Annotated in this window: 109 protein-coding genes and 1 other annotated feature (1 of these 110 running past the window's edge); of the genes, 15 read left to right on the forward strand and 94 right to left on the reverse strand. The window is 28.4% G+C overall.

What is annotated here, in order from left to right; genetic code table 11:
* Positions 1 to 138 precede the first annotated feature (138 nt).
* On the reverse strand, positions 139 to 1,674 hold the full coding sequence (gene murJ / locus CS899_RS07850; protein ID WP_164995894.1) for a murein biosynthesis integral membrane protein MurJ: 1,536 nt from the start codon (positions 1,672 to 1,674) through the stop codon (positions 139 to 141).
* A 118-nt stretch (positions 1,675 to 1,792) separates the two neighbouring features.
* Between murJ and CS899_RS07855 the strand changes: the two genes are divergently transcribed.
* Complete coding sequence (locus CS899_RS07855; RefSeq protein WP_100065640.1) at positions 1,793 to 2,296, forward strand: ECF transporter S component; 504 nt, start codon at positions 1,793 to 1,795, stop codon at positions 2,294 to 2,296.
* On the opposite strand, the gene CS899_RS07860 is transcribed toward CS899_RS07855, so the two are convergent.
* The 7 genes from CS899_RS07860 to ftsE form a co-directional block, all read right to left on the reverse strand.
* A complete protein-coding gene (locus CS899_RS07860; protein ID WP_100065641.1) occupies positions 2,289 to 3,104 on the reverse strand; it encodes an XdhC family protein in 816 nt (271 codons plus the stop codon). The two genes, CS899_RS07855 and CS899_RS07860, sit on opposite strands and share 8 nt — an antisense overlap.
* 8 nt (positions 3,105 to 3,112) lie before the next feature.
* A complete protein-coding gene (yqeB, locus tag CS899_RS07865; protein ID WP_100065642.1) occupies positions 3,113 to 3,919 on the reverse strand; it encodes a selenium-dependent molybdenum cofactor biosynthesis protein YqeB in 807 nt (268 codons plus the stop codon).
* Positions 3,909 to 4,490: a molybdenum cofactor cytidylyltransferase gene (gene mocA, locus CS899_RS07870; RefSeq protein WP_100065643.1), complete on the reverse strand. Its 582-nt coding sequence runs from the start codon at positions 4,488 to 4,490 to the stop codon at positions 3,909 to 3,911. The genes yqeB and mocA overlap by 11 nt, the downstream gene beginning before the upstream one ends.
* Positions 4,480 to 5,187, reverse strand: a complete 708-nt coding sequence (yqeC, locus tag CS899_RS07875; protein WP_164995895.1) for a selenium cofactor biosynthesis protein YqeC — start codon at positions 5,185 to 5,187, stop codon at positions 4,480 to 4,482. The genes mocA and yqeC overlap by 11 nt, the downstream gene beginning before the upstream one ends.
* A gap of 85 nt (positions 5,188 to 5,272) precedes the next feature.
* Positions 5,273 to 6,562, reverse strand: coding sequence for a murein hydrolase activator EnvC family protein (locus CS899_RS07880; protein ID WP_100065645.1), 1,290 nt, complete (start codon positions 6,560 to 6,562; stop codon positions 5,273 to 5,275).
* Between the two features lie 15 nt (positions 6,563 to 6,577).
* Positions 6,578 to 7,477, reverse strand: a complete 900-nt coding sequence (ftsX, locus tag CS899_RS07885) for a permease-like cell division protein FtsX (protein ID WP_100065646.1) — start codon at positions 7,475 to 7,477, stop codon at positions 6,578 to 6,580.
* Positions 7,464 to 8,147 (reverse strand): cell division ATP-binding protein FtsE, encoded by a 684-nt coding sequence (gene ftsE / locus CS899_RS07890; RefSeq protein ID WP_100065647.1) that lies wholly within the window; start codon positions 8,145 to 8,147, stop codon positions 7,464 to 7,466. The genes ftsX and ftsE overlap by 14 nt, the downstream gene beginning before the upstream one ends.
* Before the next feature lie 173 nt (positions 8,148 to 8,320).
* On the opposite strand from ftsE, the gene CS899_RS07895 reads away from it, so the two are divergent.
* Positions 8,321 to 8,887 carry a 5-formyltetrahydrofolate cyclo-ligase gene (locus CS899_RS07895; protein WP_164995896.1) on the forward strand — a complete coding sequence of 189 codons (567 nt, stop codon included), beginning with the start codon at positions 8,321 to 8,323 and terminating at the stop codon, positions 8,885 to 8,887.
* A gap of 12 nt (positions 8,888 to 8,899) precedes the next feature.
* Positions 8,900 to 10,087 (forward strand): coenzyme F420-0:L-glutamate ligase, encoded by a 1,188-nt coding sequence (locus tag CS899_RS07900; protein ID WP_100065649.1) that lies wholly within the window; start codon positions 8,900 to 8,902, stop codon positions 10,085 to 10,087.
* A 23-nt stretch (positions 10,088 to 10,110) separates the two neighbouring features.
* On the opposite strand, the gene CS899_RS07905 is transcribed toward CS899_RS07900, so the two are convergent.
* Genes CS899_RS07905 through CS899_RS07915 form a run of 3 tightly spaced genes read right to left on the reverse strand, consistent with a single transcriptional unit; the run spans position 10,111 to position 12,515 of the window.
* Positions 10,111 to 10,911, reverse strand: a complete 801-nt coding sequence (locus CS899_RS07905) for a metal ABC transporter permease (protein ID WP_100065650.1) — start codon at positions 10,909 to 10,911, stop codon at positions 10,111 to 10,113.
* Positions 10,892 to 11,599, reverse strand: coding sequence for a metal ABC transporter ATP-binding protein (locus CS899_RS07910; protein ID WP_100065651.1), 708 nt, complete (start codon positions 11,597 to 11,599; stop codon positions 10,892 to 10,894). The genes CS899_RS07905 and CS899_RS07910 overlap by 20 nt, the downstream gene beginning before the upstream one ends.
* Complete coding sequence (locus tag CS899_RS07915) at positions 11,589 to 12,515, reverse strand: metal ABC transporter solute-binding protein, Zn/Mn family (RefSeq protein WP_100065652.1); 927 nt, start codon at positions 12,513 to 12,515, stop codon at positions 11,589 to 11,591. Before CS899_RS07915 ends, CS899_RS07910 begins: the two co-directional genes overlap by 11 nt.
* Positions 12,516 to 12,598: 83 nt before the next feature.
* On the opposite strand from CS899_RS07915, the gene CS899_RS07920 reads away from it, so the two are divergent.
* Positions 12,599 to 13,015, forward strand: a complete 417-nt coding sequence (locus CS899_RS07920) for a Fur family transcriptional regulator (protein ID WP_100065653.1) — start codon at positions 12,599 to 12,601, stop codon at positions 13,013 to 13,015.
* Between the two features lie 15 nt (positions 13,016 to 13,030).
* On the opposite strand, the gene CS899_RS07925 is transcribed toward CS899_RS07920, so the two are convergent.
* From CS899_RS07925 to CS899_RS07950, 6 genes are all read right to left on the reverse strand, one after another.
* On the reverse strand, positions 13,031 to 13,870 hold the full coding sequence (locus tag CS899_RS07925; RefSeq protein ID WP_100065654.1) for a fumarylacetoacetate hydrolase family protein: 840 nt from the start codon (positions 13,868 to 13,870) through the stop codon (positions 13,031 to 13,033).
* Between the two features lie 8 nt (positions 13,871 to 13,878).
* On the reverse strand, positions 13,879 to 14,685 hold the full coding sequence (gene murI, locus CS899_RS07930; RefSeq protein ID WP_164995897.1) for a glutamate racemase: 807 nt from the start codon (positions 14,683 to 14,685) through the stop codon (positions 13,879 to 13,881).
* Between the two features lie 9 nt (positions 14,686 to 14,694).
* Positions 14,695 to 15,531 carry a 4-(cytidine 5'-diphospho)-2-C-methyl-D-erythritol kinase gene (ispE, locus tag CS899_RS07935; protein ID WP_100065656.1) on the reverse strand — a complete coding sequence of 279 codons (837 nt, stop codon included), beginning with the start codon at positions 15,529 to 15,531 and terminating at the stop codon, positions 14,695 to 14,697.
* A 64-nt stretch (positions 15,532 to 15,595) separates the two neighbouring features.
* Entirely contained in the window at positions 15,596 to 15,835 is a 240-nt protein-coding gene (locus tag CS899_RS07940; protein WP_422879624.1) for a Veg family protein, read from the reverse strand.
* 162 nt (positions 15,836 to 15,997) lie between these two features.
* A complete protein-coding gene (gene mgtE, locus CS899_RS07945; RefSeq protein ID WP_100065658.1) occupies positions 15,998 to 17,365 on the reverse strand; it encodes a magnesium transporter in 1,368 nt (455 codons plus the stop codon).
* Between the two features lie 190 nt (positions 17,366 to 17,555).
* Positions 17,556 to 17,840 carry a hypothetical protein gene (locus tag CS899_RS07950; protein ID WP_100065659.1) on the reverse strand — a complete coding sequence of 95 codons (285 nt, stop codon included), beginning with the start codon at positions 17,838 to 17,840 and terminating at the stop codon, positions 17,556 to 17,558.
* A 137-nt stretch (positions 17,841 to 17,977) separates the two neighbouring features.
* Here CS899_RS07950 and CS899_RS07955 point away from each other — a divergent pair, with 137 nt between their 5' ends.
* On the forward strand, positions 17,978 to 18,163 hold the full coding sequence (locus CS899_RS07955; RefSeq protein WP_100065660.1) for a DUF1858 domain-containing protein: 186 nt from the start codon (positions 17,978 to 17,980) through the stop codon (positions 18,161 to 18,163).
* Positions 18,164 to 18,223: 60 nt separating this feature from the next.
* Here the strand turns inward: CS899_RS07955 and CS899_RS07960 are convergent, their stop codons facing one another.
* The 6 genes from CS899_RS07960 to metG form a co-directional block, all read right to left on the reverse strand.
* On the reverse strand, positions 18,224 to 19,156 hold the full coding sequence (locus CS899_RS07960) for a homoserine O-succinyltransferase (RefSeq protein WP_100065661.1): 933 nt from the start codon (positions 19,154 to 19,156) through the stop codon (positions 18,224 to 18,226).
* Between the two features lie 88 nt (positions 19,157 to 19,244).
* A complete protein-coding gene (locus tag CS899_RS07965; protein ID WP_100065662.1) occupies positions 19,245 to 19,475 on the reverse strand; it encodes a glutaredoxin family protein in 231 nt (76 codons plus the stop codon).
* A 50-nt stretch (positions 19,476 to 19,525) separates the two neighbouring features.
* A complete protein-coding gene (gene rsmA / locus CS899_RS07970) occupies positions 19,526 to 20,386 on the reverse strand; it encodes a 16S rRNA (adenine(1518)-N(6)/adenine(1519)-N(6))-dimethyltransferase RsmA (protein ID WP_100065663.1) in 861 nt (286 codons plus the stop codon).
* Complete coding sequence (gene rnmV / locus CS899_RS07975) at positions 20,376 to 20,912, reverse strand: ribonuclease M5 (RefSeq protein WP_242491892.1); 537 nt, start codon at positions 20,910 to 20,912, stop codon at positions 20,376 to 20,378. The genes rsmA and rnmV overlap by 11 nt, the downstream gene beginning before the upstream one ends.
* Positions 20,902 to 21,681, reverse strand: a complete 780-nt coding sequence (locus CS899_RS07980) for a TatD family hydrolase (RefSeq protein ID WP_207204775.1) — start codon at positions 21,679 to 21,681, stop codon at positions 20,902 to 20,904. The genes rnmV and CS899_RS07980 overlap by 11 nt, the downstream gene beginning before the upstream one ends.
* Positions 21,682 to 21,689: 8 nt before the next feature.
* Positions 21,690 to 23,648 carry a methionine--tRNA ligase gene (gene metG, locus CS899_RS07985; RefSeq protein WP_100065665.1) on the reverse strand — a complete coding sequence of 653 codons (1,959 nt, stop codon included), beginning with the start codon at positions 23,646 to 23,648 and terminating at the stop codon, positions 21,690 to 21,692.
* 650 nt (positions 23,649 to 24,298) lie between these two features.
* On the opposite strand from metG, the gene CS899_RS07990 reads away from it, so the two are divergent.
* Positions 24,299 to 25,105: an alpha/beta hydrolase gene (locus CS899_RS07990; protein ID WP_100065666.1), complete on the forward strand. Its 807-nt coding sequence runs from the start codon at positions 24,299 to 24,301 to the stop codon at positions 25,103 to 25,105.
* Between the two features lie 31 nt (positions 25,106 to 25,136).
* Here CS899_RS07990 and CS899_RS07995 read toward each other — a convergent pair whose 3' ends face one another.
* From CS899_RS07995 to CS899_RS08100, 22 genes are all read right to left on the reverse strand, one after another.
* Entirely contained in the window at positions 25,137 to 25,913 is a 777-nt protein-coding gene (locus tag CS899_RS07995; RefSeq protein ID WP_100065667.1) for an IclR family transcriptional regulator, read from the reverse strand.
* 131 nt (positions 25,914 to 26,044) lie between these two features.
* A complete protein-coding gene (locus CS899_RS08000) occupies positions 26,045 to 26,950 on the reverse strand; it encodes a dihydrodipicolinate synthase family protein (protein WP_242491893.1) in 906 nt (301 codons plus the stop codon).
* An 18-nt stretch (positions 26,951 to 26,968) separates the two neighbouring features.
* Positions 26,969 to 28,138 (reverse strand): UxaA family hydrolase, encoded by a 1,170-nt coding sequence (locus CS899_RS08005; RefSeq protein ID WP_100065669.1) that lies wholly within the window; start codon positions 28,136 to 28,138, stop codon positions 26,969 to 26,971.
* A gap of 9 nt (positions 28,139 to 28,147) precedes the next feature.
* Positions 28,148 to 28,447, reverse strand: coding sequence for a UxaA family hydrolase (locus CS899_RS08010; RefSeq protein ID WP_100065670.1), 300 nt, complete (start codon positions 28,445 to 28,447; stop codon positions 28,148 to 28,150).
* Between the two features lie 33 nt (positions 28,448 to 28,480).
* Positions 28,481 to 29,479: a 2-keto-3-deoxygluconate permease gene (locus CS899_RS08015; RefSeq protein WP_100065671.1), complete on the reverse strand. Its 999-nt coding sequence runs from the start codon at positions 29,477 to 29,479 to the stop codon at positions 28,481 to 28,483.
* Positions 29,480 to 29,690: 211 nt separating this feature from the next.
* Positions 29,691 to 30,926: a phosphoribosylamine--glycine ligase gene (purD, locus tag CS899_RS08020; protein WP_100065672.1), complete on the reverse strand. Its 1,236-nt coding sequence runs from the start codon at positions 30,924 to 30,926 to the stop codon at positions 29,691 to 29,693.
* Between the two features lie 9 nt (positions 30,927 to 30,935).
* Positions 30,936 to 32,462 (reverse strand): bifunctional phosphoribosylaminoimidazolecarboxamide formyltransferase/IMP cyclohydrolase, encoded by a 1,527-nt coding sequence (gene purH, locus CS899_RS08025; protein WP_100065673.1) that lies wholly within the window; start codon positions 32,460 to 32,462, stop codon positions 30,936 to 30,938.
* A 21-nt stretch (positions 32,463 to 32,483) separates the two neighbouring features.
* Positions 32,484 to 33,080, reverse strand: coding sequence for a phosphoribosylglycinamide formyltransferase (gene purN / locus CS899_RS08030; RefSeq protein WP_100065674.1), 597 nt, complete (start codon positions 33,078 to 33,080; stop codon positions 32,484 to 32,486).
* Positions 33,071 to 34,105, reverse strand: coding sequence for a phosphoribosylformylglycinamidine cyclo-ligase (gene purM, locus CS899_RS08035; protein ID WP_100065675.1), 1,035 nt, complete (start codon positions 34,103 to 34,105; stop codon positions 33,071 to 33,073). Before purM ends, purN begins: the two co-directional genes overlap by 10 nt.
* 11 nt (positions 34,106 to 34,116) lie before the next feature.
* Positions 34,117 to 35,358: an amidophosphoribosyltransferase gene (locus CS899_RS08040; RefSeq protein WP_100065676.1), complete on the reverse strand. Its 1,242-nt coding sequence runs from the start codon at positions 35,356 to 35,358 to the stop codon at positions 34,117 to 34,119.
* Positions 35,359 to 35,365: 7 nt separating this feature from the next.
* Positions 35,366 to 35,845, reverse strand: a complete 480-nt coding sequence (purE, locus tag CS899_RS08045; protein ID WP_100065677.1) for a 5-(carboxyamino)imidazole ribonucleotide mutase — start codon at positions 35,843 to 35,845, stop codon at positions 35,366 to 35,368.
* Between the two features lie 9 nt (positions 35,846 to 35,854).
* Entirely contained in the window at positions 35,855 to 39,538 is a 3,684-nt protein-coding gene (locus CS899_RS08050) for a phosphoribosylformylglycinamidine synthase (RefSeq protein ID WP_100065678.1), read from the reverse strand.
* Positions 39,539 to 39,696: 158 nt separating this feature from the next.
* Positions 39,697 to 40,374 carry a phosphoribosylaminoimidazolesuccinocarboxamide synthase gene (locus tag CS899_RS08055; protein WP_100065679.1) on the reverse strand — a complete coding sequence of 226 codons (678 nt, stop codon included), beginning with the start codon at positions 40,372 to 40,374 and terminating at the stop codon, positions 39,697 to 39,699.
* A 188-nt stretch (positions 40,375 to 40,562) separates the two neighbouring features.
* Positions 40,563 to 42,014 (reverse strand): IMP dehydrogenase, encoded by a 1,452-nt coding sequence (guaB, locus tag CS899_RS08060; protein WP_100065680.1) that lies wholly within the window; start codon positions 42,012 to 42,014, stop codon positions 40,563 to 40,565.
* Between the two features lie 397 nt (positions 42,015 to 42,411).
* Positions 42,412 to 42,918: a GrpB family protein gene (locus tag CS899_RS08065; RefSeq protein WP_100065681.1), complete on the reverse strand. Its 507-nt coding sequence runs from the start codon at positions 42,916 to 42,918 to the stop codon at positions 42,412 to 42,414.
* A 119-nt stretch (positions 42,919 to 43,037) separates the two neighbouring features.
* The gene (locus CS899_RS08070) at positions 43,038 to 43,670 is read right to left on the reverse strand and encodes an ABC-2 transporter permease (protein WP_100065682.1); all 633 of its coding nucleotides are present in this window, start codon (positions 43,668 to 43,670) and stop codon (positions 43,038 to 43,040) included.
* Between the two features lie 2 nt (positions 43,671 to 43,672).
* Positions 43,673 to 44,518, reverse strand: coding sequence for an ABC transporter ATP-binding protein (locus tag CS899_RS08075; protein ID WP_100065683.1), 846 nt, complete (start codon positions 44,516 to 44,518; stop codon positions 43,673 to 43,675).
* Positions 44,511 to 44,891: a GntR family transcriptional regulator gene (locus CS899_RS08080; RefSeq protein ID WP_100065684.1), complete on the reverse strand. Its 381-nt coding sequence runs from the start codon at positions 44,889 to 44,891 to the stop codon at positions 44,511 to 44,513. The genes CS899_RS08075 and CS899_RS08080 overlap by 8 nt, the downstream gene beginning before the upstream one ends.
* Before the next feature lie 133 nt (positions 44,892 to 45,024).
* A complete protein-coding gene (locus CS899_RS08085; RefSeq protein WP_100065685.1) occupies positions 45,025 to 45,762 on the reverse strand; it encodes a putative ABC transporter permease in 738 nt (245 codons plus the stop codon).
* Positions 45,763 to 45,886: 124 nt separating this feature from the next.
* On the reverse strand, positions 45,887 to 46,627 hold the full coding sequence (locus CS899_RS08090; protein ID WP_100065686.1) for an amino acid ABC transporter ATP-binding protein: 741 nt from the start codon (positions 46,625 to 46,627) through the stop codon (positions 45,887 to 45,889).
* A complete protein-coding gene (locus CS899_RS08095) occupies positions 46,628 to 47,305 on the reverse strand; it encodes an amino acid ABC transporter permease (RefSeq protein ID WP_100065687.1) in 678 nt (225 codons plus the stop codon).
* Positions 47,306 to 47,315: 10 nt separating this feature from the next.
* Positions 47,316 to 48,125 carry a transporter substrate-binding domain-containing protein gene (locus tag CS899_RS08100; RefSeq protein ID WP_100065688.1) on the reverse strand — a complete coding sequence of 270 codons (810 nt, stop codon included), beginning with the start codon at positions 48,123 to 48,125 and terminating at the stop codon, positions 47,316 to 47,318.
* Positions 48,126 to 48,670: 545 nt separating this feature from the next.
* On the opposite strand from CS899_RS08100, the gene CS899_RS08105 reads away from it, so the two are divergent.
* Positions 48,671 to 51,007 (forward strand): cell wall-binding repeat-containing protein, encoded by a 2,337-nt coding sequence (locus tag CS899_RS08105; protein WP_100065689.1) that lies wholly within the window; start codon positions 48,671 to 48,673, stop codon positions 51,005 to 51,007.
* 581 nt (positions 51,008 to 51,588) lie between these two features.
* Here the strand turns inward: CS899_RS08105 and CS899_RS08110 are convergent.
* From CS899_RS08110 to CS899_RS08130, 5 genes are read right to left on the reverse strand one after another with little or no spacing between them, the layout of a single operon-like run.
* Positions 51,589 to 52,527 (reverse strand): oligopeptide/dipeptide ABC transporter ATP-binding protein, encoded by a 939-nt coding sequence (locus CS899_RS08110; RefSeq protein ID WP_100065690.1) that lies wholly within the window; start codon positions 52,525 to 52,527, stop codon positions 51,589 to 51,591.
* 8 nt (positions 52,528 to 52,535) lie between these two features.
* Positions 52,536 to 53,504 carry an ABC transporter ATP-binding protein gene (locus CS899_RS08115; RefSeq protein ID WP_100065691.1) on the reverse strand — a complete coding sequence of 323 codons (969 nt, stop codon included), beginning with the start codon at positions 53,502 to 53,504 and terminating at the stop codon, positions 52,536 to 52,538.
* Positions 53,494 to 54,321, reverse strand: a complete 828-nt coding sequence (locus tag CS899_RS08120) for an ABC transporter permease (protein ID WP_100065692.1) — start codon at positions 54,319 to 54,321, stop codon at positions 53,494 to 53,496. Before CS899_RS08120 ends, CS899_RS08115 begins: the two co-directional genes overlap by 11 nt.
* A gap of 1 nt (position 54,322) precedes the next feature.
* The gene (locus CS899_RS08125; protein WP_100065693.1) at positions 54,323 to 55,279 is read right to left on the reverse strand and encodes an ABC transporter permease; all 957 of its coding nucleotides are present in this window, start codon (positions 55,277 to 55,279) and stop codon (positions 54,323 to 54,325) included.
* Between the two features lie 54 nt (positions 55,280 to 55,333).
* Complete coding sequence (locus CS899_RS08130; RefSeq protein WP_100065694.1) at positions 55,334 to 56,902, reverse strand: ABC transporter substrate-binding protein; 1,569 nt, start codon at positions 56,900 to 56,902, stop codon at positions 55,334 to 55,336.
* A gap of 483 nt (positions 56,903 to 57,385) precedes the next feature.
* Here CS899_RS08130 and CS899_RS08135 point away from each other — a divergent pair, with 483 nt between their 5' ends.
* Positions 57,386 to 58,285 (forward strand): FUSC family protein, encoded by a 900-nt coding sequence (locus CS899_RS08135; protein WP_100065695.1) that lies wholly within the window; start codon positions 57,386 to 57,388, stop codon positions 58,283 to 58,285.
* Positions 58,286 to 58,360: 75 nt separating this feature from the next.
* On the opposite strand, the gene CS899_RS08140 is transcribed toward CS899_RS08135, so the two are convergent.
* The 13 genes from CS899_RS08140 to rpsF form a co-directional block, all read right to left on the reverse strand.
* Positions 58,361 to 58,840, reverse strand: coding sequence for a ferritin (locus tag CS899_RS08140; RefSeq protein ID WP_164995898.1), 480 nt, complete (start codon positions 58,838 to 58,840; stop codon positions 58,361 to 58,363).
* Between the two features lie 285 nt (positions 58,841 to 59,125).
* Positions 59,126 to 59,500 (reverse strand): 50S ribosomal protein L7/L12, encoded by a 375-nt coding sequence (gene rplL, locus CS899_RS08145; protein ID WP_100065697.1) that lies wholly within the window; start codon positions 59,498 to 59,500, stop codon positions 59,126 to 59,128.
* A gap of 41 nt (positions 59,501 to 59,541) precedes the next feature.
* A complete protein-coding gene (gene rplJ, locus CS899_RS08150; protein ID WP_100065698.1) occupies positions 59,542 to 60,090 on the reverse strand; it encodes a 50S ribosomal protein L10 in 549 nt (182 codons plus the stop codon).
* A 25-nt stretch (positions 60,091 to 60,115) separates the two neighbouring features.
* Positions 60,116 to 60,238 (reverse strand) — a sequence feature (ribosomal protein L10 leader region).
* A gap of 40 nt (positions 60,239 to 60,278) precedes the next feature.
* Positions 60,279 to 60,917 carry a 50S ribosomal protein L25 gene (locus CS899_RS08155; protein WP_100065699.1) on the reverse strand — a complete coding sequence of 213 codons (639 nt, stop codon included), beginning with the start codon at positions 60,915 to 60,917 and terminating at the stop codon, positions 60,279 to 60,281.
* Positions 60,918 to 60,953: 36 nt separating this feature from the next.
* The gene (locus tag CS899_RS08160) at positions 60,954 to 61,202 is read right to left on the reverse strand and encodes a pro-sigmaK processing inhibitor BofA family protein (RefSeq protein ID WP_100065700.1); all 249 of its coding nucleotides are present in this window, start codon (positions 61,200 to 61,202) and stop codon (positions 60,954 to 60,956) included.
* Positions 61,203 to 61,310: 108 nt separating this feature from the next.
* Positions 61,311 to 62,612: a D-alanyl-D-alanine carboxypeptidase family protein gene (locus tag CS899_RS08165; protein ID WP_100065701.1), complete on the reverse strand. Its 1,302-nt coding sequence runs from the start codon at positions 62,610 to 62,612 to the stop codon at positions 61,311 to 61,313.
* Positions 62,602 to 63,762: a glycosyltransferase gene (locus tag CS899_RS08170; protein WP_100065702.1), complete on the reverse strand. Its 1,161-nt coding sequence runs from the start codon at positions 63,760 to 63,762 to the stop codon at positions 62,602 to 62,604. Before CS899_RS08170 ends, CS899_RS08165 begins: the two co-directional genes overlap by 11 nt.
* On the reverse strand, positions 63,759 to 64,880 hold the full coding sequence (locus tag CS899_RS08175; protein WP_100065703.1) for a glycosyltransferase family 4 protein: 1,122 nt from the start codon (positions 64,878 to 64,880) through the stop codon (positions 63,759 to 63,761). The genes CS899_RS08170 and CS899_RS08175 overlap by 4 nt, the downstream gene beginning before the upstream one ends.
* Positions 64,870 to 66,732, reverse strand: a complete 1,863-nt coding sequence (locus CS899_RS08180; protein WP_100065704.1) for a polysaccharide biosynthesis protein — start codon at positions 66,730 to 66,732, stop codon at positions 64,870 to 64,872. The genes CS899_RS08175 and CS899_RS08180 overlap by 11 nt, the downstream gene beginning before the upstream one ends.
* Before the next feature lie 4 nt (positions 66,733 to 66,736).
* Complete coding sequence (locus CS899_RS08185; RefSeq protein WP_100065705.1) at positions 66,737 to 67,819, reverse strand: glycosyltransferase family 4 protein; 1,083 nt, start codon at positions 67,817 to 67,819, stop codon at positions 66,737 to 66,739.
* Positions 67,820 to 67,917: 98 nt separating this feature from the next.
* A complete protein-coding gene (gene rpsR / locus CS899_RS08190; RefSeq protein WP_100065706.1) occupies positions 67,918 to 68,142 on the reverse strand; it encodes a 30S ribosomal protein S18 in 225 nt (74 codons plus the stop codon).
* Between the two features lie 18 nt (positions 68,143 to 68,160).
* Positions 68,161 to 68,646, reverse strand: a complete 486-nt coding sequence (locus CS899_RS08195) for a single-stranded DNA-binding protein (RefSeq protein WP_100065707.1) — start codon at positions 68,644 to 68,646, stop codon at positions 68,161 to 68,163.
* Positions 68,647 to 68,658: 12 nt separating this feature from the next.
* Entirely contained in the window at positions 68,659 to 68,943 is a 285-nt protein-coding gene (rpsF, locus tag CS899_RS08200; RefSeq protein WP_100065708.1) for a 30S ribosomal protein S6, read from the reverse strand.
* A 149-nt stretch (positions 68,944 to 69,092) separates the two neighbouring features.
* On the opposite strand from rpsF, the gene CS899_RS08205 reads away from it, so the two are divergent.
* Complete coding sequence (locus CS899_RS08205; RefSeq protein WP_100065709.1) at positions 69,093 to 69,764, forward strand: beta/alpha barrel domain-containing protein; 672 nt, start codon at positions 69,093 to 69,095, stop codon at positions 69,762 to 69,764.
* 24 nt (positions 69,765 to 69,788) lie between these two features.
* On the opposite strand, the gene fni is transcribed toward CS899_RS08205, so the two are convergent.
* The 5 genes from fni to tadA all read right to left on the reverse strand — a co-directional run bounded on the left by fni (position 69,789) and on the right by tadA (position 77,703).
* On the reverse strand, positions 69,789 to 70,805 hold the full coding sequence (fni, locus tag CS899_RS08210; RefSeq protein ID WP_100065710.1) for a type 2 isopentenyl-diphosphate Delta-isomerase: 1,017 nt from the start codon (positions 70,803 to 70,805) through the stop codon (positions 69,789 to 69,791).
* Positions 70,806 to 70,813: 8 nt separating this feature from the next.
* Positions 70,814 to 71,842 (reverse strand): LCP family protein, encoded by a 1,029-nt coding sequence (locus tag CS899_RS08215; RefSeq protein WP_100065711.1) that lies wholly within the window; start codon positions 71,840 to 71,842, stop codon positions 70,814 to 70,816.
* Between the two features lie 128 nt (positions 71,843 to 71,970).
* Positions 71,971 to 76,203, reverse strand: coding sequence for a 2-hydroxyacyl-CoA dehydratase (locus CS899_RS08220; protein ID WP_100065712.1), 4,233 nt, complete (start codon positions 76,201 to 76,203; stop codon positions 71,971 to 71,973).
* Positions 76,204 to 76,221: 18 nt separating this feature from the next.
* Positions 76,222 to 77,112: a tRNA modification radical SAM protein MnmL/YtqA gene (mnmL, locus tag CS899_RS08225; RefSeq protein ID WP_242491894.1), complete on the reverse strand. Its 891-nt coding sequence runs from the start codon at positions 77,110 to 77,112 to the stop codon at positions 76,222 to 76,224.
* Between the two features lie 129 nt (positions 77,113 to 77,241).
* Positions 77,242 to 77,703 carry a tRNA adenosine(34) deaminase TadA gene (gene tadA, locus CS899_RS08230; RefSeq protein ID WP_207204771.1) on the reverse strand — a complete coding sequence of 154 codons (462 nt, stop codon included), beginning with the start codon at positions 77,701 to 77,703 and terminating at the stop codon, positions 77,242 to 77,244.
* A gap of 186 nt (positions 77,704 to 77,889) precedes the next feature.
* On the opposite strand from tadA, the gene CS899_RS08235 reads away from it, so the two are divergent.
* Positions 77,890 to 79,020: a ribose-phosphate pyrophosphokinase gene (locus tag CS899_RS08235; protein ID WP_100065714.1), complete on the forward strand. Its 1,131-nt coding sequence runs from the start codon at positions 77,890 to 77,892 to the stop codon at positions 79,018 to 79,020.
* Positions 79,021 to 79,059: 39 nt separating this feature from the next.
* On the opposite strand, the gene CS899_RS08240 is transcribed toward CS899_RS08235, so the two are convergent.
* Positions 79,060 to 79,701, reverse strand: coding sequence for a hypothetical protein (locus CS899_RS08240; RefSeq protein ID WP_100065715.1), 642 nt, complete (start codon positions 79,699 to 79,701; stop codon positions 79,060 to 79,062).
* Between the two features lie 105 nt (positions 79,702 to 79,806).
* Between CS899_RS08240 and CS899_RS08245 the strand changes: the two genes are divergently transcribed.
* Positions 79,807 to 80,577 carry an SDR family oxidoreductase gene (locus CS899_RS08245; RefSeq protein WP_100065716.1) on the forward strand — a complete coding sequence of 257 codons (771 nt, stop codon included), beginning with the start codon at positions 79,807 to 79,809 and terminating at the stop codon, positions 80,575 to 80,577.
* A 34-nt stretch (positions 80,578 to 80,611) separates the two neighbouring features.
* Here the strand turns inward: CS899_RS08245 and CS899_RS08250 are convergent, their stop codons facing one another.
* The 6 genes from CS899_RS08250 to dhaK all read right to left on the reverse strand — a co-directional run bounded on the left by CS899_RS08250 (position 80,612) and on the right by dhaK (position 85,154).
* The gene (locus CS899_RS08250; protein ID WP_100065717.1) at positions 80,612 to 81,301 is read right to left on the reverse strand and encodes an aspartate/glutamate racemase family protein; all 690 of its coding nucleotides are present in this window, start codon (positions 81,299 to 81,301) and stop codon (positions 80,612 to 80,614) included.
* Between the two features lie 137 nt (positions 81,302 to 81,438).
* A complete protein-coding gene (locus CS899_RS08255) occupies positions 81,439 to 82,227 on the reverse strand; it encodes an ABC transporter permease subunit (RefSeq protein ID WP_100065718.1) in 789 nt (262 codons plus the stop codon).
* Positions 82,214 to 83,098, reverse strand: a complete 885-nt coding sequence (locus CS899_RS08260) for an ABC transporter ATP-binding protein (RefSeq protein WP_100065719.1) — start codon at positions 83,096 to 83,098, stop codon at positions 82,214 to 82,216. The genes CS899_RS08255 and CS899_RS08260 overlap by 14 nt, the downstream gene beginning before the upstream one ends.
* Positions 83,099 to 83,134: 36 nt before the next feature.
* The gene (dhaM, locus tag CS899_RS08265; RefSeq protein WP_100065720.1) at positions 83,135 to 83,524 is read right to left on the reverse strand and encodes a dihydroxyacetone kinase phosphoryl donor subunit DhaM; all 390 of its coding nucleotides are present in this window, start codon (positions 83,522 to 83,524) and stop codon (positions 83,135 to 83,137) included.
* Positions 83,524 to 84,156: a dihydroxyacetone kinase subunit DhaL gene (gene dhaL / locus CS899_RS08270; protein ID WP_100065721.1), complete on the reverse strand. Its 633-nt coding sequence runs from the start codon at positions 84,154 to 84,156 to the stop codon at positions 83,524 to 83,526. The genes dhaM and dhaL overlap by 1 nt, the downstream gene beginning before the upstream one ends.
* Positions 84,157 to 84,164: 8 nt before the next feature.
* Positions 84,165 to 85,154 carry a dihydroxyacetone kinase subunit DhaK gene (gene dhaK / locus CS899_RS08275; RefSeq protein ID WP_100065722.1) on the reverse strand — a complete coding sequence of 330 codons (990 nt, stop codon included), beginning with the start codon at positions 85,152 to 85,154 and terminating at the stop codon, positions 84,165 to 84,167.
* A 138-nt stretch (positions 85,155 to 85,292) separates the two neighbouring features.
* Here dhaK and thiD point away from each other — a divergent pair, with 138 nt between their 5' ends.
* Positions 85,293 to 86,114 (forward strand): bifunctional hydroxymethylpyrimidine kinase/phosphomethylpyrimidine kinase, encoded by an 822-nt coding sequence (gene thiD / locus CS899_RS08280; RefSeq protein WP_242491895.1) that lies wholly within the window; start codon positions 85,293 to 85,295, stop codon positions 86,112 to 86,114.
* A gap of 1,182 nt (positions 86,115 to 87,296) precedes the next feature.
* On the opposite strand, the gene CS899_RS08285 is transcribed toward thiD, so the two are convergent.
* From CS899_RS08285 to CS899_RS08315, 7 genes are all read right to left on the reverse strand, one after another.
* Positions 87,297 to 88,574, reverse strand: a complete 1,278-nt coding sequence (locus tag CS899_RS08285) for an amidohydrolase (protein WP_100065723.1) — start codon at positions 88,572 to 88,574, stop codon at positions 87,297 to 87,299.
* 13 nt (positions 88,575 to 88,587) lie between these two features.
* Entirely contained in the window at positions 88,588 to 89,421 is an 834-nt protein-coding gene (locus CS899_RS08290; RefSeq protein ID WP_100065724.1) for a purine-nucleoside phosphorylase, read from the reverse strand.
* A gap of 169 nt (positions 89,422 to 89,590) precedes the next feature.
* Positions 89,591 to 91,057 carry an SLC13 family permease gene (locus CS899_RS08295; protein WP_100065725.1) on the reverse strand — a complete coding sequence of 489 codons (1,467 nt, stop codon included), beginning with the start codon at positions 91,055 to 91,057 and terminating at the stop codon, positions 89,591 to 89,593.
* Positions 91,058 to 91,136: 79 nt separating this feature from the next.
* Positions 91,137 to 91,817 (reverse strand): YczE/YyaS/YitT family protein, encoded by a 681-nt coding sequence (locus tag CS899_RS08300; RefSeq protein WP_100065726.1) that lies wholly within the window; start codon positions 91,815 to 91,817, stop codon positions 91,137 to 91,139.
* A gap of 1 nt (position 91,818) precedes the next feature.
* The gene (locus CS899_RS08305; protein ID WP_207204772.1) at positions 91,819 to 93,066 is read right to left on the reverse strand and encodes a thiolase family protein; all 1,248 of its coding nucleotides are present in this window, start codon (positions 93,064 to 93,066) and stop codon (positions 91,819 to 91,821) included.
* Positions 93,067 to 93,087: 21 nt separating this feature from the next.
* Positions 93,088 to 93,774 (reverse strand): 3-oxoacid CoA-transferase subunit B, encoded by a 687-nt coding sequence (locus CS899_RS08310; protein ID WP_207204773.1) that lies wholly within the window; start codon positions 93,772 to 93,774, stop codon positions 93,088 to 93,090.
* A gap of 2 nt (positions 93,775 to 93,776) precedes the next feature.
* On the reverse strand, positions 93,777 to 94,442 hold the full coding sequence (locus tag CS899_RS08315) for a CoA transferase subunit A (RefSeq protein ID WP_100065728.1): 666 nt from the start codon (positions 94,440 to 94,442) through the stop codon (positions 93,777 to 93,779).
* Between the two features lie 186 nt (positions 94,443 to 94,628).
* Between CS899_RS08315 and CS899_RS08320 the strand changes: the two genes are divergently transcribed.
* A complete protein-coding gene (locus CS899_RS08320) occupies positions 94,629 to 95,522 on the forward strand; it encodes a LysR family transcriptional regulator (RefSeq protein WP_100065729.1) in 894 nt (297 codons plus the stop codon).
* Positions 95,523 to 95,729: 207 nt separating this feature from the next.
* Here the strand turns inward: CS899_RS08320 and CS899_RS08325 are convergent, their stop codons facing one another.
* Together CS899_RS08325 and rlmD are read right to left on the reverse strand one after the other, a co-directional pair.
* Entirely contained in the window at positions 95,730 to 96,272 is a 543-nt protein-coding gene (locus tag CS899_RS08325) for a DUF3795 domain-containing protein (protein ID WP_100065730.1), read from the reverse strand.
* Positions 96,273 to 96,447: 175 nt separating this feature from the next.
* On the reverse strand, positions 96,448 to 97,797 hold the full coding sequence (gene rlmD / locus CS899_RS08330; protein WP_100065731.1) for a 23S rRNA (uracil(1939)-C(5))-methyltransferase RlmD: 1,350 nt from the start codon (positions 97,795 to 97,797) through the stop codon (positions 96,448 to 96,450).
* 263 nt (positions 97,798 to 98,060) lie between these two features.
* Here rlmD and CS899_RS08335 point away from each other — a divergent pair, with 263 nt between their 5' ends.
* Entirely contained in the window at positions 98,061 to 99,239 is a 1,179-nt protein-coding gene (locus CS899_RS08335; RefSeq protein WP_100065732.1) for a cation:proton antiporter, read from the forward strand.
* 30 nt (positions 99,240 to 99,269) lie between these two features.
* On the opposite strand, the gene CS899_RS08340 is transcribed toward CS899_RS08335, so the two are convergent.
* From CS899_RS08340 to CS899_RS08350, 3 genes are all read right to left on the reverse strand, one after another.
* Entirely contained in the window at positions 99,270 to 100,652 is a 1,383-nt protein-coding gene (locus CS899_RS08340) for an MATE family efflux transporter (RefSeq protein ID WP_100065733.1), read from the reverse strand.
* Positions 100,653 to 100,753: 101 nt separating this feature from the next.
* Complete coding sequence (locus CS899_RS08345; protein ID WP_100065734.1) at positions 100,754 to 102,421, reverse strand: AAA family ATPase; 1,668 nt, start codon at positions 102,419 to 102,421, stop codon at positions 100,754 to 100,756.
* Positions 102,393 to 104,702 (reverse strand): ATP-dependent DNA helicase, encoded by a 2,310-nt coding sequence (locus tag CS899_RS08350; protein WP_100065735.1) that lies wholly within the window; start codon positions 104,700 to 104,702, stop codon positions 102,393 to 102,395. The genes CS899_RS08345 and CS899_RS08350 overlap by 29 nt, the downstream gene beginning before the upstream one ends.
* A 202-nt stretch (positions 104,703 to 104,904) precedes the next feature.
* On the opposite strand from CS899_RS08350, the gene CS899_RS08355 reads away from it, so the two are divergent.
* A complete protein-coding gene (locus CS899_RS08355; RefSeq protein ID WP_100065736.1) occupies positions 104,905 to 106,056 on the forward strand; it encodes an iron-containing alcohol dehydrogenase in 1,152 nt (383 codons plus the stop codon).
* Positions 106,057 to 106,103: 47 nt separating this feature from the next.
* On the opposite strand, the gene CS899_RS08360 is transcribed toward CS899_RS08355, so the two are convergent.
* The 7 genes from CS899_RS08360 to CS899_RS08390 all read right to left on the reverse strand — a co-directional run.
* A complete protein-coding gene (locus CS899_RS08360) occupies positions 106,104 to 106,955 on the reverse strand; it encodes an aminoglycoside 6-adenylyltransferase (RefSeq protein ID WP_100065737.1) in 852 nt (283 codons plus the stop codon).
* Complete coding sequence (locus CS899_RS08365; RefSeq protein ID WP_100065738.1) at positions 106,942 to 107,559, reverse strand: NUDIX hydrolase; 618 nt, start codon at positions 107,557 to 107,559, stop codon at positions 106,942 to 106,944. Before CS899_RS08365 ends, CS899_RS08360 begins: the two co-directional genes overlap by 14 nt.
* Positions 107,560 to 107,681: 122 nt before the next feature.
* Positions 107,682 to 110,264 (reverse strand): ATP-dependent chaperone ClpB, encoded by a 2,583-nt coding sequence (gene clpB / locus CS899_RS08370; RefSeq protein ID WP_100065739.1) that lies wholly within the window; start codon positions 110,262 to 110,264, stop codon positions 107,682 to 107,684.
* A gap of 14 nt (positions 110,265 to 110,278) precedes the next feature.
* Complete coding sequence (locus CS899_RS08375; RefSeq protein WP_100065740.1) at positions 110,279 to 111,214, reverse strand: DnaJ C-terminal domain-containing protein; 936 nt, start codon at positions 111,212 to 111,214, stop codon at positions 110,279 to 110,281.
* 201 nt (positions 111,215 to 111,415) lie between these two features.
* On the reverse strand, positions 111,416 to 112,132 hold the full coding sequence (locus CS899_RS08380; RefSeq protein ID WP_100065741.1) for a TcaA NTF2-like domain-containing protein: 717 nt from the start codon (positions 112,130 to 112,132) through the stop codon (positions 111,416 to 111,418).
* A gap of 188 nt (positions 112,133 to 112,320) precedes the next feature.
* Entirely contained in the window at positions 112,321 to 114,177 is a 1,857-nt protein-coding gene (locus CS899_RS08385) for an ABC transporter ATP-binding protein (protein WP_100065742.1), read from the reverse strand.
* Positions 114,167 to 115,343, reverse strand: the 3' portion of a protein-coding gene (locus tag CS899_RS08390) for an ABC transporter ATP-binding protein (protein ID WP_100065743.1). It continues 560 nt past the right edge of the window; 1,177 of the gene's 1,737 nt are visible here — the last part of the coding sequence; its start codon lies beyond the right edge, outside the window; it ends in the stop codon at positions 114,167 to 114,169. The genes CS899_RS08385 and CS899_RS08390 overlap by 11 nt, the downstream gene beginning before the upstream one ends.

Raw genomic sequence — 115,343 nt, forward strand, 5'->3', positions numbered from 1 at the left:
ACTCTAAAGTTTCTTGTCAACTTTTTTTCTTACCTTTTTATCTACTTGTTTTAAGCAATTAAAAAGGCACTTTCTTAAGTGCCTCTTTATATTATCAACTTTTTATTCTCTTGTCAATATCTTTTTTCTTCTTATTTTTTATCTTTTTCTTATTTTTTCTATAACAGTATTTACTTCTTCTATCTTTAATCTATATATGGCTAATATATAAATTAACATACCTAATCCTATTGATAAAAATGTACTTAATATTAATTTTATAGTTCCTTCCCCTAAAACTTTAATGCTACCAGTATAGGTGATAAATACTACTATTCCCATTAACAATGATGCTATTAGTACTTTTATAAATGTGATTGCCAAATCTTTAAATCCTATATCTTTAATTTTGTTTTTTAATCTAAGTATCAATATTAAGCAAGTTATTATCGCTGATAAACTACTAGCTAACGCTAATCCTTTATATTCAAATTGTTTTACTAGAATCAACGCAAATGCTATATGTAAAACAACTGTTATTATTTGATTTTTAAACGGTGTTATTGTATCTTGAAAGCTGAAGTAAACTTTATTTAAATATATTTTTATTCCATTTGCAACCATACCTATTGCATAACAGATTAATGCTGTTTGCGTTAATACTGTGTTTTCTCTAGTAAATTCTCCTCTTTCAAACAATAGTATAACTATCGGTTCAGATAATACTATTATCCCTATAGTTGCTGGCACTAAAAATAAAAGCATTGTATTTATTCCGTTTTTTATATATTTTTTTATAAGTTCAAAGTCCTTTGAGTTGAATGCTTCTGATAATGTTGGATATACTACCGTAGCTATCGTTGCTACAAACAAATTTAATATTGATCCAAATAGATTATATGATGTATTTAATACCGATATTCTTCCAGCTTTTAATGTTGAACCTATTGTATCATTAAATATTATGGATATTTGTGCTATCATTTCATTCATTATCATAGGAATTAAAAGTATAAAAGTTTCTTTTATATGATTATCTTTGTAATTTAACTCTATTGAATATTTAAATTTGTATTTAAACATAAATAATATTAAAAATATCGCTTGTAATATAGCACCTATAGTCGTTATCCAAGCTACAAGTTCAATACTTGAATTTTCTCCAAATATGTACAAAAATATGAAAAATGCTAAATTATTTATTATCCCTACTGCTGCAAAAGGTCCAAATGAATAATTAGAGTGCAAGTAAGCCCCTACACAAGATACAACTCCTAAAAACACAACTGATGGTGCTATTATCCTAACCATTCTTACTGTTAAATCGAATTGCTCTCCTGTAAATCCTACCGCTCTTATTTTAACAAGTATTGGCGCAAAAATTATAACTAATATAGTTAACAATATATCTATTATTACTACATAATTTAAAATTTTACTAAAATACTTATCTTTGTTTTTTATTCCTTCTTTTTCTTTTACTTTTGACATTATAGGTATTAACACTAAATTAATTGTCGTATTGATGACAAACGTACTTAATAAAGCTGTCCTGTATGCAATATTATAAGCATCCGTTACTTCTGTTTGTCCATAGAAAAAATTTATTATTGACTGCCTTATTATCCCCATAAGCTTAGATAACAAACTAATTACAAGTATAATAAACGAAGATTTTGCTATATTATTTTTCATAATTCCTCCAAGGTATAGAAAAATTGTAACACATTTGACATTTTTCTCAAATCTCATATTTGATATGTTATAATTTTTATAGTAAATTCAATTAAATTACAATTTTAAGGAGGTGCTTATGAAAACAAAAAATTTAGTGTATTCCGCTTTATTACTATCTCTGGGAATTATTTTACCTTCTTTAACACATACTTTAGGTCCTTTGGGTACGGTAGTTTTACCTATGCATATACCTGTATTTCTATCAGGAATTATAATAGGACCTATGTATGGAGCTTGTATAGGATTAATGTTACCTCTTTTAAATCATTTTATTTTAGGTATGCCTCCTATTCCTATGCTTTACATAATGATTTTTGAATTATTGACCTACGGAATTATCTCTGGACTCGTATTTAGAAAAACTAACAATGTTTTAATTTCTTTGTTAGTTTCAATGATTTCAGGTAGAATTGTCGGTGCTTTAATAGCCTTCATTTTATTTTATATTTTAGGTTTATCTAAAATATCTCCTGTCTTTTGGATATATGGTTCAATAATAACCGGTTTGCCAGGAATTATAATACAATTAATCTTAATACCTATAATTTCAAATGTTATAATAAAAAACAAAGCTAAGTAGCTTTGTTTTTTATTTCTATTTTTCTAAATTCACCTTTCAAATTATTTTTCACTTTCAATATTTCAGATAATATTGAAATTCCTATTTCTTCAACAGATCCATCCGAAATATCTAATCCTATTGGCAAATGTATATTATTAATTTTTTCTAAACTATATCCTTCTTTTAATAACTGTTCTTTTACTTCTATTGCTTTTTTCTTACTTCCTAGCATTCCCATATATTTATATTCTTTATCTATTGTAACTCTTGCCGCATCTAAATCATGAAGGTGTCCTCTAGTTGCCATTACAATATATGTCGTATCAGCATTAAACGAAAGATTTTGAACGACTTCTTTTGGAGTTCCTACCAAATATTCAACTATACCATCAAAATCTGAATTATTTTTAAATTCTTCTCTATCGTCGACTACATATACTGCAAAATTACAATTAACTGCAAATTTCGCTAATTTTTGCGAACAGTGTCCACCACCAAATATAATTAGTTTATTTTTTGGTACAAAAATTTTTACAAATCCTGAAGCTTGACCACCACAAGCCATTTTCAATTCTCCTTTTTCCGTTAAAGAATAATCAAATTTAAAATTCTCATTTTTTTTCATAGCTTCTAAGCTTCTTTTTATAAGATCATATTCTATAGCACCACCTCCAACAGTCCCAATAGTGCTCCCATCTTCAAATACTCCCATTATAGATCCCTCTTTACCTGGAACTGAACCACAATTGGACTCCAAGATTATTAAAGCCGCTTTTTCTCCTTGCTCGGCAACTTTTCCTATTTTAGATAATACTGTAGCTTCCATTAATCCTCCTATATATTTTTAGCATTTTTTAATATTAATATCGCTTCTAGTACACTGCCGCCTATTGCTCTAGCTTTATCTGATATAGTAAAACAATTGTCCTTCTCTTTTATTCTAGGATCTATATCAGCTATCTTTAAGCCTTTATATACTTCAAACCCTTCATTTATTAATCCTCTTAATACGCCAGATATTTTTGCTATTACATCCATATCTCCTATTTTTGCAATAACTTCTCCTTGTTCGACAATATCTCCCAATTTTTTTATATGCTCTATTTCTCCACTACTTTCAGAATAAATTACTCTTTCTGTTGTATATCCTCCTATAATTCCTGGAATACCTGTGTTCTCTTCAGCTTCACCTTCAAATACAAGCCTTCCTAAATTATGTCCTCTGTTAGTTTCAATTACTATATCAGCATCTTTTCCTGCTATAAATCCAGGTCCTAATGCTATTTTCCCTATAGCCTCCAATTTTGTAAATCCTATATTCTTTTTAGCCAATATGGCATCTACTAAATAATTTGGTTTAAATATATCTATATAATCACCTTTTGGATCAACAACTACAGGGACATTATCTTTTTCCCACGTTAAAAATATATCCAATTCATTTTCGCATTTTACTGCCTTAAAATCCTCTATTTTGTATTCTTTATTATATAGTGCAGTTGAAACAGCAACAGTTCTTCTTATAGTTGTAGGTTTTTCTATTTCTAGTACTAGTACTCTGAAACCGCTTCTATGTAATCTTTGAATTGTACCAGTTGCAATATCTCCTCCACCTCTTACTATTACAATTTCACCTTCCATATTTTCTCCTAATGCTTTCATAATCTTCTAATGTATCTATATCAATATTCTCATCATTATTTATGTCGATTTTTTTTATTACATGAGTATTTTCTTTTATTATTTTTCTTCCTCCACTATCTCCTGTTAATTTTAATAAATCTTCTCTGAAATAATTTGGAAATATAACAGGATTCCCTTTAATTCCATCATATACAGGAATTATTATTTGATTTTCATATTTTTTATACGCATCTAATAATTTTTTTATCGTTTCTAAACTAATCATGGGTTGGTCTGCCACAAAAAAAATATAATCATTTTTTTTATTAGTATTATTTACTCCAATTTTTATTGAACTAGATTGTCCTTTTGAATAATTTTTATTATATAGAATCTTATATCCTAATCTTTTAGAGTAGTCTTCTATTTCTTTAAATCTTGTAACTACTATTACTTCTTCAAATTGAATATTTTTTATTGTATCAAAAATATATTCAAATATCATTTTACCATTTAATTCCAATAATAGTTTGTTTTTCCCCATTCTTTTAGATTCCCCAGAAGCTAAAATTATACAACTAATAGCCATAGTACTCTCCTGTTATCGAGCTACCATAAATAAAATTAATTTTTTCATAACATTTATTTTTTAATTCTAATATAACTTTCCTCGCTAATAATTTATTTTCTTCTTTATCACATTTATTAAGTAAAATATATTTTTCTTTAGCTGAACCTTTAAATATACCATTTTTTGCATTAATAATCTTTAATATACTTTCAGTATCAAATGTCTTTTTACCTATTCCTACAATCTCCATGAAAATTTTTCTGTTAAAAATTTCTATTTCATCTAATTTACAACCATATAAGTTAAAAGGTATGATTCCTAATGTTTTGTTTGAACTTTCTAATATAATAGGCTCTTTTTTTCTCCATCCTTTTAGTGGCATTCTTTTAGATCCGTCCGCTTCAATTATAATAAAATCAAATTTATCTTTTATTTTTAAAATATCTTCTTCTATTATACCTGTAAATTTTTCTTGTTCTACAGTACTTCCAGACAAATAATTATTATTTTCTATTTTCATTTTTCTTAGTTCACTAAATTTTTCTACCTGTATTACATCTTCTATTTCATTTATCCCTATTTTAGCACTAGTAGTAAGCAATACTTTATTTCCGTTCAATTCTTTTGCCAATTTATGAATAGTGGTTGTCTTTCCACCACTTCCCACAACTGAAAGGATATCTCCTTTTTTTAACTCCAACAATTCACTTAACAAAATATCCTCCGTTGTTTTTACAAAAATATAATACATTAATTTTAGCATAAAAAAAACAGACTATAAAGTCTGTTTTCATTATTTACTATCTTACATAATTTAATGGGTTTGTATGAGAACCATTAACTCTTACTTCAAAGTGTAAATGTGAACCAGTTGAATTACCAGTTGAACCCATTGAAGCTATCGTTTGGCCTTTACTAACTCTTTGTCCTACTGATGCTCTGAAACCTGAAAGATGTGCATAGTATGTAACTATACCATTGTCATGTTGAACTTTCATCAAGTTTCCGTAACTTCCACTATAAGAAGCTGATATTACAGTACCGCTTTCAGCTGCAACTATTGGCGTTCCTAAAGGTGCTGGAACATCAATTCCCATATGGAATGATGATTTTCCACTTATAGGATGAATTCTATAACCATATCCACTAGATACTCTTCTTGTGGAAGGTACTGGCCAACCTAAAGTTCCACTTCCTAAGTCATTAGATACTGAAGGTGATGATTCTTTATTAACATTTGAGCTACTACTTGAACCATTTCCTTTATTTTTTGAACTACTTCCAGAATTACTACTTTGAGACTTTTGTTTTGACTCTGTAGCTTTTCTCTCAGCCGCTCTTTTTTCTTCAGCTTTCTTAGCTTCTGCTGCTGATTTTTCCTTAGAAATATTTCCATCTAACCCTTTTATTTCTGATTCTAATTTATTTATTTCCTCTTGTGTTAAATCTTGTTTCTTAATTGCATCATTTATCAATTCATATTTACTAGCTTTTGCGCTTTGTAGCTCAGAATTTTTAGAATCTAGATTTCCCTTAGCTATTTCTAACGCTAGTTTTTGACCATCTAATTCGTCTTTTTTTGCATCTAATTCTATTTTATCATTCTTCAAACTGTTAATAACATCTTTATCATGTTCAGTTAAGAATTTCATAGTAGATACTTTTGAAAGCAAGTCATCAACGTCTGATGATGAAAATACTATATCCAAGTAACCAACTTGGCTATTTTGGTACATAACGCTTGCTCTTTCTTCAAATTCTTTTTGATTTTCTGCAATATCCGCTTCTAAAGAAGCAATTTCAGCTTCAGTCTCTGCAATTTGGCTCTCTAAACCAGATATTTGTGCTTTTAAATCACTTATTTGCGATTCGATTGCAGATATCTCTGAGTTAATGCCATCTACTTCACCATATAAAGTGTTCTTTTTAGATTCTAATTCATCTATAGATGTTTTTAACTCGTTGACTGAGCTTTCCTTAGTAGACTTTTTATTTTCTAATTCAGTTATTGTGTCTGCATATGATACAGTCGTCAAACTAACTGAAGATAGCAATAATAAAGCTACCATTTTCTTTTTGCTAAAACTCAATGTTTCAATCCTCCCTTATACTTTCAAGTACTTCCTTATTGATAACAATGAACCTATTATACCAATTCCTATTCCTAAAGTCAAAAATATTATCAATATATTCACATACATAAGTTCCATTGGTATCAAATACCCTGCTACAATTTCTTCAAAAACTCCTGCAAATTTTTTGAATAAAAAGTCATATCCAAAATATATTGCCAAAAAAGACAACCCAGATCCTATAAGTCCAAATATCATACCTTCAAATATAAATGGTCCTATTATTACAGGATTTGTTGTTCCTATATACTTCTTAATTTGTATTTCTCTTTTCCTTGCAACAACTGTCAATTTTATAGTATTAGATATAATTAAAATTGATATTACTACTAACGCTACTACAGCAGCTGCTCCACCTAATTGAACGTATTTAGATATTTTTAGTACACGCTCTACTGTATCTTTATAATAGTTTATGTTGTCTACACCTTCATAATTCTTAGCTTCAACTACAAATTCATCGGCTTTTGATATATCACTAAGTGTTATTACAAAAGAATTTGGCAATGCCTTTTCCATTCCTTCAAATAGATACGCTTGATCATCTTTCAAAGTTTTTTTGTATTCTTCAAGAGCTTCTTCTTTAGATTTAAACTTCACAGATTTTATATATGAATTTTGATTTAATGTACTTTCCAAAGCATTTTTCTGTTCTTCTGTACTATCCTTCTTCATATATATTACTATTTCATCAACCTTAGTCTCTAAATCCATTATATATTGATTTAAAGTTAAACTAGAAACTAATATAACTCCTAAAATAATTAAAGCCAACATAATAGAGATTACAGATGCAAACCCCATACCTCTATGTTTCCACAAGCTTTTAAATCCTTCGCCCAATGTGGCAAAAAATACTCTAATTTTCTTCATATTTGCCACCTACTTCATCTCTTACTATTTTTCCTCTATCTAAACGAATAACTCTCTTGCACAAATCATTAACTATATCATTTTCATGTGTTATCATAATGACTGTTGTACCATCTTTATTTATTTCAACTAGTAAGTCAGCTATTTCCCTTGAAGTCTTAGGATCTAAATTCCCTGTTGGTTCATCTGCTATTATAATTTTAGGTTTCACGATTAATGCTCTTGCAATACTTACTCTTTGCTGTTCTCCACCAGATAACTGATGAGGATAAGACTTTTCTTTTCCAACTAATTTTACACTCTTTAGCAACTTAGGTATTTCTTGTTTTATATATTTTCTTGAATATCCTAAATTTTGCATCACATACTGTAAATTTCCATATACAGTTTTATTTTCTAATAGTCTAAAATCTTGAAATACAACACCTATTTGTTTTCTTATTATCGGAATTTTTCTATTTCTAACTTTAGTAATATCTTCATCAAATAAATATATCTTACCTGAATCAGGATTTTCTTCCTTTAATATAAGCTTTATAAGTGTCGATTTACCAGCACCACTTTCGCCTATTACAAACACGAATTCTCCTTGGTCAATTTTTAAATCAACATTATCTAAAGCTAAGTATCCTTTTTTGTAGCTTTTGCTAATTTCTTTAAACTCTACCAATACATCACCTCTACAGTCAATTTATATTATAACACATGATTGATAGTTTTATTACATATAGTTACAAAAAGGTTACAAAAAATTAATTTTTTGTAATACTCTTGTAATTCAAAAATATAAAAGCTGATTTTTCCTTCATTTAGCTGTATAATTATGATGTAGGAGGTGGAATATTGGAGAAAAAAATTCTACGTAAAAAAATAATTAATAATAGGGATTTATTAGATATTGATTGTAAAGAAAAATTAGATAATTTGATTTTAAATAACTTAATGGAACAAAATATTTTAGAAAATTATGAAAACATTTTCTGTTATGTCAATTTCGGCTCTGAAATAAATACTTTTCCAATAATGGAATTTTTATTACAAAATCGTAAAAATTTATATGTTCCCTATATCGATAAAAAAAATAACTTAATGAAACTATCACTAATAAAAGACTTAAAAAGCGATTTGGAACCAGGATATTACAATATCCCCGAACCTAAAAATTTTTTAAGGAAATCGGTTGATAACAATATTATAGATTTAGTAATTACGCCTGGAGTAGCTTTTACAAAAAACAAATACCGAATGGGCTATGGAGGCGGATTTTATGACAGATTTTTTGCAAGTTTGAAAAAATCTCCCTTAAAAATTGCTTTAGCTTATGATTTCCAAATAGTTGACGAATTGCCAATAGAAGTTTATGATATTCCTGTTGATATTGTAATCACAGAAAATCAAATAATTAAATAATTAGGAGGATTTATGACTAGAAACATAGGAACAACTGCAAGAGGTTTAAGAGCTCCAATAATAAAAGAAGGCGATAATCTATATGAAATTATCGAAAAAATATTGGATGATGTCGTAAAAAATGACAATATTAGCTTAAACGATATGGATGTTCTAGCTATTACAGAGTCTTTGTTAGCAAGAGCACAGGGTAATTACGTAGACATTGATAAAATTACTAAAGATCTAAACTCTAAATATAATGAAACAATAGGCGTTGTTTTCCCTATTACTAGTAGAAATAGATTCTCTATAATAATGAAAGCAATAGCAAATACAGAAAAAAAGATAAAAGTATTTTTAAGTTATCCTTCTGATGAGGTTGGAAACTCTTTGTTTGATAAGTCTTTACTTATCGGAAAAGATATAAACATTTACAAAGACACTTTATCAGAGAAAGAATACCGTGACTTAGTTGGTGAAGGAGCTACTCACCACTTTACAGGTGTAGATTATGTTAAGTTATACAAAGATTTTGCTATAAATGACAACATAGAAATATTTTTAACTAATAATCCTAATGATATATTAAATTATACTGATGAAATTTTAGTAGCAAATATACACGAAAGAGACTATCTTAAAGATTTATTTAAACGTTTAGGAGCGAAAACAGTTTATAGCCTTGCTGATATTATGACAGAGTCAATTGATGGCAGTGGATATAATTCTCAATATGGACTTTATGGTTCAAATCTTTCAACTGATAATTCTATAAAATTATTCCCTAGAGATTCTCAAAAATTTGTTGATGGATTTCAAGAAATTTTAAAGAAAAAATATAATAAAAATATCCAAGTAATGATTTATGGTGATGGTGCTTTTAAAGATCCAGTTGGAAAAATATGGGAATTAGCCGATCCTGTTGTTTCCCCAGGATATACTTCAGCCCTAGAAGGTACACCAAATGAAATTAAAATAAAATATATTGCTGATGCAGATTTAAAAGGTTTAAATGAAGCCGAAGCATCAGAAGCAATAAAAGATAGAATTAATAAGAAAAGCGATAATTTAGTTGGAGATAAATCTTCACTAGGTACAACTCCTAGACAATTAACTGACTTACTAGGTTCTTTAAGTGATTTAATAAGCGGTTCAGGAGATAAGGGTACTCCTATAGTATTAATCCAAGGATATTTCGACAACTATGCATCAAACTAAAAATAAGCGTACTTAATGTACGCTTATTTTTTTATTATTAATTTTATTATAATGTCTAATACCAAAGCTATTACACCTATTAAAACAATAGCTCCTCCAGGTTTTATGTTTAAATAAAACGATATTAGTATCCCTGTTACTACATATAAAACACCTAGAATAACGGAAATTAAAACCGTTTGATTAAATGATTTTGCCAACCTAATAGCTAATGCTACAGGTAATATCATTAGAGAAGATATCATTAATGTTCCTACAACTCTTGAACCTATCGCAATAGTTAGGGCTGTTAAAAGAGTAAATATAAAATTTATTTTTTTTACTGGAACACCGGATAATCTTGCACTTGATTCGTCAAATGTAATATAAATTAATCCTTCATACATTAGTAAATAACATGTAATTACTATTATAGCTACTACTATAACTAAAATCATTTCTGTGTTAGAAATAGCAACTATACTTCCAAATAAAAAAGATTCTAAATTTGCAGATCCTGGAATAAAATCTGATAAAACTGCTGCAAGTCCTATTCCAAAACTCATAATTACAGCAGTAGATAAGTCTGTCCCCCTTGGAAATTTCGTTCTTAAAAACTCCATAAAAAAAGCTGCAAATATACAAACTATTATTGCACCTATAATTGGGTTAATACCAATAATTAATCCCAAACTAATACCAGTTAAAGAAGTATGTGAAAGGGCATCTCCTACCATAGAATTTCTTTTATTTACGACTATTGTTCCTATTGCGGGTATTATTATGGCTATTATTAAACCTACAACTAATGCTTTAACCATAAAATTATATTGAAAGATGTTCATAATTAACCTCCTCCAATTCATTAAGTTCCTCATTCTCTATTTCAATTATTCTATTAAAATATTTTTTTGAAAACTCTAGTTCATGTGTTACAACAACTATTGTTATATTATGATTTTTATTTAAATGCTGTAAAATATTAAATAATACCTCTTTACTATCATAATCTACCCCAGCAGTAGGCTCGTCAAATATTAATATATCAGGATTGTTTACCAAAGCTTTCGCTATTAAAACTCTTTGTTTTTCTCCTCCACTCATAGTATTAAAATTGTAATTATATCTGTCTGATAACCTTACTGATGCTAGTGCATTCAATGCCTTATTTTTGTGTTCAGATCTTGGTATTTTAAATATTTTCATTTCATCATACAAATTTAATTTAACTATCTCTAAAGGAGTAATAGGAAACGCTATTTGATTTTCCATATTTAACTGTTTAACATACCCTATTTCTCTTAAGTCCGATTTTGAACATACTGCAATATTATTTATTTTTACACTTCCAGACTTCGGTTTTAATTCCCCTAATATTAGCTTTAATAAAGTTGATTTACCTGAACCATTAGCACCTATTATGCCTAAGAAGTCTCCTTTATATATTTCTAAATTAGCCTTATTAATAAGAAATTTGTCATATCCAAAGCTTAAATCTTTTATTTCTATTACTTTTTCTAGTTTATCTCTCAAAAGATTTCTCCAAATTTTCTAGATTCTTATACATTATACTAATATAATCATCATTATTTTTTTCTTGCTCATTTGTTATTTTTTCTAATGTACACAACGGTAAAACTTGCCCATTAATTTCACCAGCTATCGTTTTAGCAATTTTGTCTGAATCTCCATATTCATAAAATATCGTGTTAATTTTATTTTCTTTAGCTTCGTTTACAATTTCTGCCATTTTCCCTAAATCTGGTTCATCTGTAGAGTTTATCCCTTCTATAGCTATTTGATTTATCTCATAATCTCTTCCCAAATAATTAAATGCTTCATGAGGAACTACTATAGACTTATCTTTAATTCTGGAAAGTTTATTTTCATAGTCTTTCTCTAAATTTTCCAATTTAATAACTAACTCATTAAAATTTTCTAAGTAGTATTTTTCATTATCTTTATCTAAATCTACTACCTTTTTATAAACATTTTTTGAAATTATTTTCATATTTTTAATACTAAGCCAAATATGTGGATCAAAATCTCCATGATTATGAGATTCACGCAAATCTTTATCGTGATCGTGTTCTGTTAATTTTATTAACTCTATACCTTCATTTACTTCATGTATTTCTCTACTTCCTATAGTATTAACAACTGAATCTACCCAGCTTTCCATTCCAATTCCGTTTATTAAAATTAAACTTGCATCTTCTAATTTAGCCATATCTTTAGGTGTAGGCTCCCAACTATGAGCATCTATATCATTTGGTATTATATTTTCTACATTTATTTTATCTCCCACTATATTTGAAGTAACATAATATATTGGATAAATACTTGTATATATTGTGGGTTTGCCACCTTTTTCTTTATTAACATTTTTAGAAGTACAAGATGTTAATAAAATCATACATACCATTAAAACACTAATGATTTTTTTCAAAATAACCTCCTAATGCATATGATTTGCATTTGCATTATATTATAAAATAAACTATAATTATTGTCAACGAAAGGTAGTGCTTTATGGAAAAACTTTTACAAGATAATAATTTAAAAATAACAAAAATTAGAATAGCCATTCTGGAGGAATTATTAAAATTAAATGTTTCTATAACTGCTGAAGAACTATTTGAAATTATAAGTAAGCTTCAAAACGTAAATTTATCAACAATATATAGGAATTTAAAAATTTTAGTTGAAAACAACTTAATACTAAAAGTCACAGAAATTAACGGAGAAACTTACTATAGATATAATAAACAGGAACATATACACCATTTAATTTGTACAAATTGTCATGAAGTCTTACCTCTAGAAGATTGTCCTATACACGACTTAGAACATAAACTAGAATTAAAAACAGGTTACAATATAGTTAGTCACTCATTAGAGTTTAGAGGACTTTGCCCTAAATGCAAAGAAAAAACTCGTCTAAAATAATACTAGATGAGTTTTTTATATGAATTTATTTTCTAATTTTCCTATATTTTCTATTTCAAGCTCAACAATATCTCCCTTGTTAATATACCTAGGAGGATTAAATCCTTTACCTACTCCTGAAGGAGTTCCTGTTGCTATAATATCTCCTAGTTCTAAAGTCATAGTTTTACTTAAATCTTCAATAATTTCTTCTATTGATATTATCATTTTAGATGTATTTGAGAATTGCCTCATTTCTTTATTTACAAAAGATTTTAGTTCCAACTTTAATGGAAATTCAAACTCATCAACAGTAACTATACAAGGGCCTAATATACTATACTCATCAACACTTTTACCTCTATACCACTGTTTATGATGATTTTGCAAATATCTAGAGGATACGTCATTAAAAATTGATAATCCAAAAATATAATCTTTAGCATTTTTTCTTTCTATATTTTTACAATTTTTAGAGATTATAGCTGCCAATTCAACTTCATAATCGACTTGATTGTCTATTTCATATATTCCCTTTATTTCTTCTTTATGCCCTTTTATTATACTAGCTCTTTTCCCAAAATAATTAGGCACAAATTCTTCTGTTGTATCTCCACCGAGTTCTGAAATATGATCTACGTAATTTTTCCCAACACAAATAATATCGTGTATAGGCTTTTCTATAGGAGAAAGTATTTTTATATCTTTTTTATTTCTAAAATCTTGTGAAATTATACCTTTAATTTTTCCACTATTATTAAAGCCGTCTTCTAACAAGTCTACAATATTATTATATTTGCTTATTTTCTGTATTTTATTGCCTACTTCTATTCCAATTTCTACAATATTATTATATAAATATCTATACAATCTCATATTATCCCCTAATCGAATTCCTTTTTATAAACTTCTTTTAATTTTTCTCCCATATGCTTTGAACCATCTTTTCTAAACTTGTCTATGTTTCCACTTGCATAAAAAATATTTGTAGGTATTTTTTTATTTAAATTCTCCATATTATTCTTTTCAAGAAAATATTTTACTTCAATTGACAATTCAACAGCTGGATTTATAAATTCAATATCATCTCTAAATGCCTTTTGTATATCTTCTACTATATAAGGATAATGAGTACAACCAAGTATCATAGTGTCTATGCCTATATCTCTATCTTTATAGTAATCTAAATACTCTTTTATAACATCTTGCACTTCTTTTGTGCCTTCCATATTATTCTCTATAAGAGGTACAAATTTGGGACAAGCAACAGAATATACAACAGCATCTTTTTTCTCTTCTTTTATTTTCTTTTCATATAGACCACTTTCTACTGTAGATTCAGTAGCTATAAGTAGTATTTTATTGTTTTTTGTCTTTTCAAGTGATGATCTTGCTCCTGCATTTACCGTTCCTAAAATTGGTATATCTACGGTTTCTCTTAAATAATCTAGAGCTTGTGCTGTAATGGTGTTACAAGCAATTATTATTAATTTAACATCTTTTTCTATGAAAAAATCTACTATTTCTTTAGAATATCTTTTTATAGTTTCTTTATCTTTTGATCCATATGGAAGTCTTTTAGTATCTCCAAAGTATATGTAATCTTCATTTGGTAACAACTTCTTTAGTTCTCTTAAAACTGAAAGTCCCCCAAGTCCTGAATCAAAAACTCCAATAGCTCTATTATCCATTTTCATCTCCTAAATTGTTTTAGTTTTTAAAACAAATTTATACTTATCTTTTATTTTTTCATAAACTCTGTTTATATCACTCTCATTTTCAAATATCCCAAATACTGAAGCTCCTGAACCAGACATTAACGATATTTTTGCACCTAATTCATACATTTCGTCTATTATATTTTTTATCTCGGGACATACTGTTACACTAACTTCTGTCATTGTATTATAGTATACCGATTTATTAAAAATTTCTCCCAAATTAATTGATTCAATTAATTTATTTATATTGCTTTTTTTACTTAGCTTTATATTGTCATAAACATACTTTGTACTAACTTCACACCCACTATTAACTAGCAATATATCTAGGTTTTCAAGATTTTTTAACTTAGTAAATTTATTTCCTATTCCTTCTGCTCTAACAGTTCCTTCTTCAAAAAAATAAGGTATGTCTGCCCCTATTTTTGAGCCTATTTCCATTAATTTTTCACAACTTAAATTTAAATTCCAAATTTCATTTACTTTTTTCATAAAATAAGCTGCATTAGAGCTTCCTCCTGCAAGGCCTGCTGCTACTGGAATATTCTTTTCAATATACACGTTCAAACCGTGATCATTCTCTTTATATTTTCTTAAAATATCCCACACTTTGTATATTAAATTATTTTTGTCTGTTGGAACTTCACTTTTGTTACACTTTATATTTAATAAGTTGTCGTTTCTTTTTTCTATTTCTATTATGTCTTTTAACTCTATCAGTTGCATTATAGTATCAATATTATGATATCCATCTTCTCTTTTATTTAATACATCTAAAGATAGATTAATTTTTGCATATGAATTAATTTTATACATACTACTCTCCATTATATAATAATTTATTATACCACAAATAAAAAAACGACTTACGTCGTTTCTATTAGAATAGTTTTAATTCAACTGTTGATGTTAAAAGATCTGAATATGTGTATGATACTGTTCTTTCTTGATCAAATTCATTTGTAATTTTTACTGTAAATAAACTTGGGAATACATCTTCTATTATACCTGTTTTAGTAGTGATTTTATTTCTACCTTTATCAGCTTTAATAATCACCTTTTTCCCAATATTTTCTTGTATTTGACCTTTTAAGTATTTTAAATTTATAGTACTAGACAATAATACCCCTCCTTGACGAAGCATTTTTAACTACATTATTAAATATATCATATTTTATATATTTCGTCAAGTTAACAAAATATTGTACGATATGTAGGAATTAAAGTCAATACTTTTTGTTATATTTTTTATCCTAATTTTAGATGTCTTTTTTGGTTTTTTCTATACAGGTAAAAATACTTTTATAACATTAAAATAAATTAAAAGACTCACTGAATCTACTAAAGTACTAATCATCGGTCCAGCCATTATAGCAGGGTCTATTTTTAGTTTTTTTGCAATTATAGGTAATGTTCCCCCAACCATTTTGGCAAAACATATTGTAGCTATTAAAGATATAGATATAATTAATGCATAAATTACATCTAATTTATCGTAAATAATATTTTTTGCAAAATTTACAATAGCAAGTATAATTCCTACAATGATTGCTATTCTAAGTTCTTTAAACATAACTTTATACCAATCTTGTATCTCTATTTCTCCTGTTGCAAGTCCACGAATCACAGTAGTTGAAGACTGGTTTCCCGAGTTACCTCCAGCTCCCATTATCATAGGAGAAAAGTTATATAACGCAGAATAATAAACCAATAAGTAATTGTAATGACCTATTATGCCACTTGTAAAAGCAGATGATATCATAAGTATAAGTAGCCAATTTATTCTTCTTTTAGACAAATACCATACAGATGAATCCATATAATCTTCCTCATCTGGTGCCATAGCCGCCATCTTTTGAAAATCTTCTGTTGTTTCTTGTTCAATAACATCAAGTATATCATCAACCGTAATTATTCCTGTCATTCTTCCTTCATTATCCACTACTGGAAGAACCATGAACCCATACTTTCTAAAAACTTCTGCTACATGCTCTTGGTCATCGTGTGTATTAACATATATAACTTTTTCGTGTATCAAATTTCCAATTAAAACATCTGGTTCACTTAATACTATATCTCTTAAAGATACAAATCCTATTAGTTTTTTAGATTCATTTGTAACATAACATGTGTATACTGTTTCTTTGTTTAAACCAGTTAACTTGATTTTATTTAGCGCTTGTTCTACCGTTAAGTGCTTCTTTAGTTCAATATACTCTATAGTCATAAGACTTCCTGCACTATACTCTGGGTATTGTAAGAAGTCGTTAATTACTTTCCTTTTACTCGGGTCTGTTCTTGCTAATATTTTTTTTACTATTGACGCAGGCATCTCTTCTATCATATCTACCATATCGTCAATATTTAATTCATTTATGATATTATCTAACTCTGTATCTGTAAAAGCTTGTAGTAATTGCATTTGTTCTTCATTTTCTAAGTATGAAAAAACTTCAATTGCATCATCTTTAGTAAGTAATCTAAAAGTTAGTACAGCATCTACTGGATTTAACTCTTCAATAAAGTCCTTTATATCTACAGGATTATACTTAGCTAAATTACTTTTTAATTTTTTATACTCTCTATTTTCTAGATTTTTCTTCAAATCTAAAAAATGCATATCTTTTTGTTCTAAATAGCTATTTTGCATAACCCTCACCTCTTTAATAAGTTTTAAACAATTTATTATAAAATACCTATCTTATATTCTATCATAGTAAACATATCTATAAAGTATTTTAAGTCCTTTTAATATTGTAATAGTAAAAAGAAAAAAATGCTAACAGAAACAGCATTTATATATGTTTGCTTCTATTAACATTTTACATTTTACTAATATCTTACGCTTTATCTTTAGTTTCTATATTAAAACCTTTTGCAAATCCCTCAGTTATATAATCCACCATTATTTTATCATAATAGCCGTCTAATTCACTATCCATAAGAAACTTATAATCCTCTGTTGCATACTCCGTTTCTTTTTCTTCCTTATCTCCAGCCATTATTGTAAAAACTATATCACAACAAGAGTAACTTCCTGGCACTAATTTTACATATTCTTTCCCTGATGTTTTTAAAATATCATCTATTTTATTTTTTGCATCGTTTGTAAGTTCTATCTTCATAATTGTTCCTCCTAAATTTAATCTTCTTATGTATTTATACCTACTATTTCAATAATTAATCTTAATTTAAGTAATTATTGATTTTTAACCCAAATACAGATATTATATATATGAGTAGTAAATTAAGGAGGAAACCTATGAAAATTACTAGAGATATGTTAATTGGAGATATCATTAGAGCTTACCCTGATTCTATCGAAGTTCTTTTACAAAATGGAATGTCTTGTATTGGATGCCCTGGAAGTCAAATGGAAAGCCTAGAAGAAGCTGCAATGGTTCATGGTTTAGATATCGAAAAATTAATGTCAGAATTAAACGCTTAATCTTGGGCACTTTTATAAGTGCCTTACATATAAATTAAAAGCACCTAAACAGGTGCTTTCTTATTTTTTAATTTCTTTTTCTTGAATTCTATCCAGAATAAACGGTGTATCTTGATATACACAACAATTTAGCCAATTCGAAAAAAATAAATTGCTATGTGCCTTCCACTTTATAGAAACACCATCTTTTGGATTGTCATTTTTATAATAATTAACAGGTATATCTATATCTAGTCCCTTTTTGACATCTCGCTTATATTCTCTATCTAATGTATAAGTATCATACTCACCGTGACCTGATACAAAAATAAATCTATTGTCTTTAGTCGCTGCCATATGCATACCAACTTTGTCTGACGAAGCTAAAATTTGTATGTCGTCTATTTTTTTCATATCTTCAATACTTGAGTATGTATATCTAGAATGTGGAACATAAAACGATTCGTCAAAACCATTTGTAAGGATTGATGTTTCTTTTAATTCAACTTCATATACTCCAAATAGTTTTTCATCCATTTGCTTTTTATTTATTCCATAATAATGATATAAAGCTGCTTGAGAAGCCCAACAAATAAACAAAGTAGAAAATACATTTTTTCTTGCAAACTCCATTATTTCTACCAGCTCTTTCCAATAATCAACTTCTTCAAAATCCATTAGTTCTACTGGAGCACCAGTTATAATCATAGCGTCGTATTTTTTGTTTTTTATTTCATCTATTGTTACATAAAACTTTTCTAAATGTTCTTTATTTGTATTTTTACTTTCATAGCTCATCGTTCTAACTAAGTCCACTTTTACTTGTAAAGCTGTATTAGAAATCCTTCTTAGTAACTGAGTTTCTGTTTCTACTTTTGTTGGCATTAAGTTAATTATTGCTAATTCCAATGGTCTTATATCTTGTGTCAAAGCTCTTTTCTCATCCATAACAAAAATTCTTTCTTTCTTAAGAATTTCACTTGCTGGAAGATCATTTGGTACAATAATTGGCATGTTTACTCCTCTCACTTCTATATTATAATTTTAGGTAAAATAAAACAGGAGATCATACAAATGTATAATCTCCCGTCTATATTTATTCTTATAATCCTAGTAAGCTTTTAAGTTTTGGTTCATCAAAACCAACAATTTCTTGATCGTCTACTAAAACTACTGGAACACCCATATGTCCCATTTTCATTAATTCAGTTCTTGCACTCGCATCTTTTGAAATATTTTTTTCAGTAAATTCAATATTATTTTTATTTAAAAAATCCTTAGCCGCTACGCAGTATGGGCAAGTATCGCTTGAATATACAGTTACATTAGCCATTTAAACCTCTCCTTTCAGTTACGTTTTATTAATACCCTCTAAATAATTTTTTAATCATAGTTTAATTTTTTAGTTATATTAACAAAATCTTCTAAAGTTAGGTTTTCAGCTCTGTTATTTGTACTAATGTCTAATTCATCCAATATTTCTTTCAAATCATCTTTATTTATCTCTAAAAATCCTGTAGTTAAAGAATTCAAAATATTTTTTCTTCTTTTAGTAAAACCTGAACGTATTAATTTAAACAATAATTCTTCATTTACTCCATAATCCTTATCTTCTAACACCAATTTTACAACTGCACTATCTACTTTAGGACTTGGCATAAATATTTGTTTAGGAGCTTTCGCTATAATCTCTGCATTTGAATTATAATTCATATATATAGAAAGACTTCCATAGTCTTTATCTTTTACAGAAGCTACCATTCTCCTAGCTACTTCTTCTTGAACCATTACTGTTATAGACTCTATACATTCTTTAGTTTCTATTAAATACTCTAATATTGGAGTTGTTATATAGTACGGTAAGTTTGCAACAACTTTTAATTTTCTTTCGGGAGAAAATTTATCTTTTATTTCTCTTATATTCTCTTTTAAAATATCATTGTTTATAATCTCTACATTGTCATAGTCTTTTAGAGTATAATCTAAAACTTCTATTAATCTTCTATCTTTTTCAACAGATATAACCTTTTTAGCCTTCATAGCAAGTTCTTCTGTTAAAGTTCCAAAACCTGGACCTATTTCCAAAACTACATCATCTTTTGTAATATTTGAACCTTCTACTATTTTTCTAATAATATTTCCGTCTATTAAAAAATTCTGTCCTAGAGCTTTAGAAAATGAGAAATTAAATTTATCTAAAATTTCTTTAATGTAACTAGGTTGATATAATCTATTATTCTTCAATACTTTTTAATACCTCCTCAAGTTTTTCTCTAGAGATATTAAAATTATTAAGCTTTTTTAAAAACTGTTTTGAGTTTCCATACCCTATTGCTAAATTGTCCCCTACAAATTCTCTTCTTTTTTTAGAGCCTTCACCTGTAAGTCCATAATATACCATATCGTCAAAATCAAATTCTTTTCTTGCATTTTCATAGGTAATTTTTGCATTTTCTAAAGCTTCTAATATATCTTCTGGCTTTGCATTTTCTATTCCTATATCACCTTTTTTAGTGGCTTTATCTTGAGGTAAATATGCATTTTTTACCCCTCTTACATTTCTATTAATTATTTTTCTAATTCTTTCTCCAGCGTAATCTGGATCCGTAAGAACTATTAAACCTTTCTCTTTTTGTGCTTTTCTTAAAACTTTAAAAAGGTCTTTTCTAAAATGATATCCCCCTGTAATAATAAGCTCACAATTACATGCTCTTTTAACAGCTTCAACATCATCTCTTCCTTCTACTACTATTATTTCTTTAATCTTCAAAACTAACCCCTTCTAGTTTAAATAGATTTCTAGCATTTTCTCTACTAGCTTCTATTACATCTGAAACAGGTACGTCTTTTAATTCTGCAATAGTTTCTGCTACATATTTTACATACTTAGGTTCATTTCTCTTACCTCTGTTTGGAGTAGGTGTTAAATAAGGAGAATCTGTTTCTATTAATAATCTATCCATAGGAATATTTTCTGCAGTTTCTTTAACATTTTTTGCATTTTTAAAAGTCACAGGTCCTGCAAAAGAAATATAATATCCTAAGCTCATATATCTTTCTGCCATTTCTAATGAACCAGAATAGCAGTGCATCACTCCTATTACTTCTCCTTTAAACTCATTTAATATATCAAAAGTATCACCATAAGCATCTCTTGTATGAATTATTACTGGTAGGTTTAATTCTCTTGCAAGTTCTAGTTGCTTTTTGAATACTTCTTTTTGCTTATCTCTTGGGCTGTTATCATAATAATAATCAAGTCCTATCTCACCTATAGCAACTGCTTTATCTTTTATCGCCATATTTTTTATTTCATTGTATATTTCTTCACTAAAACTCTGTGCATCGTGAGGATGAACTCCAACTGCTGGAAATATAAAATCATATTCCTTCGATAGTTCTATTGCTCTTTTGCTGGATTCTAAGTCTGCTCCTGGATTTATAACATAAGCTACTTGATTTTCCTTAAGCTCTTTAATTATGTTTTCTCTATCATAATTAAATTTTTCATCATCCAAGTGAGCATGACTATCTATCATAAATTTCATTACGATACGTCAGCCCCGCTTTCTATATCTTGTAATGTACTTAATAAAGTTAACTCTTCACCTTTATCTGCCGCTAATATCATTCCATTTGATTCAACACCTCTTAATTTAACAGGCTTTAAATTAGTACAAACTATAACTTTTTTTCCTACTAAATCTTCTGGTGAATACCATTTCTTTATTCCTGAAACTATTTGTCTAACTTCTTCTCCAAGTTTAACTTTAAACACTAAAAGCTTATCTGCTTTAGGGTGATTATCAGCTTCTAATATTTCACCAACTTTTAATTTTACTTTATCAAAATCATCTATTGTAATAAACTCATCTTTAATTTCTTCTTTATTTTCAATTTTTTCTTCAGACATTCCTTTTTCCTTTTTTCTTTCTTCTATTAATTTATTGTTTTCTTCTTCAAGTCTTACTAATTCTTTTTTAATATCTAATCTTGGGAATAAATTTTCTGTTTTCTTCACTTTTGTTCCTACCTTAGTAAGACCAAATTTTCTTGCATCTTCCCAATCTAAATTTTCTAATCCAATTTGAATTTGTATTTTTTTAGCAGTATCTGTTATAAATGGACTAATCAATATATTAACTATTCTTAAACTGTCAACTAAATTATATAAAACTGTTGAAAGTCTATCGTAGTTTTCTTCTTTACCTAATATCCATGGAGCTGTTTCGTCTATATATTTATTAGTTCTTCTAATTAACTTCCAAATACTTTCTAAAGCGTTGTTAAAACTAAGCTCGTCTATATGTTTTTCTACCTCTACCACAGTATTTTCTGCAAGAGATATTAACTCATTGTCTACATCTTCTTTTATAACAGGTTCTTTAACTTCACCATTAAAGTATTTTTCTACCATAGTAACAGTCCTTGAAACTAAATTTCCTAAATCATTAGTCAAGTCTGAATTTATACGTTGTAAAAACTTTTCATTTGTGTAGTTTCCATCATTTCCAAAAACAAATTCTCTTAATATGAAGTACTTTAGTGCATCTACTCCATATAAATCTATTAATGGTTCAGGATATACAATATTTCCTTTAGATTTGCTCATTTTATCCTCATCAAATAAAATCCATCCATGAGCAAATACTTCTTTTGGAACATCTAAATCTAATGCCATAAGTAATGCTGGCCAAATAATTGCATGAAATCTTACAATTTCTTTCCCAACTAAATGAACATCTGCTGGCCAATACTTATTAAACTTTTCTTCGTCAACACCATATCCTATACCTGTTAAGTAACAAGATAACGCATCTATCCACACATAAATAACATGCTTATCATCAAAAGGAACTTTTACTCCCCAATCAAAACTATTTCTTGTAACAGATAAATCATCTAAACCATCTTTCAAGAAATTATTTATCATTTCATTTTTTCTCGACTCTGGTTGTAAAAACTTTGGATTTTCTTCAAATAATTTTAATAACTTATCTTGATATTTAGACAATCTAAAGAAATAAGATTCTTCTTCATGATAGTGCACTTCTCTTCCACAATCTGGACACTTACCATCTACAAGTTGTGCATCTGTCCAAAATGACTCACAAGGAGTACAATAATTACCTTTATATACAGATTTATATATTTCTCCCTTATCATATAGTTTTTGAAATATATCTTGTACATTTTTCTCGTGCTGCTTGTCTGTAGAACGAACAAAAGCATCATAATTGATTCCAAGTTTTTTCCATAACACTTTAGCACTTTCTACTATAGGGTCAATGTACTCTAACGGTGTTTTTCCTGACTCTTTAGCTTTTTCTAATAACTTTTGTCCGTGTTCATCTGTCCCTGTTGTAAAGAAAACATCATATCCTTGAATTTCTCTTATTTTTTTCAAAGTATCTGCAATTATAGTTGTGTAAGTATGTCCTAAATGTAAATTATCACTTGGATAATATATTGGTGTTGTTAAATAATATGGTTTTTTACTGCTCATTTTATCGTCTCCCTTGTATTATAATTATAATTCTAAAAAATAGCTTATTCCTTTTTTCTCTCTTTAGCGATAGTAATATGCTATATCAAACATCAAAAAAATATTTTTTGTAACAAATTTAAACCTACAACTACACTCTTTATGAGTATGTACATCATAATGCGACCTTAACATCAAGTCACAAATTTGGGTTTCGCTACATCTGACCTACATCACCTTGTATAGAATACAGTTGCATTAAATCATAAAAAAACCTTCATCTCTAATAGAGACGAAGGTAATATTCGTGGTACCACTCTAATTCAACCTGATACAATCAAGTCCTCATTATCATAATAGACTCATGGTTCATCTTCCCAATACATTTCCTTTGCTTTACACCAACCAGCAACTCTCTAAGCTCAACATAAAGGTCTCTTCCAATCATAGTCCTATTTAATTACGTTTTATTTTACATTAAAATACTGATTTAGTCAAGTTTATATGCTTAACCATAAAATAGATATTATACAATATATAATTATTAACTTCTAAGTAAAGCAATTATATTAATACTTATGTATTTATCATAATAATCTCTTGTTTAATACATATTTATATATTCAAATTTCTTTATGATAAAATATAAATAAAAAAAGGAGTTGATTATATTGTATAAAGAAGATTTAATACCTTCATTTGATGGAACTGAACTAAGATACAGAGTTGATTCTGTAGAAAACCCTAAAGCTATTGTTTTGATATGCCATGGTTTATGTGAGCATTTAAACAGATATGATCATGTTGTAGAAAAACTAAATGAAAATAACCTTTCTGTTTACCGTTATGACCAAAGAGGTCATGGAAAATCTAAAGGAAAAGACGTTTATTTTAGTGATTTCAAAGAAATGGCTAAAGATGCAAACTTCTTTTTTGAATTGGCAGAAAGAGAAAATCCAAATAAGCCTATTTTTGTTTTAGGTCATAGCATGGGTGGAGAAACTGCTACTCTTTTTGGTACAATATATTCTCGTAAATCTAGTGGAATAATTTTATCTGGAGCTTTAACAAGATATAATGCTAAATTGTTTCCTCCTACATTAATGGACAAAGATGATGAATTTTACTTTGAAAATGCTCTAGGTGATGGAGTTTGTTCCGATGAATCTGTAGTAAAAAAATATATTTCAGATCCTCTAGTTAAAAAATTAATTTCAGTTAAACTTGTTAAAGAAATTACTAAAGGAACCCATTTTCTAAAAGAAAATGCTAAAGATTTTATTGCTCCTACTTTAATTTTACATGGTGCAAATGATGGACTTGTTGCTGAAAAAGATTCTAGAGATTTATTTGGAGAAATATCTTCTAAAGATAAAGGGCTTATTATTTACCCTAATCTTTTCCACGAAATTTTAAATGAACCTATAAAATTTGAAATTATTGATACTATTATAAAGTGGATTGAAGAAAGGATTTAAAAAACAACTGTAATATTACAGTTGTTTTTTATTACGATATTCCTAATCTATGTACCTTAGAGATTTCTTCAATTAGTTTTGCTTTTGATGATAGAGCTTCTTTTATTTTATTTATATTTTCATCTGTCCTTCTAAACATAGGATAAGTTACACTTAACGCTAACTTACTACCTTTATACATATTTATTGGAACGGCAATACAAGATGCAAATTCCATCGCTTCTTGATCATCATTTGAAAAACCAGTAGTTCTTACAGAGTCTATTTCTTTTATAAGGTCATTAATGTTTGTAATTGTATTTTCGGTATATTTTTTTAATTCAATATCTTTGTATATTTCTTCTATGTCTTCATTAGAAAAAAATGACAATAATGCTTTTCCAAGACCTGTACAATAAGCTGGCATGTACTTACCAACATAAGATAGAATTTTTATCGGTTGATTAGGTTCAACTTTCGCTAAATAATATACTTGATCATCTACTAATACCCCTAATTGGCATATTTCTTTACACTCATCAACTATATCTAACATTTCTTTTCTTATAATATCAACAACACTTAAATTTGCTGAATAAGATAGTCCTAATTGAAAAGTTTTAAAGCCCATTTCATAGTTTCCAAATCTATTTAATTTTAAACAGCCATTCTCTATCAAGGTATTTAATATAGGGTATATCGTACTTTTTGGACTTTCAATATATTCAGATATATCTTTTAAACTAAGTCCTTGTGGATTTTGATCTATACATTCCAATATTTTTAATACTCTCATAGTAGGCTGGTGTAACTTCGTTTCTTTTTCCATTAAATCACCAAATTATAATATTTTACTGAACTACTATTATACATTTAATTGTTATTTTCTACAACTAGATCTATATTTTCCTCAATATAAATACACCTATAATAAATATAGGTGTATTTATATTATCTATTCTATTTATTGTATTTTTTTAATACATTATCTAAAATTATTTTTGCCTTTTCAAATTTTTCATCATTAATTTGATTATAAGGAAAAATTGAAGTTGTGTTTATATTTAACCCTCTATATTTCATCAACTTTTTAAACAATAAGGAAAAATTACTATCTAAATTATACAATGGCATTAAATCATTTATACAAACTTGAATACTATTTGTTTTTTCAAAATCTTTGTTATTTGCTGCTTTTACCCAATCTCTCCATATTTCTGGAACTATATTGGATAATGCTGCTATACAACCATTTCCATTATTAAAAATATTAAGTAAAAATTGGTCATCATACCCTGAATATACCTCGAAACTCCCAAAATTATTTCTTATTTTCCTAATTAAACCAGTGGTGTGATAATAATCAAGCACTGAATCTTTTATACCTTTTATATTCTTATTTTCTTTTAAAAGTTTGTATAATGTATCATCTGAAATACTATTTCCAGAACGATCTGGAAAATTATAAATAAACATATCTCCTGAAATACTTTTTGCTATTTTATCAAAATAAATATATATTTTTTCTTGGTCTAATCCATAATAATATGGTGTAATTACTACAACAGCTTCATATCCCATATCAAGTACATAATTAGATAGCTCTATTGTTCTTTCTAGTTTTAGATCACCTGTTCCAGCATATAGCTTTGTCCTATCATTTGTGTATTCATAATAAAATTTTAAAAAATCTTTTTTTTCCTCTAATGATAGCCCTGTAAACTCTCCTGAACTACCTAATACTAATATACCATCCATACCATTATTTACAAGATGATCTATAACTATTTTATTTCCCTCATAATCAATGCTCTCATCTTCTTTAAATACTGTAATAGATGGAGTTATTATTTTTGTTTTTTCCAAATTTACCTCCATTCTATTTTAAACAAAATTACAACCTCTTTGTATAGCTGTTTCCATATATCCTAAAGATTCTGCTTTTGTTAACTTTCCGTTTAAAAAATCTATTAAATCTTCAAATAGTTCATTTGCCAATTCTTTTGTTGTTTTTTCTCCATATATAGTAGGACTTGAATCCCAATCTAAATTATCTGACATCATTTTATAAGTTTCTCTATTTCCAGTAATTTTTATAACTGGTGCTATCGGATTTCCTGTAGGTGTTCCTCTTCCTGTTGAAAAGACAACTATCTGACATCCACCTGCAACCATACCAGCTACAGAAGAAGGATCATTTCCCGGTGTATCCATAATTACTAATCCCTCCCCAGTTTTTAGTTGCTTTGAGTAATCATATACAGCATTAACAGGTGTTGTCCCTCCTTTATGAATACAACCTAAAGATTTTTCTTCTAAAGTAGTTAAACCTCCCTCTTTATTTCCTGGTGAAGGATTCCCCTCTCTAACCTCCTCTCCAGTATTTTCATATATGTGTTTTTCATATCTGTGAACTATCTCAAATATTCTATTTTTTACTTCTTCATTTTTGGCTCTTCTAGCAAGAATATGTTCTGCTCCGATAAATTCAGTAGTTTCACTCAATACTGCTGTTCCACCATTTTCAACTATTTTATCACTCAAAGCTCCTATTATAACATTTGATGATAATCCAGATGTAGGGTCTGAGCCTCCACATTCTGTTCCAAATATTATTTCGGACAAAGGAAATTCTTCTCTTCTTAAAAGAGCTGCTTCTTCTGACATTTCTTTAGCATATCTCACTGCTTTTTCTATAGTCTTTAGAGTTCCTCCTTCTTCTTGTATAACAAGACTTTTTATTGTTTTATTAGTTCTTTTCTCTATTGCTTCTTTTACAAGTTTTAATTGAGCATTTTCACAACCTAAAGATACTAAGACAACTCCATAAATATTAGGATTAGCTGCAAATCCAGCCATAGTATCTATTGTATATTCATGATCTATACCTAATTGTGAACATCCCAATTGATTATTAAAAGTAACCGCTCCACTTACTTGACTAGCTATAATTCTAGTTGTATCAGATGCACATACACTACAAGGTAAAATTAAAATATGATTTCTAATACCTACTCTCCCATCCGATCTTTTATAACCCCAAAATGTCCTCATTTTTACCCCCTATACCAAATCATCCAAATTTTCTCTTACACTATCAACATTATGTTCATGTACGTGGTTACCCTTATGTATATTTTTTGATGCAACTCCTATATGTTCTCCGTACTTAACTATATGCTCCCCTGTTTTTATTTCTTCTTTAGCTATTTTATGATATATTTTTATATCGTCAATAGCTTCAAAACATTCTCTTTTACCATCTAAATCTAAATAAACCACATTTAAACCTTTTATTATTTTTTCTCTTGCCACTACAACATTATCATTTTTACTAATTACTACTGCATTAATTTCTTCCATTATATTCCTCCTACTTAATTAATATCTATAATATTATTTAGTTGTTTTTGGAACTTTCCAATTCTTTTTACTAAAGTCTTGTCCTTCTAAAGGATATGCTGGACATCCATATTTTTTAGCCCACCAACTTGTAATAATAGGTATAAGTATTGCCGTTACTACAACTGACGCGGCAACTTGAGTTGTTGCTGTCGCTACATAAGGTGCCCAAGCTTTATCTACAGTTGCTACTACTGCTGGTACAGCTATTGCATTACCCGCTGTTGTTGAAACAGCCCAGCCTGCATAGCCTGGTCTTCTGTTTATTAATCTGTCACAAAGTACAACAATAGGTCCACTTATAAATACTGTTATAACACCTAATAATATTCCAGCTCCTCCTCCAGAAACTATATCGGTTATATTTATTCCTGCCCCTAAAGTCATTCCAACAAATGGTAATAACAATGATACACCCGGAGCTAAAAACTCTGATAAACTCTTGTCAAGATTTCCTAGTATCATCCCAAAAATTATTGGAACTAATACAGCTATTAATGCAATAAATGGTACATTTGCAAGTCCAGAAGCCCCTAACGTTAATAGTGTTAAAAATGGTCCATCATTTAATGCTAGAAAACTCATTGCTGTTTGGTCAACCTCATCACCATATGTAACATTTAACGCTAAATATAAAGAACCATTTGAATTTGTTATAGCACTAAGAATAGCTAATGTTGTTAAACCTAGAAAACCTGCCATTCCAAATACTTTTCCAACTAATATACCTATTATAGCTCCTATAACATACTTAGAAACTAGTAAAACTCCTCCTCTTTTTACTACTTCCATTAATTCCTTAACTCTTAACTGACTTCCCATACATACTAACTGGACCCCCATTATTGCTGTTGCTCCAGCATTTGTAAATACAGCTGTTGTAAAAGACCCTATTTGTAGAATATCTGGAAAAAACGTATTCACAATAGCTGACAAAAACATAGGTACTATCATCATTCCAGCTGGAACTTTTTTCAAAAATTTTAATATCACTTTAATCCCCCTTTCTTTTTTCGTAAATACGATTATATTTGTATATACGTTTTACATTTATAGAATAACTTCTCCTTATTTTTTTGTCAAGCAAAATATTTATTAATTTTATATTTATAATTTTAATTTATTACTGTAAACTAATAACTTTTTTAACAAACAAAAAAAAAGCAATATGATTATTAAAATATCATATTACTTTTCTTAACTACTAAATATCTTTTCTATAGTATATTCCTTCGTAGTAAATTCTTTCTATGTTTTCATATACTTTTCTTCTTGCTTTTTCTAATTTACTTTCTAATGCCGTTACTGAAAGTACTCTTCCTCCACTAGTTAAAAGTTTTTCATTTTCTCGTTTAGTTCCATTGTGAAAAACAATTATATCTGAATCTAAATTTTCAATTCCCTTAATTTCCATTCCAGTTTTATACTCTTCTGGGTATCCTCCTGAACAAAGCACCGTTGTTAAACAAACTTTATTTGACCAATCCAAATCATTTTTTTCTATTTTGTTATCTATAGTTTTTAATATAATTTCTACCAAATCAGATTTTAATCTTGGTAGTATTACCTCTGTTTCAGGATCTCCAAATCTAACATTAAATTCTAAAACTTTAGGACTTTCTTTGTCTATCATAAATCCTATAAATAAAACTCCATTATATGATAAATTTTCTTTTATTAAAGCTTTCTGAATATCTTCTGATATATTTATTAACTGTTTTTCAATTTCTTTTGTTAAAAGTGGATTCGGAGATATACAGCCAACGCCCCCTGTATTATCACCATTATCTCCTTCTCCTATCTTCTTATAGTCTTTTGCAATTTCTAAAGGAACTATATTATTTTTAGATACTAAACAAATTAAAGATGCTTCATATCCTTCTAAGAATTCTTCAACTACTACTTTATTTCCTTCATCTCCAAATATTCTATTAACAAAAATATCCTCTAATTTCTCTATAGCTTCTTTTTTGTTTTCACAAATGAATACTCCTTTGCCTTTGCAAAGTCCATCTGCTTTTATAACCAACGGATAATTAAATTCTTCTATCCCATTTAATGCCTCTTCAATATTTGTATATGAAAAATATTTTGCAGTAGGTATTTTATTTCTATAAAGAAATTCTTTCGTAAATTCTTTACTACTTTCCAGTTGAGCCGATTTTTTTTCAGGTCCAAATATCTTTAAGTTATTTTCTTTAAATAAATCTACTATTCCTTCACAAAGAGGATTTTCAGGTCCTACAATAGTTAAATCTATTTTTTTATCTAAGGCAAAATTTAAAATCTCATTATTATTCTTTAATTCTATATTCTCAGCAACCTCTAATGTTCCGCCGTTGCCATTTACACAATAAATCTTCTTAACCATAGTGCTTTGAGAAATTTTCCATGCTATTGCATGTTCTCTTCCTCCATTACCTATTATAAGAATTTTCATACTTTCTCCTTAATGTCTAAAGTGTCTTACTCCTGTAAATACTATTGCAATACCATATTTATTAGCAAGTTCTATTACTTTTTCATCTTTTATGGAACCACCTGGCTGAATTACTGCTTTAATTCCATATTTAGCAAGTAGTTCTACTGTATCTTCAAAGAAAAATGCATCAGATGCCATTATTGCCCCTTCTAGTTTTCCTTCAGCTCTTTGTAAGGCTTCCTCTACTGCCCAAGACCTCCTTACTTCTCCTTGACCAATTCCTACTGTTCCACCATTTTTAGTTATGACAATTCCATTTGAACTTACACATTTACAAGCTTTCCAAGCAAATTTCAATTCTTCTAACTCTTCAAATGTAGGCTTTCTTTCTGTAACTAAATTTAAGTCATCAAAAAACAAAATTTTATCTTTTTCTTCAAATAATATTCCATTAACTGTTTCTTTATATTCTGTTGTCTTTTCCTTATATTCTTTTAATTTTGGAACTTCAATTAATCTAATGTTCTTCTTACTAGTTAAAATTTCAAAAGCTTCTTTTCCATAGCTCGGTGCTATTACTATTTCTAAAAAATACTTATTAATAGAATTAGCTATTTCTTTTGTTACTTCCCTATTGAACACTACTACTCCACCAAATATAGATACCGTGTCAGACTCATAAGCTTTTCTATATGCTTCATTTATGTCTTTACCAATACCTATACCACATGGATTCATATGTTTTATTGCTACAACAGCTGGTTCTTGAAATTCTTTTATGTATCTTAATGCATTATGCATATCTCCGTAATTGTTATATGACAACTCTTTTCCATGTAATTGTTTTATTTCTATTTTGTCTTTTTCCTTAATTACATTTTCGTATAATACAGCCTTTTGATGAGGATTTTCTCCATATCTAAGATTTGTTTTTTTATTAAAAGTCATTGTCAATCTATCTGGAAATTCTTCTTTTGTGTATTCATTAAAATAGTTAGAAATTAGAGCATCATAATAAGCTGTGTAATTAAAAGCTTTTTTTGCTAAATTTAACTTGAATTCTATTGAATCATTTTTATTTTTTAAATATTCTACTACTTTGTCATAATCAGAAATATCTGTAACTATTAATACATCTCTATAGTTCTTAGCAGCAGCTCTAATCATAGATGGTCCACCAATATCTATATTTTCAATTAAATCTTCATGTGTAGAATCTTCATTATTCAAGACGTTTTCAAAAGGATATAAATTGTTAACTACCATATCTATAGATTCAATATTATTTTCTTTTACAGTGTTTACATGGTTTTCGTCATCTCTTTTGAACAAAATTCCACCGTGGATTTTAGGGTTTAAAGTCTTTACTCTACCTTCTAAAATCTCTTTAAATCCTGTAACTTCATCTATTTCAATTGCATTTATTTCATTGTTTTTTAATAATTTATATGTTCCACCTGTAGATATAATTTCCCATCCTAAATCTACTAATTTTTTTGAAAAATCTACAATTCCTTCTTTGTCATATACAGATACCAGCGCTCTCTTACTCATTTAAATCTCCTTTAATGATACTTAATTATTTACTTTATTTTGTTCTATATTTTTTATAGATTCTACTAAAATTTTGTGTTCTACTTCTAAAACTTGTTCTTGTAATTCTTTTGCAGTTGTTCCTTCTTTTATTTCAATAGCTTTTTGTTTTATAATTTTTCCAGTATCTATTCCAGAATCTACAAAGTGAGTAGTAGCTCCAGTTATTTTTACTCCTCGTTCTAAAGCTTTTTCATGTACTTTTATTCCATAAAAATCTTTTCCGCAAAAACTTGGTATTAATGATGGATGAATATTTATAATTTTATCCTTAAATTCACTAACTATACTCTCTGGAATTATTCCTAAATATCCTGCTAAAACAATTAAATCTATTTCTCTATCTTTTAAAATTTTCAATAATTCTTTTTCATATTCTGCACTATTTTTAAAATCTTTTTTAGATATGTGAATAGATTCTATATTTTCTTTTTTTGCTCTAATTAATCCATAAGCATTTTTATTATTTGAAATAACAACTTTAACTTTACTTTTTAGAACTCCACTTTTTACTGCATCTATAATACTTTGTAAATTTGTGCCACCACCGGAAACCATAACAGCAATGTTTAGTGACATAAAATAACTCCCTCATCACCTTTTATTACTTTTCCTATTTCAAAAACTTCTTCTTCAATATCGTTTAAATATTTTTTTACTTCTTCTTTTATATTTTCATTTACAAAAAATACTATACCTACACCCATATTAAAAGTAGAATACATTTCCTTAACATCTACTTTACCCCATTCTTGTAACAAAGTGAATATCTTTTGTGTATTTATTTTACTAACATCTATATTTGCAGTTAGTCCTTTTGGCAATGCTCTAGGTATATTTTCATATAGCCCACCACCTGTTATATGTGATATGCCGTTAATTTCAAATTTTTTAGTAAGTCCCAACAAAGGTTTTGTATATATTTTTGTAGGTTTTAATAATTCTGTTCCTAAATCTGTTCCTATTTCATCTATAAATTTATATAAATCGTAATCTTTTTCTTCAAATATAATTTTTCTTACAAAAGAAAATCCATTACTATGAACACCTGAAGATGGAAGTGCTAATATAGCGTCTCCTTCTTTTATATTTTTCTTGCCATCTATTATTTTATCCTTATCAACTATTCCTACAGCAAATCCAGCTAGGTCATATTCGTTTTCTTCGTATAGTCCTGGCATTTCAGCTGTTTCTCCTCCTATAAGGGCACAGCCTCCTTTTACACATCCATTTGCAACACCTTCAACTATTTCACTCATTTTTTCTGGAACTAATTTACCAGTAGAAATATAGTCTAAGAAAAACAAAGGCTCAGCACCTTGACACAAAATATCATTTACACACATCGCAACACAGTCTTCTCCAATAGTGTCGTGTTTATCTAATTCAAAAGCAATTTTTAATTTTGTTCCAACACCATCAGTTCCAGATACCAATACTGGCTTTTCATATTTGTCTTTATTTAGCTCAAATAGTCCAGAAAATCCACCAATATCAGATATTACTCCATCTCTATAAGTTTTCTTTATTAATGGCTTTATTAATTTTACTTCTTCATAACCTGCTTCTTTATCAACACCTGAATCTTTATAAGTTAAACTCATTTTAATTCTCCTTATATAAAATAATTATCGTAATATCCTTTATTTCCACAACATTTTTTCAAACCATCTAAACTCAAGTAATATAGAGAATCAGATTTTATTTTTTCTGAAACTTCTTCTACTGTTCTTCCATTGCTAATTAAATTTTCTACATTTGGAATATCTATGCTTAAATCATCTTTATTCACTACTGGAGGTGAAGCTATTCTTAAATGAACTTTTTTAGCACCTGCTTCTTTAAGCATTTTTATAAGTCTTTTTGTTGTAGTTCCTCTAACAATTGAATCGTCTACTAGTATAATTTCTTTTCCTTTTACATTTTCTACTATAGGATTTAATTTTATTTTTACATGTTTCTCCCTACTATCTTGTGTAGTTTCTATAAAAGTTCTTCCTATATATCTATTCTTTACAATTCCTTCCATATAAGGAATTTTAGAGGCATTTGAATATCCAAGTGCTGCTATTATTCCAGAATCAGGAGCTCCTATTACTATATCAGCCATTGTTTCTTTTTCTCTGTATAATTCCTCTCCCATTCTATATCTAGAGTTATAGACACTCACTTCCCCTATATAACTGTCTGGTCTTGCAATATACACCATTTCAAATAGACAAAGTTTGCTAAGTTCATTAGAGTATTTTTTAAATTCATATCCTTCACTTGTTCCTATAAATATTTCTCCTGGTTCTAAGTCTCTTAAGATTTTAAAGTCTATAGAATCTATTGCACAAGTCTCTGATGAAGCTACATATCCACTTTCGTCATAACCTATGGTCAATGGTTTTATTCCATTTTTATCTCTTATTGCCACTATTTTTTCATTATCTAAATAAATTAAGCTAAAAGCTCCTTCTAAATTAACTAAATATTCAAGTAATTCTTTTTTATTACCTTGAATTCTACTTCTCAATTCTTCATATGATATTTGAGATGTTATTTTTCCATCCATTGCCATAGAACAAGGAATCCCATTTTTCTTAGAAACAAAAGGAAGGGGGTTTTCTTCTTCAAATCTAAAGGCGTATTTTACATATCCAAGCCCCTTATTTCCATTAAATTTCCTCAAAACTTTATCGCTGAAATTTTCACTTACTAAGCCTTCTCCAACTAAGTAATTTAGCCTTTCATTTTCTATTGTTGCTATACCTACCTCAGCTTGACCTCTGTGTTGAACACCGTAAAGTCCATACTGTAAATACTTTATAGCATCTATATCTTCATTATTGAAAAATCCAAAAACTCCACTCATATATCACCTAAATTTCTAAATTATTGTTAATTTCTATAATTTCTTCTCTACTTTTTTCTTTTAATTCTTTTAACTTTGACCTTAATTCTTTATCACCTAGAGATAAAATTTTTCCTGCTAATATAGCTGCATTCTCTCCACCATCTATTGCTACTGTTGCTACTGGAACACCTTTTGGCATTTGAACAGTAGATAGAAGGGCGTCTAGCCCTTCTAATGATTTAGATTTAATAGGAATTCCTATTACTGGAACATCTGCAATAGCAGCTGTTACTCCTGCTAAATGGGCAGACATACCCGCTATAGCAATAACTACACCTATATCACTCTCTTCAATATTTGAGCAAAAATCTATTAACAAATCCAAAGATCTATGAGCTGAAATTACCTTTACTACAGATTCTATTTCTAGTTCATCTAATTTATTTACTACTTTTTCAGCTATTTCCTTATCAGAAATACTTCCCATAATTACTGCAACTTTCATATATTCCTCCTAATTAAAGTAATTTACCCCTGACTCAATTATCTTTGAGTATCCTTTTATATCACTATTTATAAATAACTCTTCTTCAATTCTTTCCACTAAACCTGTAAGTCCTATTATTCTTCCACAAGGACTCACTAGTCCTTCTATTCCCATTTCAGAATTAGTTACATTTGAATTTGCATAAGTTGTAACTACTTGATTATTTTCAAGTAATTTATCTTTTGCAGCTCCTAAAATTACTCTTCCTTGTTTTGTTGCCACTGGAGCTGTATAGATATCTCCTTCTTTCATTTCACTAAGCCACGGAGAATCATTTGTTATAACCTTAATGTTAGCTAAATCTGATATAAATGTATTATCTAAGTTTTTTGCTATTTCTATAGAAGTTCCTTCTTTTATTTCACCAAATTCTATTAGCCCAGAATTAACAAGTCCTATAAATCCAGCTCCTAATCCTATTATTAATCCATTTCTATTTTTCACTAAATCTTCTACTGATTCTTTTATTCTACTGTCGTTAAGTAATAATTCTAAAAATTTACCATTACTTTCAACTTCTTCACCCATCAAAGCACCGTTTGCAAAAACTAGTATATTGTTATTTCTTATTTCATTTGCCAATGTTTCTATAGATTTTTCAACTTCTTCTTTAGTCAATGTGTTAAATACTAATTTATTAACTTTAGCACCTGCTTTTAAAAATGCTTTTTCAGTATCATATTCTCCATTTGTTCCTGGTAAAATTGGAATTAGAACCTTAGCAATATCATCATTTGCTTTTTTTATTACTCTCTTGCTGTACTTTGGAATTATATTTTCTATTGAAATATCTTCTTTATTCATCGGATATACTTCTTCTAATACTTCAGTATAAATTTTTTCTAATTCTTTTAATGAAATTCTTTCATCCAATATAGTTAACTCTTTACTTGAATTTGTTTCTGCTATTAATTCTCCTACTTCATCTAATAATTTAAAATCTTCTGGTTTTACTTCTAAAATTAATGAACCTGGTAAATTTACAAATAATTTATTTTCTATATTTTCTAATACTTTTACTCCAATTTCATTTCCCATAGCCATTTCTGCTAATGTACTACCAATACCTGTAGGATTTACAGTTGAAGCTGAAAGTATCTTTCCTGCATTTACCATTTCTTTTATCTTTCTATATTTTTCTTTAAGCTGTGGAGTATTTAAAAGTCCATCTTCATCTATTTCTATTTCTACTAATACTAGTTTTGAACTATCTGACTTCAATTCTCTACTTACTATGTTTTCAATATTTTCTTTTACTACTGCAAAGCTAACTAAAGTTGGAGGAACTGTTATGTTTTCATATGTTCCACTCATACTATCTTTACCACCAATTGATGGAATCCCTAATTCTTTCATAGCCTTGTATGTTCCAAGTAAAGAATTTATAGGCTTGCTCCACTTTTCTGGATTGTAGTCTAGTCTTTCAAAGAATTCTTGAAAGCTCATTCTCGCTTTACTATAATCTCCTCCTAATGCTGTAATTCTAGCTAAAGATTCAATAACAGCGTAATATCCACCATGAAATTGTGTTTGTTCTGCCAAATATGGGTCATATCCATATGTCATTATTGAACAAGTTTTTGTAGGTTTATTTAATACTGGAAACTTAGATACCATTCCTTCTTGAGTGGTAACTTTGTTTTTCCCTCCTAAGTAAGAAAGCACCGTCCCACTTCCTATACTGTTGTCAAAGTTTTTAGCAAGTCCTTTTTGAGAACTATAATTTATATTTGTTAAAATATCTTTTATATTTTCTAAGTTTGTTTTATTGTTATCTTTATGATTTTCTGTTAAATAATTTATATTTTCTGGTCCTATTATTTTTACATCAACTTCTTTTCTAGCACCATTACTGTTTAAAAATTCTCTAGATAAGTTGATTATCTCTTTATTTCTCCATATCATTCTCATTCTTGGTTCTTCAACTACTCTTGCTATAACTGAAGCTTCAATGTTTTCCTCTTTAGCCAATTCTAAGAATTTTTCAATATTTGATTGTGATACTACTACTGCCATTCTTTCTTGTGATTCTGAAAGTGCAATTTCTCCACCTTGTAGTCCTTTGTACTTCAATGGAACAGCATCTAAATCTATTTCAAGTCCATCTGCAAGTTCTCCTACTGCTACCGCAACTCCACCAGCTCCAAAATCATTACATTTTTTTATTAATTTAGTAGCTTTTTCATCTCTAAATAGCCTTATTATATTTCTTTCTGCTAATGGATTACCTTTTTGAACTTCTGCACCTGCTGTTTCTAAAGAATCTTTCTTTTGTACATTTGAAGAACCTACTGCAGCACCTAAACCATCTCTACCTGTTTTAGCCCCTAATAGTACTATTAAATCTGTAGGTACAGGATTTTCTCTAACTACCCATTTTTTTGGTACAGCAGCTACAAGTGCTCCTAGTTCCATTCTCTTAGCTTCATAACCATCATGGTAAATTTCTTTTACAAGTCCACCTGCAAGTCCTATCTGATTACCATAATCGCTATAGCCTTCCATAGCTGACTGACATATTTTTCTTTGTGGAAGTTTTCCCTCTAATGTATTCTCGATACTAGTTCTAGGGTCTTTTGCTCCTGTTATTCTCATAGCTTGGTGAACAAACGCTCTTGATGAAAGAGGATCTCTTATTCCTCCACCTATGCAAGTATGTGCTCCACCATAAGGCTCTATTTCTGTAGGATGATTATGTGTTTCATTTTTGAATAATAGTAACCAGTCTTCGTCTTTTCCATCTACATCCACTTTTACTTCTATACTACAAGCATTAATTTCATCTGACACTTCCATGTCATCTAAAAGTCCTAATTTCCTAAGTTCTTTCATATTTATTGTAGCCATATCCATTAAAGTCATAGGCTTCTTGTTATTATGAACAAATTCTCTTGAGTTTTTATATTCGTTAAATACTTTTTCTATAATTTTTTTGTATTTTCCATCTTCAAATTTAATATCTTTTATTTCAGTTAAAAATGTTGTATGTCTACAATGATCAGACCAATATGTGTCTATGGTTTTTAATTCCCATATATTAGGTTCCCTATTTTCTTTTTTAAAATAATCTTGTACAAATTTAATATCGTCTAAATCCATTGCAAAGTTTGAAATCAATTTTTCTAACTCTTTATCTTCCATAGTAGTAAAATTCTTAATTATTTCTAACTCTTCTTCTCTATCTTCAAATACATAAACAGAATCATCATCTAACTTAATTTCTTTACTGTCTACTTTATTTATATAATAATTTTTAATTTTATCAGCTTCTTCTTCAGTAGCACCTTTTAAAATTACAATTTTCGAATGTTTTACAAAGCTATTATCATATCCAAAAAATTTTTTAATATATTCATTTGCCATATCTTCTCTTTGGTTGTACTGACCATCTTTAGGTATAACTCTAAAAGCTATTTCATTACTATTTAACTTAGGTATATCTTCATAAAATAAATCTAATTTACTATTTACAAATAATTTTTCTTTTAAAATTTCATATTCACTTTCTGTTATATCTACTAAATTATAAACATTTAATATTCTTATAGACTCTAAATTTTTTATCCCTAAAAAGCTTCTAAATTCCTTAAGGTATTTTTCATTTTCTACGTTAAATTCTTTTTTCTTTTCTACAGTAATAGTTTTATTCATAATCTCTCCTTAATATAATAAAAGCCAAAACGGGTAAGTTTATAAACCTACCCGCCTTGGCTTTTCTCCATTCGGTGTATTGCAATAATGCAACTATATCGCTTGGACCTGCAAAACTTTCGCTTTCGGAACCCTAGATATACTTTATACATTAACTTTTAAAATAAAAACTCTCCTATTTTCATTGGTTCAATGTAAGTCTCATTTTTATATACTCTCATATTTCCACCAGATAATTCATCTATTAATACTATTTCACCATTATCTAGTTTTCCAAATTCAAGTTTAATATCGAATAATGTCAAGTCTTTCTCAGCTAACTCTTCTCTTATAACTTCGGATATTGCTTTTGTTAATTGTATAATTTCTTCATATTCTTTTTCATTAATAATATCTAAAATAATTAATGCATCTTTTGTAATTAAAGGATCATTTCTTTCATCATCTTTTAATGTGATTTCTACATATCCTGGTAAATCCATTCCTTCTTTCGCATATAGTCCATATCTTCTTATAAAACTACCTACTGCCTTATATCTACATATAACTTCTAGTCCTTTTCCAAAAACTTTAGCTTCTCTAACAGTCATTGCATTTTCTTCTACATTTGAAGAAATATAATGTGTTGGGATATTTTTTTCGTTTAATTTTTCAAAGAAAAATTTAGATACTCTCAAATCTTCCTTGCCAACTCCTTCTATAGTCAATGCTACTTGGTTAGCTCCTGGGTCAAAAACCCCATCTACTCCCGTAACATCGTCTTTAAACTTCATTACAATATTACCTTCATCATTTTTGTATACATCTTTTGTTTTGCCTTTGTAAATTAATTCCATAGTATCTCCTTTCAAATATAAAAGCCCAGAAGGGTAGGTTAGACGAAACCTACCCTTCTGGGCTTTTATCCCTTAGGTGTGATACTTGTTAGTACCTATATCGCTTGGACCAGCAAAACTTCTGTTTTCGGAACCCTAGATATACTTTCGCCCATGTACATGAGCTTTGTTTCAAAATTAATAAAATTTTAAGTTGTATAGTTTGGTGCTTCTTTAGTAATTGTTATATCATGAGGATGATTTTCTACTAATGAAGCAGATGTTATCTTTATAAATTTAGCTTTTTCGTGTAAATCCAATATAGTTCTACTTCCTGTATATCCCATACCAGACCTAACACCACCTATTAGTTGATAAATTATCTCTGAAATCTCTCCCTTAAAAGGAACTCTTCCTTCAACTCCTTCAGGTACGAACTTCTTACTATTTTTGTCTTGGAAGTATCTATCGCTACTACCATCTTTCATCGCAGCAATTGAACCCATTCCTCTATATTCTTTATATCTTCTTCCTTCGTATATTACTATTTCTCCAGGACTTTCGTCAGTTCCTGCAAATAGTGAACCTGCCATTATACTGCTAGCTCCTGCTGCTAAAGCTTTGGTAATATCACCAGAGTACTTAATTCCTCCATCTGCGATTATTGGAATATTGTATTCAGATGCAACATTATAACAATCTATTATTGCTGTTATTTGAGGAACTCCAATTCCAGTAACAACTCTAGTTGTACATATAGAACCTGGTCCTATTCCTACTTTTACTGCATTAGCTCCCGCTTCTATTAATGCTTTTGTAGCATCACCTGTTGCAACATTTCCAGCTATTATCTGTAAATCTGGAAATTTTCGTCTGATACTCTTAACAACTCCTAAAACTCCTCTTGAATGACCATGAGCTGTGTCTATTACTATTACATCTACTCCTGAATTCTCTAATGCTGTTACTCTTTCCATACAATCTGCAGAAGTGCTAACTGCTGCCCCTACTATTAAACGTCCTTTTTCATCTCTAGCAGAATTTGGATATTTTATAGATTTCTCTATATCTTTAATTGTTATTAAACCTCTTAATTTGTAATTACTATCTACTAAAGGTAATTTTTCTATTTTATTACTTTTTAATTTTTCTAAAGCTTCATCCATAGTTATATCTATATTTCCTGTAACTAAATTTTCTTTTGTCATCGCTTTGTCTATGGATTTGTCTAAATCTGTTTCAAATCTTATATCTCTATTAGTTATTATTCCAAGAAGTACATTATCTTCATCTACTATTGGTACACCTGATATTCTATATCTTGCCATTATATCTAAAGCTTCAGATATTTTGTTTAATGGAGATAAGAAAAATGGATCTGTTATTATTCCCTGTTCTGAACGTTTAACCTTATCCACTTCCATTGCTTGTCTTTCTATAGACATATTCTTATGTATTATTCCTATCCCACCTTGTCTAGCCATAGCTATAGCCATTCTAGATTCTGTAACTGTATCCATACCCGCACTCATAAAAGGTATGTTTAACTTAATTTTTGATGTTAATTGTGTTTCCAAAATAGTATCTGCTGGTAAAACCTCTGACTCTAATGGTACTAATAAAACATCATCAAAAGTTAAACCCTCTCCTATAAATTCCATATGCACTCCTTTCAAATTTAAAAAGTTTTTTGTTTATCGATTAAGTAGAAATTAACAAATTTTTTAGACCTTGTCAAACAAAAAACCTTGATTTTTAGGCATTTTACAGCATTAGAAAACGATTCTTTTTTAGGCAACGGTTTCCTATTTTTTCTTTTTTACACAATAAAACTAACTTTTCAAAAATTTCTTTAATTGTGATTTATTTGTTGATCTTCACGTTAATTAGCAAATAATATACCATTTTTTATATAAATTACTAATTAGAAAATGCTTTCTGAAAGTTTTCCTATGAAACATCTTCAATTATAAAGATTTCATACTCAATTTCAGAATAAAAAATCTCTTAACTTTTAATTAAGAGATTTTTTCTATAGTTTTATTTGTTTTTTATGTACTATTTTTTAGATTTTTCTTCTAGTTCTTTTATAAATTCATTTTTCCCATCCATATAACTTTCTATATCATTTGGATATCTTTTTGCTAGTTCTTCCTTTAAATTACCATATTCTGCTCTAGCCTTTTCATTTTCTCTTAAATAGTCTCTAAAAGCTAAATGTCTTAAAATATCTTTTTCATTATCTACTTGAAAAATGTGAATATGGTGTGGCCTATCTTCTTCCCCACCTTTTTTGAAGAATCTTCTACCTGTAATTCCAAATTCTCCCATACATTCATATCCCAGTTTTTCAAATTCTGCGTTATGCAAATCCACTTTTTCTATATCCTTAACTACTGGCCTAATATCTATAATCGGCTTTGACTTTAATCCAACAACAGAAGTACTTCCTATGTGATGAACTTCAATTAAATTGCTACCAAGTATATCTTTTATAAGCTTTGCTTCACTTTTAAATTTACTTTTGTAACTATCATCATATTCTTTAACAACTATATTTCTCATGTTTTCTCCTTAATAAAAAGATAAAAGAACCAATTAGTTCTTTTATCTTTTTATATATACATTAATATTTAAAGTTTATATTCTATTTGAAAATTATATCTTAAAATTCTATTTTCAAACTAAAACTCTTTTTTCTCAACTATCTTCACAGAACTTATTATAGATATTCCAGTTATAATAACTATAGCTACAAATAATATAATAGCTAACACAACAGGAGGTACTGATTCCATCTTGTTAAAAATTTTCAAAGCTTCTTCAAGCAAATTATCGAAATTAGATATCATACTAAATATCGCTATATAAAGCACTAACATAACAAGTCTACCTTTATTTGGACCAAATTTCAAAAGAATTGGTGTAATAATGTTTAGCATAATAAGTGAGATACCCATAGCTACTACTGAAAATAACAATGATAACTCCAAAGATAAACCCATGGTATTTTTTACTACAAAAAATGTAGATATAGCTCCTAATATTCCTAATATTATTCCAGGTAGATATTTACTTAGAACATACTGTTTCTTTTGAATAGGAGCAGTAAAAATAAACTTATAAACTCCTCCTTGTTCGTCTATGCTAATAGACATAGTAGAAGTCATGAATACCATTAAGAAAAATATAGCTGATAAATATATAAAACTTCCTGTTGAATATCTCATGTAAATTCCAAAAGCTACAAAAAATAAAGCCATGCCTATATAGTACTTTTTATAAGATTCAAAATCTTTGTATATTAAAGCTTTCATTACTACACCTCCTTAACGAAAAATAACATAATATCTTCAATATTAGGTTTTTCTAAACCTTCAATATTTCCAACTTTATTTCTATCTAAAAGAAGTCTTTCACCAAAAGAAGAAGTTTTTCTTCCTATTACAACATCTTTTGGAAAATTGTTTGCTTCTTCATGACTACAAGAATAAAGAGCATATCCTTCATACAAGTTGTCTTTTTCTTCCATAAAAAGAAGTTTTCCTTTATGTATAAAAGCTATATGGTCAGCAACTTTTTCTAAATCTGAAAGAATATGAGAAGAACAAAATACACTTTTATTTTCATCTTGTATAAAATCTAAAAATAAATCCAAAATTTCTTCTCTAATAACCGGGTCTAGTCCACTTGTAGCTTCATCTAAAATGAGCAGTTTTGCATTGTGAGACATTGCAATAGCTATAGATAGCTTCATCTTAGTACCTCTTGAAAGTTCTTTTATTTTCTTGTCCATAGGTATATCAAATTTACTTACAAGCTCACTATATTTTTCATCGTTCCAATTTTTGTAAATCATTTTAGCGAACTTTGAGGCAGCTTTTACTTTCATATCTACTGGAAGATGTAATTCGTCTAACACCACTCCAATGTCTTCTTTCATACTATTTGAAAGCTCTCCATTTACTTCTTTGCCAAATATTTCAACAGATCCAGCACTTTTATGAACCAAATCTAAAATAATTTTTATAGTAGTGCTTTTTCCAGCACCATTTTCTCCAATGAACCCTACTATCGAACCTTTTGGAATAGACAAATCTATAGGTCCTAAATTAAATTTAGGATAGTTTTTTTCTAAACCTTTTATTTCCAAAATATTATCCATCTCTTTCCTCCTTTAAAATCTTCAGTATCTCTATAAGTTCATCTAAATCTATACCAGAAGACTCCGCTAACTCTAATACTTTGTTAAGTCCTTCTTCTATATTTCTAAGTTGTTCTTCTTTTATAATCTCTTCATTTTGACCTGCTACAAAGCTTCCTTTCCCTTGAACTGAAGATATAAAACCTTCCTTCTCAAGTTCATCATAAGCACGTTTAGTTGTAATAACACTTACTCTAATTTCTTTTGCTAAAAACCTAATAGACGGTAATTTTTCTCCTGGTTTAAGTTCCCCAGAAATAATTGCATCCTTTAATTGTTCCTTTATTTGCTCATAAATTGGCTTATCGCTACTATTTCTTATAAATATATTCATAAATTCACCCATCCTAGAATGTTCTTACTGTTATAACTGTATATAGTGTATATCTTTATTTGAATTTTGTCAATATAAAAAAGCCATAAATAAAAACTTATGACTTTTTTATATTTTATATTATATTAATATATTAATTCTTTGTGTTATTTTTATTATTAATTTTCTTAGTAAATTTCATATTAGGATAGTTTTTGACAATTCTACTCAAACTATGATGTTTTAACTTTTTATGCAAATTACTTAGATGGTTCAAGACATTCTCCCTACTAGAAGAAGAATTGTGATTGGCTAGTAAATGTTTTAGCCTATACTCTTTAATTCCTGCATTTTCTTTGTCAGAATTGTCAATTACTTTCTCTACTTCTGCCTTAGTTGTCATTGAGAAGTAAAGAGTTGACATTACATCAACTGCAAATAATATAAAAAGAATTATTGGACCAATACTGTCTGTATCTTTTATAAACTTGTCAATAACATCATTAACTACTGGATTAATAACTTTTATTAAAAAAATACAACCTACACCCCAAAATAGAGATACTGGAACAGCAACTCGACCTTCGATATTAAAAGGTATATCTGAATAATCCCAAAGTTTCATATGAAATAACTTTTCAAGTAAAAAACTTGCAATATACTCTATAATCGTAACAATTACTATTACATTGAAATACAAGTTCAACAAAGTTCCAGAGTCTTTTGGTACTAATAATAGTACAAAAGAAACCCCAAATCCATATACTGGACAATATGGTCCTAAAAGAAATCCCCTATACACAAAGTGTTTTGCCTTTATAGAGCAATATATTGTTTCCCATATCCATCCTATGAATGCATATACTATAAATGTCATAAATAAATTTGTCATATTTTTCTCCTAATATTAATGATATTTTTTATAACGAATATCATTATATCATAACTCAATTTTCATAAACACAAATAATCATCAATAACTTTTTAATATACAGTACAAAATCTTCTATTTGTATTTACAATTTTTTATTAATATGTAATAAAAAATTTTTTAATCTTTCTGTTTTTGGATTATCTATAACTTCTTTTGGACTTCCTTGTTCTACAATTACTCCGTTATCCATAAATACAATTTTGTCAGATACATTTCTTGCAAAATTTATTTCATGAGTAACTATCATCATAGTCTTTTTTTGTTTAGCTATATCTTTTATAAGCATTAAAACTTCATTTACAAGTTCTGGGTCTAGAGCTGAAGTAGGTTCATCTAACATTAATATTTCTGGATTAAGCGCTATTGCCCTCCCTATAGAAACCCTTTGTTGTTGTCCTCCTGACAATTGATTTGGATATGATGACTTTTTGTCTTTTAATCCTATTTTGTCAAGAATTTCAACTCCTATTCTATTTGCTTCTTCTCTTTTTACTTTTTTTACTACAATTAAACCTTCAGTAATATTTTCTAGTGCTGTTTTATTATTAAATAAGTAAAAACCTTGAAACACCATGGCTGTATTTCTTCTTATCCAAAGTTGTTCTTTTTTGCTTATATTATCTAAAGAAAAAATTTTATCCTTTATTTGTAGTTTTCCACCATCTGCTTTTTCTAAACCATTAACACAACGCAATAATGTTGACTTTCCACTACCAGAAGATCCTATAACCGTTACAACCTCACCAGTGTTAATTGATAGATTAACACCTTTTAATACATTATTATCTTCAAAACTTTTTCTAATATCTGTTAACTCTATCAATTAAATACCTCCTGTTCTTAACTTTACTCTCTTTTCTATATTTTTTTGTATAAAGCCAAGAATAGATGTAATTCCCCAATAAACTAATAAAACACTAATAAAAGCTTCTAAATATCTATAACTAGAAGCCCCTTCTAATTGGGCAATTGCCATCATTTCCTTTACTCCTATGGCAAATACTAAGGAGGTATCCTTTATTATATTAATAAAGCTACTAAATAATGTTGGTAAAGCTATTCTAAAGGCTTGTGGTATAACAATTCTCACCATCATTTGTATATAATTCATTCCGATAGACTGTGCTGCTTCTATTTGCCCTATATTAACACCTTCTAAGGCTCCTCTCAAGGATTCTGCCATATATGCAGAACTTGCTACAGAAAGCACTATTACTGCTGCTTGAAACGAATTTATTTCTACTATATTTTGAATTAATGGAATTATTCCAAAGTAAAAGCAAAATAGCTGAGCCATTAATGGAGTTCCTCTAAAAAAGGATATATACACTTTAAAAATATTACTCAATATTGGAACTTTAGCATAAATCACCATAGATATTATAAATGCTATAATTAGTCCAAATATTATTGCCAAGGCTGATAATAACAAAGTAACTCCACTGTATTTAAGCATTAACGGAATTATGTTTTCTATAAACTGAAAATCAAAAGCTTTCATCTACATTAACCTATTTAGAGCTAACATCTAGATTAAACCATTTCTCAGATAATTTTTTCAATGTTCCATCTTTGTGCATTTCTTCCAAAGTATTAGCTACCTCTTTAGCCATTTTTTCGCCTTTTTCATCTTTCCTAAAAGGATATGCATTAATTTCAAAAGTCTCTCTATCTCCTAACCCTCTCAATGGAAATCCATTTTCTTCAATTACTGTATTGGTTTTTACTTCACCTTGCCATAATCCATCTAAACGTCCAATTTTTACTTCTTCTTCCATCGGTGCACCATCAAAAGTAATAATTTCAAATCCTAAATTGTATTTTTCATTCATTGCTCTAAGAGTAGCTTCTCCATTTCCACCTAACCAGCAACCAACTTTTTTACCTTTTAAATCTTCTTTTGTTTTAAATTCACTATCTTCTTTCACAAATAAATCATAATAACTATATGCATAAGGCGAACTAAAAGCATACTTTTCTTCTCTTTCTGGAGTAATAGACATTTGATGTGCTATTGTGTCTATTTCGCCTGAATCTAACATTCCAATTAGTCCACTGAATTGTCCTAGTTTATAATCTAAATCATAATTATTTCTTTTTGCTATTTCTTCCCATACTTCCATTTCAAAACCTTTTAACTCGTCATTTTCTTGAAATGCCCATGGTTTATATGATGCCGACGTACCTACTACAATTTTAGTCTTTCCCTCTTTGTTATCTTCACCTTTAGTACTGCTATCATCTTTCTTTCCATTACAGCCTACTATTCCTATCCCAACAACCATAATTAATAACATTAAACATATTTTTTTAATTTTCATTTCCTTCTCCTTTTATTGTAATTTATTGTTAATAAAATAACTATCAGTGTCCCTTTAAACAACAATAAATTATAATCTCTTAACTTGAAAATAATTTTCGTTCTCATTAATAAGTATTGAATATAGTTTTAGATAAATAAATACTGAAACCATCAGATAATTGCTCTCATTTATAATTAAATGTTTTTACAATAAATAGAATTTTAGAAATAACAACTACTATTATCAAAAGTAAAGAAATTATATTTAGTTAGTTTATTAGAAACTTCTAATTCATTATTTATATAACGTCATGTAAATAAATTAAAAACTTTCATGTAATTCTTTACTCCCACTAATATACTTGTCTGCGTAATTTGCATGTTAAAATTATATCTAATTTGGATTTTTATGTCAATTTATAACAACATCATTCTAAGTGTTATTGTTATAATCTCATTTAATTCTATCTCTATACTATTATTAAATAGAAATATACAGTATAATTAAATATAATATATAATTATTTTTGTACTTAATTAAATTTTATAAAGGAAGTGTAAATATTGAAAAAAAGAATTTTTTCGGTAGCATTAATGTTCGCTTTATCTCTAAATTTAAGTATTAGTTTTGCTGACGAACTAACATCTACCAAAGAAGTAATAGAAACAGAACCTGTCGAAAATACAGAAGTTTCAACTGAATATATTGAATCGACTGAAGAAAATAAACAAAATACTAATGTTTCAGAAAATTTAACTTCTACTAGTACATTACAAGGTTTATATGGTGAAAATGTAGATAATTCTATAGATTCAAATTCATCTTTAAATAGCTATTTGAATTCTTCTACTAGAATAAAGAGGATAGCTGGTGCCGATAGAATTGGTACATCTATTCAAATCAGTAAATTTACCCACGATAAATCTGATAAGGTGATTCTTGCTAGTTCAAAAAACTATGCTGATGCTTTATCTGCATCTAGTATAACTTTTGGAGAATATCCAGTACTACTCGTTAACAACGTCCTAACAAACAATTTAAAAAACGAGATTATTAGACTAGGTGCAAAAGAAGCTATCATTTTAGGCGGTGATAACGCCGTTAACAATAATGTAGAAAAATCTTTAAAATCTATAAAATCCTTAACTAAAGTTACTCGTATTGCTGGAGCTAATAGATACTCTACATCTGTTAAAATAAGTGAAAAGTCTATAAATCAAAATCTTATAGTTGCTTCTGGTAGTAATTATCCTGATGCATTAGCAGGAACTATATTAGCAAATAACAAAGCCGATTTAGTATTAACTCCAAACAATAAACTTGATACTAACTTAGAAAAAAAGCTTAAAGGTTTTAATGGTGATAATATAAAAATAATTGGTGGTAATGCTGTAATAAAAGATAGCGTAATGAATAATATAAAAAAACTATCTAAAACTTCTAATATTGAAAGAATAGCTGGAGCTAACAGATATGACACAAGTGTAAAAGTTGCAAAAAAAACAAATAGTAAAACTGTTATATTAGCTTCTGGACAAGATTATCCTGACGCACTAGCGGCATCAACATTATCTCAAAAACTTAATGCACCTATAATACTTACACAAAATAGTATACTTTCAAAAGAAGTAGCTTCTTATGTAAGATCAGCAAGTAAAATAATAATTGTTGGCGGAGATGCTGTAATAGCTCAAACGGTAATAGATGGTATAAATGGTGAGAATATTTCTAATGAATATATAACATGGAACAATATAAATAAATATAGTACTAAAATTATTATGTCAGAATCTGAAATAAAAAATTATAATAAAAATAATATATCCAAAAGTAGTTATCTAAATGATGTTTTAAATATAAATAAATTGTATTCAAAAGATGAAATTACTAAAATGATTAATACTTTATCTGTTCTACCATCAAAACCTTATAATAAAAATGGTGTAGCTTACAGTAATTCAACAAAAAATAGTTGGGTTAATAATTGTAATAAAAGTGCAGTAGTAACACAAAAAAATTATAACTTTGGAGTAGTAACTGAAAGAACCCTTCTTAGAACTTTCCCAACTTGGGACGAAAATAGAACTAAAGGTGGAGCACATGACTACTTTGCAGAAACAGCTTTAAATCCTTGGGATGAAATACTAGTTTTACACCAAAGTAAAGACGGTAAATGGGTATTTGGTATAACAGAAAATTATACAGGTTGGGTCTTCAAAGACTATATTGCTTTTTCTACAAGAGATGAATTAAAAAAATACAAAAATCTTCCAAAAGAAATTGTAATAGAAAGACAATTAAAAATTGGAAATAAATTATATGATATGGGATCAGACATACCCATTTCAGAAAAATCCTTACTGTCTCCAACTAAAAATAGCAGTTCTAAGCTAGCTCCTACAAAAATATCTAAACCAAGCTCTGGAACAGTAAGTGGATATTTACCATACACTGAAGCAAATGTAATTAAACAAGCATTAAAATTTAAAGGAGAAAAATATGGTTGGGGTGGCTCTAATAACGGTCATGACTGTTCTTCTCTAATACAAGATGTATTTAAAACATTTGGAATAATTATGCCAAGAAACACTTCACAACAAGAATACTCATATGTAGGAAAAACAACATCATTAAACAATATGTCAAATTCAACAAAACAAAATAAAATCATAAGTATGGGACCTGGAACAGTAATGTACATGAAAGGACACACAATGATGTATATTGGCAAAAATGCAAAAGGTGTACCTATGATGATACACCAATATGCTGGACATTATTCTAATGGTAAATATGTGTCAGTTTTATCTGCACAAATCACTCCTTTAACATTGGGAAGCACAGGAGGAACTACTTACCTAACACATATGCGTACAGCAGTTAAATACACCAATAAATAATAAAGAGATACTCTTTGTGAAATCAAGAGATAATATGTTCAATATGTATATTTACAATTATTATAATTATTAATATAATTTTTAGCAGAGATTATTGGAAATATAATAATAATAATTGGATTATTGGAAAAAATAGAGAAGAGATTATAGAAAAATATGGAGAATTTGATTTAGATGGTTTTAAACGAAAATCAAATGATGGCTACCATTGTGCATACAATATAGGTAAGTCTTTTATTGGATCTTATTTAGGTGAACTGGAGAATTTTTACTACATTGACTTTGACAATGAAAATATAGCTATAGAAATATCTGTGCATTCGCAATTTGGCGGCTAGTATAAAAGACATATAAATAATTATTTCTTATTTACATTAAATAAAAAAGCCTATAAGTTAGTAATTAACTAACTTATAGGCTTTTAAACTACTATTTTAAAACTCTGATCAATTAAGAATATATGTTTTATTTAGCTATATTTAACTTTTTATTTGTATATATTTTCTTTGCATTATATTACTTTTTGTCGTTGTCAAAATCATTATTACGATTTTAGTACGCCTTGTTAATTGAAAAAACAATTATTTATCTATAATTTTATATAAATGACAAGCTACCATATGTTTATTTTTCACTTCTATCAATTTAGGTTCTATATTTTGACATTCTTTTATTGCATATTTGCATCTTTTATATAAATTACATCCTTTAAAATCCTCATCTATTTTTAATGATTTATCGGTTCTAAAATCTGTTTTAGCTTCATTATCCGATGTATCACCTACTAAAGAGATGGATTCGATTAACATTTTCGTATATGGATGTAATGGATTATTGTATAATTCATCTTTATTTGTTATTTCTACTATTTTCCCTAAGTACATAACTGCTATTCTATCACTAATATAGTTAATTATTATTATATTATGAGTTATAAATAAGTATGTAACTTTTAATTCTTCTTGTAAATCTTGTAAAAGATTCACAATTTGTGCTTGTATAGAAACATCTAAAGATGCAATTGGCTCATCACATACTATGAAATCAGGATTGCTAACTAATGCTCTAGCTATACAAATCCTCTGTTTCTGTCCCCCTGAAAATTCATGAGGATATTTATATAAATCATTTTCCTCAAGCCCAACTTTGTTTACAATACTCAAAACTTTGTTTTTTCGTTCTTCTAAAGGGATATTTAATACTTTCAATGGCTCTTCAATAATTTTTTTTACATTCCATTTTGGGTTTAGTGCCGATGCTGCATCTTGAAAAACAATCTCTTTTCTTTTTCCGTTATAAAATATTTCTCCATCTGTTTTTTCTTCCATACCTAATATTAGTTTCCCAAGAGTTGATTTACCTGATCCAGATTCTCCAACCAATCCTAAAGTTTCACCCTTATATATTTCCATGTCTATGTCATCTACAGCTTTTGTACAACCTCTTGATTTTCCTAAAAATGATTTATTGTCATAATATTTTTTTAATTTTTTAATTTCTATTAAAACTTCTTCTTTCACAATAGCTCCTATTCATAACATATATGGCATTTAACTTTTTGTTTATTTCCATAATATTTGTATTCTGGCATAACTTCATTACATATTTCAATTTTTTTGTCACATCGATTTAAAAATGGACATAATTTGAAATCCTCATTTAATGAAGGTGTTTTCCCCTCTATCGCAACTAATCTTTTTTTATTTAAATCTAGACTAGGTACAGCTTTAAGTAATGCAATTGTATATGGATGTTTAGGATTATTAAATATTTCTTTTTTATCTCCCTCTTCTACAACAAATCCAGCATACATCACCATTACTTTTTGACAAATCTTAGATATAACTCCCATATCATGAGTAATGAAAATAATAGACATATTGTTTTCTCTTTGTATTTCCAATAACAATTTCAGTATTTGTGCTTGTATAGTAACATCTAATGCAGTTGTTGGCTCATCTGCTATTAAGATTTCCGGGTTACAAGATAGTGCCATTGCAATCATAACCCTCTGTCTCATCCCCCCTGAAAATTCATGAGGATACTGTTTTATTCTCTTTTCTGCTTCAGTTATGCCTGCTTTTTTTAATAAAGAAACAGCTTTCTCTCTTGCTTCTTTTTTGGTTATATTACTGTGTCTTAAAATCACCTCTTCTATTTGTAAACCAATTCTTTTTATTGGATCTAGTGATTTCATAGGATCTTGAAATATCATAGCTATTTCTTTTCCTCTTATTTTTTGGTACTTTTTTTCACCAGCATTAATTAAGTCTATGTCCTCTAAAGATAGTTTGTTCGCTACTCTTCTTACACCTTCTGGCAAAATATTCATTATTGCCTTCATTGACATAGACTTTCCACTTCCCGATTCTCCTACTATTCCTATAATTTCTTCTTTTTTAACAGTTAAATCAAAATCTTTTACTATCTTAAGTACTTTTTTTTGCTTTTGTATAGTTATATTTAGTTTTTCAACTTTTAGAATTTCATTTTCCATTAATTTCTCCTCTTTGCATCATAGGATCCATTCTATCTTTAACAATATTTCCTAATTTATTAAATGAATATATTGTTAATATAATTAATATACCTGGAATAACTGCCATATATGGGGCTTTTTGAAGGTACTTCTGAGAATTTTGTAGTAAACTTCCCCAACTTGACATCGGTGCTGCCACTCCTAATCCTAAAAAACTTAGAGAACTTTCCATCATAATAGCACCTGCAATTGTTGATGTTGCAGATGTAATTATAGTTGGAAAGACATTAATAATTATGTGTTTTAATATTATTAAATAATTTTTTTCTCCTATAAATTTAGCATATTTTACATAATCTCTTTCTTTCAAAGTTAGAACCTCTGTTCTAACCAACCTAGCTGTTTCCATCCAACTAAAAAAACCAATGACTAATATTATAGATATTAATCCTCTTTTAAATACTACTCCAAAGACTGTCACTAGTATTATCCAAGGTATTGCTGATAGCACATCAACTGTTCTCATAAAAAAACTATCTATAAATCCACCAGCGTATCCTGATATTAAACCTATAATAACTCCTATAATTATTGAAGTTACCATTGCTAAAACTCCTACAATTAAGGAGATTCTTCCCCCATATAATACTCTTACAAGGTAATCTCTACCCATTTCATCTGTTCCAAAAAAATGTTCTGATGAAAATCCTTGTAATTTATTAGAAACATCTATTTTATCTGGATCTAAATCTACAAATATAAGTATTATATTTATTAGTATTATTATTGATATGAATATTACAGGTAAGTATATTCCTCTATTTTTCTTCCCCATTTTACTGCCCTCTATATCTTATTCTTGGATCAATTAAACCATACATAATGTCTGACAAAAGATTACCTATTATTGTCAAACTTCCGGATAAAACTAAAACAGCCATTATTACTGGATAATCCATATTCTGTATAGCCGTTACAAAGTAATTTCCCATACCTGGCCAACTAAAAATAGTTTCTGTTATTACTGCACCTGTAATAAGTAATGGTAGTGACATTCCCATTTTAGTTACAATTGGTAGCAATACATTCTTAGCAACATGTTTTAACAATATTTCACTTTTAGAAGCACCAAATGCTTTTTGAACAAGTACATATTCTTCATTCATTTGAATAATAGTAGAATTTCTAACATATCTTGTAATATCTGGTACATATCCAACTATAAGTACCATTGTAGGTAGTATTAAATGGTACAAGTAATCTATAAAATTACCTTCTTTACCCATTGAATACATTCCCATTAGTGGTAAAATTCTTAACTTATATGCAAATAAATATATTACTATCATTGCAAACCAAAAAGTAGGTACTGCAATACCTATTGAGCATATTCCATCAATCATTTTATCTAATCTTTTTCCTTTGTTACTACCAGAGATTAAGCCTAATACAGTTGAAATAAAATAAGAAATTAAATATGCTGGTAAAATTAAAGCTACTGTTGCAGGAACTCTTTCTACTAGATCGTGTTTTATACTTGTTCTAGTTATAATTGAATATCCAAAATCACCTTTAACAAAGTTTTTAACCCAGCTTGTATACTGTGTTATTATAGGTTTATCCAATCCATATTCCTCTCGTCTTGCATCTATTTCTTCTTGTTTCATATTTGGAGTTGTAATTGCATCCACTGCATCATATGGTGCTATATTTATTAATATAAAACATATTACTGTAATCAATATCAATAATGGAATAGATTGTAATAATCTCTTAATAATGTATTTAATCATAATTCCCCCTATAAATAAAGCGCAGTTTTATTTAATAAACTGCGCTTTATTTATCTATTTCAATTTAAGTTTTGCCATATCACCAAAAGTGTATATTGGTACTAACTTAGCATCTTCAATACCTGTTACACGGCTATTGGTTACTAAAGTTCTTAAGTTTGATCCAAATGGATAGAATATTGCTTCTTCTGAGACTATATTTTGAAGCTCATTATATTTTTCTTTTCTTTCTTTTTCATCTAATGTAGTATTTGCTTCATTAAATAATCTGTCTACATCTTTATTATTGTAATTAATCATATCTTCTTTAGTAGATACAAATAAAGCTCCAAAAGTATCTGGATCAGTACCCATTATATATCCACCCAAAAACATATCATATTCTTTATTCTCTCTATCGTAAGCAGCTTTTACATATGCTGGTTGCTCTACTCCACTTAATTCCACTTCAATTCCAACCTCTTTAAGTTGAGCTTGAATTGTTAAGGCTTGATTTTCTTGAGCTGCATCTGTTTTTATATAGCATATTTTCAATGATTTAGAACCATCTTTAACTAGTTCTTTCGCTTTTTCTAAATCTTGTTCCCATTTTTCAACATCTTCAATGTAGAAACTATTTGTTTTTGGTAAAAACGAATAACTTAACTCATAGTATTTATCGCTTGTATAAGCAGCTTTCATTATCTCTTCTCTGTTTAATGCCTTTAATATACCTTCTCTGTAAGATTTATCCTTCATAGAATCTGCTACAGAATTAAGCCTAACATAAGCAACTCTACCTTCACTATAATTTGTTATTTCAAAATCTTTGTTATCTTCAAAAGGCTCAAGTAAATCAGGCATTCCTATCCAAGCATCTACTTCTCCATTTTGCATAGCAAGTGTAGCAGTATCATCACTTTCTATAACTTTAAACACTATTGTTTCAATATTTGCTTCACCATTTATATAATCTGTATTTTTTTCAAACTTAAAATGTTGTCCTGTTTTATATTCAACAAATTTATATGAACCACTTCCTATAACTTTATCTTCTAATAAATTTAAATCAAAATTTCCTCTTTCTTCAAATATATGTTTAGGAAGTATATTTACGCCTGCACAAACTAATTCTTTTGCACTTGCACTTACTACTGGTAAAGTAAATTTAACAGTTAAATCATCTATCGCTTCTACTTCTACTGCCTTTCCATCAACAAATAAATTTTCTGTTGTCGCATTTATCGAGTCATAAGTAAAAACCACATCTTCAGAAGTTAATGCTTCTCCATCAGTCCACTTTGTTCCTTCTTTTAATTTTACTGTATAAGTAAGTCCATCTTCTGATGCTTCTATTTTCTCTGCTAGCACAAGATTCTCAGACCCATCTTGGTTTATTTTTAACAAAGGTGAATAAATTAAATTTGCAGCCATCATTCCAAAACGATCATCTACTGTAATTGGATTTAAAGTGTTTCCTGGGTCTGCAGATATAGCATAAGTAAATGTACCTTCCTCTCCTTTTTTAACTGTTGTATTATTATTTTCTGTTGTTTTATTTCCTCCGTCCTTACTACCACATCCTATAACTGATATTAATAGCATTAGTGCAAGCATAATACTGATTCCTATTTTTTTCTTCATATTAATTCCCTCTCTTTTATTTTTATTGCGATTATATTTATAAAAATACATCAACAATTTGATTATACATATTATAAAAAAAGTTTCAAATGATTATAGATTGTTAAAAAAATATTTTAATTGTTTACTTTTATTACTCATTTTTTAAAATAAATTTAATTAATATATAGACTTCTACTCCTCTAAATTCTACTTAAATAATAAATAATCTTATAATTAATCATATGTAATATGAGATATAAGATTGCTTATAAAATACTATCTCTTAATTTTTTTAATCTTGTTAGACTAATCCTTAATAATAATGGTTTGCAACAAAATAAATTATAATATAAAATTAATATTATAACATTTTAATACCTAAGGAGTTGATTTATTATCAATAATAAACTACGTTTATTTATTCATGCATTTTTTGGTTCGTTAACTATAGCAATATCTTTTTTTATAGCATATATTTTTGGGAATTTACAACTAGGGGTAATGTCATCGTTTGGAACTTTATTATTTATGTACTATGTTCCTATAAATAAGAATGATACCTTTAAACATTTTTATTTTATCATGTTCTCAGGAGCAATATCCTTTTTTGCAAGTATCTTTTTAGCTACTTATCCTTGGATAAGCATTCTATGGATTGGATTCTTAGCCTTTATTTTAAACTATATTTTATCACGCCTGACTTTTAAGGGACCTGGAATATTTTTTATATTAATGATTAATGGAATGCTATCTAGTTTAACAAATATACCTTTGTTAAATAGAATATACATGGTCTTTTATGTTTTAATTGGGGTCTTAATAGCTTATTTTTTAATTTTATTCGAAAATAAACTATACGAAAATAATTCAATATCAGTTAGCATATTTGAAATTAGTTATGCAAATAAAACCAACTCTGAAATTAATGAAATTATCATTAAGTCTTTAATTAATTCTATTTTTATATTTATTGCATATTATGTAGGATATAATTTACAATTAAAAAATTATTATTGGGTTTTAGTTGCATCTATTGTTGTATTACAAGAAGAAACTATACAAAATGCTTTTAAAAAACAAATTATGTATATTTTAGCTGCTATATCTGGATGTATTATCTCATTTATAATTTATTCATACATTAATAACATTTTAGTTCTTGTACTAATTGCTTGTGTATTAATGTTCTTGATATGCTACTTTATGCCAAAAAATTACTTAATAGGTAATTTATTTACTACACCTATAGCATTAATATTATTTAGGTTATTCAATCCAAATACAGCTACGGATTTAATTTATAGTCGTATAATAAATATATTAATAGGAACTTGTATAGGAATTATAGGCATTATTGTTTTTTCACGTTTTCAGCGTACTATTGATAAACACAAAATATAAATATTAAAATAATTCATTTTATTAAATGAAAAAAAAAGAGTTATGTTGAATTGAACATAACTCTTTTTTTGTTATTTATTTTCTAAATGTTAAATCTACGCTTATTGTAGCAGAAATATTATTATCAGCTAATGTAAATAAATCTAAATTTTCCTTTGCTAAGTCTTCTTCTTCTATTTGTTCATTAATATATGAATGTAAAAATATTTCAGATGCATAATCTCCGTTTTCTTTTGCTATATCATGTAATTCATATATTTTTTTTGAAACTTTTCTTTCATGTTCTAATATTAATTTAGCTGCTTCTAAAGGAGTTTTTACATTAACTTCTTCCATTTTTACATCCATTAAAGTAGGAGTTACATCTCTCTTAACCAAGAAATTAATAAAGTCTTCTGCATGTTTCATCTCTTCTTTGTAATGATTAAATAAAAATGAAGAATATCCTTTATAGTTTAATTTTTCCATTTTTAAAGCTGTATTCAAATATATAAATCCTGAATACATTTCAAAATTAATTTGTTCATTCATTTTGTCTATAACTTTTTGTTCCATATTATATCTCCTATCTTTCATACACAATTTAAACCCTAGTAAATCAAATTTAATATTTACTCGTTTAAATTATAACAAAGTTTATATATATATTCAATCAATAATTCTATATTCTAATAAGATATCCTTATTGAAGATATTAAACATAAAGTAGAATAAAAATAATCAACTTACATGGTGTCAGTTGATTTTAAGCTTTTTTATTAATAATACATTTTTAATATTTTGGAGAAATAAAAAAAGCCTATAAGCTAGTTAATAACTAACTTACAGACTTTTATACTACTATTTTAAAACTACAGTAGCTCCTACTTCTTCTAATTTAGCTTTTATTTCTTCAGCTTCTGCTTTAGCTACAGCTTCTTTTATAGTTTTAGGTGCTTCGTCAACTAATGCTTTAGCATCTTTTAATCCTAATCCACAAGCGTCTTTAACAACTTTGATAACTTTGATTTTTTCTCCACCTGCTGATTCTAATACTATATCAAATTCTGATTTTTCTTCTGCTGCTGCAGCTTCTCCGCCACCTGCAACTGCTCCACCCATTACTACTGGTGCTGATGCTGATACTCCGAATTTTTCTTCTGCTGCTTTAACTAATTCATTTAATTCAAGAACTGTCATGTTCTCAATAGCTTCTAAAATTTGTTCTACTGACATTATATTTTCCTCCGTTTTATTTTTCTATTAATTATTTTTAATTATTCTGCTTCTGGAGCTTCTGTTTCTTCTACAGTAGCTTCTTCTGCTGGTGATTCTTCTGCTTTTTTCTTTGCTATAGCATCTGCTAAGTATACAAAGTTTGATACTGGAGCTTTGAAGCTTCCAAGTAACTTAGCTAATAAAACTTCTCTTGAAGGTATTGAAGCTAAATCTTTAACTCCTGTTACATCTAAATATTCACCTTCTAAGTAACCTGCTTTAATCTCTAATTTATCATGATCTTTAGCAAAATCATTAGCAATTCTTGCTGCTGCTATAGGATCTTCTGTACTAAAAGCAACTGCATTAGGTCCTACCAATAGTTCAGTAATTTCTTCTAATCCTAAATCTTTAAATGCAAAGTTCATCATTGTATTTTTGTATACTTTGTAAACTACATTTTCTTTTCTGAATCTATTTCTAAGATCTGTTAATTCCTCTACATTTAATCCTCTATAGTCAATTAACACCATAGATTTTGATGATTCAATGTTTTCTTTGATTTCATTTACTACAGATTGTTTTTTCTCTAAAACATAATCTTTCACTATCTATTTCACCTCCGCTATGGCTACACACATAAAAAAATCTTTCCACCCAAAAGGCAGAAAGACATTATTAAAAATCTCTTATCCACCTCGGTAGGATTATTAAGTATTAAACCCCTACGGTCTTTGGTAGCCTATTCAATTAACATTATTATTATATCAGTTATATAATTAATGTCAATATTTTTTTATTCTTCAGATGATTCTTCAGTTTCTCCTACTGTTGGAACTTCTCCTGCTTCAACATCTACATCTTCTTCGATAACTTCTTCTCTTGGTTCAGATAGTGTTGCTACAACTTCTTCTAAATCTGTTAATACTTCAACTTTGCTGTCACTAAATACATCTAAGTCTTTAATTGTGATATTTTCACCAATTTGCATATTTTCAACATTTACTATTGCTTCACTTGGTAAATCAGCTGGTAGACATTCTACTTCAACTTCATTTACCAATTGCATTAACACTGATGGTTGAACTCTTATGGAATCTCTTCCTTCTAATACTATTGGTACAAATACTTTCATCTTAACTGACATATCTACTCCTTGGAAATCCACATGTAGATATTGGTTTTTAAATGGATGTTTTTGAACTTCCTTTATTAGAGCTGGTTGGTTTATTCCCTCTATATCCAACTCAATAATATTACTTGTACCTGCTTCCAAATAGATTTTATCAAAGTCTTTTGAATCTACTACTATTGGTTGAGATTCTTTTCCTTTTGAATATACAATACTAGGTATTAATTTTTCAACTCTCATTTTATCTACTTTGTTTTTACCTGTACCTTCTCTTTTTTTAGCTTCTAATTTAAACTCTGCCATAATTCCCTCCAAATTTATACAAATCTTTATATTTTATTATGCATTAATAAATAATAACACAATTAGTCCTGGAATGCCAAATGCTCCAGTAATTAATGCGTTTATTGGTGTCAATTCTAAATTTAAACCAAAATATTCTCCAATTAAATTAAATAATAATAGACTTACCACCCCAATTATACCATTTATTGCTATTTTTCCAAAAAATTTTACAGATGTTTTTATTATTTTTAAAAAAATATATATAAGTAAGATTGCTATTACATATAGTACTACTTTATCCATATTATTCTCCTAACTAAATAATTTAACTTTAAAATTATTTTAGCATAAATAATATCTAACAAATCATACAAAAAATCAACAGTTAAAGCTGTTGATTTTTCATTAATTTTATTCATCTGTATTTGAATTTTTATTACTTTCGTTATTTAGCTCAGAATTATTTTTATTTTCACTACTAGGCTCACTACTAGTTGTATTATTTTCAACCTTTGCTAAATTCAAATACTCTTCTAATGTTAAATCTTTTTCTTTCATTTCTAAGGCTGCTTTTGTTCCTACATATCTTAGATGCCAAGGTTCAAATTTTCTACCAGTAATATCTTCCTTGTCTTTAGGATATCTAAATACAAATCCATTTTTGTGTGCATTTTCAAATAACCAATCATATGCCTTGGTTTCTGCAAATTTAACACTATACTTATTTTCATAATCTTCATCTACTACATCTATTGCTAGACCTGTTTGATGCTCACTATGTCCTAATTCTACTTCAGTTCCATCTTTCTTATACTCACCATAAGAACTTACACCATCTGTATAAGATTGTGCTAACATATCATAACTAAGGAAATTAGATGCAGAATTAATTTTTATATCATCAATTTTTGCCTTGTAAACCATATTGTCAAAAGCTTGTTTTGCTTCTGAGTTAAAGTTTGGCTCATAATCTCTTGGTAAAGAATACTCATCATTAACTACTAAAAGTCCATTTATTACCTTTAATTCTTTTCCTTTACTTGCATTTGTTAGATTTTTTGTTTCAACAAATCCAACCTCTTCTAAATATTTAACCTTTGTAAAATCATTTATAGTTCCATAACTTTCTAAGTAAGTTCCCGCTGGAATTTCTTTTAGTTCTGTACTTGTATTATTTTCTTTATACATCTTTATAGCACTATTAGTTAACATAAAGCCTTTTAGAGTTTCAAATTCTTGGCTATTCTCATTTTTTGTCTCTGTTACTTTATTAGTATTTTTATTTTTTTCATCTTTACCTTTAGAACTAAATGCGGTCTTTATTAATATTGCAACTAAAATTACACAAACTATTGAAGCTAAAAAAAATATAAAACGTCTTTTTCTACGCTTTTTCTCTCTTTCCATCCTCGCTTTTCGTTCTAGTCTTCTTCTTTCTTTCTCTATACTTTCTGGATCCATTTTAATAGTAAATCCTAAGTTAGAATCATAACCTTTACTTCTTTCCCTACTAGGTTGAGATTGTCTTGGCCTTGGTCTTCTATTTTTTTGTAAATTATTTTCTTTAGCTGATTTTTGTTCTTCACCATTAGAACTCTTTCTAGATTGATCCGCTCTACTTACATTTCTGTCCTTTAAACCCTCAACACCTTCATCAAGGAAACTATATTTCTTATTGATATCACTAAAGCTTCTTTTCTTTTTATCTGGCATATTTTTCCCCTTTTAATACTGCAGAATAAATTTTTTTTAATTCATTTATAGATGCTGTTTCTGAGAAATTACTTTCTGCATAATCACTAATTATAGTTTTTTCAAATTTATATCTATTATTATACATTAGTATCAGTTTATTTGCTAAATCTTTTATATCACCTTTGTTTGCTATGATACCATTAAATTCTTCTATAAACTGTTCACTACCACCATTATTAGTTGTAATAACTGGCAAACCACAACACATAGCCTCAATATATACTTTACCAAATGTTTCTGTGTAAGACGCTAATACAAATAAATTAGAATCATTATATTCTTTTGCTAAATCTTTTTTACTTTTAAATCCTCTTAAAAACACTTTATCTTGTAAAGATAATTCTTTTATTAATTCTTGTAAATAACTTTTATCTGGTCCTTCTCCAAAAATATTTAGCGTAGCCCTTTTATCTTTAAATGCAATTGCAAATGCATTTATCAATTCCCTAAATCCTTTATCTTTTTTCAAATTTCCAGTAGATACTATTCTATATCCTTCTTCATCAAAATTCTCTTTAACAACTTTGTACTCTTCTGTATTAGTTACTATTGGAGTACATATTGGATTAACACCAAAATTTTTGTATATTCTACTTTGAAATACAGGACTTCCTACTAAAACTTCTGATACATTACTGTAAACGTATTTTGCAACCTCATAGTAGTCTTTTCTTATTTCAATTACACTATCTTTGTTTAAAGTTGAATAATGTTCTGTTGCAACAATAGGTATTTTATACCCTTTCTTTTTTAAACTTTTAATAAATGAATATGACGTTTCTGCTAAATGTGAATGTATAATCTCTGTACCATTTTCTTTTTCTAGTATTTTGTCTAAATATTTATTCAAGAAAAAGGCTCCAATTTCACATAATTTTTTCTGGTTTATGTTTCCTAATGGTATATTTACTGCATAAACTTTAATACCTTCTACTATCTTTTCTTCAAAACCCCATTTTCTCTTTCTTCTAAAGGATCTTAAATCTAAAGCTACAACATAAACATCGAAACCATTTTTTTTCAAGGCTTTTGCATATGAAAATTGATGTATTCCATGCATAGGATATTTGTCTGTAGGATAACCTTGCGAAGTTATCATTACTTTCATATCTTTTCATTCCTTATATTGTTATATATATCTATATATTTATTTGAAATTTCTTTCCAATTAAATTTCATAGCTTCTTCTGAAGCATTTTTAGACATTTCATTATAATTATTTAGTATATCTTTTACACGTTCAGATATATCATTAGCATTGTTATAAACTACATGATATCCTACATATCCTTCTTTAAAATGTCCATCAAATCCTTGTCCTTTAGTATATATTACTGGTAACCCTTGACTCATTGCTTCTACATAGACCAATCCAAAAGTTTCCCTTTTAGAAGGCATCAAGAATATATCATTACTGTCTAATACTTTCCTAACACCTTCTTTATCTGTGCTAGGTACATGATGTACAAATTTGTTTTTTAACAATACTTTCTTAAATAAAGAATTCTCTAGTCTGCCTACTACTGTAAATTTAATATCGTATCCTTGTTCTATTAATATTTTACAAGCTTTAACTGAAGTTAGTACATTTTTATTTAAATCATCAACTCTTCCAACATATACTAAGTTTATTTTTTTATCACTTTCTCTTATCTTTACTTTTCTATTGTCTAGAAAATATTTATCAATACCATTTGGTAAAATAAAAGATTTTTCCTCTATTTTTTTCCTATTTTCTTTTTTGACATATTTATTTATTGTTATATCTCTATATGCTGGAGACAAAAATATTACATTCTCTGCCTCATCTAAAATTTTTCTAGCTGTGTTTTTTATAAATGGATAATGTTTCAAAAATACAAATAGGTCTGTATTTCTAACTGCTACTATATATGGTATTCCATAATTTTCTTTTATTTTTAAAGATATATATCCATTAGACACTAGTGAATGCGCGTGAGTTAAATAATATTTGTCAAAGTCAACTTTTTCTTGTATATCCTCATATACTTTCCTGTGTTTTCTGAAAAAAAACAATCTATCTATTGGTTCATAAGGTTGAGATACTATAAAATTTTCAGGTATATCTTTCTTTAGAACTGTTGGTCTTGAACAGAAATACAATATATCATGATCTACTTTTTTATCTGTAAATTGATCAAACAAATTTTTGTACAAGCTCGTTCCCATATAGTAAGAACAAACTTCTAACGCCTTATCTTTCATTAACTTCTCCACTTTTCATATCTGGTGTAAAATTAGGAACTATATACTTTAAATCTTGTACTATATCTTCTTTACTTCCATTATGAATGTCTTCTCTTAATTTATTTAAACCTATTTCTAATTTGTCTTCATCATGTTCATATGGATTTTCTATAAATATTTTATCAAATTCTGTTTTATTTGAATTTTCTGTATTTAAAAGTAATTCTTCATAAAGTTTTTCACCAGGTCTAAGTCCTGTAAATTCAATTTTTATATCCTCATTTGGAACTAATCCTGACAACTCTATTAATTTATTTGCTAGATCAACAATTTTAACGGGTTCTCCCATATCTAATATAAATATTTCTCCACCTCTAGCTATCGCTCCTGCTTGCATAACTAATTGGCAAGCTTCTGTGATAGTCATAAAATATCTAATTATGTCAGGATGTGTTACTGTAACAGGCCCACCTTCTTTAATTTGTTTCTTGAATAAAGGTATTACTGATCCATTTGATCCTAATACATTTCCAAATCTAACTGCTACAAAATCCGTTTTAGATTTTTTATTCATAATTTGTATCATTATTTCACAAACTCTCTTTGTACAACCCATAACTGATGTTGGATTTACTGCTTTATCTGTTGAAATATTTACAAATTTATCAACATTGTACTTGTCAGAACAGTTTAGTAAATTAAGAGTTCCAAAAACATTGTTTTTAATTGCTGATATAGGTGAATCTTCCATTAATGGCACATGTTTGTGTGCCGCTGCATGAAATACTACTTCTGGTTTATATTTACTAAATATAAATTCCATTCTTTCTAAATCCCTAATACTATCTATTAAAACTTCTATCTTTGGATTTTTATATGTTCTTTTTAATTCATTTTGTATATCATATACATTATTCTCATATATATCTACCATAACTAAAAGTTTAGGAGCATATTTTATTATTTGTCTACACAGTTCAGAACCTATTGATCCTCCTGCTCCTGTAACCAATATAACTCTGTCTTTTATAAATTCTTCTAAGGAATTTGTATCTAGTTTTATTTCATCTCTACCTAGCAAATCTTCTATTTCTACTTCTCTTATTGAACTTAGGTCAAACTTATCTTCTTCTATTACTCTGTAATATCCTGGGATTATTTTTGTCTTTATTTTTGTTTTATTACATATCTCTAATATTTCTCTTTGCTCTTCTCTAGAAATTGAAGGCATAGCTAAAATTATTTCTTCAATTTTATAATTTTTTGCTACTTTTATAATTTCATATCTATTTCCTACTACAGGAACTCCCATTACATTCTTACTTTTTTTACTTATATCATCGTCGATAAATGCAACAGGTACTGAAGATATTTCTGAATGTTTTCTTAACTCTTTAAGAACCATTACACCAGCTTCTCCTGCTCCTATTATCATTGTTCTTTTAGCATCCATTCTTGGTTTTTTGTTTTGTCCATTAATTGGAGATATTATATATCTCGCCCTAGATAGAAATCTGATTCCCCCAATTAAAAATATTTCCAATAAAAGCGCTAATACATAAATTGATCTTGGTAAAGCTGCTTCTGTAGTTATGAATATCATTGCAGATATAACAGTTGCTATTACTATTGCTGATATTACCTTTATAAATTCCGATATACTTGCATATCTCCACATAGTCTTATATAAACCAAAAATGTAAAATATAACTATTTGTAATAAAGTAATATATATTGCATAGCTTAAATATTTATCTAAGTATATCTTAGGTAATGCTCCTTCAAACTTTAAAAATAAGCCAAATATATAACTAAAATTTATTAATAAAATATCTAATACTATTAATGCTATTGTCCTAATATATCTCATACTTTTACTCTTTTTCCTCAATAATTTTTCTATAAATACTATCGACGTAATTAAAATTATCGTCAATATTATACTTTTCTAGAACATATTCTCTTCCATTTGTTCCCATTTCTAGTCTTTTTTCCTTGTTTTTGTACAAATCTTCCAGTGCTTTCGCTATTTCAAATTCATTTTTTGGTTCAATAACTATACTAGATTTACCTGGATTTGTAGCCTCGGGAAGACCTCCTACATTTGATACTATCGTTGGAACTCCACATGCTTGAGCTTCCACTGCTGCCACTCCAAAACTTTCAGATTCTGATGGAAAAACTGCAACATCTATTTTATTAAATGTTTCTACTACTTTATCAACATTTAAAAAACCTAAAAACTCAACATTTTTTTCTAAATATAATTCTCTAACAAGCCTTTTCAAATTATTTTCTTCAATTCCTTTTCCGGCTAGTAATAATTTTGCATTTGAATTTGCCGTTCTATCTATAAATATTTTGAATCCTTTTATTAAGTAATCTAAACCATATATTTTATAAAAAGATTTTATACTGCCAACTGTAAAGTTGTTATCTCTTTCTAGTTTTAAAGGTTTAAATTTATTTATATCTACTCCAAAAGGAGTTACTATTATATCCTTTTTGGTGTATTTTTCTATCTCTCTCTTCATATTTTCCGAAGTTGACATTATATAATCTGAAGATCTTATATTATATTTCAACATAGTCCTATGCAAAATAGATCTATTGGGAAAGTCATAAACGTCTGAACCCCAAAAAGACAATATATATGGATGAATTTTTAACATAGAAGCCAATACTCCATAACTAGTTGCATAATGAGCGTGAATTATATCTGGCTTTTCTTCTTCTATAATTTTTCTTATTTTTTTTATTTTTGTAGTATATGAAAATAATTTATTAAAATCACTTTTTTTTGCAAAATCTTTTACTCCAAAAGAAAAAACTTTACAACCTTCAATCTTAGCATCGCCTAGCGATATAACTATTACTTCATATCCTTTACTTAAAAAAAAGCTACACCATTTTCTTGTGTGAGAACTTGTAGCATCTGATAAATAACAAATTTTCATAAATTGCTCCTAAAGATTTTATCTATCTTTCATTATAACATAATACTACTAGAGAATATAAAAAAAGCTCTGCATATGCAGAGCTTTTAAACTTTATCTTATTCAGCACTATATGGTAATAATGCCACTTGTCTAGCTTTTTTTATTTCTTCAGTTACTGCTCTTTGGTGCTTTGCACAACAACCAGTTACTCTTCTAGGAAGAATTTTTCCTCTTTCGCTTACAAATTTTTTTAATGTATTAATATCTTTGTAATCTATGGTCTTGTTTTTATCAGCACAAAAAGCGCAAACTTTTTTTCTAGGTCTATATCTTCTTTGCACTTAAAGTCCTCCTAATTATTAAAATGGTATATCTTCATCATTCAATGGAAAGGCATCATCACCTAATCCAAAATTATCGTCATTAAAATCTTGGTTAAATCCTGCATTTTGATTGTGGTTATTACTTTGATTAAACCCTGTACTCATTCCTTGGTTAGAACCTTGATTACTACCAATAAATTCTATTCTATCAGCAACAACATCTGTCCTATATATTCTATTTCCATCTTTTCCTTCATATGAGCTTGTTTGGATTCTACCTTGTAAAGCTACCTGTCTACCTTTAGATAAATAATTAGCTACTAATTCGGCAGTTTTCCCCCAAGCAACACAGCCTATAAAGTCTGCTGTAGGTTGGCCTCTTTGTTCCATTTCAGCTCTTTTATCTCTAGATAATCCTCTATCTACAGCTACTGTGAATCTACACATTGCATTTCCACTACCTGCAGTATATCTTAATTCTGGATCTCTAGTTAATCTGCCTATTAAAATTACATTATTCAAGCTAATATCCTCCTATGCATCCTTTTTAACAACCATGTAACGAATGATTGCATCAGATATTCTACTTCTTCTCTCAATCTCTGTGATTGATTCTGGAGTAGCTTCAAAATTAACAATATAATAGTATCCTTCTTTTATATAGTTAATTTCATATGCTAGTTTTCTTTTTCCCCAATCAGCAATCTCTAAAATTTTACCATTAGATTCAATAGCTTCTTTAATACGATCAAAAGCTTGATTTCTTTGTTCTTCATCTAATTCTGGTTTAAATACGAAAACTCCTTCATATTTTCTCATTAATAACACCTCCTTCTGGTCTCTGGCCCACTAGTGGAGCAAGGATTTACCTATGTATAATATCATAACTAAATTTAAATATCAATTTTTTCTGATTTTATATTATTGTTTATGTTATACTTTACTAAATATATTTTAGGAGGTAGCAAGTGAAAAATAATTTTGTTCCTGAGATAACTTCAAAATTAAGACAACGTTCTGTGAAGTTACCAAATGTAATCAGAAATGCTAGTGGAATAATAGTTCTTAACAAAAGAATTAAATCGTTAATTTTTTCTACAGATGTAGCTATAATTCAAAATAGTAATCCTGATGCAGTATTAGCAGTCTATCCCTTTACTCCAACTTTAACAATAACCCAAGCTCTTATGTCCTCGTCTTTTACTCCTTTGTTTGTAGGAGTTGGTGGTGGGCTCACTTCTGGTGAACGTTCTTTAACATTAGCTCTTCAAGCTGAACTTTTAGGAGCTTATGGTGTCGTTGTAAATGCACCTATTACTAATGAAAATTTAGAGTTAATATCTTCATCTTTAGATATTCCTGTAGTTGCAACCGTTATATCTGAAAATGATGATTTTGAAGGTAAAGCAAAAGCTGGTGCTGATATTTTTAATATTTCTGGTGGAAAAGATACTGTCAAAATAGTAAAAAAAGTTAGATCTATACTAGGAGATAAATTCCCTATTATAGCTACTGGTGGTAAAAGTGAGGAATTAATACAAGAAACTATTGATGCTGGAGCAAATGCAATAACATTTACTCCTCCTACCAGTGGAGAAATTTTCGCACAGGTAATGACAAAATATAGAAAAGAGCATTAAAAAAGAATACCTAGGTATTCTTTTTTAAATATTAATTAATTCTTTTAAAGTTCCTGTTAATTTATAATCTACGGTTTTTAATTCTTCAATATTTTTCTTTCCTAAAAGCATCATTAATGCTTTAGTTTTGTATATTAATGAGTCAATATACTCTTTAGCTGCTTCAAATCCACCATGCATTAAATAAGATAATATTTCTCCACTTATTCCTACCATGTCAGCACCTAAAATTAAAGATTTTACTATATCTTGAGCTGTTTTTATTCCTCCGCTACTAATAATCTGTAGATTCTTTGATATACTTCTACACTCTATTAACGCCTTAGCTGTTGGAATTCCCCAATTATACATATCTGTAAAGTCAGTACTAAAATTTCTAATATCTTCTATCTCTATAAAGTTAGTGCCACCTGAACCTGCTATATCTATATATTTTATCCCTATATCAAACAATTTAGTAGCTACTTGTTTAGATATTCCAAAACCTACTTCTTTTACTATTATAGGTTTTTTATAATTTTCTATAAGATTAGCTATGTTACTTATAATTCCCTTAAAATTTCTGTCTCCCTCTTTCATAAACATCTCTTGGGCTACATTTAAATGAACTTGCATAGCATCTGCTTCTATCATTTCTGATGACTTTAAAAAATAATCTACAGACACATTTGCCGATACATTCCCTATTACTATGTTTTTACTATCCAGTATATCTCTAACTATTTCAAATGAAGATATACATTCGGGATTTTCAATTGCTATAGTTTGAGAACCTACAGCCATAGGTATATTGAAAATTTTAGCAAGTCTGGCTAAATCTTCATTTATATCTGTTAATTCTTCTCCTCCACCTGTTATAGCATTTATCATAACCGGAAAGCTAGCTGTTTTTCCTAAAAAATTCAAACTTGTATCAATTTCATCAAAGTCCATTTCTGGTAATGCATTATTCTCTATATATACATTTGAAAATAAAGTCTCCCCATTAAAATCTGACTTTAAATAATTTTCAACATGTTCTTTTTTTCTCGCTAAACGCATTTAATCACCTAATTATTACTATTATAAGATTTTTTATTGTTATTAGATTTATTTTTATTGTAAGATACGCTATCATCACTATCGTCTGAATAATTACCATCTTCGTATTTATCTAATTGATTTTTATCCAAAATATAGTCTGGAAACCAATTTGCCATCAAAGTGGCAATTTCTTTTTTCTTAGGTAAAACATAAGATTTACCTTCAGGAATAGCTATTGGTAATGTCTTAGTTTCCATTTTTTCTTTTCCAAAGCTTGAAGCTATAGTTGCCATATCACTTATTTTAAATTTTGAAAGATCTATATTAGTTGTAACATTTTCTTTGTATACATCAAATATTTTTCCTATCTTTAATATATTTGATGGTTGTAGTACAGTATCAACTAATTGTTTCATAAAATACTGTTGGTTTTCTACTCTTGCTAAATCACTACCTGTTGGTAACACTTCTCTAGCTCTTACAAAATGAAGAGCTTTTTCTCCATCTAACGTAGACTTACCTTCTGGAATTACAATTTCCGTTCCTCTTGGTCTAATTCTTACTGGAGAATCTACTTCTACTCCACCTATTGTATCTACTATATCAGTTACTGCTTTGTAATTTACGCTCATATAATAATCTACATCAAGTCCAGTTAACTTCCTAACAGCATTTAATGCTCCCGTTGGACCATCATGAGAATGTGCACCATTTATTTTCATGCTTTCGCCTTTGTACTTAACCATTGTATCTCTAGGGATAGAAATTATTTTTATATCACCTGTTTCAAAATTCATATTTACAAGCATCATAGTGTCTGTTCTTACATGCTTATTTTTAGCATCTCCGATTGCATCTTCGTTTTCATCTACACCTATTAATAAAAATAATAAATCATCTCCAAATTCATCTATTATATTACCTTCCCCTAAATCTTCAGGGTTTATTTCCACTAATGTTTGAGATGATAAATCCACAAATCTATCTATTACAAAATATGCACCACCAAATATTAAAAGTGATACAAAAAATACTACTATCGACCTTAATTTCATATTGCCTCCAATTTAAATTAGATAATTCTTAAATATTATATCACTAAAAAATATAATCTCAAAATAAAACTATAAAAAAAATCGAGGAAATTAGCCATTTCGCTAATCTCCTCAATGTTACAAAATTTCTAAGATTTTTTAATCGCTTCTTGTTTCTCTAAAATCTCATTTGCTTGAGATAACATTAATTTTATTCTGTTTACTTGATTTACCTCACTTGCTCCTGGATCGTAGTCAATAGGAATTATATTTGCCTCTGGGTGCAGTTCTCTAATTCTCTTTATTACACCTTTTCCTGTTATATGATTTGGCAAGCATCCAAATGGCTGAATACAAACAATATTATTTGCTCCATCTTCTATTAACTCTATCATCTCAGCAGTTAATAGCCATCCTTCTCCATATTGGTTTCCCAAAGATACTATTGTTTCTGCCATATCTTCTAATTGAGTAACTTCCAACGGTGCATGAAACTTAGATTTTTTCAACTCACTTCTAATAAATGATCTATAATATTCTACATATTTTACTGCTGCATTTGATAGTATAGCTGATGTTTTTCCTTTTGATAATAAGGTAGTCTTATGATGAGTATTTCTTAAACAATACATCAAAAAGTCCATTAAATCTGGTAAGACAACTTCTGTTCCCTCATTTTCCAATATTTCTTGTAAATTATTATTTGCTTCTGGTAGGTATTTAACTAAAATTTCTCCAACTATTCCCACTTTTGGAATTACTTTGTTATTATCTACAGGTATATCAGTAAAGTCAGATATAATTCTTCTAACATTTCTTCTATAGTCAGACATTTTATTTTTCTTTATATCTTCTCTACATTTTTTTATCCAATACTCTTTTAAAGAGTTCGTTCTTCCCTTTTCTAATTCATATGGTCTTGTAGCATTAGATACTCTCATTATTAAATCGCCATAAAGAATTGCTATAACTAGCTTATTTGCCAACTTAAATGTTATTTTAAATCCTGGATTATTTTCTATCCCTTGAGCTGATAATGCTATTACTGGTATGTCAGGATATCCCGCTTCATTTAAAGCTTTTCTTATATATCCAACATAGTTGGAAGCTCTACAAGCTCCGCCTGTTTGTGTCATTAAAAGGGATATATTATCTACGTCATATCTTCCTGATTTAACAGCTTCCAGCATTTGTCCAACTACTGTTATAGAAGGATAACATGAATCGTTGTTTACATATTTTAACCCCTCATCTATAACTTTATTATCTACTGTTTCTAAAAACTCAAAATTATATCCTTCAGATTCTAAAGCTGACTGCATTATTTCAAAATGGTCTGGAGCCATTTGTGGTGCTAATATAGTGTGAGTTTTTCTCATTTCTTTTGTAAATGAAACTTTTTTTGGTGCTTCTACTTTTATTGGCTTTCTAAAGTTTCTGTCTTTTAACGCCTGTGTTAAAGACCTAAGTCTTATTTTTATAGCACCTAAATTAGATACTTCATCTATCTTAATTACTGTATATATTTTTCCATTTGCAGTTAATATTTCATTAACTTGATCTGTTGTAACTGCATCTATACCACAACCAAATGAGTTTAATTGAACTAATTCTAAGTCGTCACTTTTTCCAACAATTTTAGCAGCTCTATAAAGCCTTGAATGATATACCCACTGATCCAAAACCCTTAAACTACCTTCAATATCGTCATCATAAGTAAGGATACTATCTTCCGATAAAACTCCCCATCCTAATGATAATATAAGTTCTGGAATGCCGTGGTTAATACCTGGATCTATATGATATGGTCTACCTGCAAGTACTATTGCTTTCAAATTGTTTTCTCTTATATATTCAAGAGCTCTCTGACCTTCTCTTTTAACATCTAATCTAAAGTTTTCAAATTCTTTCCAAGCTTTATCTACTGCATTTACAATAGCCTTTTTATCTAGATTTTCATCTTCTAATTCTTCTATTAATCTTTTTGCTAGTTTATCTTTATCTTGCAAAGATAAAAATGGATTTTTAAACTTAATTTCATTTATTTCTAAATTTTCTAAGTTGTTTTTTATAACTTCAGGATATCCTGTAACAACAGGACAGTTTATATTATTATCTACATTTTCATATTCTTGTTTTTCGTAAAATATAGAAGGATAAAAAATCATCCTTACATTCTTATCTATAAGATCTTCTATATGTCCGTGTACCATTTTTGCAGGATAACAAGCTGTTTCACTAGTTATAGAATCTATGCCTCTTTCATAGATCTCTCTACTAGATGGTTCTGATAATACAACCTCATACCCTAAACTTGTAAAAAACGTGTGCCAAAACGAATAGTTTTCATACATATTTAATACTCTAGGTATTCCAACTTTACCATTAAATGCCCTATCTTCTGGTAAACTCTTATAGTAATTGAACAATCTATCGTATTTATATTCATAAAGGTTTGGTAATTTATCGTCTTCCGATATAGTAATTCCCGCCCCTCTTTCACATCTATTTCCAGTTATAAATCTTTTACCATTTGAGAAAATATTAATGCTTAAAGCACAGTGGTTACTACATTTATTACAATTTGCTTGCTTTTGTTTATATGAAAAATTGTTTATAAATTCTAAATCTGCTAAATTCGAAACTCCTGTGGATTTTTCTTTAGCGATTAACGCCATTCCCATAGCCCCCATAAGTCCTGCTATTTTAGGTCTTACTGGTATTCTTCCTGTTATCTTTTCGAAAGACCTAAGAATTGCATCACCATAAAAAGTTCCACCTTGTACAACTATGTTTTTCCCTAATTTCTTAGGATCTCTTACCTTTATAACTTTTTGTATAGCATTTTTTATTACTGAGTAACATAAACCCGCTGCTATATCAGCTACAGATGCTCCCTCTTTTTGTGCTTGTTTAACTTTAGAGTTCATAAACACGGTACATCTAGAACCTAGGTCTACTGGATGTTTTGAAGTTAGAGCTTCTTCTTGAAATTCAACAACAGAAAGTCCCAATGATTTTGCAAAAGTTTCTATAAATGAACCACAACCTGAAGAACAAGCTTCATTTAACTGTATAGAATCTATTACTCCATCAGTGATATGCATAGCTTTCATATCTTGTCCACCAATGTCCAATATAAAATCTACATCTTCGTCAAAATATTTAGCTGCCGTATAATGAGCTATTGTTTCAACTTCACCAACATCTACATTTAACGCTGACTTAATAAAGTCTTCTCCATATCCTGTAATTCCTGAAGATATAATTTTTGCATTTTTATTTAATTTGCCATATATTTCCTTTAAAACTTCAATTACTAATTCTAAAGGCTTACCTTTATTGTTAGCATAATGTGAATATAAAATTTTTCCATCTTCATCTATTAAAATAACCTTTGATGTTGTAGAGCCTGCGTCTATTCCCAAATAACAGTTTCCTTCATAATTTTCAATATCACCATACTCAACATCATCTTGTGAATGAATCTTTTTAAACTCTTCAAGTTCTTCTTCGTCTTTAAATAGAGCTTCTAGTATATTTGATTCATCTAACTCTACTTCTACTGGTGAATCTATTTTTAATATTATTTCTTTGAAAGTAATAGAATCTAATTCCTTAGATGCAATAGCCGCTCCTAGTGCAACAAAAACTTGTGAATTTTCTGGAATAATGAATTTATTTTCTTCACCTAATGTTTCAATAAATCTATTTGCCAAACTCGGCAAGAAATGAAGTGGTCCTCCTAACAGTGCAATATTACCTCTAATTGGACGCCCACAAGCTAGGTTTGATATTGTTTGGTTAACTACTGACTGAAAAACAGAAACAGCTATATCCTCTTTTGAAGTGCCTTGGTTTACCAATGCTTGTATGTCTGTCTTCGCAAAAACTCCACATCTTGATGCTATCGGAAATATTTTTTCGTACTTTTCAGCTAAATCATTCAACCCTTTCGCATCTGTCTCTATTAAAGAAGCCATTTGATCTATAAATGCACCAGTACCACCAGCGCAAATAGAGTTCATTCTTTGCTCTACATTTCCTGTAATGTAAGTTATTTTACTGTCTTCTCCTCCAAGTTCTATAGCAACGTCTGTTTCTGGAATGAATGTTTTTATCGCTGTTGTACCTGCAACCACCTCTTGTATAAAAGGAATATCTAGATACTTTTCTACAAACATCCCCCCCGAACCTGTAACCATTACTGTAATGTCATCATTTTCAAAGTCTTTATACGCTTCTAAAATTACTTCTCTAACAGTTTCTTCAACATTAGATTTGTGTCTTCTATAAACACTATATTTTATTTCGTTATTTTCATCTATAATAACAAGTTTTACTGTCGTTGACCCTACATCAAGACCCATATGTAAGTTCATTTTTTACCCCCTTGAACATTACTCTATATAATTACTTCCTTGTAATATGCTATCTTCTTTTAATTTTTTCTGTATAGAACATATTACAGATAGTTTATCTGCTGACCACTTAGGCAAAAACAACTCTGTTTTATCTGCATCTCCTGTAACTCTGTGAACAACATATTCTTTCGGAATTAATCCTAATGCTTTTGACACTATAGAAATATATTCCTCTTTATCTATTATCTTAAATTTATTTTTCAAATAAAAATCATACAAATCAGAATTTTTTTGTATGTATAGACTGTGAAATTTAATTCCCCACAAATTTTTATTTGCTAAATAATTAATACTATTTAACCAATCTTTTTCACTTTCATAAGGAAGCCCAAAAATTAAATGAGCAACAGTCTTTATCTTTGAATTATTTAATTTATTAACTGTATTTTTAAAAACTTCGTTTATATAACCTCGTCTTATAAGCTTTGCTGTATTTTCATTACTTGTTTGAAAACCTAACTCAACCCACAACTCGTATTTTTCATTTATCTCTTCTAAAAGATTAATTATACTATTATTTATGCAATCTGGTCTAGTTGCTATTGCCAATCCAATTACTTTTTCATGATTTAAAGCTTCAAAATATTTCCTTTTTAAATTATCAATACTATCGTAAGTATTTGTAAAACTTTGAAAATATGCAATATAGCTATCACTTTTATTTTTATAACTTAAAAATTTTATTTGTTCTTCTATTTGTTCAGTTATGCTCTTCTTAACATTTCCTCCAAATTCTCCTGACCCAGCTTCTGAGCAAAACAAACAACCATTAAGTCCATTTTCTCTATTTGGACATGAAAATCCAGCATTAATTGATAGCTTTAAAATCTTTTTACCATATTTATCTTTAAAATAATCATTTAGCAAATAATATCTATTTATTAAAAACACTTCCTATTCATATATTTTTAGTAGGATATCTTTATAATATTGTTATGCAATATCGTAAGTATTATATCATGAAATATAAATATTATATCGTAAAATATAAATAAATTACTTTTTTTTAGTTTCTCTTAACTCCTTGAAAAACTCTTGGATAATAATTAAACATTCTTCTTCTATAACCCCTGATGTTACTTCAAATTTGTGATTCAATTCTCTTCTACTTCCTAAATTGTCCACTGAGCCACAAAACCCTCTTTTATTGTCATATGCTCCAAAAACGACTCTATCTATCCTTGAGTAAACTAAAGCTCCTGCACACATTGCACAAGGCTCTAAAGTGACATACATAGTACATCCATGTAATCTCCAGCTAACCATATTCTTACATGCCTCTTCTATAGCTATAAGTTCTGCGTGTTTTAATGGATTTTTAGTAGTTTCTACAAGATTATGTCCTCTAGCAATAATTTTATTATCTTTAACTATCACACAACCTATTGGTATTTCATTTTTGTCTTTTGCAATTTTAGCTTCTTTTAAAGCTTCTCTCATGTAGATTACATCTTCCAAAGTTCTATATCCTTAGTAATTATTCCAAAATTAATTTATTTTGTATTCTATTATACTACATTAAATTATTTATATAAATTATCTATAAATTTTATAATATCCCTAACAGCCTTGAATCGTTGTTATAAAAACTATCTTATGATATTCTTATAGTTGAAATAAATATTATTGGAGGTTGTTGCACAAATGCCTGATGTTAGTTTAACTAGTGGTCCCCTTGGAGAATTGGGATTAATAGTATTAAGGAGTATAACAGACTTAGGAAACAAGCTAGATAAAGATTTAAAAAGGATTAGCAATATTGATGATTCTGACTTTTCCTTTATTATAGACATATCTGAAACAAGATTTTCAAATGGAGAAGGCAAAGTTCAAATTGATCAGTCAGTTAGGGGCAAAGATATTTTTATACTTTGTGATATTGGAAATTATGGAGTTACATACAAAATGTTTGGTTCTGAAAACAGAATGACTCCAGATGAGCATTTTGCAGATGTAAAAAGAGTAATATCTGCTATTAATGGTAAAGCAAAAAGAATTAATGTAGTTATGCCACTAATGTATGGTAGCCGTCAACATAGAAGAAAATCTAGAGAATCTTTAGACTGTGCAATGGCTTTACACGAATTACAAAATATGGGAGTGCATGGAGTATACACTTTTGACGTTCACGATCCTAACGTTCAAAATGCGATTCCTCTTCTATCATTTGAAAACATTTATCCTACAGCTGAAATTGTAAAATCTTTCTTATCTAAAGAAAAAATTAGTGATGAGGAACTAGATTCTAAAAATATAATAATCATAAGTCCAGATACTGGAGCTATGGATAGAGCTGTTTACTATTCAAATGTACTACAACAAGATATTGGATTATTCTACAAAAGAAGAGATTACAGTAGAATAGTTAATGGTAAAAACCCTATTGTTGAACACAGATACATAGGAAAAGACGTTGATGGTAAAGATATTCTAATAGTTGATGATATGATAGCTTCTGGTGAATCTGTTTTAGATATCGCTGAACAATTAAAGGCTCAAAATGCTAGAAGAATTTACTGTGCTGTAAGTTTTGCATTATTTACTGAAGGTCCAAAGAAATTTGACGAATACTTTAAAAAGGGACTTTTAGATGCTGTTTATTCAACTAATTTAACATATGTTCCTGACGAAATAAGAAACAAGCCGTGGTTTAAAGAAGTAAACCTTGCTCCTTTATTATCCAAGTTTATTTACAACATAAATTGCGATGCATCCTTGAGTGGTATGTTAGATAAAATGCGTGGAATTAAGAGAATTGTTAGAAAAAAGAAATAAAATAATTAAAAGCTATACCTATAATTTGGTATAGCTTTTTTAGTACCCAAATGGAGAAATAAAGTTATATATCACTGAAATAAATATAGAAATGACTAACATTTTTAAAAGCTGATTAGGCTTTTTATAAAATATAAATACACATATTAGCCAAGCTATTAAATCCATTAATGAAATAATATCTGTGTAAAATATTCCAAATACAACAACTTGTGATAAAAATACTCCAATTATAATTCCTGAAAGTAACAGCGCTACATTTCCTTCTCCTTTGGCATACCAACATATAAATGCTAGTAATGGAGATATCAACGTTAAAATTACCCAAATAATTACATAGTTTACTGGTAAAAAACCTGCAATATTTTTTGTTATGAAATAATATCCTAATAGCATCCCTGTGAAAAATAGAAACACATTTATTCCTGCCCTAAAAAAAGTATTGCTGTAAACAGAAATTGTAATAGCTACTAATAACCATAGAGAAAATCCACTTAAAAAATTCCTTATGTCTAATTTTTCCAATATTGAAAGTAATTCATTTGATGGAATAATATCTAAATATTTTGAAACAATTCCAAGAACTGCACCTATAATAAATATTAGAATGCTATTAATAAAATACTTTATATAACTTATCTTATTTTCAGATTTTCTAATTTTATCTAAATATCTTTTCAACATTTTCTCCCTTAATAAATTAATTATATTATATCAATATTATAAAACTTTTAAGATGAAATTTTAAAAACTATAATTGGGTATATATTGTTAAGGGGTGATTTTATGAACAATTATTTTGATTTAACAGGACAAGTAGCACTTATTACTGGTGCATCTAGTGGTTTAGGTTTACAATTCGCGAATGCTCTTGGAAGTCAAGGAGCAAAACTTGCTTTACTAGCTAGAAGAGAAGAAAAACTAAAAAAAGCCAAAGAAGATTTAGAATCTAAGGGATATGAAGTTTATACCCAAGTTTGTGATGTTACAATTACAGATAATGTTACGAATACAGTCTCTAATATAGAGAAATACTATGGTAAAATAGACATTTTAATAAATAATGCTGGACTTGGACTCGGTGAACCTGCCGATACTATGAGTGATGAAGTGTGGAATAAAATGATGGACACAAATATAAATGGTGTTTATAAAGTTGTAAGAGAAGTTGGAAAAATAATGAAGAAAAATCATTATGGAAGAGTTATAAATTTAGGATCTATACATTCTAGAGTAGCTATGCCTCATTCAGATATGATAACAGCTTATTGTACTACAAAGGGAGCTGTATTTATGATGACAAAAGCATTAGCTAATGAATGGGCAAAAGACGGAATAACTGTAAATGCTATTGGTCCTGCATATTTCGAATCTGAAATGACTAAAGATGTACTAAGCAATGAAGCGTTTGGAACTGTTGTAGAAACTTATTGTCCAATGGGAAGAATTGGTAAACAAGGGGAATTAGATACTGCTATTCTATACTTTGCATCTAAATATTCTTCTTATACTACTGGTCAACTACTAAATATCGATGGCGGATGGACTGCAATTTAATTAATAAAAAATAAAAGAGTCTTAAAAGACTCTTTTATTTTAATGATAATTCAGCTGCCTTTTTAGCATGTATAATAGTGGTGTCATATAATTTTATATTTGTATCCTCTTGGTTTATCAAAAGTCCAATTTCTGTACAGCCTAAAATTATTCCCTCTGCCCCACCTTCAACTAATTTTTCTATTATTTCCAAATACTTATTTTTAGAATCTTCTTTAATTACACCTTTACACAATTCTTCAAAAATAATTTTGTTTATTATTTCTATATCTTCCTCTTTTGGTACTATAATATCTATTCCAGAATTTTCAATTCTACTTTTGTAAAAATCTTCTTTTATTGTGTATTTAGTTCCTAAAAGTCCAACTTTTTTTATTCTATTTTCCTTCAATTTTTCTATGGTTGAATCTGCTATATGAATTATAGGAATACCAATATTTCCTTGTATTTTATCAGCTACTTTATGCATAGTATTTGTACAAATAACTATAAAGTCAGCTCCTGCATACTCAAGATTTTTTGCAATATCTGTTAATAATTTTTCTGCTTTGTCCCATTGGTTATTACTTTGATATTCTTCTATCTCTTTAAAGTTTACGCTGTACAACAAAATTTCCGCTGAATTTAATCCACCTTTTATTTCTTTTACTGTATTATTTATTATACTGTAGTATTCAACAGTACTTTCCCAACTCATTCCACCTATTAATCCTATAGTCTTCATTTGTTTTTCCTCTTTTCATAAAATTTTAATATCATTTTTTTAATTTTACTTAGTTTTTATGACCAGGATATTATTGTAAGTCTTATAAATGCTTAAGTTATTTTCTTATTTCTATTATATGCATTTACTTCATAATGCTAAACGTAAATATCTTTTTTAATGTATTTTATAAATCCAATAACTACCGCTACTATAGAATATCCTACTCCTAAAAATATCAAATTAATATCTAATTTTGTATTTACTAAAATATCTCCTACTTCAGTATATGAGAATGGGGTTATATATTTTAAGATTTCTGCTTTTTCACTTATATTCTTAATAATATTCATAAAATAAAGTACAGTTGCTAATCCTAAACCTATACTTATAGTTCCATCCCTTAAAAATGCTGATATTCCAAAACATATAAAACTTATTTCTATTTGTAAAATCAAATATGCTAGATGCATTAATGAAAATTCTTGTAGCTCTATTTTTTCTCCAATAATTTTAAATGAAATAACAGAAAATATTATTACTACAATATTTAAGATTAATATTTGAACTAATACAGATAACAATTTTTCAAAAATCACTTTAAATCTTTTAATTGGATGTGTAAGTAAAAATTCAGCTGTTCCATTTTTTTCTTCTTTAGACAATATACTAATGCCTAAAAAAGCTGCAAAGAAGCCTCCACCTATACCTAGTATATTTCCACACTCTATTCCATAAAATCCCATTACAGTTCCAAAATTTATCTTGTCCATTCCAAAAGCCGCTGTAAAATCTCCCATATTAGAAAATAAATCTTTAGAATCTCCCATGCCTTTAGTCATATCTGGAAATATTAGAAGGGCAATTGAAAGCATTCCTCCAATTACAAAAGTCCATATGGCTAGAGCTTTAAAACCTTGTTTCATTTCATGTTTAAATATAGTCATTATTTTCACCATCCTTTGAGTAAAAATGCATAAATATTTCGTCTAAAGATGGTTCAGTTATAGTTAAGTCTTTTATTTTTAAACCTTGTAATTTTAATAATAAGTAGCTCATATCTCCGTTATATAAGAAACTAATATTGTTTTTATCTGTTTTAACATCAACTATACCTTTCATTTCTATATTATTAATTCCAGTTATATTTACTCTTTTTGCCTTAGTTTTAGATAATTTTTCAACACTATCACATGCAATGACTGTTCCTTCTCTAATTATTCCAGCTTTGTTACAATGCATTTGAATTTCTGATAATATATGTGATGATAAAAATACTGTAGCACCTTCACTAACTCTTTCTTTTAGTATTTTAAAAAATTCATTTTGTATTAGTGGGTCCAATCCACTTGTTGGCTCGTCAAAAATATATAACTTCGGATTATGTTGTAGAGCACAAATTATACTTACTTTCTTTCTATTTCCCAAAGATAATTTTTCTACTTTTTTACTAGGATCTAGCTGAAATCTTTCACAAAGGTCACTTGTTTTTGCAGTAGAAATCTTTTTATATAATTTTTCTGACAAAGACAATACTTCTGAAACTTTCATTCCTTTATAAAACATCACTTCTGACGGTATGTAGCCGATATTAGATAAAATTTCTTCCTTGTATTTTCTAATATCCTTTCCAAATATTTTCGCACTCCCACTAGATGATGACATTAACCCCATTAATATTCTAATAGTTGTACTCTTCCCAGAACCGTTTGGACCTATAAATCCAAAAATATCTTTTTCTTCAACTTCTAAATTTAAACCTTTTATTCCTACTGTTTTGCCATAGTATTTTGTTAAATTTTGAGCTTCTATTATCATCTTTACCCCTAACTGTTATTGTAATTTTATATAACCTTACTCTCTTTTATTTATTCTTATCTTTTCCATTTCAGATAAAATATAATCCATATCCATATCTAAATTCGCATAAACTGAAGCTGATATTACACCTTCTACAAGTGCTGCATCAACTATAATTACGTTCTTTTTTTTATCTTCTTCTAGAAATTCTAAAGCCATTTCTGCGTTCATCATAGCTGAACCTAAGTCATAAAATAGCAATACACCATCTTCTGAATAAACTTTGTTTATGCCATCTACAATTTTATTCACATCTGTTCCAATTCTTCCATCGTCTGTACCGCCTACAGCAACTATTTTAACTTCTGATGCCATTTGTTTTGCTGTTTCCGCTATTCCTTCTGCAATTTTTTCACTATGAGATATTACAACTATTCCTATCATTATTTTTCTCCTAAAATATTATCTCTTATTGTTTTTAAAATTATATATGTTGAAGTTACTCCTGGATCTTGGTGACCTATACTTCTTTCTCCTAAATAGCTGGCTCTGCCCTTTCTAGCAATTATTTCCTTAGTATGCTCTACACCTTCTTTAGAAAAATCCACCATTTTATTCAACACTTCTTCTTTGGGCTCATTATTCTTTAAACTTTCTTTAACAGAATTATATGCTGGTTCTAATGAATCAATTATAGTTTTATCTTCTAGTTCAGCCTTACCTCTAAACTTTATGCCTTTTATTGACAGTTCCAATATCTTCTCTAAATCTTCTATCTTTAACTCATTTAATCCTGTATATTCTTTTCCTAGTTCCATAAAAGCTGTACCATACAATGGGCCTGAAGCTCCACCAACATTAGATATTAATAGCATCGCAACTTTCTTGAACATACTTCCAATATCTGTATATTCATTTTCTTTTAAATCTTCTGCAACTTTTCCAAAACCTTTTGCCATATTATGACCATGGTCTCCGTCACCTATGGCTGCATCTAATTCTGAAAGGTATTCTTTATTTAGTTGTAACTGTTCATTTATTTTTATTAAGATGTTTTTTACATTATCTATGTCCATATTCTCTCCTATTTGAAAAATTGTACATCTGTTTCATACTCTAAAAGTTCTTTTAATTCTTCATCTAGTTTTAACAAAGTTATAGAAAAACCAACCATTTCTAATGACGTCATGTATTCTCCCACCATAGTTTTATAGACTTTTATTCCCTTGCTGTTTAAAACTTCATGAACTCTATTATTTACTATATACAGTTCCATTAATGGCGTTGAACCCATACCGTTAATCATAACGGCAACTTCCGAATTGGAATAATCAATATCTAATAATATTTTTTCTAAAAGTTCATCTACTATATCATTAGATGGCTTTATTTTTTCTCTTTTTACTCCTGGCTCACCATGAATCCCTATACCTATTTCTATTTCATCTTCTAATAGTTCAAAATTTGGTTTACCTACTGCTGGAACAATACAAGGGTTTGTTGCCATTCCCATACTTCTAACATTTTCCACAACTTTTTCCGCTACTTCTTTTACTTCTAATAAACTACCACCTTGTAAAGCTTTTGCTCCTGCTATTTTATGTACAAATACAGTTCCTGCTATTCCTCTCCTACCTGCAGTAAATGTACTATCTTCTACAGCTACATCGTCATTAACTATTACATATTCGACATTAATTCCTTCCATATCAGCTAAGTCTTTTGCCATTTCAAAATTCATAACATCGCCTGTATAATTTTTTACTATTAACAATGTTCCTTCTCCAGAATCAACTGCTTTTATAGCTTCTAAAACCTGATCTGGTGTAGGTGAAGTAAATACAGACCCACAAACAGCTGCATCAAGCATTCCTTTTCCTACAAATCCCGCGTGAGCTGGCTCGTGTCCACTACCTCCTCCAGATACTAGTGCTACTTTATTTTTTATAGGTGCTTCTAAACTAACAATAACATCTGTATTATCTAACCGCTTAATCTTTTTATTATTAGCTTTAACCATACCTTCTAGCATTTCATCTAAAATATTTTCAGTGTTATTAATTATTTTTTTCACTATATCACCTCTTTTAATTTATATAGTTATTATATCATCATTATAAATATAAAATTTATTTTATGTTGTAAAGCTTCAAATCTCACAATTTTTATATGTTATACTATAGTTGAAATAATGATGATAGGAGTTGATTTTTTGAATACAATAATAAAAACTTTAACCTTTGCTGGAAGTGATGCTAGTGGTGGTGCTGGTATTGAAGCCGATTTAAAAACTTTTACCGAATATAGTACATATGGTCTTGCTGTTGTTACAACAATCGCGACAATGGATCCAAAAAGCAATTGGAAACACAGTGTATTTACAATGCCTATAGACGTTGTTAGAAGTCAAATAGATACTGCATTAGCTAGTGATGTTCAAGTAAATGCAATGAAAACAGGTATGATTGGTTCTGTGGAAATTGTTGAATTAATAAAAGATACTATAGAAAAATATGATTTGAAAAACATTGTAATAGACCCTGTTTTAGCTTGTAAGGGTGAAGATGATTTACTTAATCCTGAAACTGCTGAAGCCATTAAGAAGTTTTTAATTCCTATAGCTACAGTTACTACACCAAACTTAACAGAAGCCGGAATTTTTTCAGGTCTTGGAAAATTAAAAACTATCAATGATATAAAAAAAGCTGCTAAGATAATTTATGATTTAGGAGCAAAACACGTTGTCATAAAGGGCGGTAAAGCTCTAGAAAACAACATGGCAATAGATATTTACTATGATGGAACAGATTATTATGTATTAGAATCAAAAAAAATATCTTCTGCAAATAACCATGGAGCTGGTTGTACTTTTGCAGCTGCTATAACTGCTGGTCTTGCTAATGGTCTTTCACCTAAAGATTCTATTTATAAGGCTAAAGACTTTGTAACAGAAGCTATTAAAAGTGGTTTTAAATTTAATGAATTTGTTGGGCCTGTTTTTCACAGTGCTTATAGGTTATCTAAAAAAGATTAATATATTTATACAAATTAAAATAGGAGTAAATTTCTTTTTCTTTCTGAAATTTACTCCTATCTATTTGATTCTACGTCTGACCAACATTCAGTTTTAGGTTCTACCACCTTATCAAACAACCTTTCTTTTATTTAGCTTTCGAATATTATTAAATACTTTTTTGGATTTACTGCATATCTAACTTACTATTTTGAATTCGTACTACTAAATACTCATACTTCTTTACTGTAATTTGCTTTTCTTAATACTACTTTGTAACACCTTTACATCTAAAGTACTTCCTTGGCTTTACTACATATTTAACTTTTTCTCAAATTCAAGTTACAATAGTTCATTAAATACTAATACTTATTAATATTTTAACTAAATATTTGCTGTTATTTTAGAATTTTTTGTTATATTATAATTAATTAATTAATTTCCTCTAACAAAGATTTTATCCTTTATTATTCTATTAACTTCATTATAATCAATTTCTAAACATTAAACTCTCAGCTTTTCTTTTAATTTTTTTCTCTACTTCGAATCTAACTAATACTTATTTTGGTTCATCTTTTTTAAGATACAAACTTCGTATCTTAACTACAAATACAAAACTAACACTTTAGTTGATCTTTCGTAGAATCATTAAGATAAATAAATAATATATTTATCTTGTTATATTTATACCCACTTTTTTTATCTTAAACATTTTTTTCAAAATTTTTTTTAATTTTTTTAATTTTTTTATCTATGCTGATTTTTATAGCTTTACTCAAATATATTTTAAGCATTAAAATAGGAGTAGTATATTCTTTTTAAAATATTCCACTCCTATTTATTTGATTTCAAATTCGAACCAACACTGTGACTTAGGTTCTATTACCAGTTCAATCATACCCTTCATTTTAAATTTTTTAATCATTTTCCTTTTAAAAACACTTATTTTTTCTAGTACTAATTCACTTTACTTCATTTAAAATCAAACGTAATTAATATTCAATTGTCTTTAGTTTTCAATAATTAAATACAATTATTTTAAGTTGGACTGTATTATAATTTTAATATTATAAATCTACTGCCCTTTTTTATTATTCTCTCAACTAAAATTATTTTCTAATTTTTAGTTGATTCGAATTTAAAATCTATTAACAAGTTATACTTGTTAATACTATTATACCCAGATTATTTTATTTAAACATTTTATTTAATTCTTTTTACTATTTTATTAGCCTCTTTATAAGTTTTTTCTATACTATCTCCTATATGAAATTCCCCATCCTCATATAAGATTTTCCCATTTATCATGGTCAGTTTTACATTGCTTTTACTACCACTGTAAACTATATTTTTACTTATATTATTTATAGGCTGCATATTAGGTTGTTTTAAGTCTATTACAACCATATCCGCTAGTTTTCCAACCTCTAAAGCATCACAATTTTCAAGTCCCATAGCCTTTGCTCCATTAACAGTAGCCATTTTCAAAACTTCGTCTCCATTTACTACAGAAGCATCTTTTGCAGCCACTTTTGTAAGTCCTGAAACTAAAAACATCTCTCTAAACATATCCAATGCATTGTTACTAGCTGGACCATCTGTCCCTATTGCTACTGGTATATTTTTATTTAAAAATTTATCTATTCTAGCAATACCACTTGCAAGTTTTATATTTGAAGAAGGATTTGTAACAACAAACAACTCTTTTTCTTTAAATATTTTCATATCTTCTTCACTTAAATATACACAATGATATCCTCCTCCACCATTATCGTAAATTCCTAACGAATCTAAGTACACAGTTGGAGTCATACCATTTCTTTTAATGCAACTATTTACTTCTTCTAATGTTTCAGAATTATGTGTCCAAACAGGAGCATTGTATTTTTTAGAAAGTTTAGCTAAATCTTTTAAAGGTTCTTTACTTGTTGTATATTCTGCATGAAAACCTAGCTTATAAGAAATCAAACCATCATATTTACTATTATTATTAAAGGTGATAAAATTCTCTTCTAATTTTTCTACACTATTAGTAAAGTCATTTAAATCTCCTGCTATTACTGTTCTAAAGCCACATTCAAAAGAAGCCTGTGCTATTTGTTCTGCATGAAAATACATATCAAAGTTAGCTGTTATACCTGAAGTTAAATACTCCAAAATAGCTAGTTTACTAAGCCAATATATATCCTCTGGTACTAACTGTGTCTCTTTGGGAAACACTTTTTTATTCAACCATTCCTTAAGAGGATAATCATCTGCCAAAGACCTTAAAAAAGTCATCCCCGAATGAGTATGTGCATTTTTAAAACCTGGAATAAGCAAATTACCTTTTAGGTTTATTTCTCTATCCCACTTTATTTCAGTTTCCTTTTTATCACCTATATGTTCTATTTTATTTCCTACAACCCACAGCTCTTTTTCTAAAATTTCCATTTCATTTGTTGTAGGAAGTATTTTTCCGTTGTAAAATCTTATATTCATTTAAGCACCTACTCTAATTACCTTTCCCTATTTCTATAATAGACTGCTCCACTAAAGTTTTAAACAAAGGTGCAACTCTATCTGCCGTTTCTGACACTTCTTCATGTGATAAAGGAGTTTCTGAAATACCCGAAGCCATATTAGTTATACAAGATATTCCACAAATTTTCATTCCAATATGCTTTGCTGCAACAGCTTCACAAGTTGTACTCATTCCTACAGCATCAGCCCCTAATACCGAACACATTTTTATTTCAGCAGGACTTTCAAAATTAGGTCCTGTTAGTTGTAAATACACTCCTTCTTGAATGTTTATATTGTTATTTTTAGCAGCAAGTTCTATTTTTCCTATTAAATCTTTACTATATACCTCTGACATATCTGGAAATCTTGTTCCAAATTCTTCAAAGTTTTTTCCTATTAATGGAGATGGAACAAATGAACTAATCTGGTCTTTAATAACCATAAAATCTCCAACGTTAAATTCTTTATTTATTCCACCAGAAGCATTTGTTAAAAATAGTACTTCTGCCCCCATCATTTTCATAAGTCTAATAGGTAAAACAACTTTATCCATAGAGTACCCTTCGTAATAATGTACTCTACCCTGCATTATTACAAGAGGAATATCTTTAATGTATCCAAAAACAAATCTTCCTTTATGTCCTTCAACAGTTGACTTTGGAAAACCAGCAATATCTTTATAGTCAATTATATTAGTAATATTTATTTGTTCTGCAAAATCTCCTAACCCAGACCCTAATACTAAAGCTATCTTAGGTTTTATAGTTATTTTATCTTTTATGCTGTTATAACAGTTTTTAACATCTTCATATAAATTATTCATATTTACCTCTTCTTCTTGGTTTCTAAAATTAATAATTAAATATTATTATATTTTATCTAATTTATCTATGCTTTTTGTCTAACTAAAAAAGTACAAATGATTTGAATTTTCATCTGTACTTTATTATATCAAAGATTTATTTTTACTTTTGTTTATACTGTAATATTATTTACATCAAAGACTTTATTAAAGGATATCCTATAAATGTAGTTATTAACGCAGATAATACCACAAATAATATACCATACTTAATTATTGTTGAATTTTTACTATTATCATCTGCATGTAACATTGCTATTGGAGCAAATGATGAAGGCATTACATATGCTAATGAGCCATTCATAGTAGTTGTTATTGCAACTGCCATTGGGTGAATTGCTCCTGTGCTAACAGCTATTGATATAGCAACTCCTGTCATTATTGTAATTGTAGTAACGTTGGATGCAAAATTAGTCAACATACAAGAAACCAATGCTAAAATAAACACTATTGCATATTCTGGTATTTTTAAAATAATTGGTTCTAAATTTTTAATTATAAACTCATTTAGTCCAACATTTTCATTTGACATTGCACTTCCTAATAAAACTCCTACAGCTATAAAAAATATAATTCCCCAAGGAAATTTATCTTCCATTACATTTTTAAGATTTAATACTGGTTCTTTGTTTACTTGTACTACTGATAATATTACAACAGCAATCAAAGCCCAGAAAGTTATAGAATATTTACTTAAAAACACTAATATAGCTGCATCTTTTGCTAAAAATAACGACAATATTCCTGGCAACATCCATAGCAAAACTGTACCAAAGAAAACTATTACTGTTATTTTTTCTCTTAAATCCATAGGTTTTATCTCATCTAATACTTTATTTATGTCAAAATTTTCAAATTTTTCAACATTTGGTTTTAACAATAACTTCACTACAATACACAATAATGTAAATAATACTATTGCAACAGGAATCCCATAAACCATATAATCAAACATACTAATTGCTGTACCCGACGCAGTTTCATATATTCCCATTCCTAAAAGAGCTAAAGAGTGAGATATTGGTGTTGCAGCTCCTCCTATATTTATTGCAAATACAACTCCTAAAGTTAAAACATTTGCATACCTATCTTTTCCAGTATATCCTAGTTCCTTAAGTATCTTATTTGCAAATCCCAAGAAAAAAGCCGTTGCTGGAACTTGATCCATAAACATTCCGACTATCATACCAAGAGCCATAAACGCATAAGTAAAAATCCATGGATTTTTGCTTACAAATTTTCTACTCATATAAAATGCTGCTAGTCTATTAGTAAACCCTGCTCTGTTTAAAGCTTCAGTTAATACAAAACTCATTATTACAAATGTAATAATCCAATTTCCTATTGATGCAGATAACACTTCATTTAATGTCATAACTCCTGTAAGTGAAATAAGCGCAAAGGAAAAAAATACTGGCCATAGTGTATCAACTGTTGATAATAATAAAATTGTACCTATAAATACACCTATTAACTTCATACCTGCAGAAGTTATTGGTGCTACTGGTGGAATTATCCAAAATATTAAAAATACTGCAAAACAAGCTAATATTTTTAGCAAATGAACTCTATCCATACATAATTTTTGAGACTTCATTTTTATTCTCCCTATATATATTTAAATTATTGTATTGAACAAAGTAGTTAATTAATTAACTACTTTGTTCATAAAATTACTAATTCTCGTACGATTTATTGAATTTGTTTTTATAAATCGATGTAAATGAAAAATATTTGTCTATTATATTAGAAAATACTTGTATCATATTTCCAGTAAATAACATTGAAACTACTGTTCCTATAGCCACTCCTTCTATACTCTTAAAATACATTAATGAAATAGCACTTGCTATAAGAACACTTGTAATGTCAAATACTGTCTTTACAAACTTTATCGATTTATTTGATTTATCACTAATAACTTTTACAAATATATCAAATGGTAAAGCTGTTAAATCACTTTTCAAACACAAGCTTATTCCAAATGATAAACTAGTAAATGCTATTATATATAAAACTATACTATTTATTTCACCTATACTTGTAAATGAAAGTAGCCAGCTATAAAAATCTATTATTACACCAAATAAAAGCCCTAATAATATTGAATATATATACTTTTTTTTAATACCTGTTAATAATACCAATATTGTAATTAATAACACTTCATACAATATTGTAGTATTGCCTAAACTAATGCTTGGTATCACTTTATTAACAATAAATGGTATAGAAGAAATAGTAGATACTCCAAAATTACTTTTTATATATATTACTATCGCAAAACCATTTAATAAAATTCCAATTATTAAAGCTAATTCACTTGGAAAAAATTTTTTACTCTTTATATCTTTCATTTTATTCTACATAACTACCGTTTTCTAAAAGAATTGCTATACCTTGTCCACCTCCTATACATGCAGATGCTATAGCATATCTTTTCTCAGGTTTATTTTTAAATTCATAACAAATAGTTGTAATTATTCTAGCTCCACTCATTCCTAATGGATGACCTAAAGCAACAGCTCCACCATTTGGATTTAATCTACTGTATAATTCTGAACCCATAGGTATATTCAAGTTATCTTTATCTAAACATCCCAATACTTGACCTGAAAAAGCTTCGTTTATCTCAATTATGTCTATATCGCTCATCGCTAAATTATTTCTATGTAATAGTTGTTTAATTGCCTCTACTGGACCAAGTCCCATTAATCTAGGATCACAACCTGTAATCGTATAATCTACCATTCTTGCCATAATATCTAATCCTCTGTCTTTTGCAATAGATTCTTTTGTAAATATTTCAAAAGCTCCCCCATCGTTTAATCCAGAGGCATTACCAGCTGTAATTGTACCATTTTCTGGTTTGAAAACCGGTCTTAATTTTGCTAAAGCTTCTAAAGTAGTATTTGGTCTTAAATGTCCATCTTTATCTACAATAGTTATATTACCTTTTCTATCTTTTATTTCTACTGGAACTATTTCTTGAGCTAATCTTCCTGACTCCATTGCATTTTTAGCTTTCATTTGGCTATCATAAGCAAATTGATCTTGAGATTCTCTAGATATATTATATTTTTCAACTATATTTTCTGCTGTAATACCCATGTGTGTAATATCTTTATTAGGTTTTCCAGATGCAGTTCTATGACCTTCATCATTGGAATCTATCATTTTAATATCTCCCATTTTCAATCCAGACCATCTAACTTTTGTTGGAAGATAATATTCTGCTCTTGATAAAGATTCTGCTCCTCCTGCTGCAATAAAGCTTCTTTCCATCAATAATAATTCATGTGCAGCACTTATAGCTGATTGTAATCCTGAGCCACAAATTCTATTAACTGTAAATCCTGTTGATTCATTCCTAAGACCTGTATTTATTCCTATTATTCTTCCTAAGTTATTTGTAGCTTGTGAACCTGTAACATGACCTACTATTACTTCTTCTATATCTTCTTTATTTATTCCAGCTCTTTCTATTGCTCCTTCTAGTGCTGTTTGTCCTAAATCTTCAACCGGTACAGTAGTAAGTTCTCCTAAGTAAGCTCCTACAGCAGTTCTTGCTGCTCCTACTATAACAATATTTTCTTTATTATTCATAATAATCCTCCAAAATATTTATTAAATAATCATCTCTACTAAATCGTCACTAATTTTAACTTCAGCATCTATTTCTTCCAATATATTATCTATTTCAAACATCGGATTATATGCAGTTAATACAAATCCACTATCAGTTATTTCTACTATAGCTTTTTCTGTAACTATCATATTTACAGCATTTTTTGCAGTCAAAGGTATAGTACAATTTTTCAATAACTTAGCTCTTCCTTTATTTGTATGGAATGTAGCAACTATAACTTTTTTTGCTCCAACGCAAAGGTCCATTGCTCCACCCATACCTGTTACTAATTTTCCAGGTATTTCATAATTTGCAATATTACCTTTTTCATCTACCTCCATTGTTCCCAATACAGTTACATCTACATGTCCTCCTCGAATAATACCAAAAGACAAAGAACTATCGAAAAATGCTGCTCCTTCAATTATATTTGTTGGATATCCTGATGAGCTTATTACATCTGGATCATATCCTTCGTCACCCTCAGATGCATCCCCTGCTGTTCCTACTAAACCGTTTTCCGCTTGTAGAATAATATCTTGTTCTTCTGTAACATAGTTAGAAACCAAAGTCGGTATTCCTACACCTAAATTTACAAGATTTCCTTTTTCTAATTTTGCCGCTATATTTTTAGCAATTATATTTCTTAAAACTTTCTTATCTATTACTTTTTCTTCAACAGTCATTATTAATTTCCTCCTTCTACTATATAATCTACAAATATAGATGGAGTTTCTATCATATCAGGATTTAATTCTCCTACTTCTACTACTTCATCTGCTTGAACAATAGTAATGTCTGAAGCTGTCGCCATCATAGGACCATGAGCCTTGTTTGTTCCATGATAGATTAAGTTCCCCATTTTATCTGCTTTCTTAGCTTTTATTATAGTCACATTCGCTTTTAATGGTGTTTCTAACAAATATTCTTTTCCTTCAACCTCTATTTTTTCTTTTCCTTTTTCTAGATTAGTTCCTACTCCTGTAGGTGTTAATACTCCTCCTAATCCAAAGCCTCCACACCTTATTCTTTCTATCAAAGTTCCTTGTGGAACAAATTCTACTTCTATCTCTCCATCCCTAAGTTGTCTTCCAGTCTCTGGATTTGTTCCAATATGTGATACAATTGCTTTTTTTACTAATTTTGATAAAATCAATGCGCCTACATTTGATTCATCTAAACCTGTATCATTACATATTAGTGTTAAATCCTTAACTCCTTTGTTTACTATTCCATTAATTAATTTTACAGGATTTCCAGTTCCTGCAAATCCACCAACCATTATAGTATCTCCATTATTTATATGTACCATTGCTTCTTCAAGAGTTACTACTTTTCCTTCTACTTTGGTCATTTACTAATCCTCCTGTTTTATATTTAACATTCCCAAAATTTAATTTGTATGTTAACATTAATATACTTTTAAAAGACAATTAAAACCAATACATTTTTTTTATTCATAGTATAACTTTTAGTTATACTATTATCATTATTCTATATTTAGGTTTTAATTGTATATTTAATAATAGGAGTTAAAATCATGGAAATTAGACAACTACAATATATATTAACAATAGTAAAATCTCATTTTAATCTAACTAAAGCTTCTCAACTATTATTTATATCTCAACCAGCTTTAAGCAAAATGATTACTACTATTGAATCTCAAATAGGAATACAAATATTTGAAAGACGTAAGGGCAGACTTGTAGATTTAACACCTGCGGGAAAAGTACTAGTAAAACATGCCAACAATATCGTTTCAGCACATAATGAAATGAATACATCTATAAGGAAATTTTCCAACAATATAGTTGGAAATGTTAAAATTGGAATTCCTTCTATGATTTTAGAAGTATTATTCATTGATATAATATCTAAACTCATATTAGAAAACCCTAATATTCTATTTGAAATTATTGAAAATAGTGCTACTTTGCTCAATAAAAAATTTTTAAATTCTGAAATAGATATATTAATTTCTATATCTGACGATTACAAATTTAATAATATTGAAAAAAAATTAATTACTTCTGAAGCCTTAGTAGCTATAATGAATGTAAAAAATCCATTAACTGAAAAAGATTACCTTGATTGGGAAGATTTAAATTCATTAGAATTAGCGTTACCTAATGATAGATATTCAACATATCATATTGTTAAAAATAAACTTATTGATAAAAATATTAAATCTGATATCTTAGTATCTGCAGCATCTTACAAGTTTTTAATAGAATCTGCTAGTAATAGTAATTTGATAACTATACTTCCTAAAATATTCTATGACTCTATAACAAGTTCTAATGACTATTTAGTTTTTAGAAAATTTAAAGATCCTATCTTTTGGGATGTAGAAATATCTACAAAAAAAGATAATTTAGGTAATAATTCCCCTGTAGGATTTGCTTATGAACTTTTGTTAAATCATTTTTGAATAAATCAAAAATTAAAAATACATATTAAACTAAAAAATTAATCTATCTAATTATATTGTGTTTGAACACTTACAAAAACATTTTAATTTTCAACACAAAAAAAGAAGTAGTATTTTACTACTTCTTTTTTATTTCCTAATTTAATATTCCATAAATAATGCCTGCGTAAAAAAAATATTCTGTATTATATAATTAAAATTGTATAATTATTTTTTTCTTAGCTTTAATGTAATCCCATAACTTTCTGATAATTTTTTAAATTCATTTACTACAAATGATGCCTTTTCCTTAATTCCCATGTTTTCCAAGTCTTCATTTAGCTTTAACTGTTCTATTATATCTTTAATATCTTCTAATTTAAAAATATTAACTGCTAAACAAAATAAACTTTTTTGTCTACCTGCATTATAATTCTCTAAAAGAAAGTTTAAAATTTCAACTTTTTCAATTTGTTCATTAGTATAAGCTACAGTACCAATTTCTTGAAATTTTTCAATATCTTTAAATTGGTTAAAGTGTGTAATGAAGGAATCATATTTATCTGCATCTTTATATTTATCACAAGGAAACTCACTACACTGAAAACAGTATTCAATATCCTCATAATTTAAACTACATCTAGCAATGTAACATGAATGGTGTTTTCCACATCCACATCCTGGACAATGTCCTCTCAATCTCATATTGCATAATCCACAGTTTAGCCCACATAAAGAAAAATATGCATTATTTCGTTTAAACTCTTTCATATCAATCACATCCTAAATATTTGTGCTTAATTATAAACTTTCTTTCTGATTCTTTGTATTTTCATGCCAAGTATCAAATACGTACTTTAACAACAATAAAATTTCTTTCACTCTTTACATTTTAAGTAAAGATAAAACCTAAAAAAACTATTTAAGTACAAAATAACGACCAATTCTATATTTCCAACAAAGCCACTGCTTCACAATGAACCGTTCTTGGAAACTGGTCAAATAATTCTAAAGATTTTAACTTATAGCCTTCTTCTAAAAATATTTCTATATCTCTAACTTGTGTTACTGGATTACAAGAAATATACACAAATTTCTCTGGTTTTACAGATATTATTTTATTTATTGCTTTTGGGTGTATTCCATCTCTTGGTGGGTCTAATACTATAATATCCGCTTCACCTTTAAGTTCTTCTATTTTTTCTAGCACATCTCCTGCTATAAACTCGGCATTTTTTATATTGTTTAGTTTACAAGTTTGGTTTGCCTTTTCTACTGCTTCTTCTATTATTTCTATTCCCATTACTTTTTTTGCTTTTTTAGAGAAAACTTGCCCTATTGTCCCTGTTCCAGAGTATAGGTCAAATATAGTTTTGTTGTCTATATCTCCTGCTAGTTCTAGTGCCTTTGCATATAGTTTTTCTGCTGCTTTTGGATTTGGTTGAAAAAACGAAAACGGACTTATCTGAAATTCTAATCCTAATAATTTTTCTGTTATATACCCTTCTCCATAAAGTATTTCTACTTTTTCTGGAACTACTGCGTCTGAAAGGGAGTCATTTGTTGTATGAATAACTGTTTTTATTTCACCATCTAACTCTAGATTTAGTAATACTCTAACAAAGTCTTCTTTACACCACTCTTCTTGTGATGAAGTTACTAAATTTACCATATATTCTTTTTGGCTAAAAGAGTACCTTACTATTAGATGTCTTAAAAGTCCTTCGTGGCTTCTTTTTTTATAAAAAGATGTGTTGTTATCTCTGAAATATCCTTGAACTTCTTTTCTTATTATTTCATAGCCTTTATTTACGATATTACAATTATCTGTTTCACAAATTTCGTAAAATCTTCCTTTGGAGTGCATTCCTAAAGTAAGTTCTCCACCTTTTTCTTTATCTCCAAAACTGTACTCCATCTTATTTCTATAGTAAACTTCACTTGGACTTGGATTTATTGTTATTTCTTTGCTATACACTTCTTTGTAAAGTCTTTCTAGCATTTCTTTTTTTAATTCCAATTCTTTACTATATTTTAAGGTTTGATAGGTGCAACCTCCACAAATTCCAAACTGTGGACAAGGATTTTCTGTTTCTATATTAGATTTTTCTATTAATTCTATAAGCTTTGACTCTGTATAGTCTCTTCTTTTTCTTTGAGTTAGAATTTTTACAGTTTGTCCTTTTATTCCGCCCTTAAATATGTATTTTTTACCTTCTATTTCTATAATTGATTTATTAGGAAATTTGTTTTCTTTTATATTTCCTATTATTTCTTTTCTTTTTCTTCTTGCCATATCATACCCACTAATCTATTCCTATTTTTTTAATCAAACTATTACATTATATACCTATTATTAACTTTTATAAAGCATTTATACTTTATTGACAAATTTCTTTTATTAAAATACACTATTTTGTAAGGAATTAAGTTACTTCTTGGCTTTGCCTAAACCACTTTTATAATTGATGGCTTCTGCACTGCAGAGGTCTTTTTTTGTCTTTAACATATAAGTCTCTGCTTGAGATTGTCAGATTTTATATTTTATGGAGGTTTTTTATGCTTTTTAGTTTAGCTTTAATGTTTTTACTTGGTTTGCTATTAGCTAGTACTTTTAGAAAACTTAAGCTACCCAGTTTACTTGGAATGTTATTAACTGGTATTATCCTCGGTCCTTACGCCCTAAATCTATTGGATGATTCTATTTTAAACATTTCGCCAGAATTAAGAAAAATTGCTTTAATTATTATTTTAACAAGAGCTGGATTATCTTTAAATATTTCTGATTTAAAAAAAGTTGGAAGACCTGCAATTTTAATGTGCTTTATACCTGCTTGTTTTGAAATACTAGGTATGGTTATAATAGGTCCTAAAATATTTGATATAAGTATATTAGATGCTGCTATTATCGGTACAATTCTAGGCGCTGTTTCTCCAGCTGTTGTAATTCCAAAAATGCTATACCTAATGGAAAGAAATATTGGAACAAAAAAAAGCATTCCACAACTAATTTTAGCTGGTTCTTCTGTTGATGATATTTTTGTAATAGTTCTTTTTACAATTTTTACAGGACTTGCACAAACTGGAAATATATCCATTGCAAGCTTTCTTCAAATACCTATATCCATTATTACCGGTGTAGTTGTTGGTTTGTTTATTGGAATTTTACTCGTAAAGTTATTTAAATACATTCACATAAGAGATTCTGTAAAAGTAATAATAATTTTAAGTATTTCTTTTATTTTGGTAACTGCAGAAGATTATTTAGAATCTACTGTACCTTTTTCTGGACTTCTAGCTATTATGACTTTAGCAATTATTATCCAAAAAAAATACACTGTTTTATCAAGTAGATTATCTATTAAATTTTCTAAACTTTGGATAGCTGCAGAAATAATATTATTTGTTTTGGTTGGAGCTTCTGTCGATTTAGTTCATGTATCTTCAGAAGGAGTATCTGTTATTATAGTAATATTTGGAGCTTTAGCTTTTAGAATGATAGGAGTACTTTTATGTCTTTTAAAAACTAACTTAACCTTCAAAGAAAGAGTTTTTTGTATAATTGCTTATGTTCCAAAAGCTACTGTTCAAGCTGCTATTGGTGGAATCCCTCTTGCTATGGGACTACCTATAGGGACTTTAGCTCTTACAATTGCTGTACTGTCTATATTGATTACAGCTCCTCTTGGTGCTCTTGGAATAGACTTATCTTATAAAAAATTATTAGAGCAAAATTAACATAGAAGTAAGAGCATAGAGTTAATACTCTTATGCTCTTGTACTTTTTTGATATTTATTCATATTGTTTCTAAAACCATTTGTCCTTTTTTCTATATAAATAAAAATAGCTATCATAACTATTCCCTTTAGTGCACCTGTCAAACTCATAGTTATCCATATCCCTGTAAGTGCTAAATATTTCATAAAAATATATGCCATTGGTATTCTTACGGCATTTAATATCGTACCGTTTATAGCTGGGAATTTGGTAAGTCCTAGACCATTTAACATTCCCGCTACTCCTATTTCAAGTGCCATTAACGCTGCTGTTATTCCCATTATTATAAGGTATTTACTACCTTCTGCTATAACTTCTGGGTCATTTGGAGTAAATATCTTAAATAAAAATTTATTTCCAATTATCATAACTGCTGATGCAAATAATCCTATTGCTAAAATTAACTTTATACAAACTTTTTTGGCTTCTTTTAATCTTTCGAAGTTTTTAGCTCCGTAATTTTGTCCAAAAAATGCAGTAAACGAAGTGGCAAACCCCTCTGAACTCATCCATGAAATAGATTCTATTTGTGAACCTACAGCATATGTTGCTATTCCAACAGAACCGTAAATTGCTATATATTGGTTTAATTTTATACCTATTAGAGCGTGAATTAAACTTTGCATTGAAGCTGGTATTCCAAGTCTTACTATCTGTTTTATATATTTAAACGTAATAGTTTTTATATAGTTAATTCTTGTGTAATACTCTGAATATCTTATCCCAATATATACATATAATATTGTTGCTATTGCCTGTGCAAGTACTGTAGCTATTGCTGCACCTTTCATTCCCATTTTAGGTACTGGTCCAAAACCAAAAATTAAAATAGGATCAAAAGCTATATTAAATACCAATGCTATTAATGATACCTTAAATGGTGTAGTGCTGTTTCCTTGTGAGTAAAATATAGCAGCAAAAAACGGATTTAAAAATGTAAAAACAAGCCCCCACGAAATTATTAAATGATAATCTAATGCTAACTTTTCAACTACTGGCTCAAGTTTGTAAAACCCGTACATGGAGTCTTTAAATACTAAAAATATAGTCATTAATGAAATACACAAAACTGTATTAACTTGAAAACCACTAATAGTAATTTTTTCTATACCTTCTTCGTCTCTTCTTCCATAGGCTTGTGATAATTCTACAGACATGCCTGTCTTAGTTATTAACGTTATAGCTTGAGCTAACCAAACAAAAAATCCACAAGTACCTACAGCTGCAACTGCTTCTGTTGAAAGTCTACCTAGCCATATTAAATCAACAAATGTATAAGCCATTTGTATAAAAGCTATTCCCATTAAAGGCATTGCCATTTTAGTAATTGACTTTGTAATATTTCCTTGTAATAAACTTTCATAATTCCTCATAATTTCCCTCACTTTAAATGTTTTAGAACAATAATATTATACCTTAAAAAGGTATTATTACTGTTTAAAATAAAAAAAGATATATAAAATTATATATCCTTTTATCTTTCTCCAGTTATATTTTTAACTTCTTCTTCACTTTGTAGATTATTTTTTATTATTTCTTGAATAGTTTTAATCTCTTCCTTTACATTTTCTAAAATTTTTTCTAGCTTACTATTGTCTAAATTTAATATATAATCACAAAATGTTTGTTTATTTATACCTTTGGGTATCTTCTCCGTCTTTTTCTGTCCTTCAATTTTCTTTTCTTCATAATTAAAGTATTTATCCTTATTCTTTTCTAATTCTTTCTCTATTTCTTTATCAATGCTTAATAAATTTTCTATTCCTTTATTAAATAAATCATTCTTGAATTTTTTCATTCTAAATTTTATTACATTATTTTTTATAGAAGTATTCCCATTTTTTATTACATCACTATCAAATAGAACAACTATCTTATTATCATTTTTTATCTTACTTCTCTCTTTAAAGGTTTTATATAGTTGTCCCTCTCCATTTTCTCTAGACTGATTATTTTCTATATAACCTATATCTTCTATTTCAAAATCTAATTCTAAGTCAAATACTTCCTTAGCTTTTAAAAAATACTGTTTATCTGTTTGTCCTTCTAAATATAAATAATTTTTCTCTTTATTAATCCAAGGAATATTAAATGCACTCTTTATTATTGCTGGAGATCCTATTGTTGGAAATTTAGGATCTTTGACTTCATAAATTTTTCCATTTTCATCTCTTTTTAAAACTATTACTTTATCATTTTTTCTATTTTCATCATGTATTATAAAAGGAGAGTGAGTAACTGCAAATATTTGAGATGTTTGCACACCATCACTGTTGGTAAAAATATTTTTATAGTAGTCCATTATTTTCATTTGCCAATTTGGATGCATTGATATTTCTGGTTCATCTATTAATACTATTGCTCCCTCTAAAGAATTCTTATTCTTTAATAAAAATGTTCCTCTATAAATTATTTGCTTCTCTCCTGAACTCAAATTATCAAGATTAATAATTTGTTTATCTTTTTCAAATAAAACTGAAATCTCTCTATTTTCCTTATTTATTCCTTTATAGACTAAATTGTCAAACATATATGAAAATGCTTTTTCAAACCTCGTAATTCTACCAGTAAATAGTTCTTCTGTAATTATTTCTCCTATTCTACTCTTAACCTTATTAGCAATATCTGTATCATCCATAGCCTGAATATCAACTAAAAATTGTTTTATTTCATTCTCAAAAAAATCTTCTGATTTTATACTATCAATTTCTTCATCAACATCTGAATATTTTATATTTTCTATATAAGAATTATCTTTTAAGGTTTCATGCCCTGATAAAATTACTCTAATTTTTTCATAATAATGATTATTTACATCTTCTATGCTACTATAAAGTTTATCATCCTCCACAATATATGGTCCAAAAGCATCATATGAATGTCCAATATATTCTTCTATTAATCCATATTTATATTTCAAAGTTTTTTCTATGCCACTGTTTAATAAAAAATTTATTTCAAAATTTTGATTTTCACTATATGTTAGTCCCTCATGAATTCTTTTTAATATAGTACTTTTGCCAGTCCCATTTTCTCCAGCTATTAACACTGTATCTACTGGATTACCATTTTCATCACAAAAATCTAATTCTAAATTCCCTAAAACTTCATCATCATAAAATTTTATTCTTTTTATTTTCATATAAACCTCCAACTACCTTAATTTTATTCCAACTTTTAGGTAGTAATTCTCTATACTGTTTTTTCAAAAATCTATCATCTATTAAAAGAACTGTCCCTTTATCATCTTTATCCCTTATTACTCTTCCTGCTGCTTGTGATACTTTATTCATTCCTGGATAAATGTAGGCATATTCAAATCCTGTATTTTCTTTTTCATCGTAGTAGTCTTTTATTAAGTTTCTTTCTACCGATATTCCTGGAAGCCCAACTGATACTATTGCCGCTCCTATTAGTCTATCTCCTACTAGGTCTATTCCTTCTGAAAAAACTCCTCCTAATACTACAAATGCTATTATTTCCGAGTTGTGTTTAAACTGATTTAAAAATTGTTCTCTTCCCAGTTCTGTTAGGTTTGACTCTTGTTTTACTACTTTTTTTTCTTCTTTGTCAAATCTATTGTAAACTTCTTCCATAAATTTATATGATGGAAAAAATAGCATATAGTTACCTTTTTTAGTTGTATAATTTTCTAATATTTTTGCTATTTTGTCGTAGTTTTCTTCTCTATGTTGATATCTTGTAGATAGTGGTACAACTCCTACTTTTAAGTTGTTTGGGTCAAAGGGGGATTTAAGTCTTAAGTAATAGTACTGCTCTTCTTCTGCTCCTAGTACGTCTGCATAAAATGGTATTGGCGATAATGTTGCTGAAAAAAACACTGAACTTTCTGCTCTTTTTAGTATGTTTTTAAATATTGGCGACGTGTCTAAACAATTTATTTTAAATAATATATCGCCATCTTTTTGCATTACTAGTGTAACGTAATTATCGCTGTAAAAATCTGATATTTTTAGAAATTTATTGAGTTCAAAATATAATTCTAGTACATCTTCGTAATATTCTTTTTCCTTTTTATTGGTTAGAAATTTTTCTAACATTCTCATAGATACCATAGTTTCTGTAAGAAACTCGTCGTCTAAGTATTTTGAAAGGTAATATTTTCCATTGTCTGATATTTTATAAAATTCATCTATCATATCATAGAGCTTATTTAGTCTATTCTTAGTTTTCATATCTTCGTCTTCTAGTAAATTAACTACTTGGTGTATTCTTTTCATAGATATTTCACTAGAGTACATATCTCTTCCTCTATCTACTAAGTTATGGCTTTCATCTACTAAAAATGTATAATTTTCAACTGTTCCTTCAAAAAATCTCCTTAAGTAAACTGTTGGGTCAAATACATAGTTATAATCGCAAATTACTAGGTCTGAATATATTGCCATATCTAGTTGAAACTCCATAGGACAAACTTTATGTTTTTTTGAATATTCTACGATAGTTTCCATGTTCATAATTTCTTCATTTTCGTATATGTCTAATATTGCATCATTTACTCTGTCAAAATGTCCTTTTGCAAATGGACAATCTTTTGGGTTGCATTTAACTTCGTTGTTTATGCAAATTTTATCTTTTGCAGTTATTGTTACAGCTTTAAACCTTAGCCCTCTATCCATCAACTTATAAACTGCTTTGTTTGCAGCCTCTTTTGTTGTTGTTCTAGCTGTTAAGTAAAATATTTTATCTGTTAGTCCTTCTCCTACTGCTTTTATTGACGGGAATAAAGTTGACATTGTCTTACCAATGCCTGTTGGCGCTTCTGCAAATAATACTTTTTTCTCTTTTATAGTTCTATAAACTCCTACTGTCATTTTTCTTTGTCCTTTTCTATATGATAAAAAAGGAAATTGTAGAGTTTTTATATGTTCATCTCTATCTTTTCTAAATTTTATTATCATAATACTAAAATCTAAGTACAAATCTAGTAGTGCAAGGTAAAACTTTTCTAATTCTTCTATTTTGAATTTTTCTATAATTCTTTTTATATCGTCTGTTTCTACTTGGTAATATGTAAGTTGTATGTCTATTTCTTTTAAGTCATTTTTTACACAGTAAAAATATCCATAACATTTAGCTTGAGCCCAATGTAATGGATTTGAATTGTATTTTAAATCTTCTAAATTTCTAGTAGTAGATTTTATTTCATCTATTAAAACTTCTTTTCCTTTTCTAAAAATTCCATCTGCCCTTCCTTCTACTGAAAATACTATATCTTTGTACTCTGTTTCATTTTTCAGTACAGCTTCTTTTTCGTAGTACTTTCCATATTCTTTTTGAAGTTTTTGATGAATTTTTTGTCCTTCTTTCATTCTGTTAATACTTGTGAATGTGTTGTCTATATCTCCACTTCTCATAACAAAATCTATTAGTCCATGGACTGATAATTTTACTGTTTCCATATATACCTCTACTATTTATTATACTGTATAAAATAATTTTTTATTCAACTTTGATATTAAATTCTATTTGAACATATTAACTGCACTATCGGGGCATTTAAAAACCACTTGACAACTTTTCAACCAATGATATAATAACATTAAAAGATAGTTAAATAATTAATTATCAATTTATTGTAATTATATTTAGGAGGTAAATATTATGGGTAATTTAAAGATTCCTGGAGATATAGTTTTTGGTAAAGACTCTTTCTCTCATCTTTCAACTTTGGAAGGTAAAAAAGCACTAATTGTAACTGGCGGAAGTTCTATGCAAAGATTTGGTTTTCTAGACTTAGCCAAAAAATATTTAGAAGATGGTGGTTTTGAGGTAGAAATTTTTGATGGAGTAGAAGAAAATCCATCTGTTGATACAGTTTTAAAAGGTAAAGATGCAATGTTAAAATTTGAACCTGACTGGATAGTTGCTATCGGTGGAGGTTCTCCTATGGACGCTGCAAAAGTTATGTGGGTTATGTATGAATATCCTGAAGTAACTTTTGACGAGTTATTAAACAATGGCATTCCTAAGTTAAGAAACAAAGCTAAACTTGCTTGTATTCCTTCAACTTCTGGTACTGCTTCTGAAATAACAGCTTTTTCTGTTATTACTGACACCAAAAACCACATAAAATATCCTTTAGCTTCTCCAGAAATGGTTGCTGATGTTGCTATTATCGACCCAATATTACCAGAAAAAATGCCAAAACACATAACTGCTAATACTGGAATGGATGTTTTAGCTCATGCTACTGAAGCTATAGTTTCTACAGCAGCAAATGATTATACTGATGCTTTAGCTATTCAAGCTATAAAATTAGTTTTTGAATATCTTCCACTTGCTTATAACGAACCTGACAATTTAGGCGTTAGAGAAAAAATGCACAATGCTTCTGCAATGGCAGGTATGGCATTTACTTCAGCATCTTTAGGTATAATTCATTCTTTAGCTCACAAAATTGGAGGTATGTTTGGTGTAACTCACGGTTTAGCTAATGCTATATTATTACCATATGTAGTTCAATTTAATAGCAAAGCAACTAATAAGGTTAACTGGATTGAAGAAGAACTTGGAATTTTAGATTTTCCTTCAGCTATTAAAGCATTAAATGAAGAGTTAAATATTCCTCTTTCATTCAAAGAAACAAAAGGTTTTGGTTTAGAAGATGATAAGAAATTTAATGAAGTATTAGACGAAATGAGTAAAAATGCACAAGAAGATCCTTGTACTTTAACTAATCCAAGACAAACAACACCTGAAATATTAAAAATGATTTATCAACATGCTTATAAAGGTCAAGATATAGTTGATTAATAGAAAAATGATGCAAATAAAAAACATCTACTTGTAAAGTAGATGTTTTATTTTGTGTACATATTCCATATGTCTCTTAAATATTTTACTATTTCTCTATCTGCTTCTTTAGGATACTCATAATCTAACATTTCGCCTACGAATAAACCTTCTTTTCTAAACAACATACATGCATTAAACAACTCTGACCACATTCTATCTCTATCTGGTGATGGATATGTTTCTAACAATTTTACATAATGTTCATTGTCTAAGTAAGTCTTTAAATATTCAAAATTAGAACCTATATTTACCCTAAAATCATAATTACATCCAATATAATATGATGTCATTTCCTGTAACCTTATTCTAAGTTCATCGTATATATTTATGGCATATACTATTTGTCCTCTAAAAAGTCCCTTTGCAACTTTTAACGCTGCTATAAAAAATTCATTACAGCAAGCTGTAAACTCTCTATTTGTCGGTTTTAATTGACGATATTTTATATCTGTAATAGTAGCATTACCTGCCAAAATTCCTTCCTTGTCTATGTGAATTTTACAAAGACTGTCCACATCAATATATTCTTGACAAGCTCTATATTCCATAAATGTTATATCTAATCTTGTTATATCTTCCAAAATAGCTTTATATCTTATTAAATTTTCAAATTGAAAATTTAACATTGACAACCCATCTTGTTTTTGTAATATTAAATTATTTTCCAAAACTTCTTGAAGTGCTGTTAAAAGCTCTATCTCTTCTAACTTATCTACCCCTATTATAAGTTTAAATGCTGTTAAGTCGTCTTGTATTGCTGCTGTATTAGTTCTTTCCCCCGTTTCAAGAAGGCAACGCATATGTTTATTATCATATACTATTTTCATCATTGTACTTAAAATATTATCTCTGTTCACTACTTTCACCTTCACATATATCTATAAATTTTGAAATAATTTTAGCTGTTAACCCCCATATTAACGGGTTAGTTTTCTCATAAAAATACGTTGTACTCTTAATCTTTTTAAGTTTATAATTCTTTCCATTTGGAATTAGCTCAAATGGAAAACTTTCTTTAATTTCATTGTTTAAACCATTTTTATATATTTTAGGCTTATTTTCTATGAAATAACTTATTGGATATGTGAAAACATATTCCACTTCTTCATTGTTCAAAAATTCTTCTACTCTAAATTCTTGTATTCTTCCTATAAAAATATTTATAACTCTATCTTTAAAATCATAAATAGAATCTATTTCTCCAATAATATGTATGTCTGACTCTCTTATTTGGAGTTCTTCAGATGCCTCTCTTCTAGCTGCATTTAAAGGACTTTCTCCTGGTTCAATCATACCTCCTGGTAAAGAAACTTCTCCTGGTTGAGAAATTCTCATACCTCTTTTTTCAAATATGATATGTTGTTCTCCTTTTATTTCTGTTAAAAGTATAAGAACACTATATTGATTTTTAAACCCCAACAATTTAGTTTTATTCTTTTGAAATACCTTTTCTAAATCCATAGTTTCACCTATATCTATTTTAATTTAAATATACAAGTTAAGCAAATAATTAAATATTTTATACAAACTAATAAAATATACAATAAGCTCTATTATTTTAGAGCCTATTGTATATTTTTTGTTTACTTAACGTATAATTTTAAATTTCCATTTTCAACTGAAATTATTACATTGTCTTTATCTTGAACTTCACCTTTTAACAACATTCTTCCAAGCTCAGTTTCAACGTATTTTTGTAAAAATCTTTTTACTGGTCTTGCACCATATTGAACATTGTATGCTCTTGCCATTATTAATTCTTTAGCTGCTTTATCTACAGTTATTGTTATTTGTCTGTCTTTAAGTCTATTTTCAATGTCAGAAATATTATGATCTACTATTTTGTAAATTTCGTCTTCTGCCAATGGTTTAAACATTACTATATCGTCAATTCTATTTAAAAACTCTGGTCTAAATGTTACTTTCATTTGATTCATAACATTTTCTCTAGCTTCTTCTTCTATTTCTCCATTACTTCCTATACCATCAATTAAATATGAAGACCCAATGTTAGATGTCATTATAATTATGGTGTTTTTAAAATCTACTGTTCTACCTTGGTTATCTGTAAGTCTTCCATCATCTAATACTTGTAATAGTATATTAAATACATCTGGATGTGCTTTTTCAATTTCGTCAAACAATACTACTGAATATGGTTTTCTTCTAACAGCTTCTGTTAATTGTCCACCTTCTTCATAGCCAACATATCCTGGAGGAGAACCTACAAGTCTTGAAACTGAATGTTTTTCCATATACTCGGACATATCTATTCTAACTAAATTCTTTTCATCGTCAAACATTGCTTCTGTCAAAGCTTTTGCAAGTTCTGTTTTACCTACACCAGTTGGTCCCAAGAATATAAATGAACCTATTGGTTTATTAAATGACGCTATACCTGATCTTGATCTTATTATAGCCTCTGTTACAGCTTCAACAGCTTCATCTTGTCCTATAACTCTTTGGTGAAGAACATCATCCATGTTTAAGATTTTATCTCTTTCAGTTTCTACCAATTTATTAACTGGAATTCCTGTCCATTTAGAAACAACTTCTGCTATTTCTTCTTCTGTAACTTCTTCTTTTAACATAGACTCATCTTCTTTGTTTTTAGCTGTAAGTTCAGCAAGCTTAGTTTCTAATTCAACAAGTCTTCCATATTTAAGTTGTGAAAGTTTTTCAAAATCATATTTTCTTTCAGCATCGTCCATTTGAATTCTAACATTGTCTATTTCTTCTTTTAAATCTTTAACTTCGTCTATGCTCTCTTTTTGACTTCTCCATTTTTCGTAGTTTGCATCATATTCATTTCTTAAATCTTGAAGTTCTTTTTCTAAATCCTCAAGTCTTTTTTTACTTAAATCATCTTCTTCTCTTTTAAGAGCTGCCCTTTCAATTTCAAGTTGAAGTATTCTTCTATTTTGTTCATCTAATTCTGCTGGCATAGAATCTATTTCAGTTCTAACCATAGCAGAAGCTTCGTCCATTAAATCAATTGCTTTGTCTGGTAAAAATCTGTCTGATATATATCTGTCTGACATAGTTGCACAAGCTATTACTGCATTATCAGATATTCTAATACCATGATGAATTTCATATTTTTCTTTTATACCTCTTAGTATAGAAATTGTATCTTCAACAGTTGGCTCTGAAACTAAAACTTTTTGGAATCTTCTTTCAAGTGCTCCATCTTTTTCAATATACTGTCTATATTCATCTAAAGTAGTTGCACCTATAGTTTGAATTTCTCCCCTAGCAAGCATAGGTTTTAACATATTTGATGCATCCATTGCACCATCTGTTTTACCAGCTCCCACTAAAGTATGAATTTCATCTATAAATAGAATAATTTCTCCATTTGAGTCTGTAATTTCTTTTAGAACTGCTTTTAGTCTCTCTTCAAATTGACCTCTATATTTTGCACCAGCTATTAAAGAACCCAAGTCTAAAGCAAATATTGTCTTATCTCTTAAAGTTTCTGGTACGTCATTATTTACAATTCTTTGAGCCAAACCTTCAACTATTGCTGTTTTACCTACACCAGGTTCCCCTATTAGCACAGGATTGTTTTTTGTTCTTCTAGAAAGTATTCTTATGCTATTTCTTATTTCATCATCTCTACCTATAACAGGGTCAATAGCTCCTTTTCTAGCTTCAGCTGTTAAATCTCTTCCATATTTTTCTAAAGCATCCATAGAACTTTCTGGGTCGTCTGAATCTACTTTAGAATTTCCCCTAATAGTTTTTAAATTGTTTTTAAAATCTTTTATACCTATATTAAATCTCTTTATTATTTCTGTACTTGGAATTCTTTTTTCTTCCAACAATGCCATATAAATATGTTCTACTGAAATAAAGCTATCTCCCATAGATTTAGATTCGTCTTCTGCTTTTAACAAAATTCTTTGAAAAATAGTTGACGGATAAATATTCGAACCGCTATCCTGTCTCGGTAATTTGTCTAATTCATTAGTTAATGCAGTTGTATAAGCATTAATATCTATATTCATTTTATTTAAAACTCTTTGTATAACACCTTCTGTATCAGCTACCAAAGTATAATGTAAGTGAATATCACTCACTTCAGGATTACCATTTTTTATAGCTATATTTTGTGCCTCTTGTATTGCTTCAACAGATTTTTGTGTAAATTTATTTAAGTCCATATGTTACGCCCTCCTTACATAGTAGCTTTTAATTCTTCATATAACTCTAATTGTTTCTTACTTAATTTTTCAGGATTTTTAATTTTAATTTCTAAATATAAATCTCCCTTATTTCCTTTCATATCCCTAAATCCTTTATTTGAAAGTCTTATTTTCTTTCCAGTTTGAATTCCTTTAGGAATATTTACTTTAATTTTACCTTCAAGTGTATCTACTACTGTCTTATCTCCCAATGCTGCAGTCCAAGGATAAACATCAACTTCTTTTATGATATTTAAGCCATCAAGTCTATTTTTTTGGTCTATAACATTTATTTTTATATAAATGTCACCATCTAAACCAATTTTTTCTCCCTTTGTTTTAATTTTCTTGCCTGGTAAAATCCCCTTAGGTATCTTTACATCTAAAGTTTTACTTTCACCGTTAACATTTAAATTTAAAACTTTTTTTGCACCTTCATAAGCTTCTTTTAAACTAATTGAAATTTCTGTATCATATTTTTGTCTTTGAGGTTTACTTCTTCCTCCAAATCCAGAGAAAATATCCCTTTGACTTCTACTAGAAGAACTTGAACCACCAAATCCTCCTCCACCGAAGAACATATTGAAGAAATCTGAAAATCCTCCCCCATCTCCTGAAGATGTATAAGTGTATGAACTTCCATTTCCTCCAAATCCAGAGAAATCATAACCATACTGTGAAGGGTCAAAATTTTGTCCACCAGCAAAATCGTAGTTTGAACCAAACTGATCGTACTTTTGTCTTTTATCTTTATCTCCAAGCACTTCATATGCTTCATTTATCTCTTTTAATTTTTCAGCAGCCTTTTCATCCCCTGAATTTAAATCTGGATGATATTTTTTAGCTAACTTTCTATATGATTTTTTTATCTCATCAGCCGAAGCTGTTTTTTCAACACCAAGCGTTTTATAATAATCTTTATACTCCATAATTTCCTCCTGACAAAAAAATTGTGTAAACGGAATTAGATTTAAACATTATATTAATACCCAAATCCTTTTACATAATTCTAAAAAGTATTCTTTGACTTACTTTGACTTTAAGTATATTATACTATCTTTTTAGGTAGTTTACAATAGTTTTTTCAAAAAATATTACAAATTTTTAATAATTCTCATAATTAAAAAGATTTATATTATTACCTCTTTTTTTTCATAGTATGTTTTTAGATTTGTCATACTTGTTGCTTTCCATTTATTATTATCAGTTTCATCTATTTCAAAAGTATAATCTGCTGTTTGAGCGATATTTATATTGTTTCCATTTTCATATGTAATATTGTATACTTCAAAAGCTTCTATTTCTGATATTTTATCATCTAATGTCTTTATGTTCATTATTATATTTATTGACTCTATATCTTTAAATTTATCTTGTATATAATCTTTTTGTAACTTATATAACTCACTATCTACAACAATACCTTTTTGCAAATCTTCTACTTTTCCAGATACTTTAGCTTTGCAATAAGCATTTATGTAGTCTTCTACTCCTTGTTCTATCTTATCTCTGTCTTTACTTTTCTGGTCTCCTGTATAATTATAATGTATAACTCCACTATTCTCTGACACATTAACTCTCCCATCTCCAGATAATAAATTTTCTAAATTTTTATTTTTAGTTTCATTTTCTATTATATCTTCGTTATATTCATTAATTTTAATTTTTGTTATTTCTTTCTTATATTCACTTATCTTAGTTTCATTTTTTGTTATTTCACTTTTGTATTTATCTATCTTAGTTTGATAGTTATTAAATGTAAATACCAAACCACTTGTAAATAATATTCCTATTAACCATTTGAGAATTTTACATATCTTATTCTCTTTTTTATTTTCATTCGCCACTCTTTTTTCTCATTTGTTTTATATAATATTTTTTATGATTATATATGTTGTAGCAATATTTATTTAATTTTACCATATTCTTTGTTTAATATCTTTTGTTTTTTAATTATTGATTGTATATATTTACAAATACTATAACTACCTTATACAAATAATGATAAATAAAAAAGAGACTATTCCTAGTCTCTTTATTCTAACTCTAAAGCCCCTGTATATAGTTGATAATATGTTCCATGTTCTTTTATTAAATCTTTGTGGTCTCCTCTTTCTATTATGTTACCGTGGTCTAATACCATTATTGCATTTGAGTTTCTTATTGTAGATAGTCTATGGGCTATTACAAATACTGTTCTTCCTATCATTAAACTGTCCATTCCAGCTTGAACTAGAGCTTCTGTCCTAGTGTCTATACTGGAAGTTGCTTCGTCTAGTATTAATACTGGAGGGTCTGCAACCGCCGCTCTAGCAATTGAAAGTAATTGTTTTTGTCCTTGAGAAAGTTCTTCTCCATTGTTGGTTAATAATGTGTCATATCCTTCTGGTAACAATTTTATAAAACTGTCTGCATTTGCAAGTTTAGCCGCCATTATTACTTCTTCATCTGTTGCGTCTAACCTACCATAACGTATATTATCCATTATTGTTCCTGTAAATAAGTTTGTATCTTGTAACACCATTCCTAAAGATCTTCTCAAATCATATTTTTTGATATCTTTTATGTTTATTCCATCATACAGAATTTCTCCTTCTTGAATATCATAAAATCTATTTATTAAATTTGTTATCGTTGTTTTTCCTGCTCCTGTTGAGCCTACAAATGCTATTTTTTGTCCTGGTTTTGCAAATAGACTTATATTATTTAGTATTGTTTTCTTACCGTCGTAACTAAATACTACGTCCTTAAATCTAACATCCCCCTTTAACTCAACATATCTTTGTATATTTTCTTTTTCTAATTTCCAAGCCCATGTTCCTGTTCTTTCTTTTGTTTCTTCTATTTCTCCATTTTTAATCTTAGCTCTAACTAATGTAACTTTTCCTTCATCTACTTCAGGTGTTTCATCCATTACAGCAAAAATTCTATTAGCTCCTGCTAAAGCCATTATTATAAAGTTTGCTTGATTTGACATTCTACCAAAAGGCATTGAAAAGCTTCTTGTTAATTGCAAGAATGATGCTATTACTCCTACTGTTACTGCACCTTTTCCTGTTATTACTAAAATACTACCTAAAAAAGCTGTTAGTACATATTGTAAAAACCCGATATTATTTACTACAGGCATCATTATATTTGAATATCTATTTGCATTTGTAGATCTATGACAAAGTTTATCGTTTAATTCTTCAAAATTTTCTATTGTACTTTTTTCGTGATTAAATACTTTTACTACTTTTTGACCATTCATATATTCTTCTATAAATCCATTTACATGTGCTATATCTCTTTGTTGCATTACAAAGTATTTCCCACTTTTAGAAGTTATTTTCTTTGCTGTAAACACCATTATTACAACCATTACTACTGCTAATATAGACAACGGTACATTTAATATAAGCATTGCTGAAAAAGCTGATATTATGGTTACAAACGATGAGAAAACATCTGGTAAACTTTGAGTTATCATTTGTCTAAGTGTATCTACATCATTTGTATACAATGACATTAAATCTCCATGTGTATGTTTGTCAAAATAATTTATAGGTAATGTTTGCATATGTTCAAAAAGTTCATCTCTAATCCTTTTTAAAACACCTTGCCCTACATTTACCATTAACCTATTTGATACATAAGATGCCAACACACCCGTATAGTAAAGTGTCCCCATTAAGACTACGGTTTTAAACAGCTGCGAAAGGTCTGAATTTTGATTTCCAATAAGCGGTGTTGCTATGTCGTCTATAATGTACATTATAAATAATGGACCTACTAAGTATGAAAGAGAGCTTATAATTACAGTTATTACCACTATTATAGTCTGAATTTTATAAGTTCCTAATATATACTTAATTAGTCTTTTGGCTACTGACCAGCTACTATTGTTCATCGAATAATCCTCCTTTCATCTGTGAGTTATAAACTTCTTGGTATATTTTACTAGTTTTCATTAATTCTTCTGGAGATCCTACTGCTACAATTTGTCCTTTATCTATTATAATAATTTTATCTGAATCTTCTATTGAGTTAATTCTTTGGGCTATTATTATTTTAGTTACATTTGGAATTTCTTCTTTAAATGCTCTTCTAATTGCTGCGTCTGTTTTTGTATCTACTGCTGAAGTAGAATCGTCAAGTATAAGAATTTTAGGACTTTTTAAAAGAGCTCTCGCTATACAAACTCTTTGCCTTTGTCCTCCTGAAAGATTTGTTCCTCCTTGGTCTAAAACCGTATCGTACTTATCTGGCAATGACATTATAAATTCATGTGCTTGAGCCAATTTACATGCGTGAATTATTTCATCATCTGTTGCATCTTTATTTCCCCATCTTAAGTTTTCTTTAATAGTTCCAGAAAAAAGTATATTTTTTTGTAATACCATTGCAACAGAATCTCTAAGTATTTTTAAGTCATAATCTCTAACATCTTTTCCTGCTATTTTTATACTTCCATCTGTTACATCATAAAGTCTTGGTATAAGCTGTACCAAAGATGATTTTCCTGAACCAGTTCCTCCTATTATTCCCACAGTTTCTCCCGATTTTATATTTAAATTTATGTCTTTTAACGCAGATTTTTCTTTGTCTTTTATATAACTAAAGTAAACTTTGTCAAATATAATTTCCCCATTTTCTAATTCTTCAACAGGTTTTTCTATATTTCTTAAGTCAGGCTTAGTATTTAAAACTTCTGATATTCTCTCCATAGATGTTCTAGAAATTATTATATTTACTAGCACAAAAGAAAACATAACCAAACTATTTAATATTTGCCATGCATATGTTATTAAACTCATTAACTGTCCTGTTAACATATTTTCTGAAACTATCTGTTTTGCTCCTACGAAAGAAATAAATATAATTGCTGTAAATACAGAAAACTGAACTACCGGTCCATTTAATATAATTATTTTTTCAGCTTTTTTAAATAGTTTGAAAATTAGCATTGACATCTTGTCAAACTTTTTATTTTCTTCTTCTTCTCTTGCGAATGATTTTACAACTCTTATTCCTGAAACATTCTCTTGCACAACTCTATTTAAATTGTCATATTCA

The sequence above is a fragment of the Miniphocaeibacter massiliensis genome (assembly GCF_900232905.1).
GTDB classification, from domain to species: Bacteria; Bacillota; Clostridia; order Tissierellales; family Peptoniphilaceae; genus Miniphocaeibacter; species Miniphocaeibacter massiliensis.

Coding starts and splice junctions, on each gene's coding strand:
- clpB (WP_100065739.1), bottom strand. CDS start 110,264: ATGGACTTAAATAAATTTACACAAAAATCTGTTGAAGCAATACAAGAG.
- purE (WP_100065677.1), bottom strand. CDS start 35,845: ATGAAAGTTGCAGTAATTATGGGAAGTATTTCTGATAAGGAAATAGCT.
- CS899_RS07860 (WP_100065641.1), bottom strand. CDS start 3,104: ATGGAAGCTACAGTATTATCTAAAATAGGAAAAGTTGCCGAGCAAGGA.
- CS899_RS08340 (WP_100065733.1), bottom strand. CDS start 100,652: ATGAGGAATTATGAAAGTTTATTACAAGGAAATATTACAAAGTCAATT.
- CS899_RS08260 (WP_100065719.1), bottom strand. CDS start 83,098: ATGATAATAGAAGCTCAAAATTTAACAAAATACTATGGCAAAACAGTA.
- CS899_RS08155 (WP_100065699.1), bottom strand. CDS start 60,917: ATGGCAGAGTTTAAATTAGAAGCTAAAAAAAGAGAAGGTACAGGTAAA.
- CS899_RS07965 (WP_100065662.1), bottom strand. CDS start 19,475: ATGGCTAATGTAACTGTATATTCAAGCGATACTTGCCCATACTGCGTA.
- CS899_RS08010 (WP_100065670.1), bottom strand. CDS start 28,447: ATGGAAGAAATTAATGCAGTAGTAATTAGTAAAAATGATAATGTTGTA.
- CS899_RS08295 (WP_100065725.1), bottom strand. CDS start 91,057: ATGAAGTCTCAAAAATTATGTATGGATAGAGTTCATTTGCTAAAAATA.
- CS899_RS07995 (WP_100065667.1), bottom strand. CDS start 25,913: ATGGAAAAAGAAACGAAGTTACACCAGCCTACTATGAGAGTATTAAAA.
- CS899_RS08355 (WP_100065736.1), top strand. CDS start 104,905: ATGGGTAATTTAAAGATTCCTGGAGATATAGTTTTTGGTAAAGACTCT.
- CS899_RS08135 (WP_100065695.1), top strand. CDS start 57,386: ATGTCATCGTTTGGAACTTTATTATTTATGTACTATGTTCCTATAAAT.
- murI (WP_164995897.1), bottom strand. CDS start 14,685: ATGGATAATAGAGCTATTGGAGTTTTTGATTCAGGACTTGGGGGACTT.
- dhaL (WP_100065721.1), bottom strand. CDS start 84,156: ATGGACATAGATAATGTAAAAAACATCTTAATAAAAATAAATGAACAG.
- CS899_RS08140 (WP_164995898.1), bottom strand. CDS start 58,840: ATGGAACAAAAAGTTATAGACAAAATGAATGAACAAATTAATTTTGAA.
- CS899_RS08180 (WP_100065704.1), bottom strand. CDS start 66,732: ATGAGATATATTAGGACAATAGCATTAATAGTATTAGATATTTTATTA.
- CS899_RS08130 (WP_100065694.1), bottom strand. CDS start 56,902: ATGAAGAAAAAAATAGGAATCAGTATTATGCTTGCACTAATGCTATTA.
- CS899_RS07980 (WP_207204775.1), bottom strand. CDS start 21,681: ATGATAGATAGTCATGCTCACTTGGATGATGAAAAATTTAATTATGAT.
- CS899_RS07925 (WP_100065654.1), bottom strand. CDS start 13,870: ATGAGATTGTATAGATATTTATATAATAATATTGTAGAAATTGGAATA.
- CS899_RS07900 (WP_100065649.1), top strand. CDS start 8,900: ATGACTAGAAACATAGGAACAACTGCAAGAGGTTTAAGAGCTCCAATA.
- CS899_RS08165 (WP_100065701.1), bottom strand. CDS start 62,612: ATGCCAGATAAAAAGAAAAGAAGCTTTAGTGATATCAATAAGAAATAT.
- CS899_RS08050 (WP_100065678.1), bottom strand. CDS start 39,538: ATGAATAAAACTATTACTGTAGAAAAGAAAAAAGAATTTAACGTAGAA.
- murJ (WP_164995894.1), bottom strand. CDS start 1,674: ATGAAAAATAATATAGCAAAATCTTCGTTTATTATACTTGTAATTAGT.
- CS899_RS08335 (WP_100065732.1), top strand. CDS start 98,061: ATGCTTTTTAGTTTAGCTTTAATGTTTTTACTTGGTTTGCTATTAGCT.
- mgtE (WP_100065658.1), bottom strand. CDS start 17,365: ATGCAAAATAGCTATTTAGAACAAAAAGATATGCATTTTTTAGATTTG.
- CS899_RS08325 (WP_100065730.1), bottom strand. CDS start 96,272: ATGAAAGAGTTTAAACGAAATAATGCATATTTTTCTTTATGTGGGCTA.
- CS899_RS08310 (WP_207204773.1), bottom strand. CDS start 93,774: ATGACTGTTGAAGAAAAAGTAATAGATAAGAAAGTTTTAAGAAATATA.
- CS899_RS08100 (WP_100065688.1), bottom strand. CDS start 48,125: ATGAAAATTAAAAAAATATGTTTAATGTTATTAATTATGGTTGTTGGG.
- CS899_RS08125 (WP_100065693.1), bottom strand. CDS start 55,279: ATGATTAAATACATTATTAAGAGATTATTACAATCTATTCCATTATTG.
- purD (WP_100065672.1), bottom strand. CDS start 30,926: ATGAAAATTCTTATAATAGGTAATGGAGGAAGAGAACATGCAATAGCA.
- ispE (WP_100065656.1), bottom strand. CDS start 15,531: ATGTATAAAATTAATTCATATGCAAAAATTAATCTATCTTTAGATGTA.
- CS899_RS08345 (WP_100065734.1), bottom strand. CDS start 102,421: ATGAAAATAAAAAGAATAAAATTTTATGATGATGAAGTTTTAGGGAAT.
- CS899_RS08185 (WP_100065705.1), bottom strand. CDS start 67,819: ATGAAAATTTGTTATTTATCAGATGCTACAAGTTCTCACACAAGAAAA.
- CS899_RS08285 (WP_100065723.1), bottom strand. CDS start 88,574: ATGAATATAAGATTTTACAACGGAAAAATACTTCCTACAACAAATGAA.
- CS899_RS08250 (WP_100065717.1), bottom strand. CDS start 81,301: ATGAAGACTATAGGATTAATAGGTGGAATGAGTTGGGAAAGTACTGTT.
- CS899_RS08115 (WP_100065691.1), bottom strand. CDS start 53,504: ATGGAAAATGAAATTCTAAAAGTTGAAAAACTAAATATAACTATACAA.
- CS899_RS08055 (WP_100065679.1), bottom strand. CDS start 40,374: ATGGAATTAATTTACAAAGGCAAAACAAAAGATGTATACAAAAATGAT.
- CS899_RS08315 (WP_100065728.1), bottom strand. CDS start 94,442: ATGACCAAAGTAGAAGGAAAAGTAGTAACTCTTGAAGAAGCAATGGTA.
- CS899_RS07960 (WP_100065661.1), bottom strand. CDS start 19,156: ATGCCAATTATTGTACCAAATGATCTTCCAGCAAGTGAAATTCTTAAG.
- rlmD (WP_100065731.1), bottom strand. CDS start 97,797: ATGGCAAGAAGAAAAAGAAAAGAAATAATAGGAAATATAAAAGAAAAC.
- CS899_RS08085 (WP_100065685.1), bottom strand. CDS start 45,762: ATGACAAATTTATTTATGACATTTATAGTATATGCATTCATAGGATGG.
- ftsX (WP_100065646.1), bottom strand. CDS start 7,477: ATGAAGAAAATTAGAGTATTTTTTGCCACATTGGGCGAAGGATTTAAA.
- rplL (WP_100065697.1), bottom strand. CDS start 59,500: ATGTCAGTAGAACAAATTTTAGAAGCTATTGAGAACATGACAGTTCTT.
- purN (WP_100065674.1), bottom strand. CDS start 33,080: ATGTCACTAAACATTGCTGTTATGGTTTCCGGTGGTGGCACAAATTTA.
- CS899_RS08255 (WP_100065718.1), bottom strand. CDS start 82,227: ATGACTATATTTAAACATGAAATGAAACAAGGTTTTAAAGCTCTAGCC.
- CS899_RS08040 (WP_100065676.1), bottom strand. CDS start 35,358: ATGAGTGGAGTTTTTGGATTTTTCAATAATGAAGATATAGATGCTATA.
- CS899_RS08300 (WP_100065726.1), bottom strand. CDS start 91,817: ATGAAAGATATAAAGAGTAAAAAATTTTTTCCAAGTGAATTAGCTTTA.
- CS899_RS08245 (WP_100065716.1), top strand. CDS start 79,807: ATGAACAATTATTTTGATTTAACAGGACAAGTAGCACTTATTACTGGT.
- CS899_RS07920 (WP_100065653.1), top strand. CDS start 12,599: ATGGAAAAACTTTTACAAGATAATAATTTAAAAATAACAAAAATTAGA.
- rpsF (WP_100065708.1), bottom strand. CDS start 68,943: ATGAGAAAATATGAAGGAGTTTTCGTATTTAAACCAGAATTAGATGAA.
- metG (WP_100065665.1), bottom strand. CDS start 23,648: ATGAGCAGTAAAAAACCATATTATTTAACAACACCAATATATTATCCA.
- CS899_RS08005 (WP_100065669.1), bottom strand. CDS start 28,138: ATGAGGACATTTTGGGGTTATAAAAGATCGGATGGGAGAGTAGGTATT.
- CS899_RS08235 (WP_100065714.1), top strand. CDS start 77,890: ATGCCTGATGTTAGTTTAACTAGTGGTCCCCTTGGAGAATTGGGATTA.
- CS899_RS08220 (WP_100065712.1), bottom strand. CDS start 76,203: ATGAACTTACATATGGGTCTTGATGTAGGGTCAACGACAGTAAAACTT.
- CS899_RS08095 (WP_100065687.1), bottom strand. CDS start 47,305: ATGAAAGCTTTTGATTTTCAGTTTATAGAAAACATAATTCCGTTAATG.
- purH (WP_100065673.1), bottom strand. CDS start 32,462: ATGAGTAAGAGAGCGCTGGTATCTGTATATGACAAAGAAGGAATTGTA.
- CS899_RS08075 (WP_100065683.1), bottom strand. CDS start 44,518: ATGGATAATATTTTGGAAATAAAAGGTTTAGAAAAAAACTATCCTAAA.
- CS899_RS07905 (WP_100065650.1), bottom strand. CDS start 10,911: ATGAACATCTTTCAATATAATTTTATGGTTAAAGCATTAGTTGTAGGT.
- mocA (WP_100065643.1), bottom strand. CDS start 4,490: ATGGCTATTAGTTGTATAATTTTAGCTTCTGGGGAATCTAAAAGAATG.
- CS899_RS08320 (WP_100065729.1), top strand. CDS start 94,629: ATGGAAATTAGACAACTACAATATATATTAACAATAGTAAAATCTCAT.
- CS899_RS08350 (WP_100065735.1), bottom strand. CDS start 104,702: ATGGAAACAGTAAAATTATCAGTCCATGGACTAATAGATTTTGTTATG.
- CS899_RS08160 (WP_100065700.1), bottom strand. CDS start 61,202: ATGGATAAAGTAGTACTATATGTAATAGCAATCTTACTTATATATATT.
- dhaM (WP_100065720.1), bottom strand. CDS start 83,524: ATGATAGGAATAGTTGTAATATCTCATAGTGAAAAAATTGCAGAAGGA.
- CS899_RS08175 (WP_100065703.1), bottom strand. CDS start 64,880: ATGAAAGATAAGGCGTTAGAAGTTTGTTCTTACTATATGGGAACGAGC.
- CS899_RS08170 (WP_100065702.1), bottom strand. CDS start 63,762: ATGAAAGTAATGATAACTTCGCAAGGTTATCCTACAGACAAATATCCT.
- CS899_RS07950 (WP_100065659.1), bottom strand. CDS start 17,840: ATGAAGATAGAACTTACAAACGATGCAAAAAATAAAATAGATGATATT.
- CS899_RS08215 (WP_100065711.1), bottom strand. CDS start 71,842: ATGAAATTAAGGTCGATAGTAGTATTTTTTGTATCACTTTTAATATTT.
- CS899_RS08070 (WP_100065682.1), bottom strand. CDS start 43,670: ATGAAAGCTTTAATATACAAAGATTTTGAATCTTATAAAAAGTACTAT.
- guaB (WP_100065680.1), bottom strand. CDS start 42,014: ATGGAATTTATAGGAGAGGGTTTAACTTTTGATGATGTTTTATTAGTA.
- CS899_RS07855 (WP_100065640.1), top strand. CDS start 1,793: ATGAAAACAAAAAATTTAGTGTATTCCGCTTTATTACTATCTCTGGGA.
- purM (WP_100065675.1), bottom strand. CDS start 34,105: ATGAGTTTAACTTATAAAGATTCAGGTGTTGATAAAGAAGCAGGTTAT.
- CS899_RS08365 (WP_100065738.1), bottom strand. CDS start 107,559: ATGGATTTAGAAAAGGTATTTCAAAAGAATAAAACTAAATTGTTGGGG.
- CS899_RS08385 (WP_100065742.1), bottom strand. CDS start 114,177: ATGAACAATAGTAGCTGGTCAGTAGCCAAAAGACTAATTAAGTATATA.
- CS899_RS08120 (WP_100065692.1), bottom strand. CDS start 54,321: ATGGGGAAGAAAAATAGAGGAATATACTTACCTGTAATATTCATATCA.
- CS899_RS08375 (WP_100065740.1), bottom strand. CDS start 111,214: ATGGAGTATAAAGATTATTATAAAACGCTTGGTGTTGAAAAAACAGCT.
- CS899_RS08065 (WP_100065681.1), bottom strand. CDS start 42,918: ATGAGAAATATAGTTGTTAAAGAATATGATGATAGTTACAAAAGTAAA.
- CS899_RS08080 (WP_100065684.1), bottom strand. CDS start 44,891: ATGAATATATTTATAAGAAATAGTAGCGATAAGCCAATTTATGAGCAA.
- CS899_RS08305 (WP_207204772.1), bottom strand. CDS start 93,066: ATGAATAATAAAGAAAATATTGTTATAGTAGGAGCAGCAAGAACTGCT.
- yqeB (WP_100065642.1), bottom strand. CDS start 3,919: ATGGAAGGTGAAATTGTAATAGTAAGAGGTGGAGGAGATATTGCAACT.
- CS899_RS07955 (WP_100065660.1), top strand. CDS start 17,978: ATGAAAATTACTAGAGATATGTTAATTGGAGATATCATTAGAGCTTAC.
- fni (WP_100065710.1), bottom strand. CDS start 70,805: ATGCGTTTAGCGAGAAAAAAAGAACATGTTGAAAATTATTTAAAGTCA.
- CS899_RS08290 (WP_100065724.1), bottom strand. CDS start 89,421: ATGAATAATTTATATGAAGATGTTAAAAACTGTTATAACAGCATAAAA.